This is a genomic window from Pseudomonas sp. MWU13-2100 (assembly GCF_023242365.1).
Classification (GTDB): Bacteria; Pseudomonadota; Gammaproteobacteria; order Pseudomonadales; family Pseudomonadaceae; genus Aquipseudomonas.
On record NZ_JALLIX010000016.1, the window covers coordinates 1 to 113,160 of the forward strand.

102 protein-coding genes and 3 pseudogenes (1 of these 105 only partly in view) are annotated in these 113,160 nt (G+C 63.1%); 39 read left to right on the forward strand and 66 right to left on the reverse strand.

The annotated features are described in order from the left end of the window. Positions 1–118 precede the first annotated feature (118 nt). Positions 119–1,039, reverse strand: a complete 921-nt coding sequence (locus tag M5B99_RS13310) for a LysR family transcriptional regulator (RefSeq protein WP_191485889.1) — start codon at positions 1,037–1,039, stop codon at positions 119–121. A 160-nt stretch (positions 1,040–1,199) separates the two neighbouring features. Here M5B99_RS13310 and M5B99_RS13315 point away from each other — a divergent pair, with 160 nt between their 5' ends. Then, on the forward strand, positions 1,200–2,510 hold the full coding sequence (locus M5B99_RS13315; protein ID WP_248804455.1) for an MFS transporter: 1,311 nt from the start codon (positions 1,200–1,202) through the stop codon (positions 2,508–2,510). A 68-nt stretch (positions 2,511–2,578) separates the two neighbouring features. Beyond that, on the forward strand, positions 2,579–3,763 hold the full coding sequence (locus M5B99_RS13320; protein ID WP_248804456.1) for a M20 aminoacylase family protein: 1,185 nt from the start codon (positions 2,579–2,581) through the stop codon (positions 3,761–3,763). Between the two features lies 1 nt (position 3,764). Here the strand turns inward: M5B99_RS13320 and tnpA are convergent, their stop codons facing one another. After that, a complete protein-coding gene (gene tnpA, locus M5B99_RS13325) occupies positions 3,765–4,154 on the reverse strand; it encodes an IS66-like element accessory protein TnpA (protein ID WP_248804457.1) in 390 nt (129 codons plus the stop codon). On the opposite strand from tnpA, the gene recC reads away from it, so the two are divergent. From recC to recD, 3 genes are read left to right on the forward strand one after another with little or no spacing between them, the layout of a single operon-like run. After that, a complete protein-coding gene (gene recC / locus M5B99_RS13330) occupies positions 4,153–7,611 on the forward strand; it encodes an exodeoxyribonuclease V subunit gamma (RefSeq protein WP_248804458.1) in 3,459 nt (1,152 codons plus the stop codon). The two genes, tnpA and recC, sit on opposite strands and share 2 nt — an antisense overlap. Further along, complete coding sequence (gene recB / locus M5B99_RS13335; protein ID WP_248804459.1) at positions 7,608–11,294, forward strand: exodeoxyribonuclease V subunit beta; 3,687 nt, start codon at positions 7,608–7,610, stop codon at positions 11,292–11,294. Before recC ends, recB begins: the two co-directional genes overlap by 4 nt. After that, the gene (recD, locus tag M5B99_RS13340; RefSeq protein WP_248804460.1) at positions 11,291–13,378 is read left to right on the forward strand and encodes an exodeoxyribonuclease V subunit alpha; all 2,088 of its coding nucleotides are present in this window, start codon (positions 11,291–11,293) and stop codon (positions 13,376–13,378) included. The genes recB and recD overlap by 4 nt, the downstream gene beginning before the upstream one ends. 173 nt (positions 13,379–13,551) lie before the next feature. Here recD and M5B99_RS13345 read toward each other — a convergent pair whose 3' ends face one another. From M5B99_RS13345 to M5B99_RS13360, 4 genes are all read right to left on the reverse strand, one after another. Then, complete coding sequence (locus M5B99_RS13345) at positions 13,552–15,093, reverse strand: amino acid ABC transporter permease/ATP-binding protein (protein ID WP_248804461.1); 1,542 nt, start codon at positions 15,091–15,093, stop codon at positions 13,552–13,554. A gap of 225 nt (positions 15,094–15,318) precedes the next feature. Further along, a complete protein-coding gene (locus M5B99_RS13350) occupies positions 15,319–16,107 on the reverse strand; it encodes an ABC transporter substrate-binding protein (RefSeq protein WP_248804462.1) in 789 nt (262 codons plus the stop codon). Between the two features lie 42 nt (positions 16,108–16,149). Beyond that, the gene (locus M5B99_RS13355) at positions 16,150–17,208 is read right to left on the reverse strand and encodes an isopenicillin N synthase family dioxygenase (RefSeq protein WP_248804463.1); all 1,059 of its coding nucleotides are present in this window, start codon (positions 17,206–17,208) and stop codon (positions 16,150–16,152) included. A 12-nt stretch (positions 17,209–17,220) separates the two neighbouring features. Next, complete coding sequence (locus M5B99_RS13360) at positions 17,221–18,072, reverse strand: sugar phosphate isomerase/epimerase family protein (protein ID WP_248804464.1); 852 nt, start codon at positions 18,070–18,072, stop codon at positions 17,221–17,223. Positions 18,073–18,405: 333 nt separating this feature from the next. Between M5B99_RS13360 and M5B99_RS13365 the strand changes: the two genes are divergently transcribed. The 4 genes from M5B99_RS13365 (at position 18,406) to M5B99_RS13380 (ending at position 22,041) form a co-directional block, all read left to right on the forward strand. Beyond that, positions 18,406–18,981: a YfiR family protein gene (locus M5B99_RS13365; protein ID WP_248804465.1), complete on the forward strand. Its 576-nt coding sequence runs from the start codon at positions 18,406–18,408 to the stop codon at positions 18,979–18,981. Beyond that, positions 18,981–20,249, forward strand: a complete 1,269-nt coding sequence (locus M5B99_RS13370) for a diguanylate cyclase domain-containing protein (RefSeq protein WP_248804553.1) — start codon at positions 18,981–18,983, stop codon at positions 20,247–20,249. Before M5B99_RS13365 ends, M5B99_RS13370 begins: the two co-directional genes overlap by 1 nt. A gap of 4 nt (positions 20,250–20,253) precedes the next feature. Then, a complete protein-coding gene (locus M5B99_RS13375) occupies positions 20,254–20,757 on the forward strand; it encodes an OmpA family protein (RefSeq protein ID WP_248804466.1) in 504 nt (167 codons plus the stop codon). Between the two features lie 162 nt (positions 20,758–20,919). Further along, the gene (locus M5B99_RS13380) at positions 20,920–22,041 is read left to right on the forward strand and encodes a GNAT family N-acetyltransferase (protein WP_248804467.1); all 1,122 of its coding nucleotides are present in this window, start codon (positions 20,920–20,922) and stop codon (positions 22,039–22,041) included. 23 nt (positions 22,042–22,064) lie between these two features. On the opposite strand, the gene M5B99_RS13385 is transcribed toward M5B99_RS13380, so the two are convergent. After that, a complete protein-coding gene (locus M5B99_RS13385; RefSeq protein WP_248804468.1) occupies positions 22,065–22,940 on the reverse strand; it encodes a DMT family transporter in 876 nt (291 codons plus the stop codon). 100 nt (positions 22,941–23,040) lie between these two features. On the opposite strand from M5B99_RS13385, the gene M5B99_RS13390 reads away from it, so the two are divergent. The 4 genes from M5B99_RS13390 to M5B99_RS13405 all read left to right on the forward strand — a co-directional run bounded on the left by M5B99_RS13390 (position 23,041) and on the right by M5B99_RS13405 (position 26,775). Beyond that, positions 23,041–23,826: an AraC family transcriptional regulator gene (locus M5B99_RS13390; protein WP_248804554.1), complete on the forward strand. Its 786-nt coding sequence runs from the start codon at positions 23,041–23,043 to the stop codon at positions 23,824–23,826. 84 nt (positions 23,827–23,910) lie between these two features. Beyond that, positions 23,911–24,276, forward strand: a complete 366-nt coding sequence (locus M5B99_RS13395) for a PsiF family protein (RefSeq protein WP_248804469.1) — start codon at positions 23,911–23,913, stop codon at positions 24,274–24,276. Between the two features lie 404 nt (positions 24,277–24,680). Further along, on the forward strand, positions 24,681–25,691 hold the full coding sequence (locus M5B99_RS13400; RefSeq protein WP_248804470.1) for an AI-2E family transporter: 1,011 nt from the start codon (positions 24,681–24,683) through the stop codon (positions 25,689–25,691). 340 nt (positions 25,692–26,031) lie between these two features. Continuing rightward, positions 26,032–26,775 carry an outer membrane beta-barrel protein gene (locus M5B99_RS13405; protein WP_248804471.1) on the forward strand — a complete coding sequence of 248 codons (744 nt, stop codon included), beginning with the start codon at positions 26,032–26,034 and terminating at the stop codon, positions 26,773–26,775. A gap of 131 nt (positions 26,776–26,906) precedes the next feature. On the opposite strand, the gene M5B99_RS13410 is transcribed toward M5B99_RS13405, so the two are convergent. Next, the gene (locus M5B99_RS13410; protein ID WP_248804472.1) at positions 26,907–28,172 is read right to left on the reverse strand and encodes an Hsp70 family protein; all 1,266 of its coding nucleotides are present in this window, start codon (positions 28,170–28,172) and stop codon (positions 26,907–26,909) included. A gap of 309 nt (positions 28,173–28,481) precedes the next feature. Here M5B99_RS13410 and M5B99_RS13415 point away from each other — a divergent pair, with 309 nt between their 5' ends. Beyond that, complete coding sequence (locus M5B99_RS13415; RefSeq protein ID WP_103495237.1) at positions 28,482–29,432, forward strand: DnaJ C-terminal domain-containing protein; 951 nt, start codon at positions 28,482–28,484, stop codon at positions 29,430–29,432. A gap of 2 nt (positions 29,433–29,434) precedes the next feature. After that, positions 29,435–29,740 carry a chaperone modulator CbpM gene (locus M5B99_RS13420; protein ID WP_248804473.1) on the forward strand — a complete coding sequence of 102 codons (306 nt, stop codon included), beginning with the start codon at positions 29,435–29,437 and terminating at the stop codon, positions 29,738–29,740. Between the two features lie 88 nt (positions 29,741–29,828). Here M5B99_RS13420 and M5B99_RS13425 read toward each other — a convergent pair whose 3' ends face one another. The 24 genes and pseudogenes from M5B99_RS13425 to cbiE all read right to left on the reverse strand — a co-directional run bounded on the left by M5B99_RS13425 (position 29,829) and on the right by cbiE (position 53,511). Next, positions 29,829–30,968 carry a sensor histidine kinase gene (locus M5B99_RS13425; protein WP_248804474.1) on the reverse strand — a complete coding sequence of 380 codons (1,140 nt, stop codon included), beginning with the start codon at positions 30,966–30,968 and terminating at the stop codon, positions 29,829–29,831. A 107-nt stretch (positions 30,969–31,075) separates the two neighbouring features. After that, positions 31,076–32,776, reverse strand: a complete 1,701-nt coding sequence (gene ureC / locus M5B99_RS13430; RefSeq protein ID WP_248804475.1) for an urease subunit alpha — start codon at positions 32,774–32,776, stop codon at positions 31,076–31,078. Positions 32,777–32,960: 184 nt separating this feature from the next. After that, a complete protein-coding gene (locus M5B99_RS13435) occupies positions 32,961–33,269 on the reverse strand; it encodes an urease subunit beta (RefSeq protein ID WP_100944249.1) in 309 nt (102 codons plus the stop codon). After that, positions 33,266–33,799: a GNAT family N-acetyltransferase gene (locus M5B99_RS13440; protein WP_248804476.1), complete on the reverse strand. Its 534-nt coding sequence runs from the start codon at positions 33,797–33,799 to the stop codon at positions 33,266–33,268. The genes M5B99_RS13435 and M5B99_RS13440 overlap by 4 nt, the downstream gene beginning before the upstream one ends. Before the next feature lie 6 nt (positions 33,800–33,805). Next, a complete protein-coding gene (locus tag M5B99_RS13445; protein WP_248804477.1) occupies positions 33,806–34,339 on the reverse strand; it encodes a GNAT family N-acetyltransferase in 534 nt (177 codons plus the stop codon). Between the two features lie 8 nt (positions 34,340–34,347). Continuing rightward, positions 34,348–34,650, reverse strand: coding sequence for an urease subunit gamma (gene ureA, locus M5B99_RS13450; protein ID WP_248804478.1), 303 nt, complete (start codon positions 34,648–34,650; stop codon positions 34,348–34,350). Positions 34,651–34,693: 43 nt separating this feature from the next. Next, the gene (locus M5B99_RS13455; protein ID WP_248804479.1) at positions 34,694–35,533 is read right to left on the reverse strand and encodes an urease accessory protein UreD; all 840 of its coding nucleotides are present in this window, start codon (positions 35,531–35,533) and stop codon (positions 34,694–34,696) included. A 30-nt stretch (positions 35,534–35,563) separates the two neighbouring features. After that, positions 35,564–36,262 carry an urea ABC transporter ATP-binding subunit UrtE gene (gene urtE, locus M5B99_RS13460; RefSeq protein WP_248804480.1) on the reverse strand — a complete coding sequence of 233 codons (699 nt, stop codon included), beginning with the start codon at positions 36,260–36,262 and terminating at the stop codon, positions 35,564–35,566. A 260-nt stretch (positions 36,263–36,522) separates the two neighbouring features. After that, complete coding sequence (urtD, locus tag M5B99_RS13465; protein WP_248804481.1) at positions 36,523–37,383, reverse strand: urea ABC transporter ATP-binding protein UrtD; 861 nt, start codon at positions 37,381–37,383, stop codon at positions 36,523–36,525. Then, positions 37,380–38,459 carry an urea ABC transporter permease subunit UrtC gene (gene urtC, locus M5B99_RS13470; RefSeq protein WP_248804482.1) on the reverse strand — a complete coding sequence of 360 codons (1,080 nt, stop codon included), beginning with the start codon at positions 38,457–38,459 and terminating at the stop codon, positions 37,380–37,382. The genes urtD and urtC overlap by 4 nt, the downstream gene beginning before the upstream one ends. Further along, entirely contained in the window at positions 38,459–39,961 is a 1,503-nt protein-coding gene (gene urtB / locus M5B99_RS13475) for an urea ABC transporter permease subunit UrtB (protein WP_248804483.1), read from the reverse strand. The genes urtC and urtB overlap by 1 nt, the downstream gene beginning before the upstream one ends. Before the next feature lie 240 nt (positions 39,962–40,201). Next, entirely contained in the window at positions 40,202–41,467 is a 1,266-nt protein-coding gene (gene urtA / locus M5B99_RS13480; protein ID WP_152741566.1) for an urea ABC transporter substrate-binding protein, read from the reverse strand. 406 nt (positions 41,468–41,873) lie between these two features. Continuing rightward, on the reverse strand, positions 41,874–42,884 hold the full coding sequence (locus tag M5B99_RS13485) for a FecCD family ABC transporter permease (RefSeq protein ID WP_248804484.1): 1,011 nt from the start codon (positions 42,882–42,884) through the stop codon (positions 41,874–41,876). Continuing rightward, positions 42,881–43,831, reverse strand: a complete 951-nt coding sequence (locus M5B99_RS13490) for an ABC transporter substrate-binding protein (protein ID WP_248804485.1) — start codon at positions 43,829–43,831, stop codon at positions 42,881–42,883. Before M5B99_RS13490 ends, M5B99_RS13485 begins: the two co-directional genes overlap by 4 nt. Then, complete coding sequence (locus M5B99_RS13495; RefSeq protein ID WP_248804486.1) at positions 43,828–44,616, reverse strand: ABC transporter ATP-binding protein; 789 nt, start codon at positions 44,614–44,616, stop codon at positions 43,828–43,830. The genes M5B99_RS13490 and M5B99_RS13495 overlap by 4 nt, the downstream gene beginning before the upstream one ends. Before the next feature lie 220 nt (positions 44,617–44,836). Continuing rightward, positions 44,837–46,219, reverse strand: coding sequence for a PepSY-associated TM helix domain-containing protein (locus M5B99_RS13500; RefSeq protein ID WP_248804487.1), 1,383 nt, complete (start codon positions 46,217–46,219; stop codon positions 44,837–44,839). A 207-nt stretch (positions 46,220–46,426) separates the two neighbouring features. Further along, on the reverse strand, positions 46,427–48,547 hold the full coding sequence (locus tag M5B99_RS13505) for a TonB-dependent copper receptor (RefSeq protein ID WP_248804488.1): 2,121 nt from the start codon (positions 48,545–48,547) through the stop codon (positions 46,427–46,429). 97 nt (positions 48,548–48,644) lie between these two features. Next, positions 48,645–49,070, reverse strand: a complete 426-nt coding sequence (locus M5B99_RS13510; RefSeq protein ID WP_248804489.1) for a DUF2946 domain-containing protein — start codon at positions 49,068–49,070, stop codon at positions 48,645–48,647. A gap of 21 nt (positions 49,071–49,091) precedes the next feature. Next, positions 49,092–49,586 carry a copper chaperone PCu(A)C gene (locus M5B99_RS13515; RefSeq protein ID WP_248804490.1) on the reverse strand — a complete coding sequence of 165 codons (495 nt, stop codon included), beginning with the start codon at positions 49,584–49,586 and terminating at the stop codon, positions 49,092–49,094. A gap of 48 nt (positions 49,587–49,634) precedes the next feature. Further along, positions 49,635–50,036, reverse strand: coding sequence for a DUF2946 domain-containing protein (locus M5B99_RS13520; RefSeq protein WP_248804491.1), 402 nt, complete (start codon positions 50,034–50,036; stop codon positions 49,635–49,637). Positions 50,037–50,220: 184 nt separating this feature from the next. Next, positions 50,221–50,316 (reverse strand): annotated as a pseudogene (locus M5B99_RS13525) (transcriptional regulator); the annotation flags it as partial. Positions 50,317–50,344: 28 nt separating this feature from the next. Beyond that, positions 50,345–51,094 (reverse strand): cobalt-precorrin-6A reductase, encoded by a 750-nt coding sequence (locus tag M5B99_RS13530; RefSeq protein WP_248804492.1) that lies wholly within the window; start codon positions 51,092–51,094, stop codon positions 50,345–50,347. Continuing rightward, positions 51,091–52,188 carry a cobalt-precorrin-5B (C(1))-methyltransferase gene (locus M5B99_RS13535; RefSeq protein ID WP_248804493.1) on the reverse strand — a complete coding sequence of 366 codons (1,098 nt, stop codon included), beginning with the start codon at positions 52,186–52,188 and terminating at the stop codon, positions 51,091–51,093. The genes M5B99_RS13530 and M5B99_RS13535 overlap by 4 nt, the downstream gene beginning before the upstream one ends. A 120-nt stretch (positions 52,189–52,308) precedes the next feature. Further along, a complete protein-coding gene (gene cbiE, locus M5B99_RS13540; RefSeq protein WP_248804494.1) occupies positions 52,309–53,511 on the reverse strand; it encodes a precorrin-6y C5,15-methyltransferase (decarboxylating) subunit CbiE in 1,203 nt (400 codons plus the stop codon). Between the two features lie 137 nt (positions 53,512–53,648). On the opposite strand from cbiE, the gene cobG reads away from it, so the two are divergent. The 5 genes from cobG to M5B99_RS13565 all read left to right on the forward strand — a co-directional run bounded on the left by cobG (position 53,649) and on the right by M5B99_RS13565 (position 59,330). After that, positions 53,649–54,974, forward strand: coding sequence for a precorrin-3B synthase (cobG, locus tag M5B99_RS13545; protein ID WP_248804495.1), 1,326 nt, complete (start codon positions 53,649–53,651; stop codon positions 54,972–54,974). After that, complete coding sequence (locus M5B99_RS13550) at positions 54,967–55,593, forward strand: precorrin-8X methylmutase (protein ID WP_248804496.1); 627 nt, start codon at positions 54,967–54,969, stop codon at positions 55,591–55,593. Before cobG ends, M5B99_RS13550 begins: the two co-directional genes overlap by 8 nt. Beyond that, positions 55,593–56,324 carry a precorrin-2 C(20)-methyltransferase gene (locus M5B99_RS13555; protein ID WP_248804555.1) on the forward strand — a complete coding sequence of 244 codons (732 nt, stop codon included), beginning with the start codon at positions 55,593–55,595 and terminating at the stop codon, positions 56,322–56,324. Before M5B99_RS13550 ends, M5B99_RS13555 begins: the two co-directional genes overlap by 1 nt. After that, on the forward strand, positions 56,321–58,027 hold the full coding sequence (gene cobJ, locus M5B99_RS13560; RefSeq protein WP_248804497.1) for a precorrin-3B C(17)-methyltransferase: 1,707 nt from the start codon (positions 56,321–56,323) through the stop codon (positions 58,025–58,027). The genes M5B99_RS13555 and cobJ overlap by 4 nt, the downstream gene beginning before the upstream one ends. 121 nt (positions 58,028–58,148) lie before the next feature. After that, on the forward strand, positions 58,149–59,330 hold the full coding sequence (locus M5B99_RS13565) for an ATP-binding protein (protein ID WP_248804498.1): 1,182 nt from the start codon (positions 58,149–58,151) through the stop codon (positions 59,328–59,330). 2 nt (positions 59,331–59,332) lie between these two features. Here M5B99_RS13565 and M5B99_RS13570 read toward each other — a convergent pair whose 3' ends face one another. The 12 genes from M5B99_RS13570 to M5B99_RS13625 form a co-directional block, all read right to left on the reverse strand. Further along, the gene (locus tag M5B99_RS13570) at positions 59,333–59,929 is read right to left on the reverse strand and encodes a MarC family protein (protein WP_248804499.1); all 597 of its coding nucleotides are present in this window, start codon (positions 59,927–59,929) and stop codon (positions 59,333–59,335) included. A gap of 116 nt (positions 59,930–60,045) precedes the next feature. After that, on the reverse strand, positions 60,046–62,832 hold the full coding sequence (locus tag M5B99_RS13575) for a hybrid sensor histidine kinase/response regulator (RefSeq protein ID WP_248804500.1): 2,787 nt from the start codon (positions 62,830–62,832) through the stop codon (positions 60,046–60,048). Between the two features lie 99 nt (positions 62,833–62,931). Then, entirely contained in the window at positions 62,932–64,227 is a 1,296-nt protein-coding gene (purD, locus tag M5B99_RS13580) for a phosphoribosylamine--glycine ligase (protein ID WP_248804501.1), read from the reverse strand. A gap of 134 nt (positions 64,228–64,361) precedes the next feature. After that, a complete protein-coding gene (purH, locus tag M5B99_RS13585; RefSeq protein WP_248804502.1) occupies positions 64,362–65,969 on the reverse strand; it encodes a bifunctional phosphoribosylaminoimidazolecarboxamide formyltransferase/IMP cyclohydrolase in 1,608 nt (535 codons plus the stop codon). Between the two features lie 81 nt (positions 65,970–66,050). After that, positions 66,051–66,371 carry a DNA-binding transcriptional regulator Fis gene (gene fis / locus M5B99_RS13590; RefSeq protein WP_003186237.1) on the reverse strand — a complete coding sequence of 107 codons (321 nt, stop codon included), beginning with the start codon at positions 66,369–66,371 and terminating at the stop codon, positions 66,051–66,053. Next, entirely contained in the window at positions 66,368–67,381 is a 1,014-nt protein-coding gene (gene dusB / locus M5B99_RS13595) for a tRNA dihydrouridine synthase DusB (RefSeq protein WP_248804503.1), read from the reverse strand. Before dusB ends, fis begins: the two co-directional genes overlap by 4 nt. Positions 67,382–67,544: 163 nt before the next feature. Continuing rightward, complete coding sequence (locus tag M5B99_RS13600; protein WP_248804504.1) at positions 67,545–68,852, reverse strand: DUF3426 domain-containing protein; 1,308 nt, start codon at positions 68,850–68,852, stop codon at positions 67,545–67,547. A 30-nt stretch (positions 68,853–68,882) separates the two neighbouring features. Then, positions 68,883–69,761: a 50S ribosomal protein L11 methyltransferase gene (gene prmA, locus M5B99_RS13605; RefSeq protein ID WP_248804505.1), complete on the reverse strand. Its 879-nt coding sequence runs from the start codon at positions 69,759–69,761 to the stop codon at positions 68,883–68,885. Between the two features lie 269 nt (positions 69,762–70,030). Further along, a complete protein-coding gene (gene accC, locus M5B99_RS13610) occupies positions 70,031–71,389 on the reverse strand; it encodes an acetyl-CoA carboxylase biotin carboxylase subunit (RefSeq protein WP_100944284.1) in 1,359 nt (452 codons plus the stop codon). 17 nt (positions 71,390–71,406) lie between these two features. After that, on the reverse strand, positions 71,407–71,865 hold the full coding sequence (gene accB, locus M5B99_RS13615; RefSeq protein ID WP_100944285.1) for an acetyl-CoA carboxylase biotin carboxyl carrier protein: 459 nt from the start codon (positions 71,863–71,865) through the stop codon (positions 71,407–71,409). A 24-nt stretch (positions 71,866–71,889) separates the two neighbouring features. Then, positions 71,890–72,345, reverse strand: coding sequence for a type II 3-dehydroquinate dehydratase (gene aroQ / locus M5B99_RS13620; protein WP_248804506.1), 456 nt, complete (start codon positions 72,343–72,345; stop codon positions 71,890–71,892). A gap of 625 nt (positions 72,346–72,970) precedes the next feature. Beyond that, a complete protein-coding gene (locus M5B99_RS13625) occupies positions 72,971–74,632 on the reverse strand; it encodes a response regulator (protein ID WP_248804507.1) in 1,662 nt (553 codons plus the stop codon). Positions 74,633–74,937: 305 nt separating this feature from the next. On the opposite strand from M5B99_RS13625, the gene M5B99_RS13630 reads away from it, so the two are divergent. The 6 genes from M5B99_RS13630 (at position 74,938) to M5B99_RS13655 (ending at position 81,639) form a co-directional block, all read left to right on the forward strand. Further along, complete coding sequence (locus tag M5B99_RS13630) at positions 74,938–76,005, forward strand: DUF2333 family protein (RefSeq protein WP_248804508.1); 1,068 nt, start codon at positions 74,938–74,940, stop codon at positions 76,003–76,005. A 3-nt stretch (positions 76,006–76,008) separates the two neighbouring features. After that, positions 76,009–76,536, forward strand: a complete 528-nt coding sequence (locus M5B99_RS13635; protein ID WP_248804509.1) for an NUDIX hydrolase — start codon at positions 76,009–76,011, stop codon at positions 76,534–76,536. A gap of 205 nt (positions 76,537–76,741) precedes the next feature. Beyond that, entirely contained in the window at positions 76,742–77,113 is a 372-nt protein-coding gene (locus tag M5B99_RS13640) for a translation initiation factor Sui1 (protein WP_248800307.1), read from the forward strand. A gap of 227 nt (positions 77,114–77,340) precedes the next feature. Then, positions 77,341–79,254 carry an arginine decarboxylase gene (speA, locus tag M5B99_RS13645; protein ID WP_248804510.1) on the forward strand — a complete coding sequence of 638 codons (1,914 nt, stop codon included), beginning with the start codon at positions 77,341–77,343 and terminating at the stop codon, positions 79,252–79,254. Positions 79,255–79,501: 247 nt separating this feature from the next. Further along, positions 79,502–80,854: a contractile injection system protein, VgrG/Pvc8 family gene (locus M5B99_RS13650; RefSeq protein ID WP_248804511.1), complete on the forward strand. Its 1,353-nt coding sequence runs from the start codon at positions 79,502–79,504 to the stop codon at positions 80,852–80,854. Further along, positions 80,851–81,639: a DUF4123 domain-containing protein gene (locus tag M5B99_RS13655; protein WP_248804512.1), complete on the forward strand. Its 789-nt coding sequence runs from the start codon at positions 80,851–80,853 to the stop codon at positions 81,637–81,639. The genes M5B99_RS13650 and M5B99_RS13655 overlap by 4 nt, the downstream gene beginning before the upstream one ends. A gap of 16 nt (positions 81,640–81,655) precedes the next feature. Here M5B99_RS13655 and M5B99_RS13660 read toward each other — a convergent pair whose 3' ends face one another. From M5B99_RS13660 to M5B99_RS13675, 4 genes are all read right to left on the reverse strand, one after another. Next, entirely contained in the window at positions 81,656–83,005 is a 1,350-nt protein-coding gene (locus M5B99_RS13660; RefSeq protein ID WP_248804513.1) for an MATE family efflux transporter, read from the reverse strand. A gap of 33 nt (positions 83,006–83,038) precedes the next feature. After that, positions 83,039–83,332 carry a hypothetical protein gene (locus tag M5B99_RS13665; protein ID WP_248804514.1) on the reverse strand — a complete coding sequence of 98 codons (294 nt, stop codon included), beginning with the start codon at positions 83,330–83,332 and terminating at the stop codon, positions 83,039–83,041. 89 nt (positions 83,333–83,421) lie between these two features. Further along, entirely contained in the window at positions 83,422–83,838 is a 417-nt protein-coding gene (locus M5B99_RS13670; protein ID WP_248804515.1) for a response regulator, read from the reverse strand. 71 nt (positions 83,839–83,909) lie between these two features. Next, entirely contained in the window at positions 83,910–84,101 is a 192-nt protein-coding gene (locus M5B99_RS13675) for a Flp family type IVb pilin (protein ID WP_248804516.1), read from the reverse strand. Positions 84,102–84,406: 305 nt separating this feature from the next. On the opposite strand from M5B99_RS13675, the gene cpaB reads away from it, so the two are divergent. The 6 genes and pseudogenes from cpaB (at position 84,407) to M5B99_RS13705 (ending at position 89,812) form a co-directional block, all read left to right on the forward strand. Then, the gene (cpaB, locus tag M5B99_RS13680) at positions 84,407–85,345 is read left to right on the forward strand and encodes a Flp pilus assembly protein CpaB (RefSeq protein ID WP_248804517.1); all 939 of its coding nucleotides are present in this window, start codon (positions 84,407–84,409) and stop codon (positions 85,343–85,345) included. Positions 85,346–85,442: 97 nt separating this feature from the next. After that, a pseudogene (locus M5B99_RS13685) lies at positions 85,443–85,568 on the forward strand (type II and III secretion system protein family protein); the annotation flags it as partial. Continuing rightward, positions 85,565–86,752, forward strand: a complete 1,188-nt coding sequence (locus tag M5B99_RS13690) for an AAA family ATPase (RefSeq protein ID WP_248804518.1) — start codon at positions 85,565–85,567, stop codon at positions 86,750–86,752. The pseudogene M5B99_RS13685 and the gene M5B99_RS13690, both read left to right, overlap by 4 nt. Next, entirely contained in the window at positions 86,752–88,023 is a 1,272-nt protein-coding gene (locus M5B99_RS13695; protein ID WP_263860508.1) for a CpaF family protein, read from the forward strand. Before M5B99_RS13690 ends, M5B99_RS13695 begins: the two co-directional genes overlap by 1 nt. A gap of 12 nt (positions 88,024–88,035) precedes the next feature. After that, complete coding sequence (locus M5B99_RS13700) at positions 88,036–88,923, forward strand: type II secretion system F family protein (RefSeq protein ID WP_248804519.1); 888 nt, start codon at positions 88,036–88,038, stop codon at positions 88,921–88,923. A 1-nt stretch (position 88,924) separates the two neighbouring features. Further along, complete coding sequence (locus tag M5B99_RS13705) at positions 88,925–89,812, forward strand: type II secretion system F family protein (protein WP_248804520.1); 888 nt, start codon at positions 88,925–88,927, stop codon at positions 89,810–89,812. A gap of 30 nt (positions 89,813–89,842) precedes the next feature. On the opposite strand, the gene M5B99_RS13710 is transcribed toward M5B99_RS13705, so the two are convergent. Together M5B99_RS13710 and M5B99_RS13715 are read right to left on the reverse strand one after the other, a co-directional pair. Then, entirely contained in the window at positions 89,843–90,616 is a 774-nt protein-coding gene (locus M5B99_RS13710) for a response regulator transcription factor (RefSeq protein ID WP_248804521.1), read from the reverse strand. A gap of 119 nt (positions 90,617–90,735) precedes the next feature. Continuing rightward, complete coding sequence (locus M5B99_RS13715; RefSeq protein ID WP_248804522.1) at positions 90,736–91,206, reverse strand: prepilin peptidase; 471 nt, start codon at positions 91,204–91,206, stop codon at positions 90,736–90,738. Positions 91,207–91,281: 75 nt separating this feature from the next. Here M5B99_RS13715 and M5B99_RS13720 point away from each other — a divergent pair, with 75 nt between their 5' ends. Both M5B99_RS13720 and M5B99_RS13725 read left to right on the forward strand, forming a co-directional pair. Then, complete coding sequence (locus tag M5B99_RS13720; RefSeq protein WP_248804523.1) at positions 91,282–91,728, forward strand: TadE/TadG family type IV pilus assembly protein; 447 nt, start codon at positions 91,282–91,284, stop codon at positions 91,726–91,728. Further along, positions 91,725–94,553, forward strand: coding sequence for an ATP-binding protein (locus tag M5B99_RS13725; RefSeq protein ID WP_248804524.1), 2,829 nt, complete (start codon positions 91,725–91,727; stop codon positions 94,551–94,553). The genes M5B99_RS13720 and M5B99_RS13725 overlap by 4 nt, the downstream gene beginning before the upstream one ends. Here M5B99_RS13725 and M5B99_RS13730 read toward each other — a convergent pair. The 7 genes from M5B99_RS13730 to M5B99_RS13760 form a co-directional block, all read right to left on the reverse strand. Further along, positions 94,461–96,317, reverse strand: a complete 1,857-nt coding sequence (locus tag M5B99_RS13730) for a pilus assembly protein TadG-related protein (RefSeq protein WP_248804525.1) — start codon at positions 96,315–96,317, stop codon at positions 94,461–94,463. The genes M5B99_RS13725 and M5B99_RS13730 overlap by 93 nt on opposite strands. 112 nt (positions 96,318–96,429) lie before the next feature. Further along, on the reverse strand, positions 96,430–96,990 hold the full coding sequence (locus tag M5B99_RS13735; RefSeq protein ID WP_248804526.1) for a DUF4136 domain-containing protein: 561 nt from the start codon (positions 96,988–96,990) through the stop codon (positions 96,430–96,432). 20 nt (positions 96,991–97,010) lie between these two features. Further along, a complete protein-coding gene (locus M5B99_RS13740) occupies positions 97,011–97,607 on the reverse strand; it encodes a DUF4136 domain-containing protein (RefSeq protein ID WP_248804527.1) in 597 nt (198 codons plus the stop codon). A 14-nt stretch (positions 97,608–97,621) separates the two neighbouring features. Next, positions 97,622–98,371: a methyltransferase gene (locus M5B99_RS13745; RefSeq protein ID WP_248804528.1), complete on the reverse strand. Its 750-nt coding sequence runs from the start codon at positions 98,369–98,371 to the stop codon at positions 97,622–97,624. Then, positions 98,368–98,673 (reverse strand): MazG-like family protein, encoded by a 306-nt coding sequence (locus tag M5B99_RS13750; RefSeq protein ID WP_100944316.1) that lies wholly within the window; start codon positions 98,671–98,673, stop codon positions 98,368–98,370. Before M5B99_RS13750 ends, M5B99_RS13745 begins: the two co-directional genes overlap by 4 nt. Positions 98,674–98,805: 132 nt before the next feature. Further along, positions 98,806–99,264, reverse strand: coding sequence for a hypothetical protein (locus tag M5B99_RS13755; RefSeq protein ID WP_248804529.1), 459 nt, complete (start codon positions 99,262–99,264; stop codon positions 98,806–98,808). After that, on the reverse strand, positions 99,261–100,172 hold the full coding sequence (locus M5B99_RS13760) for an NAD synthetase (RefSeq protein ID WP_248804530.1): 912 nt from the start codon (positions 100,170–100,172) through the stop codon (positions 99,261–99,263). Before M5B99_RS13760 ends, M5B99_RS13755 begins: the two co-directional genes overlap by 4 nt. 191 nt (positions 100,173–100,363) lie before the next feature. Here M5B99_RS13760 and M5B99_RS13765 point away from each other — a divergent pair, with 191 nt between their 5' ends. Beyond that, complete coding sequence (locus tag M5B99_RS13765) at positions 100,364–100,852, forward strand: Hcp family type VI secretion system effector (RefSeq protein WP_248804531.1); 489 nt, start codon at positions 100,364–100,366, stop codon at positions 100,850–100,852. Positions 100,853–101,121: 269 nt separating this feature from the next. On the opposite strand, the gene M5B99_RS13770 is transcribed toward M5B99_RS13765, so the two are convergent. Together M5B99_RS13770 and M5B99_RS13775 are read right to left on the reverse strand one after the other, a co-directional pair. Continuing rightward, complete coding sequence (locus M5B99_RS13770; protein WP_248804532.1) at positions 101,122–101,307, reverse strand: hypothetical protein; 186 nt, start codon at positions 101,305–101,307, stop codon at positions 101,122–101,124. A 399-nt stretch (positions 101,308–101,706) separates the two neighbouring features. After that, positions 101,707–102,561: a MaoC family dehydratase gene (locus tag M5B99_RS13775; protein ID WP_248804533.1), complete on the reverse strand. Its 855-nt coding sequence runs from the start codon at positions 102,559–102,561 to the stop codon at positions 101,707–101,709. 273 nt (positions 102,562–102,834) lie between these two features. Here M5B99_RS13775 and M5B99_RS13780 point away from each other — a divergent pair, with 273 nt between their 5' ends. Continuing rightward, positions 102,835–103,626: an AraC family transcriptional regulator gene (locus M5B99_RS13780; RefSeq protein WP_248804534.1), complete on the forward strand. Its 792-nt coding sequence runs from the start codon at positions 102,835–102,837 to the stop codon at positions 103,624–103,626. A 192-nt stretch (positions 103,627–103,818) separates the two neighbouring features. On the opposite strand, the gene M5B99_RS30240 is transcribed toward M5B99_RS13780, so the two are convergent. Further along, positions 103,819–104,586: a methyl-accepting chemotaxis protein gene (locus tag M5B99_RS30240; RefSeq protein WP_412548730.1), complete on the reverse strand. Its 768-nt coding sequence runs from the start codon at positions 104,584–104,586 to the stop codon at positions 103,819–103,821. 90 nt (positions 104,587–104,676) lie between these two features. Beyond that, positions 104,677–105,765, reverse strand: a pseudogene (locus tag M5B99_RS30245) (cache domain-containing protein); the annotation flags it as partial. Between the two features lie 442 nt (positions 105,766–106,207). On the opposite strand from M5B99_RS30245, the gene M5B99_RS13790 reads away from it, so the two are divergent. After that, a complete protein-coding gene (locus tag M5B99_RS13790; protein WP_248804536.1) occupies positions 106,208–107,104 on the forward strand; it encodes a PA4780 family RIO1-like protein kinase in 897 nt (298 codons plus the stop codon). Between the two features lie 128 nt (positions 107,105–107,232). Here the strand turns inward: M5B99_RS13790 and cueR are convergent, their stop codons facing one another. The 3 genes from cueR to M5B99_RS13805 form a co-directional block, all read right to left on the reverse strand. Then, a complete protein-coding gene (gene cueR, locus M5B99_RS13795; RefSeq protein WP_248804537.1) occupies positions 107,233–107,634 on the reverse strand; it encodes a Cu(I)-responsive transcriptional regulator in 402 nt (133 codons plus the stop codon). A gap of 10 nt (positions 107,635–107,644) precedes the next feature. Next, complete coding sequence (locus tag M5B99_RS13800) at positions 107,645–110,032, reverse strand: heavy metal translocating P-type ATPase (protein ID WP_248804538.1); 2,388 nt, start codon at positions 110,030–110,032, stop codon at positions 107,645–107,647. Between the two features lie 63 nt (positions 110,033–110,095). Next, the gene (locus tag M5B99_RS13805) at positions 110,096–110,482 is read right to left on the reverse strand and encodes a hypothetical protein (protein WP_248804539.1); all 387 of its coding nucleotides are present in this window, start codon (positions 110,480–110,482) and stop codon (positions 110,096–110,098) included. Between the two features lie 148 nt (positions 110,483–110,630). Here M5B99_RS13805 and M5B99_RS13810 point away from each other — a divergent pair, with 148 nt between their 5' ends. Both M5B99_RS13810 and M5B99_RS13815 read left to right on the forward strand, forming a co-directional pair. Continuing rightward, positions 110,631–110,831 carry a heavy-metal-associated domain-containing protein gene (locus M5B99_RS13810; protein ID WP_248804540.1) on the forward strand — a complete coding sequence of 67 codons (201 nt, stop codon included), beginning with the start codon at positions 110,631–110,633 and terminating at the stop codon, positions 110,829–110,831. A gap of 238 nt (positions 110,832–111,069) precedes the next feature. Beyond that, positions 111,070–112,257 carry a multidrug effflux MFS transporter gene (locus M5B99_RS13815; protein WP_248804541.1) on the forward strand — a complete coding sequence of 396 codons (1,188 nt, stop codon included), beginning with the start codon at positions 111,070–111,072 and terminating at the stop codon, positions 112,255–112,257. A 14-nt stretch (positions 112,258–112,271) separates the two neighbouring features. Here M5B99_RS13815 and M5B99_RS13820 read toward each other — a convergent pair whose 3' ends face one another. Next, positions 112,272–112,451: a hypothetical protein gene (locus M5B99_RS13820; RefSeq protein ID WP_248804542.1), complete on the reverse strand. Its 180-nt coding sequence runs from the start codon at positions 112,449–112,451 to the stop codon at positions 112,272–112,274. A gap of 329 nt (positions 112,452–112,780) precedes the next feature. Beyond that, positions 112,781–113,160, reverse strand: the 3' portion of a protein-coding gene (locus M5B99_RS13825; protein ID WP_248804543.1) for a zinc-binding alcohol dehydrogenase family protein. It continues 634 nt past the right edge of the window; only the last 380 of its 1,014 coding nucleotides appear in the window; its start codon lies beyond the right edge, outside the window; its stop codon occupies positions 112,781–112,783.

Here is a 113,160-nt window from a genome sequence, read left to right on the forward strand (position 1 = left end):
CGATCCAGGATCTAGAGTGACTGTTCGATTGCCAGCGATGGCGTCGGTTCAAGCGCTGCGGGGCTCAAGGATTATATTTAAACGCATGCACCTATTTTTCGGGAGCGCTGGATCAAGATTATTCAGGGCCATCAAAAACGGCCTTCTGTTTCAACATGGCCAACAACCTTTCAGCCGCGACTGACAGTTGCCGACCCGCGCGGACCATCAGGTGGGCCTCAGCACTTTCGAATACTTCGCTGCGGGTCCTAAGCGCTACAAGCGTTCCTTCCGCGATCTCATTGGCTACCGCGTGCGAGGACAGGAAGGTCACCCCGAGGTGGGCTTTTACATAGCTCTTCAGAGTGGCGATTGAGTTGGTGACCAGATTGGATTCGAATTGAATGCGGTCGTGGTATTGCGCCAGCTTAACCAGATTGCTCAAGCCAAAGCCGTTGGACATCAATCCCACCGGGTAGGGGCAAACATCACCCAATGCCAGCGGCTGCTTCTTCTCGGTAAGGGGATGGCCGGGCCAGGTGATGACGCACATCGGCTGTTTGCGCAACATGACCGTACGCACGGCGGGATCGATAGGCGGACGGTATGCCAAGCCGATGTGAGCCTGATCACTTGCCAGCATCCGCACTGTGTCGACGGCGTTGGCGAACTCCAGAGTAACGACCAGCTTGGGGTGCTGCTGGCTGAAGTCCTGGAGCACCCAGCGGACTAATTCCTCGCGGAAGCCTTCGCCCGCAACAATGTGAATCTCACCTCTCTCCAGACCCTTGAGTTCAGAAATCTGAGTCAGCAGCAAGGCTTCGCTTGATCGCCGCTCACGACAATGGTTGATCACCAGCTTGGCAGCCTCTGTCGGGACGATCCCCCTACCATGGCGCTGTAGGAGTTGCACCCCCAACTCGCTTTCCAATTGATGGATTTGCCGGCTGACAACCGAGGGCTCGATATTCAGACGGTCCGCTGCGCCTCGGATCGAGCCGGTTTCTGCAACCGCTGAAAAATAGTGAAGCCGACGTTCATTAAGGCCAATTTTCTGCAATTTAGGCTCTCCTGTCTGTTGCTTTCAAAGCAACACTTGTCAGCGAATATAGCTATTGTTTGAAGTTTCTACCCTCCCCATAATCCCTGTCAATTGGGCGATGCCAAGCTCATTCAATCGACACAATAAAAACAAATGCGGAATTTGCGAGGACTTCAATATGGCTCAAGCAGCAATACGGATCACATCGATCCCCCTCGATGACCTCGCCCTGCGCAAGATGTATCGCAAAATCAGTTGGCGCCTATTACCCTTCCTGTTGTTGTGCTATGTCCTCGCCTATTTAGATCGGGTCAATATCAGTTACGCCAAGATTGCGATGCAGCAGGAGTTCGGTCTGACCGATGCCGCTTATGGATTGGCGGCAGGGATTTTCTTTATCGGTTATGTAATGTTCGAAGTGCCGAGCAATCTCTGGCTGGCACGAATAGGAATACGTAAGACGCTCAGTCGCATCATGTTGTTGTGGGGAGCGGCTTCAACCTCGATGCTGTTTGTCCATGACAGCTCTACCTTTTATGTCCTGAGGTTTTTTCTAGGGGTGTTTGAAGCTGGATTTGCTCCGGGCATGATCCTCTATCTAACCTTCTGGTTTTCAGGCAAGCGTCGCGCTCAAGTAATGGCGTGCGTCCTGTTGGCAGGCCCCGTCTCGAACGTCATCGGTGGACCATTGTCGACCTGGATCATGGGGGCTTTCGCCGACATTCATGGCTTGGCGGGATGGCAGTGGATGTTCATCCTCGAAGGGGCGCCTTGCATTCTTTTGGGTATAGCTGCGTTCTTCTTTTTGAGTGACTCGCCGGAACAGGCCAAATGGCTGAGCAAAGAAGAAAAACGTTTGCTGGCGAATGATCTGGAACAGGTGCAGGCGTCAAAACAACACACGTTCGCTGCCGCCTTGAAGGATTGGCGAATTTACTTGATGGCCCTCATTTACTTCTGTCTGATCTGCGGTCTGTATACCGTCAGTTTCTGGTTGCCGAGCATACTGCGAGACGCTGGCGTAACGAATATTTTCGAGATCGGCCTCTATTCAATGATCCCTTACAGCGCCGCCATTGTCGCGATGCTGATCAATGCCCGGAGTTCCGATCGCCTGGGCGAGCGCCGCTGGCATGGCGCAGTGCCCGCCTTTCTGGGCGCAGTAGGCTTGGTGCTGACCGGTTTCAGTTCCGGCAACCTCACGTTGGCGCTGTGCAGTATCACCCTCGCAACGCTATCCACATACGCGGCCTATGCCGTGTTCTGGGCTGGACCCTCTAGCTACCTCAAAGATACTGCCGCCGCTGGCGGCATAGCCCTGATCAACAGCATCGGTGCCTTTGGTGGGTTTGTTAGTCCATCTATCATCGGCGCCTTGAAGAACTTCACCGGCTCGTTCGCTGCGGGGATGGCCGTAATGGCCGTCCTTTTAGTGATCGGCGGTCTTTGCACGTTGACGTTGCGTTTACCGGCCCAGGCTCAACCGTAGGCGCTGGGGATGCGTCCCAATTGGCAGCACTCCTGCACTCCATTATTCACCGCTAGGAACTCACAGTGATGAAGACTGAACCTCACTACTGCAGCGTCGATGATTTACGCCCTCAAGTTGAGGAGCTGACACGTATTCGCCGCCATATTCACCAGCATCCGGAAATGGCCTACGAGGAGTTTCAAACCGCTAAACTCGTTGCAGAGCGCTTACGGGCCTGGGGGTTTAGCGTAACCGAAGGCGTTGGTGAGACCGGTGTGGTAGGCAGCCTGACGGTAGGCACCGGCAAGAGCATTGGCATAAGAGCGGACATGGATGCTCTGCCGTTGACCGAGCAGACCGGCTTGCCTTACGCCAGTGTCCATCAGGGAAAAATGCACGCCTGCGGCCACGACGGCCATACCGCGATGCTGCTTGGGGCGGCTGAATATCTGGCGCGCACACGAAACTTCCGCGGAACGGTGCACCTCTATTTTCAACCTGCAGAGGAGAAGGGTTTCGATAGCGGTGCGCAACGCATGGTAAATGATGGTTTGTTCGAACGCTTTCCCTGTGATGCCGTGTTCGGAATGCACAATCACCCCGGCGAGGCCCCGGGTACCTTCCTATTTAGAAGCGGACCGTTCATGTCGGCCAGCGACAAGGTCGCGATTACCATTCATGGTCTCGGAGGCCATGCGGCTCGCCCGCACCTTACGGTGGACCCGGTGGTGGTGGCTTCCGGCATTGTCATGTCGCTGCAGACCATTGTCGCGCGCAATATCAACCCTGTTGAACCTGCTGTGGTAACGGTCGGCTTGCTTCAGGCGGGGGTTGCTAACAATGTGATTTCCAGCAGTGCCTACCTTGAGCTGAGCGTCCGCTCGTTCAGCAAGCTGGTACGTAGCCAGTTGAAAGAGCGCATCGAAGCACTGGTCCATGCCCAGGCAAACAGCTATGGAGCAACGGCCACAATCGACTATATGGCGGGTTACCCGGTGATCGACAACAACCGAGCGCAAACCGAATTTGCTCTGCAAGTAGCACGGGAACTGGTGGGTGATGACCATGTGATTGCCCATGCCGATCAGCTCATGTCCAGCGAGGACTTCGCTTACATGCTTGAGCAGCGGCCAGGTTGTTTTTTACGCTTGGGCAATGGCGTTGGAGAAGATGGTTGTATGGTTCATAATCCGGCCTACGACTTCAATGACAAAAACTTGCCTATCGGCGCTGCCTACTGGGCGCGTCTGGTGGAACGGTATCTAAACTAACTCAAACAACCAGGCCTGCCGTAACGCCGGACTGGCTTTTTTTGGGCCGAATACCGCGATCACTCTGGCTGGGTTTTTGCTGCCCGAAAGGGATCTCGATACTGATAGGCATTGGTTGATCGGCCTGAGTTCGGGGCTCCTGTGTCATCGGAACGAAAGCCGGCAACACTGGCGCCTGACGATCACGGTAAGCGGGTATCCACTTTCTAACCAGGTTAGCGTTGATGCCGTGGCGTAGCGCTACGCTGGCCATCGACACGCCAGGTTGCAAGCATTCCTGGACGACTTGAGCTTTAAAAGGGTTTGGGATAGGTGTTCCGGCAGGGGGATTGGCCGCGCCGGAGGTGTTAAAGTCCGGCCTTCGTTTTGAATTCTCCAAGGAAGTCGGCATGCCGGACTCGACCTCACTCAACCCCGCCTTCATGGTGGTGCAGAGCAACAGCCCCGAGGAACTGCGCAGCCTGGTGATCAACGTGATGCGGCGTTATCCCCTGGCGCCCCTGGAGAACGAAATCGCCCTGGTGCAGAGCAACGGTATCGCCCAGTGGCTGAAACTCGCCCTGGCCGAAGACCCGGAAGACGACGACCAGGGTGGCTGCGGCATTGCCGCCGCCATCGATGTGCAACTGCCCGGCAGCTTTATGTGGCAGCTTTATCGAATGGTCCTGGGCCGCGACGAAATCCCGGCCAAATCCCTGCTCGATAAAGGCCCGCTGACCTGGCGCCTGATGCGTCTGCTGCCGGAACTGATCGACCAAGCGCACTTCGAGCCGCTGCAGCGCTTCCTCACCCACGACACCGATCTGCGCAAGCGCTACCAATTGGCCGAGCGTCTCGCCGACCTGTTCGACCAATACCAGGTCTATCGCGCCGACTGGCTGGAAGACTGGGCTGCCGGCCGCCACCAACTGCGCAGCGGCCGCGGCGAGATCAAACCACTGCCGCCAGCCAATTGCTGGCAGGCCGAGTTATGGCGTGCGCTGCTGTTGGATGTCGGCGCCTGCGGCATGGCCCAAAGCCGCGCCGGCGTGCACCAGCGTTTTATCGAACGAATCAACCAGCTTGAAAGCGCACCGCCAGGCTTGCCCCCACGGGTCATCGTCTTCGGCATCTCCTCGCTCCCGGCCCAGGCCCTCGAAGCCCTCGCCGGACTGGCCCGTTTCAGCCAGGTGCTGCTCTGCGTACATAACCCTTGTCGTCATCACTGGGCCGATATCGTCGCCGACAAGGACTTGCTGCGTAACCAATACAAACGCCAGGCCCGCAAGGCCGGGATGCCGCTGGCCCTCGACCCGCAAACCCTGCACCAGCACGCGCATCCGCTGCTGGCCGCCTGGGGCAAGCAGGGCCGCGATTACATCAACCTGCTGGACAGTTACGACGATCCGACCAGCTATCGCGCGGCTTTCCGCGACGGCCGTATCGACCTGTTCAGTGACAGCGTGCCGCTGACCCTGCTCAATCAATTGCAGGACGATATCCTCGAACTGCGTCCGCTCAACGAAACCCGCGAACACTGGCCGGCCATCGACCTGGCGCGGGACCCGTCGATTCGCTTCCATGTCGCCCACAGCGCTCAGCGTGAAGTGGAGATCCTTCACGACCAGTTGCTCGAACGCTTCAGCGCCGAGCCGGACCTGCGGCCGCGCGACATCATCGTCATGGTCCCGGACATCGACAGTTACGCCCCGCACATCCGCGCGGTCTTCGGCCAGCTTGAGCGCGGCGACCCGCGCTTCATCCCCTTCACCCTGGCCGACCAGGGCCAGCGCGGCCGCGACCCCCTGCTGATTGCCGTCGAACACCTGCTCAAGTTGCCCGACAGCCGCTTCCCGGTCAGCGAGATCCTCGATCTGCTGGACGTCCCGGCCTTGCGCGCGCGCTTCAATGTGCAAGAACGCGACCTGCCCACCCTGCATCGCTGGATCGAGGGTGCCGGCGTGCGCTGGGGCATGAATGCCGAGCAACGCGCCGGCCTCGGCCTGCCCGATGCGCTGGAGCAGAACAGCTGGCAGTTCGGCTTACGGCGCATGCTGTTGGGCTACGCGGTCGGCAGTGGCGAGGCTTGCGAAGGCATCGAGCCCTACGACGAGATCGGCGGCCTCGACGCCGCCTTGATCGGCCCGCTGGTGGCGCTGCTCGACGCCCTGGAAATCGCCCACCAGGAGCTTTCCGAGCCGGCCTTGCCGCAACAATGGGGTGAGCGCCTGCATGCGTTGATCCAGCTGTTTTTCCTCGCCAGTACCGAACACGACGACTACCTGCTGATCCAGCTCGAGCAACTGCGTGCCGACTGGCTGGAAACCTGCGAAGCGGTGAACCTGCAGGAAATCCTGCCACTGACCGTGGTGCGCGAAGCCTGGCTGGCCGGTCTCGACCAGGGCCGCCTGTCCCAACGCTTCCTGGCTGGCGCGGTGAACTTCTGCACCCTGATGCCGATGCGGGCGATCCCGTTCAAGCTGGTCTGCCTGTTGGGCATGAACGACGGTGACTACCCTCGGGCGCAACCGCCACTGGACTTCGACCTGATGAGCAGCGACTACCGTCCCGGCGACCGCTCACGGCGTGAAGACGACCGCTACCTGCTGCTCGAAGCCCTGCTCTCGGCCAGGCACCAGCTCTATATCAGCTGGGTCGGTCACAGCATCCGCGACAACAGCGAGCGTCCGGCTTCGGTCCTGATCGGCCAGTTGCGCGACCACCTCGCCGCGGGCTGGCGGTTGCCGGACGCCGACGGTGAGCATCTGCTGCGGGCCCTGACCCAGGAGCATCCGCTGCAACCCTTCAGCGCCCGCTACTTCCATGACAGTCATGCCGAGTTGTTCAGCTATGCCCGCGAGTGGCAGCAACTGCACGAGAGCCAAAGTCCGCATGAAACGATTGCGCCGCTCGACCCCTACCGGCAAGAGGAGCCATTGACCCTGGCTCAGCTCCAGGACTTTCTGCGCAACCCGGTTCGGCACTTTTTCAGCCAGCGCTTGAAAGTCTTCTTCGAAGCCACACAGGCACCGCTGGCCGATGAAGAACCGTTCGTGCTCGACGCTCTGCAACGCTACAGCCTCAGCGACAGCCTGCTGCAAGCGGCGCTGCTCCAGCCGGACCACCCCGACGAAGCCCTGCAGCACCAAGCTCGGCGCTTGCAAGCCAGCGGCCTGCTGCCCATGGCCGGGTTCGGTGAATTGCTGCAACACGAACTGATCGAACCGCTGCCGGACCTGTTGCAACGTTACCGGCAACTGCTCAGCCTCTGGCCAACCGCGCTGACCAGTGCCGTGCCCGTCGCCTTCGACGCCGACGGTATCCGGGTGGAGGGCTGGCTGAGCGGCCTGCATCAGCGCAGTGATGGCGGCCTGCTCGCGGTGATGACCATCCCCAACAGTATCGGCTCGCTCAAGACGCGCAAATGGCACCGCCTCACGCGGCCCTGGGTCGAGCACCTGGTGGCTTGTGCCGGCGAACTGTCGATGACCACCGCCCTGGTGGCCAGCGACGACACGTTGCTGCTGCCGCCGTTCGAACCGCGGCGAGCGGCCGAGATTCTCGGCAACCTGCTGCGGGCCTGGCAGTCCGGCATGTGTCGGCCGCTGCCGGTCGCGGTAAAGACCGCCTTTGCCTGGCTCTCCCAATCGGACCCGCTCAAGGCGCAGGACGCCGCGCGCAAGGCCTATGACGGCGACGGTGTGAACAACGAAGGCGAGCGCCGGGAAAGCGCGGCTCTGGCCCGCCAGTTCGCCGATTACAACGCGCTGATCGCCAGCGAGGAATTCGAAGGCTGGTGCGATACGCTCTATCGTCCGTTGCTCGAAGCCCCCTGGCGTTCGCTCGCCGCCGAGGAGGCGCGCTCATGACCGAGAGCAAGACACCCCTGGCGCTGGCGTTCCCGCTACGCGGCAGCCAGCTGATCGAAGCCAGTGCCGGCACCGGCAAGACCTTCACCATCTCCGCGCTCTACCTGCGCCTGGTCCTTGGCCATGGTGGCGAGGTCGCGGGGTTCGACCGCGAATTACTGCCACCACAAATCCTCGTGGTGACCTTCACCGATGCCGCCACCCAGGAACTGCGTGACCGTATCCGCACCCGCCTGGCAGAGGCCGCGCGGTTCTTCCGCGACGAGATAGCGGCCACCGATGGGTTGATCGCCCAACTGCGCGACGAATACCCGGCCGAACACTGGCCGGCGTGTGCCAACCGCCTGGACATTGCCGCCCAATGGATGGACGAAGCGGCGGTATCGACGATCCATGGCTGGTGCCAGCGCATGCTGCGTGAACATGCCTTCGACAGCGGCAGCCTGTTTACCCAGACCCTGGAAACCGACCACAGCGAACTGCTGGGTGAAGTGCTGCGCGATTACTGGCGACTGTTCTGCTACAAGATGCACGGCGATGCGCTGAACTGGGTCCGGGCCAACTGGGGCGGGCCGGCGACACTGCTGCCGCGGGTGCGCGCCCTGTTCGGCAGCGAACGCCGCAACGACAACCCGCAAGAGCCGGCCGAGTTGATCGAGGCCTGCATTCAGGAACGTCGCCAGGCCCTGGTACAGCTCAAGGCGCCGTGGCGGCAATGGGCCGCCGAACTGCGGGATATCTGCCTGCAAGGCGTGGCGAACAAGACCGTCGACGGCCGCAAGATGCAGGCGCGTTACTTCGAGCCCTGGTTCGAGAAACTCAGTGCCTGGGCCGAGGACGAGACTCAGGAACAACTGGATATCGGCACCGGCTTCAGCCGGCTGACCGCCGCGGGCCTGGCCGAAGCCTGGAAGGGCGAGCCGCCGAGCCATCCGGCCCTCGACGCCATGGGCGGCTTGAAAACCAGCCTCGATGCCTTGCCCACGCCGGACGCCGCCGTGCTCGAGCACGCGGCCCGCTGGGTCGGCGCGCGCTTCGAGGAAGAGAAGCGCCGGCGCGCCGAGATGGGCTTCGACGACATGCTCCTGCGCCTTGACGCGGCGCTCCAGGCCGACGGCGGCGAGCGCCTGGCGAGCCTGATCCGCGAGCAATTCCCGGTGGCGCTGATCGACGAATTCCAGGACACCGATCCGGTGCAGTACCGGATTTTCGAAAGTATCTACCGTATCGAGGACAACAACCCCGAGTGCGGCCTGTTTCTGATCGGCGACCCGAAGCAGGCGATCTACGCCTTCCGAGGCGCCGATATCTATACCTACCTGCGGGCGCGCCAGGCTACCCATGGTCGCCTGCATACACTGGGCACCAACTTCCGCTCCAGCCAGGCGATGGTCACCGCGGTCAACCATGTCTTCGAACGCGCCGAGCAGCGCGAGCAAGGGCGCGGTGCGTTCCTGTTTCGCGAGGGCGATGAGAACCCGGTGCCATTTCTGCCGGTGGCGGCCCAGGGGCGCAAGGAGGTCTTGCAGATCGACGGCCAGCCGGTGGCGGCGCTCAACCTCTGGCAATTGGCAAGCGAGCAGCCGGTGTCCGGCGCGCTGTATCGCCAGCAGTTGGCCGCGGCCTGCGCCACTCGTATTGTCGAGTTGCTCAATGGCGGCCAACAGCAGCGTATCGGTTTCGTCCGCGACGGCGCGCTCAACGGCGTGCTGCCTTCCGATATCGCAATCCTGGTGCGTGACGGCAAGGAGGCCCAGGCGGTCCGTGGCGAGCTGGCGAGTCGCGGCGTGCGCAGCGTTTATCTCTCGGACAAGGATTCGGTGTTCGCCGCCCAGGAGGCCCATGACCTGCTGGCCTGGCTCAAGGCCTGCGCCGAGCCGGATGTCGAGCGTCCTCTACGGGCGGCCCTGGCCTGCATCACCCTGAACCTGTCGCTGGCTGAACTGGAGCGCCTGAACCAGGACGAGCTGGCCTGGGAGCAGCGGGTCATGCAGTTCCGCCGCTATCGCGAGATCTGGCGCAAACAAGGCGTACTGCCGATGCTGCGGCGGCTGATCCATGACTTCCAGCTGCCCCGGGCGCTGATGACCCGCAGCGACGGCGAGCGGGTGCTGACCAACTTGCTGCACCTGTCCGAACTGCTGCAACAGGCGGCCGCCGAACTCGACGGCGAACAGGCGTTGATCCGCCATCTCGGCGAGCACCTGGCGTCCTCCGGCCAGGCGGGTGAAGAACAGATCCTGCGCCTGGAAAGCGACGAGCAACTGGTCAAGGTGGTGACCATCCACAAATCCAAGGGGCTGGAATACCCCCTGGTGTTCCTGCCTTTCATCTGCTCGGTCAAGCCGGTGGACGGCAGTCGCCTGCCGCTGCATTACCACGATGCCGAGCGTAAGGCCCAGGTCAGCCTGAAACCCACCGCCGAACTGATCGTCCAGGCCGACGCCGAGCGCCTGGCCGAAGACCTGCGCCTGCTCTACGTCGCCCTGACCCGGGCCCGACATGCCTGCTGGCTGGGGGTGGCCGACCTCAAGCGGGGCAACCATAACGCTTCGGTGCTGCACCTGTCCGCGCTCGGTTATCTGCTCGGTGGTGGTGCTGTATTGGGCGAGTCCCCGGGCCTTGAACGCTGGTTGTCGGACCTGCGGGAAGGTTGCCCGGCACTGGCCTGCGAAGTGCTGCCAGCGGCCACCGCCGAAGCTTTCCAAGCGCCCCGCAACGAAGCTGTCCTGCTCGCCCCGCGCCTGCCCAAGCGCAGTGCCTCCGAGTATTGGTGGATCGCCTCCTACAGTGCCTTGCGCATTGGTGAGGTACAGAGCGCTGACACTGACGAGGCGCCGGAAAGCCCTCAGGCGCAAAAACTCTTTGACGACGAACGCCTCGATCCGTCCGCGCCTCGTGATCCGGTGCCGAGCGGCACTGACATTCACCGCTTCCCCCGTGGTCCGAACCCCGGCACCTTTCTCCACGGTCTGCTCGAATGGGCCGGTGACGAAGGCTTCAATGCCGACCGCACACTGATCGAAAAGGCCGTCGCGCCACGCTGCAACCTGCGGGGCTGGAAAGGCTGGATTGCGGCCCTGAGCGACTGGCTTGCCGATCTGCTGCAAAGCCCTTTGCGCCTGGGCAACGATCAGCCACCGGTGGTCTTCAAGGATCTCAAGGCCTACCGGGTGGAAATGGAGTTCTGGTTCGCCAGCCACACGGTGGATGTGCTCAAGGTTGACGAACTGGTGCGCCGCCATACCCACGCTGGTGTCGCCCGGGCCAAGGCCGAGCCGGTCTCGCTCAATGGCATGTTCAAGGGTTTTATCGACCTGACGTTCGAACACCAGGGTCGCTACTACGTGGCGGACTACAAATCCAACTGGCTGGGCGCCGATGACGCGGCCTACACCGAGCAGGCCATGAGCCTGTCGATCCTCGACAACCGCTATGACCTGCAATACGTACTCTACCTGCTGGCCCTGCATCGCCAGCTCAAGGTGCGGCTGCCGGACTACGACTACGAGCGGCATATGGGCGGGGCCTTGTATCTGTTCCTGCGCGGCACTCGAGCGCCGAGTCAGGGTGTGTTTTTCACCCGGCCACCGCGTGAGCTGATCGAGCACCTGGACCTGCTGTTCCAGGGTAAACCGGTGCCCCGCAGTGAGCCCGCCTGGGAACAGGGGAGTCTGTTATGAAACGTTCTTTTTCACACATCCTGCCGACGGCGCTGAGCGACGACAGCCTGGCCGGACTGACGCCCCTGAGCCGCGCGGCGGACTTGTTGTTGCTGTTGGAGCGCTGGGTCGCACGGGGTTGGTTGCGGGCGCTGGACAAGGCCTTCGTGGCCTTTCTCCACGAGCTCGATCCCGAGGCCGATCCGCTGGTGCTGCTGGCGGCGGCGCTGACCAGCCATCAGCTGGGGCACGGGCATGTCTGTCTCGATCTGTTCGCCACCTTGCAGGAGCCGGACTTCGCCCTGTCCCTGCCGCCGGAAGGCGATGTTCAGGGCGGGGCGTTGCTGCTGCCGTCGCAGTTGCTGGTGGCCCTGGACGGCGAGCACTGGTGTCGATCCTTGCAGGCAAGTTCACTGGTGGCGCTGGCGGACGATGCGGGCATCGAGGCGGCACAGCGTCCGCTGGTGCTCAGCGGGCGACGTCTGTACCTGCGCCGTTATTGGGCTTACGAGCGGCGTATCGACGAGGCCTTGCGCCGGCGTCTGGCCGAACAGGAAGAGACCCCGGACGACCTGGCGCAACGTCTGACCGCGTTGTTCGGCGCGGCGCAGCCCGGTGCGCGTATCGATTGGCAGAAACTCGCCTGTGCCCTGGCCACGCGCGGGGCGTTCAGTATCGTTACCGGTGGCCCCGGTACCGGCAAGACCACCACCGTGGTGCGGCTGTTGGCCTTGCTCCAGGCCCCGGCGGTGGCGGCGGGAAAACCCTTGCGTATTCGCCTGGCGGCACCCACCGGCAAGGCCGCCGCGCGCCTGACTGAGTCCATCAGTGCGCAGGTGCGCTCGCTGGATATCGATGAGGGCGTGCGCGGCAAGATCCCCAGCGACGTCACCACCGTGCACAGGTTATTGGGTAGCCGGCCGGGTACCCGGCACTTCCGCCATCACGCGGGCAACCGCCTGCCACTGGATGTCTTGGTGGTGGATGAAGCGTCGATGATCGACCTGGAAATGATGGCCAATCTGCTGGATGCCTTGCCGGATCATGCACGGTTGGTGCTGCTGGGTGACAAGGACCAACTGGCGTCGGTGGAAGCCGGCGCGGTATTGGGTGACCTGTGCCGGGATGCCGAGGAAGGCTGGTATAGCGCGCGGACCCGTGGCTGGCTGCAAGCGGTCAGCGGCGAGGACTTGAGCGGCAGCGGTTTGCAGGAAGACCTGGACGACAGCCATCCGTTGGCCCAGCAGGTGGTGATGTTGCGCCACTCCCGGCGCTTCGGCGAAGGCAGCGGCATCGGCCAGTTGGCCCGGCTGGTCAATCGCCAGTCGGCGGACGAGGCGCGGGCGTTGCTGGCGGCCGGCAGTCATGCGGACCTGTTCGCGCTGTCGCTCAAGGGCGAGCAGGACAAGCGGTTCGAGCGCCTGGTGCTGGACGGTCAGGGCAGTGGCCCGAAAGGTTACCGACATTACCTGGGGGTGCTGCGTGGCCAGCGTCCGGCCACCGGCACTGATCTGGCGGATGCACGCTGGACCGATTGGGCGCGCACGGTGCTCCAGGCCTTCGACGAATTCCAGTTGCTCTGCGCCGTGCGCAAGGGGCCTTGGGGCGTCGAGGGTTTGAACCAGCGGATTAGCGCGGCGTTGTTCGCCCATCGGCTGATCGACAGCGACCAGCATTGGTACGAAGGGCGGCCGGTGCTGATGACGCGTAACGACTACGGCCTGGGTTTGATGAATGGCGATATCGGCATTGCCTTGAGACTGCCGGAGCGCGATGGGCCCGAGGCCGGCGAGGCGGTATTGCGGGTGGCGTTCCCGCGCAATGACGGGCAGGGCGGGGTGCGCTTTGTCCTGCCCAGTCGGTTGAACGATGTGGAGACGGTGTACGCGATGACGGTGCACAAGTCCCAGGGCTCGGAGTTTGCCCATACCGCCTTGATCCTGCCGCAGGCGTTGAATCCGGTGTTGACCAAGGAACTGATCTACACCGGCATCACCCGGGCCAAGGATTGGTTCAGTTTGATCGAGCCCCGTGCGGGGGTGTTCGAGGAGGCGGTGGGGCGCAAGGTCAAGCGGCTCAGCGGATTGATGCTGGAGCTGGGTTAGCGGTGTCAGTGCCGGCCCCTTCGCGGGCAAGCTCCGCTCCCACAGGTGCTGTGTCGTACACGAATCTGGAGTTCGACACGGACACACTGTGGGAGCGGAGCTTGTCGGATCGCCGCAGCGCCGCGAAGAGGCCCGTGAGGTCGCTCGATATCTATCAGACAGCCCCCGCGCTTCTAACCCACCATGCCCACCTCGGTTTGCGCAGGCCCCTCAATCCCCATGAATCGCCGCACCCGCTCGCCTCGCTGCTCCTCGCGGATCGCCCGCGGGCTGGCGTCCAACTGCACCACCCCGTTCTCCATGAACACCACCCGATCGGAAATCGACATGGCGAAATCCATCTCATGGGTGACGATCAGCATGGTCATCCCTTCATCCGCCAACTCGCGAATCACCTTCAGCACTTCCCCGACCAGCTCCGGGTCGAGTGCCGAAGTCGGCTCGTCGAACAGCATGATCTGCGGTTCCATCGCCAGCGCCCGGGCAATCGCCACCCGCTGCTGCTGACCGCCGGACAACTGGTGCGGGTACTTGCGGGCATGGGCCAGCAGGCCGACCTTGTCGAGCAAGGCGAGTGCCCGCTGTTCGCTCAGTTCGCGGGCCACACCGTGGTAGCGCGACGCCAGGGTGATGTTGTCGAGGATGCAGCAATGGGGGAACAGGTTGAAGTTCTGGAACACCATGCCGATGCGCCGCACGCCCTGGCGAATCTGCGGGCTATTGGGGTGATTGGCAGCGCTGATAAAGCCCTCGCCGAAGAGCACGATCTTGCCCTGGTCGATGCTTTCCAGGCCGTTTATGGTACGGATCAGCGAGGTCTTGCCCGAGCCGGACGGGCCGATGATAGAGATCACCTGGCCACTGCCGACCGCCAGATCGATGCCCTTGAGCACTGCGTGGTTGCCATAGCACTTGTGGATATTGCGCAGGTCCAGCGCCAGCGGCGTGCCGCTGACCGATTGCGCGCGCGGCGACGGGGCCAGCGCCGGCTGCGCGGCCCTGAGTCCGGCGATGGCACGCTCATCGAGGGTTTGCGGCTTGCGCTGGCTGAGGTCGAGATGCCGCTCCAGGCGTTGCAGGAGCCAACCGAACAGGCTCACGATCAGCACGTAGTACACCGCCACCGCGCCAAGGGTTTCCATCACCAGGAAATTCTGCGCGTAGAGGCGCTGGCCGACGGTGAGCAGCTCGGTGAGGGAAATCACCGAGACCAGCGAGGTCAGTTTCACCACCGTGATGTATTCGTTGATCAGGGTCGGCAACGAGATACGAAAGGCCTGGGGAATCACGATCAAGCGTTGCAGCCCGAGCACGCCGATACCCAGGGCGCGGCCGGCTTCCTTCTGGCCCCTGGCGACCGAGATCAACCCGCCGCGATGGATCTCGGCCATGTACGCGGCCTCCGTGACCACCAGCGCGAGCAACCCGGAATAGAACGGGTCGGAAAGTACGCCACCGGTGCTCGGGAACAGCTGCGGCAGGTTGTAGACGAACACCACCAGCACCAGCAGCGGGATGCTGCGAAAGAACCAGATATAGGCCGCCGCCGGGAGGCGTAGCCAGGCCGAGGCGGAGAGTTTGGCCGAGGCCAGGAAGAAGCCCAGCAGCATGCCGATAAACCAGGCCAGGGCGCTGAGTTCGACCACCGTGACGCAGGCCTGCCAGAAGGCCGGCATCGAGAACAGCGAAAAGAAATAGGGCCAATCGAATTGCATAGATACCTCGGTGTCGCGATGGAGCGATTACTGAGCGATGACATCCTTGTGGGCGCGGTGCTTGGTCCGGGCGGTGTTCCGACAACGAACGAGGCCCCTGTGGGAGCGGAGCTTGCCCGCGAAGAAGTCGCTGCGGTCGTCCAGGCATACCGCGTTATCGTTCTTCGCGGGCAAGCTCCGCTCCCACATCAACAACCCCACAGGACTCAAGCCCTGTGGGGGACCTTACTCCGCCGCTTCCAGGCTGTACTTGCTCAGTATGGCCGCGTACTCGCCGCTCTTCTTGGTTTCCTCGAAGGCCTTGAGCAACGCCTGGTACGTCGCGTCATTGCCCTTCTTCACAAAAATCCCGAGGGTCTGCGCATAGATCAGGTGCTCGCTGGTCACCACCACCCGGCCCTTGGTCTTCTCGGCGATCAGCTTCGCCGCACCGGCAATTTCCACCTGCGCCTGGACGTTGTTGGACAGCAGCGCCTGGGTCACTTCCGGTGCCGAGGGATATTCATTCACGGTGATCGCGCCCTTGCCCTTGGGCACACAGTAATCGGTCGACAGCTTCTGGAACTGCGCGACCCAGGTGGTGCCCTGTTCAAGGCCGATCTTCAACCCGCAGAGGTCCTCCGGCGTGCCCGGTTTCAGCGTGCTGCCGCTGGGCACCATGATCGCTGCGCCGGTCTTGGCGTAGGGAATGGTCATGGCCTGGGTCTGGCGCTCGGGGGTGATGTACATGCCGGAAATGATCGCGTCGTAGTGCCCGGCATTGAGACCGAGGATCAGGCTCGGGAACTTGGTGTCGACGAACTGTGCCTTGGCCTCCAGGTGCTTGGCCAGGGCCCGGGACAACTCCGGATCGGAGCCGACCACGTTCTTGTCGGCGTCATAGGATTCGAATGGCGGGTAGGTGATTTCCATCCCGACCTTCAGTTGGCCGGGGGTGGCCGTCGAGGCGAAGGCCGCGCTGGTGCAGAGCAGGCTGGTAGCGATCAGGGTCAGGCAGGTTGTTTTCTTATACATGTTCGGTGGCTCCGATGTGAAGGCTGGGGTGTGAGGGCTGGGTCAGGATGGCTGCGACTGGTTTTTCAAATGGCCGAAACTCGACGGCTTGCGGGCTTTCTCCGGCAGGGCGATCTCGCCGTCCGCCACGCGCTTGCGCAGGTATTGGTAGGTCTGCAAGGCCTGGCCGTACATGTGCTCGCCAATGGCGATCTGTTCATAGTCCTGGCCGGCCTTGGCGAAGCCCGGCAGCGGCTGGATCAACGTGTGGAAGTCGCAGGCATAGAACAGCGGGAAGGAATACCGCTCTTCGCTCACCGTGCGCACCCGGTGGGCGGTGGCGACAAAGGCACCGGCGCTCATCACTTCGAGCATGTCGCCGATGTTCACCACGAAGGCCCCGGGCAGGGGGGGCGCATCGATCCACTGGCCCTGGTCGTTCATCACTTCCAGGCCGGGCTTGTCCGCCAGCAGGATGGTGAAGCACTCATAGTCGGTGTGGGCGCCGATGCCGGGAGCGTCCTGGGCGGCACCGTCGAAGGGGTAATGGATCAACCGCAGCTTCGACGGCGGCCGGGTGACCAGGGCGTCGAAGGTGTTCTCCGCCAGGCCCAGGGCCAGGGCGAAACCGCCGAACAGCTTGCGACCGAGGGCGAAGACCGCCGCGTAATAGGCTTGCACCGCCTCCTTGAAGCCCGGCAGCGTCGGCCAGTCATTCGGTCCCAGCAGCGGCGTGCCGGCCAGCACCAGCGGATCGTCCGCCGGTACTTCGAAGCCGATATCGAAGGCTTCCTTGTGGTCCGGTTTGCCCTTGGCGTACACCTCTTCACCTTCCGGGACAAAGCCCTTGTGGGTGGCCGAAGTGCCGATGTAGTGCCGCATCTTGGTTTCGAACGGCTGGGCGAAATAGTCCTTGGCCGCCTGGCGCAGATTATCGATCAACTGCGGATCGATGCCGTGCCCGGTGATGTAGAGGAAGCCCACTTCGCTGGCGGCGGCCCCCAGTTGTTCGGCGACCGTCAGGCGGTGTTCGAGCTCGACGCTGAACAGCCCGGCGATGTTCACTTGCGGAATGCTCTTGAAGTTGGCTTGGACCGGGCTGTTGGCGGTGTTCTCAGACATGACGCAAGCACCTCACGGGTGGGTTGATTGGCTGAAACGCTGGAAATGTTCGCGCTCGGTCCGGGCCATCCAGACATTCAGCGCCCACAGGTCGGCGACCGGCACATTGGTGAAGGGCAGGTGATGCAGGTAGCCGTCGGCGCCGAACTCCGGGGTCAGCGTGGTGACCGTGAAGCCTCGCGCCTGCTGGGCGCGCCAGATACTTTCCCAGTGGGCCTGGTGGAAGGCCAGCTCGCGGGCGTATTCCGGCGCGCCGGGGTGCGGCACCTGCGGGCCCTGGTCGTAGCCGACTCGCGCCTGGATATGGTGGACGCGCTCGATAAAGGCGCTGAGGTCATCGGCGGGATCATCCAGCAGGCGTTCGCAGGTGACGATCCAGTGGCTGATATCGCTGGTGAAGCGCAGGTCGGGCAGTTGCCGGATCAGTTCCAGGGTCAGCCAGGGATTGAACAGCGAGCGCGAGCGGTGGGTTTCGAAGACGCAGACCTGACCGTGGCGTTGCGCCAGGGCCATGGCCTGACCGAAGAATTCCACCTGCTGCGCCAGGGGCCAGCGGTCGTTGCCGGCCAGCACATTGACGAAGCGCGGTTGCAGCTCGGCGGCCCAGGCCAGTTTGCGGTCCAGGTCCAGCAGGTGTTCGGCGGGGGCGGCAGCCTGGGCGGGGAGCACGTCGTAGGCGGTGAAAACGGTGCTGATATAACCCAGCTGGTTGGCCCGCAGAAAGGCGGCGAACTCGCTGCGTTCAGTGGCGTCCAGCGGCAGGCGCGCCTCGAGGCCGTCGAAGCCGGCGGCCAGCAGCTCTTCAAGGGCCTGGGCCTTGCTCGCGGTATAGCCCCAAAGGGTACGGAAAATCTCCAGTTTCATCGGTGCGCCTCAACGAAGCCTTGAACGGTTCGATGCGCGTCACGGCGTGGGCCCGGGACGAGCGGTTACGGCAGTAACAGAGGGCGTTCGTCTAGCCAGTTCTCTGCGGAGCCGGTCTGACATCAGATCAGGGGAGGGCCTTCTCCCCTGCAGGAGCGTGGTGTCGATCTTAGGCAGCCCAGTGCGCGCAGAAGAATAGGAAAGCTCAAATCCATACTTCAGAGATTTATAAACCAATAGTTGGCTATCTAGTGCTGGAGATCCATCCTGGCAATCCAAGGGGTATGCTATTGTTTCGGCATTATTCCTACGTAGTTTTAAGAGAATTCCTGCATGAACGTGGCTGTCTCGACGACAGGGCGATTTTGGGGGTGGAAGCCGTTCTGCCTGTCCGCTCTTCTCTGTTTGTCGACGCACATCAGCTTTGCCCAGGACTCCGTGCCCAGCGGCGCTGCCGACCAGCGCGCCCAGGCGGTCACCCAGGTGGTGCTGGGGATTCTCAGCTATGCGCGCTGGCCGGTGGAGCCCACGCAACTGCGCCTGTGTATCGTCGGCCCCACCGAGTACACCGACGATCTGGTCAAGGGCACCACCCAGGCCTCCGGGCGACCGGTGCTGGTCCAGCGCCTGCTGGCCAGCAGTCCGACCCTCGGCAGCGCCTGCGATGCCGTGTATATCGGCAAGCTGAGCAGTGACGAACGCAGCCAGCTCTTCAGTGCCCTGAACGGCCACGCGGTGCTGAGCATCAGCGAAGGTGGCGATCAGTGCACGGTCGGCAGCCTGTTCTGCCTGCGGGTCGCCGATAGCCAGGTGTCGTTCGAGGTCAACCTCGACTCGGTCGCCCGCAGCGGTGTGCGCATTCACCCCAGCGTGTTGCAGCTCTCGCGGCGCCGGAGCGCCCAGCCTTGATCGGCTGGATCAGGTCCGGCACGCGCCCCAGCCTGCGCTCGGTGCTGGGCCGTGGGCACCTGCTGGCGGCCATGGCCGCGGTGGGCCTGGTGAGTGTCTCGCTGACCTTTCTCGGCGTGCTGGCCCTGCGGGTCTACGCCGACCACAACCTGCACCTGATCGCCCGCTCCATCAGCTACACCGTGGAAGCCGCGGTGGTGTTCAACGACAGCAGCGCGGCCACCGAGGCCCTGGCCCTGATTGCCGAGACCGAGGAAGTGGCCGATGCCGAAGTCTTCGATGCCCACGGTCAATTGCTGGCGCGCTGGCAGCGGCCGGAAACCGGCCTGCTCTCCGAAGTGGAGATGCAACTGGCGCGCGGCCTGCTCGAACAGCCGATCCGCCTGCCGATTATCCATCAGGATCGCGAGGTCGGTAGCGTTCGCCTGACCGGGCATGGCGGCAGCCTGTTGCGTTTCCTGATCAGCGGTCTGCTTGGTATCGTGGTCTGCAGTGCCCTGGCGGCCTGGCTTGGGTTGTACCTGGCCCGGCGTCTGCTGCGCGGCATTACCGGCCCGTTGCGCAGCCTCGCCGACGTGGCCCACGCCGCGCGCGTCGAACGGGCCTTCGACCGACGTGTGCCGCCCGCGCAAATTGCCGAGCTGGACAACCTGGGCACCGACTTCAACGCCCTGCTCGACGAGTTGGAGTCCTGGCAGACCCACCTGCGCAGCGAAAACGAATCCCTGGCCCACCAGGCCAGCCACGACAGCCTGACCGGCCTGCCGAACCGGGCCTTCTTCGAAGGCCGGTTGATGCGCGCGCTGCGCAATGCCGCCAAGCAGGGCGAGCGGGTCGGCGTGCTGTTTCTCGACAGCGATCGCTTCAAGCAGATCAACGACAACTTCGGCCATGCGGCGGGCGATGCGGTGCTGGTTGCCGTGGCCACGCGGGTGCGCGCGCAATTGCGTGAAGAGGACCTGGTGGCGCGCCTGGGCGGTGACGAATTCGCCGTCCTGCTCACGCCGTTGCACAAGATCGAAGACGCCCAGCGCATTGCCGACAAGATCATTGCCAGCATGGACGCCCCCATTGCGGTGCCCGGTGCAGCCCAGGTGCTGACCTCACTGAGCATCGGTATCGCGGTCTACCCCGACCATGGCGCCACCCCGGGCACCTTGCTCAACGCCGCCGATGCGGCGATGTACCATGCCAAGCGCCTCGCCCGAGGCGGGCAACACACGGCGGAGTCGGAGCACCTCGCCGCCACTGTTCAAACCAGGAGTTGAACCCTTGTACACACTGACTCGCCGGACCCTGCGTTTTTTCACCCTGGCCCTGTTCAGCGCGCTGCTGGCGCTGGCCGGCTGCCAGACCGCGCCCCCCAAAGGCCTGAGCCCGGCGCAGATTGCCGTGCTCAAGCAACAGGGCTTCGAGCTGACGGACGAGGGCTGGGCTTTCGGCCTGTCGGGCAAGGTGCTGTTCGGCAGTGACCTGGAAGTGTTGAACAAGGAGAGCCACGACATCGTCGAGCGGATTGCCAAGGCGCTGTTGGGCGTGGGTATCCAGCGGGTGCGGGTGGACGGACATACCGATGCGTCGGGCAAGGAACCCTACAATGAACAGCTGTCCATGCGCCGGGCCAACAGCGTGGCGACGGTGCTCGAACAGTCCGGTATGAAACACGGGAATATCCAGTTGCGCGGCCTGGGCAGCCGCGAACCGGTGGCGAGCAACGACACAGTGGCCGGGCGCACCGAGAACCGCCGGGTGGCGATTGTGGTGATTGCCGACTGAGTGGCGCAGGTCCCGTGAGCGCCGCCCGGACGCGGCCTTTGGCGGCGTGGCGAAGCGCGTGCTGGCGGTTGAAATAATTGGCTTCCATCCTTTCTCCATGCACCTGCATGCGGGTATAAGGATGGGCCCTCTCAGGAGGGAGTCGACTGAGAGGATGTTTCAATGCTTCAAGTTCAATGGGCCAGTCACGCTGCGTCTGTTCCCGCGACCCTGTGGGAAAGCTGTTTCAGCGGCGTCGAAGGTCGTTGGTGGTATGAAGCCCTGGAAGACGGCGGGCTCGAAGATCAGTTCGAATTTGCCTACGCGATCCTGGAGAAAGATGGGCTGCCAATCGGCTTGGCGCCCACGTTCATCATGAACGTGCCCATGGAATTGGTCGTCCCGCCCGTGATTGCCAAGATGCTCCGGGTGATCCCCGCGCTGCGTTACCAGCGCACCCTGTTTGTCGGCTCACCTTGCTCCGACGAGGGCACCATCGGCTTGCTGCCGGGGCATTCGCTGGCGGATATCGTCGGGCCGCTGCAAGACGCGCTGAGCCTGCGGGCAAAAGCCAAGAACGCGGCAATGACCGTCTGGAAGGACTTTGGCGAGGCGCAGAAAGCGGCGTTTGAAGGGTTGTGCGAAAGCCACGGGCTGTTTCCCATGGTGAGTTTTCCGGGCACGGCGGTCGAACTGGCACCGGGTGGTTTCGAGGGCTATCTCAAGACCCTCAAGAGCCGTCACCGTTATCTGCTGAAAAAGAAACTCAAGCATGGTCTGGTGCCAGGGGCCCTGGCGGTCGAGGTCGTGCAGCAACCGGATGAAGCAACACTGCGAGAGTTGTACAGCCTCTTCCTGCAAACCTACGAGAAGGGCAAGACCAAATTCGAAAAGCTCACCTTCGAGTTCTTTCGACAGATTGCCCTCAAACCCGAGTCGCATTTCATCCTGCTGAGCGATGAAAAGACCGGCAAGATGGTGGCATTCATGCTCTGCTTCCTGCTCGGTGACAAGGCGATCAACAAGTTCATCGGCATCGATTACCAGGCGGGCAAGCAACTGCACCTGTATTTCCAACTATGGGAGCAGGCGGTGAAGTGGTCCTACAGTGTCGGGGCCACCCGCCTGGACAGCGGCCAGACCGGCTACCGGGTCAAGCGCGAACTCGGCCATCAGCTGGTCGCGCTGGATTGTTATTGCCGCCACCGCAACCCGTTGCTGCATCGGGTCTTCGGTGCGGTGGCCAAGAGGATTACCTGGCAAAGCCTGGACCCGGATCTGCAGACGATGGCCGAGGAACAGTAGGAGCGGTTATTGCCGTATCCCGTTCAGGCGCGGCGCAACGGTGTGGTCCAGCGTTCCGAAAGGATTACCCCGCCGAGGGTCAGCGCTCCGCCCAGCAGGTGATACAGCGCCAACTCTTCGTGCAGTACCGCGGCGGCGATCAGTGCGGTGAGCAGTGGCAGCAGGTTGAAGAACAGCGTGGTCCGGCTCGGTCCAAGGGTGGCCACCGATCGCATCCACGCCAGCGGCGCCAGCATCGAGGCAAGCAGGCAGGCATACAGCACCAGCCCGGCGTTGTGCAGGTTTGGCCCGACCTTCGGGGAAAACCAGAACAGCGGAAACAGCACCACCACCGCCACCAACACCTGCAGGTACAGCAACACCAGTGGTGGCAGGCGCAGTTGCCATTTTTTCAGCAGGGTGCTGTAGATCGCATAGGCCAGGGTGGCGATCAGCATCATCGCGTCGCCCAGGTTCACGCCATGGCTGAGCAGCGCCGTCAGGCTGCCGCTCGACACCACCACCAGCACCCCGGCAAACGACAGCAGCGCTCCGGCCAATGCGCCGGCGGTCAGGCGCTGGCCGAGGCTGAGGATCGCCAGGGTCAAGGACATCAACGGCATCAAGGACAGGATGATGCCCATGTTGGTGGCCGAGGTCAGGGTCGCGGCAAAGTACGCCAGGCTCTGGTAGACCGCCATGCCGAGCACCCCGAGCACGAAGATCCGGCCCAGGTTCGGGCGGATCCGGCTCCAGTGGGCGAGCACCTGGCGGAACATGAACGGGGTGAACAACAAGCCGGCCAGCAACCAGCGGTAGAAGCCGATCTCCGCCGGGAAGATCGCGCCGACCGCCATCTTGTTGACCACGGTATTGCCGGCCCAGATAAAAATTGCCAGCAGGGGAAACGCGTATTGCATGAGGGTTACAACCAGAATCGTCAATGAAGAGGGATTATCCTTGTGTCTGGATGAAAGCCTATACTTCGATCCGGTCAATCTGCGTTGGAATCCGGACAGCATGGGCAAGCGCTACATCGATATCCCCGATTTTCCCTCTTTGCCGGCCTCGGTGTACTTCCGTTATGCCGAGTTCGGCCCGGATCGCCATGCGGCGGCCCATTGTCATCCCTGGGGCTCGCTCGATTACGTGTCCCACGGCGTCATCCACTACGAAGTGGCCGGCCGGCGCTTCATGTCGCCGTCGCGCTACGCGCTGTGGATACCGCCGAACACCGTGCACAGCTCCCATAACGCCCAGGCGATTGTCTACCGCTTGGTGTACCTGGCCGAGGAGCATTGCCGCGATTTGCCCGCTGAGGCGAGCACCCTGGCCATCAGCGATATTCTCAAGTCGATCCTCAATGACTTCGCCCAGCGCGATGTGAAAATCCCTACTACCCCTGCGGACGTGCGTCTGGCACAAGTGTTGGTGGACCAATTGCACCAGGCCAAGGTGCACCACTGTTACCTGCCGTATTCCGACGCCCCGGCCTTGCTCAGGGTGCTGGAGGGATTGCAGCAGGACCCGGCGGACAATCGCCCGCTGGCACAGTGGGCCGCGCAGTTGCACGTCAGTGAGCGAACCCTGGCCCGACTGTTCGTCCGCGAGTTGGGGATCAGCTTCGGTGAATGGCGTCAGCGTCTGCGCTTTATCGGCGCACTGCAGGCGTTGGAAACCGGTCGTAGCGTGCAGGAGATGGCCTTCGACCTGGGCTACAGCACCGCTTCGGCGTTTATTGCGATGTTCCAGCGCCAGGCCGGTTGTTCACCGGAGCAGTACCGACGCCAGGCGCGTCTGGCCTAGCCTGATCTCGCTGGATGTGTAACAGCATTTGTCTACACTGAAGGCATGCCGTGCCCTTCGGTACGGTAACAAGGAGAAAACTCCATGAAGATGCTCCGTATCCCATTGTTGTTGATCGGCTTGTTACTTTGCTCGCAGGGTTTTGCGGCGACGGCTCAGCAAAGCAAGATGAGCACTTGCAACGCGGACGCCAAGACCCAGAACCTTGCGGGTGATGCACGCAAGGCCTTTATGAGCAATTGCCTGAAGGCCGCGCCTGCGGCCGCCGCGACGGCGCCTGCCGCCACCCCTGCGGTGACGCCGGCGACCAAACCGGCGACCACGGCCGCGCCGGCCAAGGCGTTGACCCCGCAGCAGCAGAAGATGAAGGACTGCAATGCCAACCGGCCCCAGGGGCTCAAGGGCGATGCGTACAAGACCTACATCAGCAATTGCCTGAAGAAAAAGTAGTTTCGGCATAGTCTGGATGTGATCAGCAATCTCAAGCCTGGCCTCGATTTGTGGTGAGCGGGCTTGTCGGAACGCCGCACCGCCGCGTTGGGGCGCGAAGCGGCCCCAAACCCGGCTGATGCGGTTTTTCAGGCAGATCGAGGTGACTGGTTTTACGACTGCTTCGCAGCCGAGCGCGGGCAAGCCCGCTCGCCACAAATCGGCGCCAGGCTTGAGACTTGCTTTTTACTGACGGGCTTTGCGGCAAGTCCCGCCGCCGCGAAATTTCATGAGGCTGCGTCGTCTGTCTGTTACAACCGCCCATTAAGATGCCAGGCCTCCGTCCTTCTGGCGCCTGCCGCTGGTCCTCCCAGGAGAAGGCTGGCAGACTGCCTGTCTTTTAACGCCGTTCCTTTTGAGGCTGTATGTCAGCGTTTTCCCAGCGTTACGTAGTCCTGGCCAGTTTGATCCTTGTTTTCGGTGGGTTGTTGCTGGCATTGCCGTTGCGGTTGCTGCCCAGCCTGTTGGCCGGTTTGTTGGTCTTCGAGCTGGTCAATATGCTCACGCCCAAGCTTGAACACCTGATTGCCGGGCGGCGTGCGCGTTGGCTGGCAGTGGCGCTGCTGGGCACCTTGATCGTCAGTGTGCTGAGCCTGATCTTTGCCGGGGCCATCAGTTTCCTGCTGCACGAAGCGGAAAACCCCGGTGCGTCCCTCGGCAAATTCATGGTAGTGGTGGACAAGGCGCGTGGACAGTTGCCGCCGTTTATCGACGCCTATCTGCCGGCCAGTGCGGCGGAGTTCCAGGTCGCTATCGGCGAGTGGCTGACCAAGCACCTGAGCGAATTGCAACTGGTAGGCAAGGACGCGGCGCATATGTTCGTGACCCTGCTGATCGGCATGGTGCTGGGGGCGATCGTGGCCTTGCAGCATGCTTCTGATGCCACCCTGCGCAAACCCCTGGCGGCGGCGATGTTCGACCGCCTGCGGCTGCTGGTGCAAGCGTTCCGTAATATCGTCTTCGCGCAGATCAAGATCTCGGCGCTGAACACCGCGTTCACCGCGATCTTCCTGGCGGTGATCCTGCCGCTGTTCGGGATCAAGCTACCGCTGACCAAGACCCTGATCGTGCTGACCTTCCTGCTCGGGCTGTTGCCGGTGATCGGCAACCTGATGTCCAACACCCTGATCACCATCGTCGGCCTGTCGCTGTCGATCTGGGTCGCGGCGGCGGCGTTGGGTTACCTGATGTTTATCCACAAACTGGAATACTTCCTCAACGCACGGATCGTTGGCGGGCAGATCAGTGCCAAGTCCTGGGAACTGCTGATGGCCATGCTGGTGTTCGAGGCCGCATTCGGCTTGCCGGGCGTGGTGGCGGGGCCGATCTATTATGCGTATATCAAAAGCGAGCTGAAGCTGGCTGAGCTGGTCTGAGCGACCGGCGTCACGCTATCCGGACCGGCTGCCGGCGATGCGGTCGAGCGGGCCGGCATGGCCTTTCCCCCCAGCACAGCGAGCTGTGCTGTTCAGAAAATTCTGAGACGAAATATGTCCTACCGCGACCCGAGCAATAGGGTGTGCAAATCAGGGGTGTGTCCGACGGCACCTGTTTAATGGGGCCTAATTCGTCCAGCACTCCTTTTACGTAACCTTCCATTCTGAATTGAGCTATTCGCCCCGCATTCCTTATTCATGCAAGTGCAGAAGTGTGCGTGTCGAAAAAGTCTCCTTTGACTTTCGCTCAGTCTCTATTTCTCAGATGGAGTCGTTTCCCATGTTCACTCAATTGATCATCACCTCTGCTGCCGTTGCCTTGATGACAACGCCCCTGTTGGCAATGGCTGCCACCTCCACCGACCCGGTTTCCCAATTCGGTATCCTGGGCACCTATAACAATTTCACACTCAAGGGCGCCGGCCCGTCCGAGAAAGACTCGCTGCCCGAGGCCGGCCTGTTCTATAACTTCGGCAACAAGATGACCGCCGAGGCCGGCTTTATCTACCAGGCGGGGGTTGATCTGAAGTCCGGCAAGGACAGCGGCGACAAACTCAGGGATTTGCAGGGCGATCTGGATCTGGGCTGGCGCATGGCCCTGGGCGAGCGTGACTCCCTCGATCTGATCGGTGGTGGTGGCTACGCGCGCAGTCGCTATACCACCAGCATCGGCCGCTACGAGATGGGTTTGCTTGGCCGCTCGCCCTTCTTCAAGGCGGCAATGGGGTATACCCACCGCTTTGATTCCGCCACCCTGCACCTGGAGGCGGGGGTTCGACGCACGACCGAAAGTGATTTGAAGCTCAAGGTCAACGGCGTGGATGTGGCGACCGCCGATTTGAAAGATCGGACCAATCCTTATGCGCAGGCGAACTTTCTATTCAATCAGCGCGGCTCGTTGCCGGTGATCACCGGGGTCTACTACAGCCAGACCGGGTATCAGTTGAATATCAACGACAACCTGGCCAGGCAGGTCAAACTCCAGCGTGATGAGTTTGGGGCCAAGGTGGGTATTGTGTTCTAACGAACTATTGAAGCCACGATCAAACCTTGCAGGCGCCGGCCGGCCGATCAGGCGATGCAAGGCTCTCTGGCCTCATCGCCGGCAAGCCGGCCCCTACAAGGGACCGCGTTTCAATTGAGGTGCCTGGGGTTTCAGCCGTAGCGCTTCTTCGCTTCGATCGCCAGGCCGCTGCCGATGCTGCCGAAGATATTGCCTTCCACATGCCGGGCATTGGGCAGCATCGCCGAGACGCTCTGGCGCAGCGCCGGAATGGCACTGGAACCACCGGTGAAGAACACCGTGTCGACCTGCGCGACCCCCACCCCGGCATCGCCGAGCAACTGGCTGACGCTGTTGCGGATCCGCGCCAGCAGGTTATCGATGGCCGACTCGAACAAGGCCCGGCTCAACTCCACGCTCAAGCCTGGCTCGATGCGATCCAGCGGCACATGGCGCTGTGCGGCATGGGTCAGCTCGATCTTGGTTTCCTCGATTTCCATCGCCAGCCAGTGGCCGGCACGCTGTTCGATCAGCTTGAACAGGCGATCGATGCCGCCGGTGTCCTCAATGTCGTAGCGCATGCTGCCCAGGGCCAGGTGGGTTTTCTGCGAGTACACCGAGTTGATGGTGTGCCAGGTCGCCAGGTTCATGTGATGGCTGGTGGGCATGTAGGCGCCGCTCTTCATCCGGCTGCCATAGCCGAACAGCGGCATCACGCCGGCCAGCGAAAGTTGCTTGTCGAAGTCGGTCCCGCCGATGTGCACGCCGCCGGTGGCGAGGATATCGTCGTGACGGTTGTCCAGGCCCCGGCGCTCCGGCGACAGGCGCACCAGGGAGAAGTCCGAGGTACCGCCGCCGATGTCGACGATCAGCACCAGTTCTTCACGGTCCAGGGTCGACTCGTAGTCAAAGGCCGCGGCGATCGGCTCGTACTGGAAGGACACTTCCTTGAAACCGAGCTTCTTCGCCACTTCGGCCAGGGTGTCTTCGGCTTCCTGGTCGGCGGCCGGGTCTTCGTCGACGAAGAACACCGGGCGACCCAGCACCACCTGCTCGAACTCGCGTCCGGCGGTGGTTTCAGCGCGCTGTTTCAATTGGCCGATAAACAGTCCCAGCAGGTCCTTGAAGGGCATCGCCGTGCCAAGCACGCTGGTGTCGTGCTTGATCAGCTTGGAGCCCAGCAGGCTCTTGAGCGAGCGCATCAGCCGGCCTTCATAACCTTCCAGGTACTCATGCAGGGCCAGCCGGCCATAGACCGGACGACGCTCCTCGAAATTGAAGAAGACCACCGATGGCAGGGTGATCTTGTCGTCTTCCAGCGCGATCAGCGTTTCCATGCCGGGGCGTATCCAGCCGACGGTGGAGTTGGAGGTGCCGAAGTCGATACCGCAGGCACGGGCCCCAGAGGCGTTGTTCATGGTGTTCGGGTTCCGGTTGCAAAACGGCCGCGCAGTGTATGCCAGTCGCGCACGGATTCGAAGGCCGGTGATCCGTTAAATAGCGGTTCTTGTAACGGATTGGACTTGAAAGACGGGCAATCGTCCCCAAACTTGCACACATTGGTTCGGCTTGTGTCTGTCGATGACAAGAAATTGCAGTGACGGCCGATAAACTTCTGCAGCGCCCCTGAGTCACAGCCTTGAGATCGGTCAATCTTTGTCGCGCCGATGCGCGCATGCTGTGTCTTGCCGAGCGGCTCGATATCGATAACGGATGGTGATCCTTAGATGGACTTCAAAGACTATTACAAGATCCTGGGTGTGGAGCCGACGGCGGACGACAAGACCATCAAGGCCGCGTACCGCAAGCTGGCGCGCAAGTACCACCCGGATGTCAGCAAGGAAAAGGACGCCGAGGCGAAATTCAAGGATGCGTCGGAGGCCTATGAAGCGCTGAAAAGCGCCGACAAGCGCGCCGAATACGACGATCTGCGCAAATACGGCCAGCACGGCCAGCCATTCCAGGGCCCGCCGGGTTGGCAGGGACGTGGCGGCTTTGGTGGCGGCGGCGCGGATACCGGCGATTTTTCGGACTTCTTCAGTTCGATCTTCGGCTCGCGCGGCAACGGATTTGGCGGTGGACAACCGGGCCGCAGCGCCGGCCGGCGGGGGCAGGACGTGGAACTGGAACTACCGATCTTCCTGGAAGAAAGCCTCTCCAACGAGTCGAAGAAGGTCAGTTTCCAGATCCCGCAGCACAATGCCGCCGGGCAGCATGTCAGCAACACCAGCAAGAGCCTGAACGTGAAGATTCCGGCCGGTGTCACCGACGGTGAGCGTATCCGCCTCAAGGGCCAGGGCGCGCCGGGTGTCGGCGGAGGGGCGAATGGCGACCTGTATCTGACGATTCGTTTCGCACCTCACCCCAAATTCGATGTCGAAGGAGAGAACCTGATCATCACGCTGCCGCTGGCGCCCTGGGAATTGGCGCTGGGCGCCGAGATCGCGGTGCCGACCCTGACCGGCAAGATCAACCTCAAGGTCCCGGCGGGCAGCCAGAACGGCCAGCGCATGCGGGCCAAGGGCCACGGTCTGCTGAACAAGGCCGGGCAGCGCGGTTATCTGTTCGTGCAACTCAAGGCGGTGATGCCGCGGCAGAACGACGATGCCGTCAAGGCGTTGTGGCAGGAACTGGCGAAAAAGGCCGCCTTCGACCCGAGAGAGCAATGGAGTAGCTAATCATGAGCAACCCCTTGAACGTTCAACTGGACATGCAGGCTTTTTGTGAGGTGACCCAATTGCCGGTTGCCTACGTGATCGAAATCGTCGAACACGGCATTCTTGAACCTCAGGGGCGCTCGCCCGAGGCTTGGCGTTTTGGCGATGAGGCGCCGGGTATTGCCCGCCGGGCGGTGAAGCTGCATCGGGATCTGGAGCTGGAGTGGGAAGGCGTCGCCCTGGCGCTGGACCTGCTGGCGGAAGTGCAGTTGCTGCGGGCGGAGAATCAGATGCTGCGCCAGCGCCTGGGGCGTTTTGTGCACGATTGAATCCGCTGTATCCAGTCGGTGCGAGTCGCTCGGTGAATGGCCGCCGGCGGCGGATCGCCGGCAAGCCGGCTCCCGCGCTCGACTGCGGTCAGGCCCGCGAAACCCTGGGCAGGACCACGGTAAAGCGTGTCCCGTCCTCGGCGCTGGAACTGACCTCGATCGTGCCCTGATGGGCCGCCACCACTTCCTTGGCAATATAGAGCCCCAACCCCAGGCTGGTGGCGGTACCCGGCTGGCCGATCTCTTCGCTGGCGCTGCGCACCAGCGGGTCGAAGATTGTCGGCAGGGCATCTGGCGGGATCGGCGTGCCGAAGTTGTGCATGGTCAGGCGGACGCTGTCGACGCCACCGTCCAGGCTCAAGGTCAGCGGCCGATGGTTGGCACCATGTTGCAAGGCATTGCCGATCAGGTTTTGCAGTAACTGCTCGATGCGCCCGCGATCCCACACCCCGTGGACATCACCCTCCACCTTCAGCAGTGGCAGGCAATCCGGCTGTCCGGCCCAGGCTTCGTTGATCACGGCTTTCGCCGCGCTGCTCAGGTCCATCGGCGCCGGGTCGATGGGCAGGCTACTGCCCAGGCGGCTGCGGACAAACTCCAGCAAGTCGCTGATCATGCTGCCCATATGCCGGGTGCCGCGCTTGATGCTGGCGATATACACCAGGCCGTCGGCATCCAGGCGATTCTTGCGCACCAGCATTTCGGTGGACATGCTCACGGCCTGCAAGGGCGCCCGCAGATCATGGCCGAGAATGGCGAGGAAAATATCCCGTGAACGATTCACCTGTTCGGCGTAGGCAGCGGTGGACTCGGTCAGGGCTTCGTCGATGGCTTCGTTGAAGCGAATCATGTCCTGAAAATGCGCCAGCTCCGGCGAGGCGAGGCTATCCACCCAGCGACGAATCACGCAGGCGCGCAGGTGCCGGAACTCCGAAGTCATCTGCATCAGGTCGAAACCGGCGGTATGGCGCAGTTCGCCATGGCTGGCGGCGGCGATATCCAGGCTCGGGCTGCTGTCCGGGTTGTCGCCCTTGGATTTGGCGGTCTGTTCGCTGGCGCTCTGCTGGGTTTCCATGTCCCGGGCGGCGGCCAGCAGGATCGATCTGGCATGGTCGCGCAAGGCGACCCGGCCCATGGAGTTCGCCGCCGGAGTCAGGGTTTTCGCGAACTGCTCCCACTCATCGACGATGCTGTCGACCTGCTGCACGATAAAGGTGGATAGGTGCATGCTCGTTATCTCGAAGGGATAGGCGCCAGTCTAACGGCTAGCTTAGCGCCTTTGCGTCCCTTTGGCGGGGACGAAAGGCGTTGCGGCCGTGCCGAGCTCATCGAGGCTCAGAACAGGAAATAGCGCTGTGCCATCGGCAGCACGTCCGCCGGCTCGCACCACAGCAGCACACCATCGGCCTTGACCTGGTAGGTCTGCGGGTCGACGTCGATGTTCGGCAGGTAGTCATTGTGGATCAGGTCGGTTTTCTGCACGTCACGGCAGCCTTTGACCACGGCGATTTTTTTCTTCAAGCCCAGGCTCTGGGGAATACCCGCGGCCTGCGCCGCCTGGCTGATAAAGGTCAGGCTGGTGGCGTGCAATGAACCGCCGTAGCTGGCGAACATCGGCCGATAATGCACGGGCTGCGGTGTCGGGATCGAGGCATTGGCATCGCCCATGAGGCTGGCGGCGATTGCCCCGCCCTTGAGGATCAACGTCGGTTTCACACCGAAGAACGCCGGGCGCCAGAGCACCAGGTCGGCCCATTTTCCCACTTCGATCGAACCCACTTCATGGCTGATGCCATGGGTGATCGCCGGGTTGATGGTGTATTTGGCAATGTAGCGCTTGACCCGGAAGTTGCTGTTGCCTTCACCGTCCCCCGGCAGCGGGCCGCGTTGTTTCTTCATTTTATCGGCGGTCTGCCAGGTCCGCGTGATGACTTCCCCGACCCGGCCCATGGCCTGGCTGTCGGAGCTGATCATCGAGAACGCGCCGAGGTCGTGGAGGATGTCTTCGGCGGCGATGGTTTCCCGGCGGATACGACTCTCGGCGAAGGCCACGTCCTCGGCGATGCTCGGGTCGAGGTGATGGCAGACCATCAGCATGTCCAGGTGTTCGTCGATGGTGTTGCGGGTGAACGGCCGGGTCGGGTTGGTCGAGCTGGGCAGCACGTTGGGAAAACCGCAGGCCTTGATGATGTCCGGCGCATGGCCGCCGCCCGCGCCTTCGGTGTGGTAGGTGTGGATGGTGCGGCCCTTGAACGCGCCGAGGGTGGTTTCGACAAAGCCGGATTCGTTGAGGGTGTCGGTGTGGATCGCCACCTGTACGTCGTATTGGTCGGCCACGCTCAGGCAGTTGTCGATGGCGGCCGGCGTGGTGCCCCAGTCTTCGTGGAGCTTGAGGCCGATGGCGCCGGCCTCGACCTGTTCGATCAGCGGCTGCGGCAGGCTGGCGTTGCCCTTGCCGGTGAAGCCGATGTTCATCGGGAAGGCATCGGCGGCCTGGAGCATGCGGGCCAGGTGCCAGGGCCCGGAGGTGCAGGTGGTGGCGTTGGTGCCGGTGGCCGGGCCGGTGCCGCCGCCGATCATGGTGGTGACGCCGCTCATCAGCGCTTCTTCGATCTGCTGCGGGCAGATGAAGTGGATATGGGTGTCGATACCGCCGGCGGTGAGGATCATGCCTTCACCGGCGATGACTTCGGTGCTGGCACCGACGGCGATGGTCACGTCGGGTTGGATGTCCGGGTTGCCGGCCTTGCCGATGGCGGCGATGCGACCGTCCTTGAGGCCGACGTCGGCCTTGACGATGCCCCAGTGGTCGATGATCAGGGCGTTGGTGATCAGGGTGTCGACGACCTCGGCGGCCAGCAGCTGGCCCTGGCCCATGCCGTCGCGGATCACCTTGCCGCCGCCGAATTTCACTTCTTCACCGTAGGTGGTGAAGTCCTTTTCCACTTCGATCCACAGTTCGGTGTCGGCCAGGCGCACCTTGTCGCCGACGGTGGGGCCGAACATGTCGGCGTAGGCTTGTCTGGAAATCTTCATTGGGTTTCCCTGAACACAAAATGGAGGCATGTGCGATTTTTTGTGGCGAGGGGGCTTGCCCCCGTTGGGGCGCGCAGCGCCCCTAAAAGCCGACACTTCGGTCTATCAGATAGAGCGCGTTCTATGATTCGACGACTGCTGCGCAGCCGAACGGGGGCAAGCCCCCTCGCCACTATCAGCAGCGTCAATCCAGGTCGCCCATCACTCGTCCGGCAAAGCCGAACACCCGCCGCAACCCGGCCAGCTCCACCAATTCAACGTCGCGGCTCTGCCCCGGTTCGAAACGCACGGCGGTACCGGCCGGGATATTCAGGCGCATGCCGCGGCTGGCGGCGCGATCGAAGCTCAAGGCGTCGTTGGTCTCGAAAAAGTGATAGTGCGAGCCGACCTGGATCGGTCGGTCGCCGCTGTTCGCCACATTCAGGCTGAGGGTGCGGCGACCGACATTGAGTTCGATGTCGCCGGGCTGGATCTGATATTCACCAGGAATCATTCGGGTTGTCCCAGGGTCTTGAAGTAAATGGCGGTGGCTTTGTAGCGACCATCCGGTGTGGCGCAGTAGTTCGGCAGTTCGCCGACCCGGGTGTAGCCCAGGGCGCTGTAGAAGGCTTCGGCTTCGGAACCGGCTTCGGTGTCGAGATAGAGCAGGCCGCGCTTGTGCTGTTTCGCCGCCAGTTCCAGGGCCTGGATCAGTTGCTGGCCTAGACCGCGATGGCGGGCCTCGCTGTACACCAGCAGTTTCTGGATCTCGGCGCGGTTCAGGCCGTTGGCCTTCCGGCACAGGCTCAGTTGCACGCTGGCCAGCACCTGTTCGTCACGCACCACCACCCAGAGCAGCAGGCTGCCGTCCTGCAGCGCGGCTTGCACCGTGTCGAAGTAGTCGCGGGCCTGGCCGGCGTCGAGGTCGGCCATGAAACCCACGCTGGCGCCGTGGCGAACGGCGTCCAGCAGCAAATCGATCAAACCCTGGCGGTAGTGCGCAAAGCTTTCGTTATTCACACGACGCAGTTGGGCGGCGTTCATGACGGGTTACTCCTGGTTGACGGCAGGCGGCTGGGCGCCCGGATTCAGAGTCAGTTGCATAAAGGTCAGGTCCAACCAACGACCGAATTTCACCCCGACCTGGGGCATCTGTCCGGTGCTGGTGAAGCCCTGGCGTTCATGCAGGCGAATGGAGGCGCTGTTGCCACTTTCGATGGCGGCGACCATCACATGTTTGCCGCAGCCACGGGCGCGCTCGATCAGCACCGCCATCAGCTGCGGGCCGAGGCCATTGCCACGTTGGTCGCTGCGCACGTACACCGAGTGCTCGACGGTGTGGCGGAAGCCCTCGAAGGGCCGCCAGTCGCCGAAGGAGGCATAGCCGAGGACGCTGTTACGGCTATCGACGATCACCAGGATCGGATAACCCTGGCCCTGGCGGGCGCTGAACCAGGCTTGGCGATTGCCCAGGTCCACCGGCTGTTCGTTCCAGATCGCCGTGGTGTTGAGCACCGCGTCGTTGTAGATGTCGCGGATCGCCGGCAGGTCGGCGTGGACGGCATCGCGGATCAAGTAGGGCATGACCGACCTCAGGCGATGGGTTGGTGGACGGTGACCAGCTTGGTGCCATCGGGGAAGGTGGCTTCGACCTGGATCTCCGGGATCATTTCCGCAATACCTTCCATCACTTGTTCGCGGCTGAGCAGCGTGGTGCCGAAGTGCATCAGCTCGGCCACGCTCTGGCCGTCGCGGGCGCCTTCCAGCAGGGCCGCCGAGATATAGGCCATGGCTTCCGGATAGTTCAGTTTCACCCCACGGGCCAGGCGCCGTTCGGCCACCAGACCAGCGGTAAAAATCAGCAGTTTGTCTTTTTCGCGGGGAGTCAGGTCCATGGTTTGGAGTCCGTTGGCAGGCAATAAAAAAAGGTCGGCATATTCATGTGTTCCAGATCCTCGGCGGCACGGCCGCGCGCCCCAGCAGGGCCGGGCGTAACAGCCGCCACAGCTCGATCAGCCAGGCACGGGCATGCAGGGCCTCGCCGGCCAGGCAGCGTGCCATCAGCAGGCCAGGCAACTGGGTCAGGTCACCGCGTACTCGCGAGGGGACTGAACGGCAGCGTTCGAGCAATTCGCTGTCGATCTCGCCGGTCACCAACAAGGTGGCGAAGACCGGCTGGCCGTCGAGGCCGATGGGGGAATCGAGCAGGCTATCACCGCCCTGGATGCGTTGGCGTTCGTGCCAGAGCAAGCGGCCGTCGCGGCGGATGTCCAGCTGCGACTGGAAATGCCCGAGGTCGAAACGCTCGCCACTGGCGGGGCGCCCGAGGGCGACCATGTCCCAGTAAAACAGCCGGGCATCGCCTTCAAGGTCGATGCCGGTGCGCAGTTCGGCCTGGGCGGCGCTGAACACGATGGTTTCCTGGGGCAGCCATTCCAGGGTCGCCCCGGCGGCGACCTGCAGGTCCAGGGTCTGGTAGGCCGGCCCGGCGGCGCGATACCACTTGGCGGCGCCGGGGCTGGTCAGCTGCGCCCAGGCATCGGTTTCGACGCGGGCGCTGATGGTCAGGCGGTCGCCGCCGGCAATCCCGCCCGGCGGGTGGACGATAATGTGCTGGCAGACGTTCGGGCCTTCGGCGTACAGGTGCTTCTGCACCCGCAACGGGCCCAGGTGGCGCCGGGTGACCGGGCGCGTGCAATCGCCGAAGCGGGCGTAGCCGAGTTCCAGCTCGGCGTGCCAGCTGGGGGTGAACAGGGCGTGAGTAGCAGGTGAATTCATGGTTTCTAATTATCGTCAGGACGTTACAGGTTAGATCGTAACCAGTCCGCGCACACCTTCGGCTTCCATATTTTCTCCGCGGCCTTGCTGGACAATCTCGCCCCGGGACATCACCAGGTACTGATCGGCCAGCTCGGCGGCGAAATCGTAGAACTGCTCCACCAGCAGGATCGCCATGTCGCCGCGGGCGGCGAGTTTCTTGATCACCGCGCCGATCTCCTTGATCACCGAGGGTTGGATGCCTTCGGTGGGTTCGTCGAGGATCAGCAATCGCGGACGGCTGGCCAGGGCCCTTCCGATAGCAAGCTGCTGCTGCTGGCCGCCGGAAAGGTCACCACCGCGGCGTTGCTTCATTTGCAGCAGGACCGGGAACAATTCGTAGATAAACGCGGGGACTTCCTTGGCTTCTGAGCCTGGAAACCGCGACAGGCCCATCAGCAGGTTTTCTTCCACGCTCAGGCGGCCGAAGATTTCCCGGCCCTGGGGCACGTAGGCGATGCCGGCGTGGACCCGCTGGTGCGGCTTGAGGTTCGTGATGGCCTTGCCCTCCCATTGCACGGCGCCGTCCTTGGCTGGCAGCAGGCCCATCAGGCACTTGAGCAGGGTGGTCTTGCCCACCCCGTTGCGGCCCAGCAGGCAGGTGACTTCGCCGACTTTCACGTCAAAGGACAGGCCCCGCAGGATGTGGCTGCCGCCGTAGTATTGGTGCAGTTTGTCGACTTGCAGCATGGTCAGGCTCTCATCAACTGTCGCAAATTCTGATTGGGGTGGATGCATGGGCTGTCTCACCTATTAACCTGTGGGAGCCGTGCTTGTGTGGGCGCGGAGCTTGTCGGATCGCCGCACCGCCGCGAAGGGGCCCTTGAGGCCGCTAAAAGCTTCGCGGGCAAGCACCGCTCCCACACAAGCACCGCTCCCACACAAGCAGCGCTCCCACACAAGCACCATTCCCCACGCAAGCACCGTTCCTACAGGGGGAATCGGTACAGCTATCGCCCCAGGTAGACCTCGATCACCCGCTCGTTTTCCTGCACCTGCTCCAGCGACCCCTCGGCCAGTACGCTGCCCTGGTGCAGCACGGTGACATGGTCGGCAATCGCCCCGACAAAGCCCATGTCGTGCTCCACCACCATCAGCGAATGCTTGCCGGCCAGGCTCTTGAACAGCTCGGCGGTGAACTCGGTCTCGGCATCGGTCATGCCCGCCACCGGTTCGTCGAGCAGCAACAGTTGCGGGTCCTGCACCAGCAGCATGCCGATCTCCAGGAACTGCTTCTGGCCGTGGGACAGCAAGCCGGCCGGGCGATTGACCGAGCCGCTCAAGCGGATGGTTTCCAGGACCCGGGCAATCCCGTCCTTCTGCTCGCCGCTCAAGCGCGCCCGCAGGCTGGCCCATACCGACTTGTCGGTCTTCTGTGCCAGCTCCAGATTCTCGAACACCGTCAGCGCCTCGAACACCGTCGGCTTCTGGAACTTGCGGCCGATCCCGGCCTGGGCGATCTGCACTTCGCTCATCGCTGACAGGTCCAGGGTTTCGCCGAACCAGGCCTGGCCGTGGCTGGGGCGGGTCTTGCCGGTGATGACGTCCATCAGGGTGGTCTTGCCCGCGCCATTGGGGCCGATGATGCAGCGCAGTTCGCCGACGCCGATGTACAGGTTCAGGTTGTTCAGGGCCTTGAAACCGTCGAAGCTGACGCTGATGTCTTCCAGGGTCAGGAGGGTGCCGTGGCGGGTGTCGAGTCCGTCGCTCCTGGCCTGGCCGAGACCGATGGCGTCGCGGCTGCTGCCAGCGTCTTTGTTTGGTTCAAGGATCGGTTCGAGCATGAACTCGGCGGTCGCAGTGACTCTCATTGTTCGCCCCTTTTCTTCAGCAACCCGATAACGCCCTTGGGCAGGTACAGGGTCACGCCGATAAACAGCGCGCCGAGGAAGAACAGCCAGTATTCGGGAAAAGCCACGGTGAACCAGCTCTTCATGCCGTTGACCATGCCCGCGCCGAGCAACGGGCCGATCAGGCTGCCGCGCCCGCCCAGGGCCACCCAGACGGCGGCCTCGATGGAGTTGGTCGGCGACATTTCGCTGGGGTTGATGATCCCCACCTGCGGCACATACAACGCCCCGGCGAGGCCGCACAACACCGCGCTCAAGACCCAGACGAAGAGCTTGAAGCCACGGGGGTCGTAGCCGCAGAACATCAGCCGGTTTTCCGCGTCGCGCAGCGCTGTCAGTACCCGGCCGAACTTGCTCCGGGCCAGGCGCCAGGCGCTGTAGAGGCTGGCGACCAGCAAGACCACAGTGGCGAAGAACAGCACCGCGCGGGTGCCCGGTTCGGTGATGCCGAAACCGAGGATGCTGCGGAAGTTGGTGAAGCCGTTATTGCCGCCGAAGCCGGTCTCGTTGCGGAAGAACAGCAGCATCCCGGCGAAAGTCAGGGCCTGGGTCATGATCGAGAAGTACACGCCCTTGATCCGCGAGCGGAAGGCGAAGAAACCGAACACCAGCGCCAGCAGGCCCGGCGCCAGGACCACCAGGCACAGGGCCCAGAGGAAGTGGCTGGTGCCGGTCCAGTACCAGGGCAGTTCGGTCCAGGACAGGAAGGTCATGAACGCCGGCAGTTCGTCGCCGGAGGCCTGGCGCATCAGGTACATGCCCATGGCATAGCCGCCGAGGGCGAAGAACAGGCCGTGGCCGAGGGACAGCAGGCCGGCGTAGCCCCAGACCAGGTCCAGGGCCAGGGCGACGATGGCGTAGCAGAGTATCTTGCCCACCAGGGTCAGGCTGTAGGCCGAGACGTGGAACAGGTTCTCCGGCGGCAGCAGCGACAGCAGCGGCAAGGCCAGCAGCAGCGCCAGCACGATCGCGCCGACGGCTATCGTCAGGCCGGGCCCGGCTTTTTGGGTCGCAGTGAGCATCAGCGGCTGGTTCATCAGTCGATCACCCGTCCTTTCAGTGCGAAGAGTCCTTGCGGGCGTTTCTGGATAAACAGAATGATCAGCGCGAGGATCAGGATCTTGCCCAGTACCGCGCCGATCTGCGGTTCGAGAATCTTGTTGGCGATACCCAGGCCGAAGGCGGCCATGACGCTGCCGGCCAACTGGCCGACCCCGCCGAGCACCACCACCAGGAAGGAGTCGATGATGTAGCTCTGGCCCAGGTCCGGACCGACATTGCCGATCTGGCTCAGGGCGACCCCGCCCAGACCGGCGATGCCCGAGCCGAGGCCGAAGGCGAGCATGTCCACCCGTCCGGTGGGCACGCCGCAGCAGGCGGCCATGTTGCGGTTCTGGGTGACGGCCCGCACGTTCAGGCCCAGGCGGGTCTTGTTCAGCAGCAGCCAGGTGAGGACCACGACGAACAGCGCGAAGGCGATGATCACCAGGCGGTTGTAGGGCAGGACCAGGTTGGGCAGCACCTGGATGCCGCCGGAGAGCCAGGCCGGGTTGGCCACCTCGACGTTCTGCGCGCCGAACAGTAAACGGACCAGTTGGATCAGCATCAGGCTGATGCCCCAGGTGGCGAGCAGGGTTTCCAGTGGGCGCCCGTAGAGGTGGCGGATGATCGTGCGTTCCAGGGCCATGCCGATCCCGGCGGTGACGAAGAACGCCACCGGCAGGGCCACCAACGGATAGAACTCGATGGCCTGGGGCAGGAAGCGCTGGAACAGCAACTGCACGACATAGGTGGCGTAGGCGCCGAGCATGAGCATTTCGCCGTGGGCCATGTTGATCACCCCGAGCAGGCCGAAGGTGATCGCCAGGCCCAGGGCCGCCAGCAACAGGATCGAACCCAGGGACAGGCCGCTGAAGGCCTGGCCAAGCCATTCGCCGATCATCAGCTTGCGGTTGACCTGCGCCAGGCTGGTTTCGGCGGCGGTATGCACTGCGGCGTCAGCTTCGACCCCGGGCTGCAGCAGGCCTTCGAGGCGGGTGCGGGCCAGCGGGTCGCCGCTGTCACCGAGCAGGCGCACGGCGGCCAGGCGCACGGCCGGGTCGCTGTCGACCAACTGCAGATTGGCCAGGGCCAGGCTCAGGGCCGCGTGGACTTCGGTGTTGGTTTCGCCGGCCAGTTGCCGGTCGAGGAATTTCAGTTGCGCCGGCTTGGCGCTTTTTTGCAGTTGCCGGGCGGCGGCCAGGCGGACCCTGGCATCGGCGGCGAGCAGTTGCTGGGCGGCGACGGCGGTGTCGATCAGGCCGCGCAGACGGTTGTTCAGGCGCAAGGTCTTGGTTTCGCCGTTGAGCGTCAATTGGCCGCTTTGCAGGGCGTTGATCAGCTCGATGCGTGCCGGCTCCGGGTGCGCGGCCCAGGTTTCCAGCAGGGCGGCCTGTTGGTTGGAGTCGGCGGCGACGAAGTCTGCGGCGTCGCCGGCATGGGCGGCCATCGGCAGCAGCAGTGCCAGGGCGAGGAGAAAACGGTATAGGGCAGTGGGCATATCAATGGCCTGGCACATGGAAAAAACGAACTTCAAGCGATCGTGCTTGTGTGGGGGCAGAGGTTATGTGGGAGCGGAGCTTGTCGGATCGCCGCACCGCCGCGAGGGGGGCCTTGAGGCCGCTAAAAGCTTCGCGGGCAAGCTCCGCTCCCACACAAGCACCACCCCCACATAACCTCTGCGCCCACACAAGCACCGCTGTTTCCCTATCGGGCTTCAGGCTTGGGGTCAGCCCCTCACTCAGTTGCTCTTCACCGCATAATCCGGCTTCTTGTCGTTACCCGGGATAAACGGGCTCCACGGCTGGGCACGGATCGGCCCCTTGGTCTGCCAGACCACGTTGAACTGACCGTCGGCCTGGATCTCGCCGATCATCACCGGTTTGTGCAGGTGATGGTTGGTCGGGTCCATGGTCAGGGTGTAGCCCGATGGCGCGGCGAAGGTCTGGCCGGCCAGGGCTGCACGGACCTTGTCGACGTCGGTGGACTTGGCTTTCTCCGCCGCCTGGGCCCACATGTGGATGCCGACATAGGTGGCTTCCATCGGGTCGTTGGTCACGGCCTTGTCGGCACCCGGGAGGTTTTTCTTCTTGGCGTAGGCTTTCCAGTCGGCGACGAATTTCTTGTTCACCGGGTTATCCACCGACTCGAAGTAGTTCCACGCCGCCAGGTTGCCCACCAGCGGCTTGGTGTCGATGCCGCGCAGTTCTTCTTCGCCCACGGAGAAGGCCACCACCGGTACGTCGGTGGCTTTCAGGCCCTGGTTGGCCAGCTCCTTGTAGAACGGCACATTGGAGTCGCCGTTGACGGTGGAGATCACCGCGGTCTTGCCGCCGGCGGAGAATTTCTTGATGTTGGCGACGATGGTCTGGTAATCGGCATGGCCGAACGGGGTGTAGACCTCTTCGATATCCTTGTCCGCGACCCCCTTGGAGTGCAGGAACGAGCGCAGGATCTTGTTGGTGGTGCGTGGGTAGACGTAGTCGGTGCCGAGCAGGAAGAAGCGCTTGGCCGCGCCGCCGTCTTCGCTCATCAGGTATTCCACCGCCGGGATCGCCTGCTGGTTCGGCGCGGCACCGGTGTAGAACACGTTCGGCGACATTTCTTCGCCTTCATACTGCACCGGGTAGAACAGCAGACCGTTGAGTTCCTCGAACACCGGCAGCACCGATTTGCGCGACACCGAAGTCCAGCAACCGAACACCACGGCGACCTTGTCCTGGGTCAGCAGTTGACGGCTTTTCTCGGCGAACAACGGCCAGTTGGAAGCCGGGTCGACCACCACCGGTTCGAGCATCTTGCCGTTGACCCCGCCCTTGGCGTTGATCTCATCGATGGTCATCAGCGCCATGTCTTTGAGCGAGGTCTCGGAGATTGCCATGGTGCCGGACAGCGAGTGCAGGATGCCGACCTTGATGGTCTCGGCAGCCTGGACGGTCCAGGTCATGCCCATGGCGGCAATGGATGCCGTCAATGTGAAAGCCTTGATCAGACTACGACGCTTCATTGGTGCGATCTCCAGATGTTCAAAGTTTTTTTGGTTGGCAGATGCAGACACTGAAGGGGCTTTTGCAAAGGGTGTGCCTAGTCGGGGAAAGGCAAGAAACAGTCGTGTTTGAAAGGCGCTGGTCTGAACAGTCGCACCAAGCGGGGGCGACATGGGCGTTGCGGTGCGCGGGGAGTGCCAGATTGGTGCTGTACCGTCTTCGCGAGCGGCTCTGCTCCCACGGATTCCGAGTCGTTCACAAAACAATGGATCGACACTAAACACTGTGGGAGCGGAGCTTGCCCGCGAAGAGGGGCGTGAGAACGCTAGAAGCTTCGCGGGCAAGCACCGCACCCACACAAGCCCGCACCCACACAAGCACTGCTCCCACACAAGCCCGCACCCATACAAGCACCGCTCCCATACTTCAGCGGCGGCGCATCAGTCCGATAAAAAACAACCCGCCGATGGCTGCCGTAGCCACGCCGATGGGCAGGTCTTCCGGGGCGATCAAGGTGCGCGCGGCGACATCGACCCAGACCAGGAACAGGCTTCCCAACAGCGCCGACACCGGCAGCAGGCGCCGATGTTCCGCGCCCACCAGGTAGCGGGCGATATGCGGCACCATCAGGCCGACGAAGCCGATGGAGCCGCTGATGGAGACCAGTACGCCGGTCATCAGCGAGGCGATCAGGAACACCTTCAGGCGCACATTGCGCGCATTCAGGCCGAGGGTCACGGCGGTCTGTTCGCCGGCCATCAGGGCGTTCAACGGCCGGGCCATGCTCACCAGCAACACCAGCCCCAGCAGCACGCTCGCCGCCGGTATCGGCAGCAGTTCCCAACGCGCCAGGCCGAGGCCGCCGAGCATCCAGAACAGCACTGCGGAGCTGGCCCGGTGGTCGCCGAGAAACAGCAGCAGGTTGGCCAGCGCCATCATCACGAAGGACACCGCGACCCCGCACAGCAGTAGCCGGTCACTGTCCAGCCGACCGTTGCGACTGGCGATGGCCAGCACCGCCAGCATGCTGCCCAGGGCGCCGATAAACGCGGCGATGGGCAAGGTCAGCAGGCCGGCGATTTCGCCCACATGCAGGACCACGATCACCGCGCCCAGGGTCGCCCCGGAGGTCACGCCGAGCAGGTGCGGGTCGGCCAGGGGATTGCGTGTGACCGCCTGCAGGACCGCGCCGATCAATGCCAGTCCGGCGCCCACCAGCGCGCCGAGGAGCATGCGTGGCACCCGGATCAGCCAGACGATATGCTCCTGTCCGGCGCTCCAGTTCACCTCGCCCAGGCCCAGGGCCTTGTAGCAGAGAATCCGCCAGACCACTTCCACCGGCACCCGGGCCGGACCGAAGCCCAGGGAGAGGACGCAGGACAGCAGCAACAGGGTGCCGAGGGCGGCCAGCAATGAGCCATAGCGGCGGTTCATCATTGTGGGTGGAAGGCCTTGGCGAGGGTTTCGATGGCCTTGACGTTATCGATGCCTGGCGTCGCCTCGACATACGGAATCACCACGAAGCGCTTGTTGCGGATAGCGTCCACCGACTGCAATGCCGGGTTGCTTTCGAGGAAGCGCTGTTTCTGTTCGGCGGTGACTTCGCTGTAGTCGACGATGACGATCACCTGGGGATTGTTCTCCACCACGCTTTCCCAGTTGACCCGCGTCCAGCTGGCATCGACGTCGTCCAGGATGTTGCGCCCGCCCGCGGCCTCGATCAGCGCCTGGGGCATGGCCAGGCGTCCGGCGGTCATGGCGCGGTCTTCGCCGCTGTCATAGAGGAACACCCGTGGACGTTCGGCCGGCAGGGTTTTGCGCACGGCGGCCAGCCGTGCCTGCATCTCGCCGATCAGGCTATTGGCGCGGTCCTGCACATCGAAGATCCGGCCCAGGTTGCGCAGGTCGTTGTAGGTGTCGTCGAGGCTGGCGCCCGGGCGTTTCATCACGAAGGCGCAGGACTCGGTCAACTCGTAGACGTTGATGCCCAGGGGCTTCAGCGTCGCCGGGGTGAGGGCTCCGCCGACCGTCATGCCGTAGTCCCAGCCGGCGAAGAAGAAGTCGACGTTGGCATTGAGCAGGGTTTCCACCGACGGGTACTTGGTCGCGAGCTCCGGCAGGCCGTCGAGGATCTTCGCCATGTCCGGGGTGACCGCTTTCCAGCCGCTGATCCCGCTGTAGCCGGCCATGCGTGGCTTGAGGCCGAGGGCGAGCATCATCTGGGTCATATTGATGTCATGGCTGACGGCGTGCCTGGGCGCCTCCTTGAAGGTCACCTCGCGGTTGCAACTGCGGACCGTCAACGGGTAGTGCGTCGACTCGGCCAGGGCGGCCATGGAGGTGAACAGTGAACCGAGGCAAAGCGCCAGGTGCGGTAGCTTCATGGTTGGGTAATCCAGGTGATTCGCGGGTAGCCGGAGAGTGGGTGGGTATCGATCAGCGCCTCGACGCCGAAGACTTCGCGCAGCAGTTCGGCGGTCAGGACTTCGGCGGGTGTGCCGTTGGCGACGATGCGCCCGTGCTGGAGCACATACAGCCGGTCGCAGAACGCCGCAGCCAGGTTGAGGTCGTGGATACTGGCCAGGGTGCCGATCTTCAATTGCCTGAGCAGGCGCAACAGCTCCAGCTGGAAGCGCGGGTCGAGGTGGTTGGTCGGTTCGTCGAGGATCAGCAGTTGCGGTTGCTGGGCCAGGGCGCGGGCGAGGATCACGCGTTGCTTTTCGCCGCCGGAAAGGGTGGCGAAGGCGTGGTCCTCGAAGCCCTGCATGCCCACCGATTCGAGGGACTGGCGGACCAGTTGGCGGTCGGACCCGGTGTCGCCGTCGAAGAGTTTCTTGTGCGGGGTGCGACCCATGGCGACCACTTCGTCAACGGTCAGGCCAAAGGCATCGGGGAATTCCTGAAGCACCACGGCGATGCGCTGGGCGCACCAGCGGGGCGATTGTTTCCAGACGTTCTGCTGTTCGAGCAGGGCCTCGCCGTGTTCCGGCCGGCTGAAGCGATAGGCGCAACGCAGCAGGCTGGTCTTGCCGCTGCCATTGGGGCCGATCAGGCCGACGAACTCTCCGGCGGCCACCCGCAGATTGGCATCGCGCAGCTGGAACTGGTGTTGGCTGCGGTCATGGCCGGGAGGCGTCCAGGCGAGATCGGTTAGGGTCAGCGAGGTCATTCGTTACTCATGGTCGGGGAATGTACGCGGAGCTTTTTGCAGGTGCTGGCTTGTCGGCGATGGCGGCAGGAAGACCGATGCAAGGCTCAAGGGCCTCATCGCCGGCAAGCCGGCTCCTGCAGGTTTCGCGGTGCACATTGTTATACTGTAACAATGTGCGTTTGCAATAGTTTCGCATTAAAAGTCTACAGATTCCCCGGTGTCGTGCCTCTCAACCTTTTCAGGTTGAAGATGAAGCGGACTCGGGTTGGCCCTTGAGGCGTGACAGCAGCGCCCAATCCAGCAGCCAGACGACGATCAGCGAGACCCCGACCAGGGGGAACAGGATCGCCAGGGCGAACATGATCACCAGGGCGGTTTTCCAGCGGGGCAGGTCGTGGCGCAGCGGTGGTGCGCCGAGACCGCCTTGCGGGCGGCGTTTCCACCACATGACCACGCCGCTGACGGCACTGAGCAGGATCATCAGGCACACCAGCAGCATGACCAACTGGTTGGGCATCCCGAACAGCTTGCCTTCATGGAGCATCACGCCCATCTCCGTGGCCCGGGCGACATTGCCATAATGCTGCCAGCGCACATCGGCCAGGACCGTGCCGCTGTACTGGTCGACATGCAGGGTGGCGTCGTTGCGCGGGTCGTCGGCGAACACGGCAATGGTGAACACGCCTTCGGCGGTGGTCGGCAGGGTGATGCTGTAGCCGGGTTCGACCTGGCGCGCGCTGGCGATGTCCACCAACTGTTGCAGGCTGATGCCCGGTGCCGCCGGGTCGCTTGAGGGGGTGCTGTGATTCATGTGTTCGGCATGGTCACCGGACATCGGCAGCGGCGTGTTTTCCAGGGCCCAGGGCACGGTCTGGCGAGTCACCTCGTTGAGGCTGCGGGCCTTGAGGTCGGACTTGGGCATGTTGTTCCACATGGCATCGGGAAACTGGTTCCAGACCTCGGCGTACTGCTTGCCCCAGACCCCGGTCCAGGTCATGCCGCTGAGCAGCATGAACAGCAGCAACCCGGCGCCCCAGAAACCGCTGACGGCATGCAGGTCGCGCCAGACGATGCGTCCGCGCTGGTTCAGGCGCGGCCAGAACACGCCGGCGCTGGAACGGCCCCGCGGCCACCAGAGATAGAGGCCGGAGACCACCAGCATCACGCCCCAGCCGGCGGCCAGTTCCACCAGGCGGTCGCCGAGCGTGCCGATCATCAGTTCGCCGTGCAGGGCCCGGGCGACGGCTTGCAGGTTGAGCTTGGCATCCTGCTCGCCGAGGACGTTGCCGCGATAGGGGTCGACGAACACGTTGAGCTCGCGACCGTCGCGCACCAGCACGAACTGTGCACTGCGTTCGGCGTTGATCGGTGGCAGGTACTGCTTGATCCGCGCTTGTGGATAGGCCATCTCGATGCGGCGCATTTGCTCGTCGGCATTGAGGCGGTGATGACCGGCCTGGACCGTCATCAGGTCGCGGTACAGCAGCGGGTCGAGTTGCGGCTTGAACAGGTAGATGATCCCGGTCAGGGCCAGCAGGACCATGAACGGCGCGACAAACAGACCGGCATAGAAATGCCAGCGCCAGGCCAGGTTGTAAAAGGAGATTTTAGGTTGGCTCATCAGGAGCGCTCCGCAAAGTATTGGTCATTGGATATACGGTGACAGTGCGGCGAGCGGGCTTGTCGTAATGTTGTCCAGTTAAAAACGATCTTAAGTCTGGCCGAGATTTGTGGTGAGCGGGCTTGCCCGCTCGCCACAAGTCCGCGTTCGACTTCAAATTGCCTTAACTGAATGGCGTCCCGACAAGCCCGTTCGCCACCATTGCGCTTAGAAACTCATGTCCACCTTGGTCCAGAACGTGCGCCCCGGTTCGTTGATGGCCCGCGGGTCATTGGCCGGGTAGCCGAAGCCGGCGTTGCCCGCCAGGTTCAGGTGTTCGGCGTAGGCCTTGTCGAACAGGTTGTCGACGCCGCTGCTGAGCTTCACGTGGCTGTTGACCCGATAGGCCGCGTTGAGGGAGAACACGCCGAAGCCGGCACTTCTGGAAAAGTCCCTGCCGACCACATTGCCTTCGTTCCGGTCGATGCGGTTCTGTCGCGCGACCACCCGCCAGAGGCCCCCGGCACTCCAGTTGTCCTGGCTGTAGGTCAGGCCCAGGCGGCTGTCCAGCGGCGGCATCTGCGGCAGTGCCTTGCCATCGCTGGTGTTCTTGCCCCAGGCGTAGGCCAGGCTGGCATCGGCTTTCCAGTTGGAGGTCAAGCGGTAGGCCGCGCCGAGTTCGCCACCCATGATCCGCGCGTCGACATTGCGCGCCTGAGAGGTCGTGCCCATCATTCCCGGCTGGTAGTTGAACAGGATGAAGTCGCGCACCTGGCCGACATAACCCGAGGCCCAGGCTTCCAGGTCTTCGGTCTTGTACTGCAGGCCGATATCCAGCTGGGTGGTCTTTTCCGGCTTGATGGCATCGAAGGCATTGAGCGAGCCGCTCGGGCCCAGGTCGGGGGAGAACAGTTCCCAGTAGTCGGGGAAACGTTCGGCGTGACCCAGGCCGGCGTACAGCGTGGTTGGGGTTTCGGCCAGGTCATGTTCGTAGCGCATGAAACCGCTGGGCAGGCTCTCGGCGCGGGTCTGGCCGGCGGTCGGGTTGGGCTGGGCGCTCATCCCGGAACCGATGCGCTGGCGAAAGTCCTTGGCCGAGGCCCGGTCCAGCCGGGCGCCGCTGATCAGGCGGTCGCGCTCGGCGGCGTACCAGGTCAGCTCGCCGAAGAGGCCGTAGTTGTGAAACTCGGCATCCCGGTTGCGCGGCAGGCTCTCGTAGGTGTCGATGCCCATGCTGCTGCGCTGGCGGTGTTCGTCGGTCTGCCCGTCGAGGCCGCCGATCAGTTGCCAGTCGGCCCAGCGCCAGGTGGCCTTGAGCCGCGCGCCGAGGCTGCGGCGGTCGACATTGGAGGCCATGGGCCCGGCCATCATCCCGGTGCCGGAGGGCTGGCGCAGGCTGTAGTTGTCCATCACGTGGTCGGCGTAGTTGTAGTAGACCTGGGCCTCGAGCTTGTCGAGCACTTCGCCAAGGTTCGACCTTTCAAAACGCAGGCCGAGGCTTTCGCGCTTGAACTGCGAACCGTCCATGCTGCGCCCGGCGTAACGGGCTTCGCCGTCGCCCTTGCCGGCAGTCAGTTCCAACAGGGTGTCGGGATCCGGCGTCCAACCCAGGGCGACGTCGCCATTCCACTTGTCGTAGCGCGAGGGCACGCTGTCACCGTTGCCATCCTTGTAGTCGCCGGCGCGGGCCTGGTTGCCGATCACCCGGGCATAGCCCCGCGGGCCGCCGGCGGCGGCATCGACCACCTTGTCGAAACGCCCGTTGGAGCCGGCCAGCACACTGGCATTGACCCGCGTGCCGAGTTCGCCGAAGTGTTCCGGCTCACGGTCGAAGAGAATCGTGCCGGCGGAGGCGCCCGGCCCCCAGAGCACGGTTTGCGGCCCCTTGATCACCGTCAACTTGTCGTAGGTTTCCGGGGCGATGTAGGAGGTCGGTGCGTCCATCCGGCCGGGGCAGGCGCCGAGCATCTGGCCGCCATTGGTGAGGATATTCAGCCGCGAGCCGAACATGCCACGCAGCACCGGGTCGCCATTGGTACCGCCGTTGCGTACCAGGGCAAAGCCGGGGATGGTCTTGAGGTAGTCGCCGCCGTCACTGGCGGGGACCGGCTGGCGCGGATCCTTGGGGTCGGTGATCACCGTCAGCGGCGAGCTCGGGGCGATGGCGGTAATGACTGTCGGGGCGATTTCCCGAGCGGTATCGTCCGGCGAGTCGGCGGCGAAGACGGCAGGGGCGAGCAAGGCGCCGCACATCAGCGCGGTGCCCTGGCGCAGACGAGCACGGGCCTCGTTCAGGGCGAACAGGGAAGACGCCCGGGCAGCGCGCGGGCGAGTGTTTGCAGTGGACATAAGCGTTCCATCATTCAAGCGAATACAACACGGCCGCCGCCCCGGAACTGTGGGTTACAGTCCAGGCGGGCCGGGTGAGAAGGTGGTGTGTCGTGGCTTAATGGAACGCGGGCGGGGCGCGGGTGCGGGCACCGGGGAAGGTGGTTTGCCGGGCGTGGCCCAGGCAGGTCTGGGGGGCGCCCGTGATTGTCGGCCTGGGGCCGTCAAGGGCGGCGAAGCCCGGGGTCTGCGGCAGGGCCGGGCAACTGAACAGCAGGGTGCAATAGCCGCATTTTTCCCATAGCGCGTGGTGCTCGGCGCTGGGGGCGTGATGCTCGTCGGCACCTGGTGCCATGACGATGCCTGCCTGCCCAGGCATCTCCATCGACATGTCCATGCTCATCGACATGGGCATGCGGTGATCCATCGGCATCGCCTGGGAAATCAGCGGTCCGATAAAGATCATCAGCATGGCGAACAGGCTCAGCCAGCTGCCGCGTATTTGCGCGCGGGAGCGGGGTGACCTGAAGCGTGCGGTGCGCATGGCGCTCAAGGGCGTTGTCGGTTATTGAGCGTGCGCGTGGTCCATATGGCTCATCTCATCCGTCCCGGCCGGCGGCTGTTTCTGCACCGACACCTCGACGGTCACCGCGCCGGCCTTTGCAAAGTGCAGGGTCAGCGGGAAGTGCTTGCCATCCTGCAACAGGCTGCGGTCCTTGAGGTCCAGCAACATCACATGATAGGCCATGGGCGCGAATCTCACTTCGCCGCCGGCGGGCACGTCGACGCTGGCGACCTGCTGCATTTTCATCAGGTCGAGCTGCATCACATGTTCATGCAGTTCGGCCTTGCCGGCGATGGGACTGTCGACGCCGGTCAGGCGGTCGGCCGTGGTGCCCGGGTTGTGAATCACGAAATAGGCCGCCACCGTCGGCGCGTTGGATGGCAGTTCCTGGGACCAGGGATGGCTGATTTTCAGCTCGCCGACCTTGAATTCATCAGCATTGGCAAAGCAGGCGGGCAGCAGCAGGGCGGCCAGCAACAGGGCATTCTTGAACATGGTGGTTCTCCATAACGATTCATGACGCACACGGACTGCGGGTGTGAGTCAGGCTAGCGGAGAAGCCCTGGGGTTGAGCGAGGGCCATTGCTGGCGCGGGGTGGGTGGGGCGATATCGGTGGCGTGCCGTGCCCGAAGGGTTTCGCTCTGCACCAGCGGCAGTTGGGCAATATGGCCGGGCAACGCCAGCAGTGACGCGTGGCCGGCGCAGCACCAGCAGTGCTGCATGTTGGAATGGTCGTCGTTCTGCGGAGCTTGCTGTTCCAGCTTGCCGAGGTCGATGGCCACCAGCCGGGTGCCACTGGCCGAGCAGAAACTGCCCCACAGCAGTTGCTCCGGGATCGAGTTTTCCGAGGCCTGCGCCATGGCTCCGGACATCGGCATGGCGAGCAGATTGAACAGCACTGCGAAGCAGGCGATCCAGGCAATTGCTAGCCGTTGTCGGGACATGGAAGGATTTCCGTGAGGGTTTTCAAACAGATGGGTTATTTAGCCTGAACGTCCTTCATAAGTAAAAGCGCGAGCTGCGGTGAAAGGTCGCAAGCTTGTGTAGGGCTTGTCGGTGATTCTTGTGCACAAGCGTAGCAGGATGCCGTCACTGCGCCGGAACGGCATGGACCTCGATCTTCACGCCCAGGGTGGCGGCTTCATCCAGCAATGCCTGGGCGAACGCCGGGTCGCGCTGCGCCCGCTCGGCGATGGTCTGTTTGACACTGCGAGTAAGGGCCATGAGGTTTGTCGACATTGATCATTGTGTTTTAAAGGTAACGTTTAGGTTGCTGTTGTGGCAGGTACTTTGCCAACGCCGCGAGTGTTTCACCTAGCGTCTGGAACTCCCGCTCCACCGCTGGCAATGCCGGTCGCTGGAGAATCAGCACCGGTATTCCGAGTTCCCGAGCCACCTGTAGCTTGGGTTCGGTTGCGCTGCTGCCGCTGTTCTTGCTGATCAGCACGTCGATGGCACGGCGCTCGAACAGGGCGCGCTCGTCTTCCAGCAGGAAGGGCCCGCGTGCACCGATGACTTCGCAGCGGGCATTGCCCGGATAAGTATCCAGGGCGCGCAGGGTCCAGAATTGCCCGGCGGGAATTTCTTCCAGATGTTGCAGGGGCTCGCGGCCGAGGGTGAACAGCGGGCGCTGGAAGGGTTTGAGGGCTTCGACCAGGTCGGCCCAGTCGGCAATTTCGCGCCAGTCGTCGCCAGGTTCCGCAACCCAGGCCGGGCGTCGTAGCGCCCAGCAGGGGATACCGCTCAGGCGGGCGGCCGTGGCGGCGTTGCCGCTGATTTGCGCGGCATAGGGGTGGGTGGCGTCCAGCAGCAGGTTGATGCCCTGATCCTTGATGAATTGCGCCAGACCCTCGGCGCCACCGTAACCGCCGACCCGGACCTGGCACTGCAAGTCCGTGGGGACCCGGCCGACACCCGCCAGGCTGTAGATATGCTTGGGGCCCAAGGTCCGGGCAATCGCCAGTGCTTCGGTGACGCCACCGAGCAGCAACAGGCGTTTCATGACAGCCCTCCGGCATGACCGACGACACCGCCCTGGCGGTCGATGGCGAAGACTTCCACCTGGACCTGTCTGGGGACCACGCCGCGGGCGAAGTCGCGGGCTCGCCGACAGACCGCGTCACCCAGGGCGATGCCCGCCGCGCTGGCCATGGCCAGCGCCTGCTGGCTGGTATTGGCCTGGATAATCGCGTCCTGCAAGGCCTGGTCGGCGCCAACCTCGGCGGCCCATTCGGCCAGTTGCGCCAGGTCGATGCTCGAATGCCGGCTGTGCAGGTCCATGTGCCCGGCCGCCAACTTGCTGATCTTGCCGAAGCCGCCGCACAGGCTCAGTTTGTCCACCGGAACCTTGCGCAGGTGCTTGAGCACCGCGCCGACGAAGTCGCCCATTTCGATCAGGGCGATTTCCGGCAGGTCGTAGACGCGGCGCATGGTGTCCTCGCTGGCGTTGCCGGTGCAGGCGGCGATATGCAGGTAGCCGTTGCTCTTGGCGACGTCGATGCCCTGCTGGATCGAGGCGATATAGGCCGCGCAGGAAAACGGCCGGACGATGCCGCTGGTGCCAAGGATCGACAGCCCGCCGAGAATGCCCAGGCGTGGGTTCATGGTTTTCAGCGCCAGGGCTTCGCCGTCGCGGACATTGACGGTGACCGCGAAGCCGCCGGTGTGGTCCAGTTCGGCGGCCAGTTGCAGCAGATGGTCAGTGATCATCCGGCGTGGCACCGGGTTGATCGCCGGCTCGCCGACGGCCAGGACCAGGCCGGGGCGGGTGACGGTGCCGACGCCTTTCCCCGCATGAAAGCTTACGCCGGGTTTGGCGGTCAACCGCACTTGCGTGTAGAGCAGGGCGCCGTGGGTGACATCCGGATCGTCGCCGGCATCCTTGATAGTGCCGGCCTCGGCGCCGTCGTCATGACGGCGACAGAATTCCAGGCGCATGTCCACGCGCTTGCCCTTGGGCAGGGTGATCTGCACCGCATCGCAGCTGATGCCGCTGAGCAGCAGGCGCGCCGCCGCCAGGGCGGTGGCGGTGGCGCAACTGCCGGTGGTCAGGCCACTGCGCAGGGGCGCGGGTTGTTCGGCGGTTTCATCACGCATGACCTATCACCTGCGGGGCCGGGCTGCCCGGTGTCGAGGGCCTTGGGGCTTGTGGCGAGAGTGGCGACGCCATCGCCAGCAAGCCGGCTCTTACAGAGGTGTGGTGTGTGTTCGGGCTGTTCACGGTTTGACCACGTCGAGCAGGGTGATCGGCAAGGCCTGGCGCCAGGTGTCGAAATCCCCCAGCGGTTGGGCCTGGGCGATATGGATGCGCGTCAGTTCGCCGCCATGGGCCTGGCGCCAGTTCATCAACAGCATTTCGCTTTGCAGGGTCACGGCATTCGCCACCAGCCGGCCTCCCGGCTTGAGTCGGGCCCAGCAACTGTCCAGCACCCCGGGACGGGTGACGCCGCCGCCGATAAAAATCGCGTCCGCTGGCTCCAGCCCTTGCAGAGCTTCAGGCGCACTGCCGCGGATCAATTGCAGGCCCGGCACGCCGAGGCTGTCGCGGTTGCGTTCGATCAACTGTTGGCGCCCGGCATCGGCCTCGATGGCAATAGCCCGGCAACTGGGGTGCGCACGCATCCATTCGATGCCAATCGAACCGCTGCCCGCGCCGACATCCCACAACAGTTCGCCCGGCACCGGGGCGAGGCGGGCGAGGGTGATGGCACGGACATCGCGTTTGGTCAGCTGTCCATCATGCTCGAAGGCACTGTCCGGCAGCCCGCCGATGCGCGACAGGCGCGGCGTGCCTGGCGCGGCCAGGCATTCGATGGCGACCAGGTTCAGGTCGGCGATCGGCGGGTCGCTCCAGTCGTCGGCCAACCCGTCGATCCGCCGTTCCGCCGGGCCGCCGAGGTGTTCCAGCACGCTGATCCGACTCGGACCGAAACCCCGTTCACGCAGCAGCGCGGCAATCGCAGCGGGACTCAGGCCGTCATTGCTCAGCAGCAGCAGGCGCATGCCGCTGTGCAGGTGCGCATTGACGGCGGCCAGCGGACGGGCGACCACCGAGAGCGTCACCACATCCTGCAAGGCCCAACCCATGCGGGCGGCGGCCAGCGAGCAGGAGGAGGGCGCGGGCAAGACCTGTATTTCCTCGGCGGCGACCCGGCGCGCCAGGCTGGCGCCGACACCGAACAACATCGGGTCGCCGCTGGCCAGCACACAAGTCGGCTGACCCTGCAGCGCCAGCACCGATTCCAGGGAGAACGGGCTCGGCCAGTTCAGGCGCTCGGCACGGATCCCGGCCGGCAGCAGGTCAAGCTGACGCTGGCCGCCGAATATCCGCGAAGCCGTCGACAGGGCCGCTCGGGCCTGCTCGCCGAGGCCACTGAAGCCGTCTTCACCGATCCCCACGATTGTCAGCCAAGGCACCATCTGAAATCCTCAAAACACAGCGGTTCCGACAGGCAGGCTTTTCATGCCATCGGACAAAGCAGGCATAATACCGCGCCTGCGAGGGCGAAATGCTCTTCAATAGCAGCCTATACCTTTCCTTTACTGCCGGTCGCCCCTTGAACCAACGTCCGCCCGTCACCGCTATTCGTCCCTCGGCCTGCCCGGGATTGCTGCGTATCGTCCCGGCGCTGGACGGCGGTATCTGCCGGATCAAGCTGGCCGGCGGGGTGATCGGCAGCGCCCAGGCCCAGGCCGTGGCCCGGGCGGCTGAACGCTATGCCGGTGGGGTGATCGAGGCGACCAACCGGGCCAACCTGCAGATTCGCGGTATCGGTGATCAACAGGCCGCGCTGATCGACGAATTGCTGGACGCAGGCCTCGGGCCGACCACGCCGGCGGGCGACGACGTGCGCAACCTGATGCTCAGCCCGAGCGCGGGTATCGACCGTCAGTTGTTGATCGACACGCGGCCTCTGGCTGAACAGATCCTGGCGACCTTGCAGACTCATCCGCGTTTTCATGAACTGTCGGCCAAGTTCGCGCTGCAACTGGACGGCGGCGAAGCCCTGGCGATGCTGGAGCATCCCCACGACCTGTGGCTGTCGGCGTTGCTGCTGGACGATCAGCCGTACCTGGCGTTCGGCCTGGCCGGCTGTCCGGCCAACGACCTGGCGCTGGCCGCCGTGCCCCTGGCCGAAGGGCATGGGCTGGTGCTGGCGGTGCTGGAGCTGTTCCTTGATCTGGCTCGTCCCGAGCAGACGCGCATGCGTCATCTGCTGGCTGAAATCACACCCGCCGAGTTTCTCGCGCAGTTGACCCCGCGCCTCGGTTTTGAGCCTGTGACGGTGCCGTCCTGGCATCGAGCCGCGGCCCCCGGCCTGCTGCATATCGGCACTTATCCACAGCGCCAGCCAGGACGTGTTTGCATTGGCGCGGTGGCGCCCCTGGGCCGGCTCGACACGGCGATGCTCGACGGCGTGGCCCGGCTGGCCAGTGAATATGGCGATGCCAGCCTGCGTCTGACGCCCTGGCAGAGCCTGTTGCTGCCCAATATCCGGGCCGAAGACGCGGCCGCCGTGACCACGCGGCTGCAAGACCTCGGGTTGTTATGCGACGCGGCTGACGCCCTGGCGCAACTGATCGCCTGCACCGGCTCGGCAGGTTGCGGCAAAGGCCTGGCCGAGACCAAGGCCGACGCCCGCACGCTGGCGCTACACCTGCAAGATCAGCCCCGGGGCGTGCACCTGTCCGGTTGCGCACGTTCCTGCGCGGCGGCCCATGTCGCGCCGGTTACCTTGCTGGCAGTTGCGCCCGGCCATTACGACCTCTATTTCCGCGATGCCGCGCACCCGGGCTTCGGCCGGTTGCACGCCCGCCACCTTACTATTGATGCGGCGGGCGCCCTGCTGGCAGCCCGCTCACGGAGCAACACCGATGATTGATTACATCCGCGACGGTCAGGAGATCTATCGCAACTCCTTCGCGATCATTCGCGCGGAAGCCAACCTGGCACGGATTCCCGAGGATCTGGAGAAGCTCGCCGTACGGGTGATCCACGCCTGCGGCATGGTCGACGCCATTGACGGCCTGCAATTCTCCCCGGGCGCCGGCAAGGCCGGGCGCGAGGCCCTGGCGGCCGGCGCGGCGATTCTCTGCGATGCGCGGATGGTCAGCGAAGGCGTGACCCGTGCGCGCCTGCCGGCCGACAACCCGGTAATCTGCACCCTGCGCGACGAGCGCGTGCCCGAGTTGGCCCAAGCGCTGGGCAATACCCGCTCGGCGGCGGCGCTGGAACTGTGGCGGCCATATCTGGAAGGCAGCGTGGTGGTGATCGGCAACGCGCCGACGGCGCTGTTCTACTTGCTGGAAATGCTCGATGCCGGCGCGCCGAAGCCAGCGTTGATCCTCGGTTTCCCAGTGGGCTTTGTCGGCGCCGCCGAATCCAAGGCGATGCTCGCGGCCGACAGCCGGGGCGTGCCGTTCGTGATCATGCAGGGCCGGCTCGGTGGCAGCGCCATGGCTGCCGCGGCGGTGAATGCCCTCGCTACGGAGATTGAATGATGCAGCAGCCTGGACGTCTGATCGGCCTCGGCGTGGGCCCCGGTGACCCGGAACTGATTACGCTCAAGGCCTTGCGCCTGCTGCGTGAGTCGCCGGTGGTGGCGTACTTCGTCGCCAAGGGCAAGAAAGGCAACGCGTTCGGCATTATCGAGGCGCATTTGCAGGAGGCCCAGGGCCTGTTGCCGCTGGTCTATCCGGTGACCACCGAGGCGTTGCCGGCGCCCTTGTCCTATGAACAGGTGATCAGCGATTTCTACGACGCCGCCAGCCTGGAGGTGGCCGCGCACCTCGATGCCGGCCGCGATGTGGCAGTGATCTGCGAAGGTGACCCGTTCTTTTACGGCTCCTACATGTACCTGCACGACCGCCTGGCCGAGCGTTATGAGACCGAAGTAATTCCTGGCGTGTGCTCGATGCTCGGTGGTGCCTCGGTGCTCGGAGTGCCGTTGGTGTACCGCAACCAGAGCCTGTCGGTATTGTCCGGCGTGCTGCCCCATGACGAACTCAAACGCCGCCTGGCCGATGCCGATGCGGCGGTGATCATGAAACTGGGGCGCAACTTTCCCAAGGTTCGTCAGGTGCTGGAAGAGTTGGGCCTGGCCGACCGCGCCCTGTATGTGGAGCGGGCGACCATGGTCAACCAGAAGATCGTCCCGCTCTATGAGGTCGAGCCGATGTCTTCGCCGTACTTCTCGCTGATCATCGTGCCCGGCGAACGGTGGCAGGGATGAGTCGCACACAACCGGCCATTGTCATTCTCGGCAATGGCAGTCTGGCGACGGCCCGGCGGCTGCAACGGATTTATCCGGATGCGCTGGTCTACGGCCTGGCGGAGCGGGTCGACGGTGCGGATCGGCTGTATCACGAGTTTGGCGCGACCCTGCGCCAGCTCTATCAGCAGGACACGCCGATCATTGCCCTGTGCGCCGCCGGTATCGTGATCCGCACGCTGGCCTCGGTGCTGCTGGAGAAAGGTGCCGAGCCGCCGGTGCTGGCCGTGGCCGAAGACGGCAGCACCGTGGTGCCGCTGTTGGGCGGGCTGGGCGGGGTGAATGTCATGGCCCGGGAAATGGCCGCCGGCCTCGGTGTCGCGGCCGCCATCACCACCAGCGGCGAGCTGCGTTTCGGTACCTGCCTGCTGAACCCGCCGAGCGGTTACGCCCTCGGTGACCTGGAACTGGGCAAGCGCTTTGTCTCGGACCTGCTGGCCGGCGAAAGCGTGCGTATCGAAGGCGCGGCGCCCTGGTTAACGCAGGCGCATTTACCGGAGGATCGCCAGGCGCGCCTGTCGATTCATATCGGCAGTGCCGAGCGTGCGCCGGCGGCCAATGAATTGCTGATTTATCCGCGCAGCGTGCTGGTGGCGGTCACGGCTCGTGTGCCGGAACTGGTCAACGCGGTTCGCGACGCTCTGCACGGTGCGGGCATCGCCCGGCAGTCGCTGGCCTGCCTATTGGCCGCGGACAGTGAGATGGCCAGTCCCGTGCTGCGTGAAGCGGCTGTCGAGTTGGGCGTGCCGTTGCGTTTTGTTGCCTCGTCCGGCTCTGTCGTTGATATGGCGCAACAGGCGATATTGCAGCTGCTGCCGCCGATCTCTGTCGGCGAGGGCCTGGCGATCGCGGTCGCCAGCCAGCCGTTGGAGCCGGAGCGTATCGGTCGTCCTCGCGGTCGCCTGGCGGTGATCGGCCTCGGCCCCGGTGCCGCCGAACTGATGGTGCCGGCGGTGAAGGCCGAGTTGGCGCAAGCCAACGACGTGCTGGGCTATGAAACCTACGTGCGCATGGCGGGGCCGTTCCGCGCCGATCAGGTGCTGCATTGCACCGACAACCGTGAAGAGATGCAGCGCGCCCGACACGCCTTTGAACTGGCGGCCGTGGGGCGTTCGGTGGTGGTCGTGTCGTCCGGCGATCCGGGGGTATTCGCCATGGCGGCGGCGGTGCTCGAAGCCCTGCACGAGTCGACTGACCCGAGCTGGCACAGCGTCGACCTGGAAATCCTGCCGGGAGTGTCCGCCTCGCTGGCGACGGCGGCCCAGGCCGGTGCGCCGTTGGGGCATGATTTTTGTGTGATGTCGCTCTCGGACAACCTCAAGCCCTGGAGCATCATCGAGAAGCGCCTCGACCTGGCGGCCCAGGCCGACCTGGCCCTGGCTTTCTACAACCCGATCTCGCGTTCCCGTCCCTGGCAGTTGGGCCGGGCCCTGGAGATTGTCGCCGAGCATCGCACGGCACAGACGCCGGTGGTACTGGGGCGGGATATCGGCCGGCCGGGACAGACCTTGCGGGTGACCAGCCTGGGTGAACTGACGCCGGACCAGGTGGACATGCGCACGATGGTTATCATCGGCTCGTCCACCACCTGTACTTTCCCCCGTGCCGAGGGCGGCGAGTGGGTCTACACCCCGCGCTGGTACGGTGAAAAGCCCTGTTCTTGAGAGGCTGCGGCCTCATGAGGAGCGGCCTCTATAATTCTCTATAATCGTCTGTAATTGGCTACGAAACGGCTTCTCTATAATCATCTATAATTGACTATAATTGACTATAAAGGAGCCTGCCATGCCCTCCCATCAACCGTTTTTCCATCGTGCAAGCCAGGCCCAGGCGTACACCAAAAACATCCTGAGCACGGCTATCGGCAGTGCTGCCAGCTCCGGTCTGTTTTTCGCGGCACCGCGTCGAACCGGCAAGTCCACCTTCATGCGTGAAGACTTGCGCCCGGCGCTTGAGGCGGCTGGGACCCTGGTGGTGTACGCCGACCTCTGGGAAAACATGTCGGCCGATCCGGGGACCGTCATCCTGAGTGCCATTCGTAGCGAACTGGCAAAAAACGAAGGGGTTATCCAGCGCTTGGCCAAGGGCGCCGGAATGGACAAGCTCAAGGTTGGCGGGCTGTCGTTCGATCTTGATCGTATCGGCCTGGGCAAGGATATTTCCTTGAGCGCCGCATTGGCGGCACTCTCGGATGAGACGCGCAAGATGATTGTGCTGATCATCGATGAAGCTCAGCACGCGATCACCACCGAGGCGGGAGTGGCGACGATGTTTGCCCTCAAGGCCGCCCGCGACGAGCTCAACAGCAGCCGGCACTTTGGTTTGCGCGTGGTCTGTACCGGGTCCAACAGTGACAAGTTGGCGATGCTGCGCAACAGCAAGGACCAGGCATTCTTCGGCGCGCCGCTGATCAAGTTCCCGCCATTGGGCGCCGATTACATTGAGTGGTTCTGTGCCAATGTGGCTTTGCCCTTCTCTCTGGAGCCCAGGTCGGTTCTCGAATTGTTCCGGCAGGCCTCAAGCCGTCCCGAGGTGCTCGCGGCGGCGGCGGGAGTTTTACAGTACGAGTTCGACCTGACCGATGAGAATGGTCCTGCGCGCTTTGCCGAGGAAGTGCTCATTCAAGCGCGGGGCATGAACCAGGAGTTGATGCGTGTGGTGCACAGCCTCACCCCTATTCAATCCGCGGTGCTGCGGGTGATGGCCGCTGCGGGAGCGGCCTACGCCCCTTTCGAGAGCCAGACCATGGTGCTTTACGGTATTGCACTGCGGGCTGCCGGCATTGCTGCCGATGTGGCGAAAGCCGATATCCCGGGGGTGCAACAGGCGCTCGTGGCATTGCAGGATAAGAAGCTGGTATGGCGGGCGGCACGGGGGGTCTACGCCGTCGAGGAGCAAAGCGTCGTCGCCGCGCTGGAGGAGGAGGGGTTGCTCCAGGGACTCAAGAGCGACCGCACTGAGTCCTGATTTCAAGGCAGCAGATACCCACGCACCCCGGTAAAGATGATCTGCGCCGCCAGGGCACAGACGAACAGTCCCATCAGGCGGCTGACGATCTGCAAACCCTGGTCGCCGAGGATGCGTTCGATCCGGTTGGACAGGTACAGCACCACGCCGACGGTCAGGCTCGCCAGGGCGATACTGATAATGGCAAAGAGCTTGTCGTCCCAGTGCGGCTGGCTGACCCCCATGACCAGCAGGGCACCGATGGTGCCGGGGCCGACGGTCAGGGGGATGGTCAGCGGGACGATGGTCACGTCCTGCTGCACGTTGTCGGTCTGCACCGCCGATTTACCCTGGGCCATGCCCAGCGCCGAAATGAACAGCACGCTGCCCGCACCGATGCGGAAGGCATCCACGGTGATGCCGAACACGCTGAAAATCACCCGCCCGAACAGATACAGCAGCACGCTGGACACCAGCGTCGCCAACGCGACCTTCCAGGCCAGGCGCCGCCGCTCCCTGCTGGAATAACCGCGGGTCAGGCTGATAAAGCAGGACAGGACGAAGAATGGGCTGTAGAGCACCAGCATCTTCAGGTAAACGCTGAATAACACGTGGAGCATGGCGTGGGCTCGTAACGGAGGAGGGCGACGGCAGTCTATCAGGGGTTGCGCATGCTGTCGGCTCTGTCCGGGCACGAGCCGGGAGGATTCTCACGGGGCGGTTTTGTGTCCCGCCGTCAGGGCGTCGGAACCTGGGCCTGCTGCTGCGCGCGCTCGGCCACCCAGTGCTCCACCAGCTCGCGCAATTGTGACAGTTCCACTGGCTTGGCCATGTGCCCGTCCATCCCGGCCTGGCGCGCGCGTTCCTTGTGCTCGGTGAGAATGTGTGCGGTCAGGGCCACCACCGGGGTGCGCACCCGCTGGTTGCCGACTTCCCAGGCGCGTAGCTGCTGGGTGGCGGAAAAACCGTCGAGGATCGGCATTTCGCAGTCCATCAGCACCAGGTCGTAGCGCTGGGCTTTCATCGCCCGCAGGGCCTCTTCGCCGTTGCTGGCGGTGTCGGGCTTGAGGTTGAGCTTGCCGAGCATGCCCCGAATCACTTTGGTGGAAATGCTGTTGTCTTCGGCCACCAGGATGCGGAAGTCGCTCGGTACGGTGATCGGCTCCACCAACTCGGGACTCGCCGCGGGCGTCGGCGTCGGTCCCTGGCCCGGTCCCTTGTCGCGCTGGGCCAGTTCGTCGGCCAGGGTGGTCTTGAGGGTATAGCCGGCCACCGGCTTGGCGAGGATGCGCTTGACCCCGGCATTGCGCGCGATGATCTTGCTCGGCGCGTTGCTGATCCCGGTGAGCATGATCAGCAGGATGTCGTGGTTCAGGCTCGGGTCTTCCTTGATTTTCGCCGCCAGCTGCATGCCGGTCATGCCGGGCATGTTCTGGTCCAGCAGCACCGCGTCGAAGTAGTCGCGCAGGTGGGCCTTGGTCCGCAGCAGTGCCAGGGCTTCCTTGCCCGACGGCACGGCACTGACGTTCAGGCCCCAGGCGCTGCATTGCTGCACCAGCACCTTGCGGCAGGTGTCGTTGTCGTCGACCACCAGCACCCGCGCGCCGCGCAGCGGGCCGTCGAGATCGGAGGTCGGGTTCTCCAGGTGCAGCGGGTCCAGCGGCAAGGTCAGCCACAGGGTGCTGCCCTGGTGGGCGCCGCTCTTGATGCCGAACTCGCCCTGCATCAGTTGCACCAGTTGGCGGGCGATCACCAGCCCGAGGTTGCCGCCCAGACGGGTCGCGGCGAGGAAGTTCTTGCTCTGCAGTTCGGCGTGGAGCAGGGCGTCGCGTTCTTCGTCGCCCATCGGCACGCCGCTGTCCTGGACCGCGATGCGCAGGCGCGGCTGGCCGCTGCGTTCGTCGAGGGCGACGACAATCAGGATCTCGCCCTCGTCGGTTTTCTTCAGTGCGTGTTCCAGCAGGCTGAGCAGGGTCTGGCGCAAGCGCGTCGGGTCACCGCTGATCACCCGCGGCACCTGAGGCTGGATAAAGCTGATCAGCTCGACATTCTGCTGTTCGGCCCGGGCGCGGAAAATACTCAGGCAGTCATCGATCAGGGCATTGAGGTCGAACTGCACGTCATCCAGTTCGATCTGCCCGGACTCCAGCTTGGAGATGTCGAGGATCTCGTTGATCAGGGTCAGCAGCTCGTTGCCGGCGCTGTGGATGGTTTGCACGTAGTCGCGCTGCTTGACCGACAACGGCGTGCCCAGGAGCAGTTCGGTCATGCCCAGCACGCCGTTCATCGGCGTTCGGATCTCGTGGCTGATCTTCGCCAGGAACTCGGCCTTGGCGGCGATTTCCGCGTTGCTCGCGGCCAGGTCGCGGCTGAGGCTGAACTGGTCTTCGGTGATACTGCGGCGGCGCTCGCCCAGGGCCACGCTCATCAACAGGCCGCTGATGCAGATAAACACCAGCAGCGCGACGATCAGGCCTTGCGGTGCTACCAGGGTCAGTCCCAGCAGCGCGGGGAGGATCACCAGCGTGCCGATGTTGAAGACCACCATGGCCACCACGAACAGGCGCGCCGGGCGATAGCCCTTCTGCCAGTGATAGGCGGAGACCAGCAGGATGCTCAGGCTGGCCAGGCCCACCAGGCCGTAGGTCATGATGTTCAGCGGCAGGGTATCGATGAACAGCAGCAGCAGGCCGCCAAGGCAGATGACCAGGATGTCGCCCAGCAGCAGCTTGTTCAGGGGATGCGGGCCCAGCTGCGAAAAGAACGAGTAGGTGAACATCAGTCCGCAGGGGGCGGTCAGCAGCAGCGCCACATAGGAGGCCGGAGTCTGCGCGCCGTGCCAGTCGGGCAGCCAGGGGCCGATCAGGTTCAGCAGGAACAGCGCGCTGAGCAGCAGGAAGCCTTCGCAGGCGGCCAGCCACAGGCTACTGCGCGAGCGGGTGTAGGCGAAGCGGATCAGGTTGTGCAGGATCAGCATCGTCAGGCAGCCGAACAGCAGCCCGTAAAGCAGTGTCTGGCTCTGGTCGGCGGCGACCGCGATAGCCGGCTCGAGGGTAATGTGCGGGCGCAGCTCGTGCTTGGACACCAGCCGCAGGTAGATATCCAGTGGTCGGCTGCTTTGCACCAGCGGCAGCATGAAGTCGCTGCTGGGCAGTGGACGTTCGGCCTGGGGCAGGTCGTTGCCGGTGCGCACCTGGGCGATCAGGTTGTCGCCGTCGAGGGTGTAGAGGTCTAGACGCGCGAGGTCAGGAGCGAAGACCCGCAGAACTTGTTCATGGCTGCCCGGTTGCAGGCGAAAGCGCAGCCACAAGGCGCCCTCGGGCTGGGCGGCGGTCAAGCGTTCGAGCTCGACCGGACTGAATTGGTTGGTGTAGCGCGAAGAGCGGATATCGCTCAATTGCAGGTCGGCCTGGTCGTCAAACAATGACGCCCAGCCAATGCCTTGCGAGGCCTGGGCCGGAGCAAGGCAGAGCAGGGTCAGCAAGCTGACGGTGAAACCTATGGCGATCCTGAGCCAGCGCACGGCGAAATCCCTTCGTAGGTTGATGCCCGGTGATAACTATGCGCAGGGCCGGAATAGTTCGGCAAGGGCTGAAGGCCCTTGCCTATCCCTTCGGATAGCTTATTCCTTTGACTCTGCGCGTTCGCGTGCAATTGCACGATAGCCGATGTCGCTACGGTAGAAGCAGCCGTCCCAATCAATCTTAGCTGCGAGCTTGTAAGCTTGCTGCTGCGCGGCGCCAACACTGTTGCCCAGGGCGGTGGCGCAGAGTACGCGACCGCCGGAGGTTACTACCTGGCCGTCCTTCAGTGCGGTACCGGCGTGAAAGACTTTGCCTTCCAGGCCCGCGGCCGCATCCAGGCCGTTGATCACCGCGCCCTTGGCGTAGTCACCCGGATAACCGCCGGCAGCGAGGACGATGCCCAGGCTCGGACGCGGGTCCCATTGGGCTTCGATCTTGTCCAGGGCCTGGGCCAGCGCGGCCTCGATCAGCAGGATCAGGCTCGATTGCAGGCGCAGCATCACCGGTTGGGTTTCCGGATCGCCGAAGCGGCAGTTGAACTCGATGACTTTCGGGTTGCCGGCCTGGTCGATCATCAGTCCCGCATAGAGGAAACCGGTGTAGACGTTGCCTTCGGCGGCCATGCCGCGCACGGTGGGCCAGATCACCTGGTCCATGACCCGCTGGTGCACCTCGTCGGTGACCACTGGCGCCGGCGAGTAGGCGCCCATGCCGCCGGTGTTCGGGCCGCTGTCGCCGTCGCCGACGCGCTTGTGGTCCTGGCTGGTGGCCATGGGCAGGACGTTCTTGCCGTCGACCATGACGATGAAGCTGGCTTCTTCGCCGTCGAGGAATTCCTCGATGACCACCCGCGAACCGGCTTCACCGAAGGCATTACCGGCGAGCATGTCGCGGACGGCGTCTTCGGCTTCGCCCAGGGTCATGGCGACGATCACGCCTTTACCGGCGGCCAGGCCGTCGGCCTTGATCACGATCGGTGCGCCTTTTTCACGCAGATAGGCCAGGGCCGGCTCGATCTCGGTGAAGTTCTGGTAGTCGGCGGTAGGGATCTTGTGACGCGCCAGGAAGTCTTTGGTGAAGGCTTTGGAGCCTTCGAGCTGGGCGGCGCCAGCGGTCGGACCGAAGCAGTCGAGGCCACGGGCGCGGAACAGGTCGACCACGCCGGCCACCAGCGGTACTTCCGGACCGACGATGGTCAGGGAAACGTTTTTCTCGGCAAAGTCCGCCAGCTGCTCGAGGGCCAGGACGTCGATGGCGACGTTTTCGCACTTGGCCTCGATGGCGGTACCGGCGTTGCCCGGCGCCACGAAGACTTTCTCGACACGCGGGTCCTGCGCCACTTTCCAGGCCAGGGCGTGTTCACGGCCACCGCTGCCGATGATCAAAACATTCATTTCAAAACCTCGATGACGCTGAATTCTAAGAGAGCATTGTGGGAGCCGGCTTGCTGGCGATAACGGCCGCAAGATCAATGCAAGGCTCGCTGGCCTCATCGCCAGCAAGCCGGCTCCTACAGGGGGCGGTGTTATCAGTGGCGGAAGTGGCGCATTCCTGTGAACACCATCGCTATGCCGGCCTCATCAGCCGCCGCAATCACTTCATTGTCACGCATCGAGCCGCCCGGCTGGATCACCGCGGTGATTCCGACCTTGGCCGCATTGTCGATGCCGTCGCGGAACGGGAAGAACGCATCCGAGGCCATGACCGCCCCTTGTACCTGCAGGCCAGCATGCTCGGCTTTGATTGCAGCAATGCGAGCGGAGTTGACGCGGCTCATCTGGCCGGCGCCGACACCGATGGTCTGACGGTTCTTGGCGTAGACGATGGCGTTGGACTTGACGTACTTGGCGACTTTCCAGGCGAAGATCAGGTCGTGGATCTCTTGCTCGGTCGGTGCGCGCTGGGTCACGACTTTCAGGTCGTCGCTGCCGATCATGCCGATATCGCGGCTCTGCACCAGCAGGCCCCCGTTGACGCGTTTGTAGTCCCAGGCCGGGGCGCGGTTGGCGTCCCACTGACCGCAGACCAGCAGGCGCACGTTGGCTTTGGCGGCGACAACGGCACGAGCCTCTTCACTCACGGATGGGGCGATGATCACTTCGACGAACTGACGCTCGACGATGGCCTTGGCGGTTTCGGCATCCAGTTCGCGGTTGAAGGCGATGATGCCGCCGAAGGCCGATTCACTGTCGGTGGCGTAGGCCAGTTCGTAGGCCTGGCGGATGCCACCTTCGGCGTCCGGGCTGACCGCCACGCCACACGGGTTGGCGTGCTTGACGATCACGCAGGCCGGCTTGACGAAGCTCTTCACGCATTCCAGCGCGGCGTCGGTATCGGCCACGTTGTTATAGGAGAGTTCCTTGCCTTGCAACTGGGTGGCGGTGGCGATGCCGACTTCGGCGGGCTTGGCTTCCACGTAGAACGCCGCGCTCTGGTGCGGGTTCTCGCCGTAGCGCATTTCCTGGGCCTTGATGAACTGGCTGTTGAAGGTGCGCGGGAATTCGCTGCGACCTTCCGTGCTCAGGGTCTCTGCGGCCTGGTTCACGGTGCCCATGTAGTTGGCGATCATGCCGTCGTAGGCGGCGGTGTGTTCGAAAGCCTTGAGCATCAGGTCGAAGCGCTGGGCGTAGGTCAGGCCACCGGCCTTGAGGTTTTCCAGGACCTGGCCGTAATCGCTGGCATTGACCACGATGGCCACGTCCTTGTGGTTCTTGGCCGCCGAGCGGACCATGGTCGGGCCGCCGATATCGATGTTCTCGATGGCGGTCGGCAGGTCACAGCCGGGTTTGTTGATGGTGGCTTCGAACGGGTAGAGGTTGACCGCCACCAGGTCGATCGGCTTGATGCCGTGCTCGTTCATGATGGCGTCGTCGATGCCACGACGACCGAGGATGCCGCCGTGGATTTTCGGGTGCAGGGTCTTCACCCGGCCGTCCATCATCTCCGCGAAGCCGGTGTAGTCCGCAACTTCCACCGCGGCCACGGCGTTGTCTCGCAGTAGCTTGAAGGTCCCGCCGGTGGAAAGGATTTCCACACCCAGGGCTTCCAGCTCTCGGGCGAATTCGAGGATCCCGGTCTTGTCGGACACACTGATCAAGGCACGGCGGATCGGCAGGCGGGTAGTCTGGTCGGTCATCTCAATTTCCATCAAAAGCAAAGGAGTCAGCAAAAAAGGCGACCGGTTCTAAGCGGGCGCCTTTCTGGTTTGATTGAATGCTTACAGCAAATCGTACTGTTTGAGTTTCTTGCGCAGGGTGCCGCGGTTCAGCCCGAGCAGCTCGCTGGCTTTGGTCTGGTTGCCCTTGACGTAGTTCATCACGCTTTCGAGCAAAGGCGCCTCGACTTCCGAGAGCACCAGGTTGTACACGTCCGTGACGGCCGCGCCCTCAAGGTGGGCGAAATAATTGTGCAGCGCCTTCTCGACACTCCCGCGAAGGGTCTGGCCTTCTTCGCTCGGCGTGTTGAGGTGCTGTTTCAAATTGACGTTGTCGCTCACGGGCGTTGTTCCACTCACTAAAGTCTCGGTCATCATCGTCATGCGGCCACCCCTCTTCCTTCCCCTGTCACCAGGCTCTTGTAACGTTCGGCGAAGAACTCACGAACGTTGGCGCATTGTGCTTCCGTATCTTCCACACGATTGAAGTGGGCGCGAAACTCCTTGGCGCCCGGCAAGGTTGCGAGATACCAGCCAACGTGCTTGCGGGCGATACGCACACCCATCACCTCCCCATAGAAGGCATGCAACGCGGCCAGATGCTCTAGCAGAATGCGTTCCACTTCGAACAGCTCCGGTGCCGGAAGGGTTTCGCCGGTACGCAGAAAATGCTCGATCTCACGAAAAATCCATGGCCGCCCCTGGGCGGCCCGGCCGATCAACAGGCCGTCGGCACCGGTCGCGTGCAGTACGTGCCGGGCTTTCTCGGCCGAATCGATGTCGCCGTTGGCGAAGACCGGGATCGACACCGCCTGCTTGATAGCGGCAATGGTGTCGTACTCGGCTTCACCGGTATACAGGTCGGCGCGGGTTCGCCCGTGCACCGCCAACGCCGTGATTCCCGCCTGTTCGGCAATTTTCGCCACCGTCAGGCCGTTCTTGTTCGCCCGGTCCCAGCCGGTGCGGATCTTCAGGGTGACCGGTACGTCCACCGCCGCGACCACGGCGTGGAGGATCTCGCTCACCAATGCTTCGTCTTTCAGTAAAGCGGAGCCGGCGGCCTTGTTGCAGACCTTCTTGGCCGGGCAGCCCATGTTGATATCGATAATCTGTGCACCCAGCTCGACATTGGCCCGGGCCGCATCCGCCAGCATCTGTGCGTCGCCACCGGCGATCTGCACCGAGCGGGGCTCGGGATCGCCTTCGTGGATCATGCGCAGACGCGATTTGCGGCTGTTCCACAAGCCCATGTCGCTGGTGACCATTTCCGAGACTACAAGACCCGCGCCCAGGCGTCGGCACAACTGACGAAAGGGCTGGTCGGTGACACCCGCCATGGGGGCGAGAATCAAGCCGTTCTGCAATGTATATGGGCCGATGCGTACCGCCGACATAGGACTTCCCTGTTGTGGGGACGGATCATTAGAGTTCGAAAAAAGGGTTGGCATGATACCCGCTCTCGATGACCGGATAAAGGCAAAATTGGATAAAATCTGAACAGTTATTCGCTTATCGCTGGCGGTTTGGTTGCCGCCAGAAAACCGCCGTGCCACCGGGTTACTCGGGCGAGTGGAAGCTCAGGCTGTAGTTCACGGCTTTGGCGCCCGGGTCGAGGATATCCAGGGCGATATGGATCGGTGTCTGTGGCGGCATTTCACCCTGTCCGGCAAGGTCGCCGCTCAGGTACTCGGCGGGTTTGAAGCGGCGGCTGGCGATCAGATGGCCGTTGAGGTCGGCGAAGCGCAACTCCAGCAGCGGGAAGGGCTGGGAGAACGGCGCGCGGTTGTAGATGATCGCATCCACCACCAGGGCGCCGGCGAAGTCCGGGTGGCTGCGCACGATCAGGTTGCTGCTCTTGATCCTGGCGATATCGACTTTTGAGGGCACCTTGCAGCCGATTTCCGGGCACAGTTGCTGGAACCAGGGGCGGTACTGGTCCTGGCGCGCCAGTTCGTCAAAGTGGTAGCCGACGTATTGGCCGACCAGCGCGCCGGCGGCCAGCAGTACCAGCAGCAGCCAGAGCAGGCGTCGGCCCCAGGGCGAGCGACGGCGCTGCCAGTCGAGTTGAATCGGGTCGTCGACCAGGTCCAGCAGCACGTCGTCGTGCAGGCCGGGCTCGTTGCGTTCGCGCTTGGGCTTGGATTTTCTGCGCTCGTCTTCGACAGGCGCATCGTCGGCCTGCTCGGTGGCCGGTGGGGCATGGAAGGTGTCGTCTTCCAGCTCGTTGTGTTCAAGCTGCAGGCGCGGGACCGGCGGTTCGTCGTCGAGGTTGGCGAGGTCGAAGGACAGCGAAGGCTCGGTGCGCGCCGACTTGGCTTGTTCGACCTTCTTTTCCGGTGCCTTGGCCGGGGCCGTTTCGCCATCGTCGGCCGGGGCGGCGTCGAGGTGCTTGCCCGGCGGTTCGCTGAACAGGCTGTCGGGCCATTGCTCTTCTTCCGTGTCCGGGCCGTCGCGGCGGGCACTGAGGGACTCGCCCTTGCCGCCGCGGTCCTGGCCGAACGCCTTGGTCGGCTGGATTTCCCTTTGTTCCAGGCGCGCCAGTTCTTCGTCCAGGTCGAGGCTGTCCAGGTCCAGCTCTTCGGCCGACCACTGCCGCTGGCTGATGGCCCGTGGCGGTTCTGGCGGCTCTGGAGGAGGGGGCGGCGGCGCGGGAGGTCCCGGCTTTGGTGTCGGTGCCGGCATGGCAGCCGCGGCAGCGCTCGCCGCTTCCCTGGCGGCGCGTTGTTCGAGCAGTTGTCGCGCAGCGTTGAACACCTGCAGGCAGGAGCCGCAACGAACCACTCCACGGGCCACGCTCAATTGAGCGTGACTGACGCGGAAACTGGTCTGGCAATGCGGGCACTGGGTGACGAAGCTGTCGGTCATGCGGCGATCCGGTTCATGCAGGCGCCCATTCTAGCGCCGACGACCACTGATGCGCACCCAGCCATCGCGATCGGCAATCGGGTCGAGGTCGAAATCCTGGGCATAAGCGGCAGCCACTTGCGCGCCCTGTTCGGCGAGGATCCCCGAGAGTGCCAGGCGACCGCCGGGCTTGACCAGCGTGGACAACTGCGGCGCCAGGGACACCAGCGGGCCGGCGAGGATATTGGCCACCAGCACGTCGGCCTGGACCTGCGGCAGGTCTTGCGGCAGGTACAGCGGGAACAGCGCCTCGGCGATGTGGTTGCGCCCGGCGTTATCGCGGGAGGCTTCCAGGGCCTGGACGTCGATATCGGTGCCGACCGCTTCCCTGGCGCCCAGCAGCAGGGCGGCAATCGCCAGGATCCCCGAGCCGCAGCCGAAGTCCAGGACGCTGCAGTCCTTGAGGTCCTGGCCGTCGAGCCATTCCAGGCACAGGGCGGTGGTCGGGTGGGTGCCCGTGCCGAAGGCCAGGCCCGGGTCGAGCAGCAGGTTGACCGCTTCCGGTTCCGGCGCGGCGTGCCAGCTCGGGACGATCCACAGGCGGCGGCCGAAGCGCATCGGCTCGAAGTTGTCCATCCAGCTGCGTTCCCAGTCCTGGTCCTCGATCACTTCGCTGTGGTGCTCGGGCAGTGGTGCGCCGGTCAGCAGTTCCAGGTGCGCGAGCACGCTGGCCGCCTCGGTACCGCCTTCGAACAGGGCCAGCAGGTGGGTGTGGGACCACAGCGGGGTGGTGTTGAGTTCCGGTTCGAAGATCGGCTGGTCCTCGGCATCCATGAAGGTGACCGAAACGGCGCCGACTTCGAGGAAGGCGTCTTCGTAGGTTTCGGCTTGTTCCGGGCTGATGGCCAGGCGTACTTGCAGCCAAGGCATGGCGGGGCACCTTTGCAAAAATGGAGTGCGCAACCGCAAGGGCTGCGAGAAACGCGCAAGTCTACTTGAGCAGCGCCTTGGACGGTATTCAAAAAAGCGAACCCGAGCCTGGCGCAATCCCCTGTAGGCGCGTGGCTTGGTGGGAGCAGAGCTTGCCCGCGAAGCTTTTGGCGATCTTGAGAGCGCCTTCGCGAGCAAGCTCTGCTCCCACAAAGGCAGCAAAAACAACAAGGCCGCAATTAAGCGGCCTTGTCGATGGGATCACGCGCTCACTGGTTGGCGAGCTTGTGTTCCAGGTAGTGGATGTTCACACCACCCTTGCAGAAGCCTTCGTCGCGAACCAGGTCGCGGTGCAGCGGGATATTGGTCTTGATCCCGTCCACCACGATTTCGTCCAGGGCGTTGCGCATGCGCGCCAGGGCTTCATCACGGTCCTTGCCGTAGGTGATCAGCTTGCCGATCAACGAGTCATAGTTCGGCGGTACCGCATAACCACTGTACAGGTGCGAATCGACGCGAACGCCATTGCCGCCCGGTGCGTGGAAGTGCTTGACGGTGCCCGGGCTCGGAATGAACTTCTTCGGGTCCTCGGCGTTGATCCGGCACTCCAGGGCGTGACCGCGGATCACCACGTCGTCCTGGGTGTAGGACAGCGGGTTGCCGGCGGCGATGCTGAGCATCTCCTTGACGATGTCGATGCCGGTGACCATTTCCGATACCGGGTGTTCCACCTGCACGCGAGTGTTCATCTCGATGAAGTAGAAGTTGCCGTTCTCGTAGAGGAACTCGAAGGTGCCTGCGCCACGGTAGTTGATGTCGATGCACGCCTTGACGCAGCGGGCGAAGACTTCCTGGCGGGACTTTTCATCGATACCCGGGGCCGGTGCCTCTTCCAGTACCTTCTGGTGGCGACGCTGCAGCGAGCAGTCGCGGTCACCCAGGTGAATGGCGTGGCCCTGGCCGTCGGACAGCACCTGGACTTCCACGTGACGCGGGTTGGTGAGGAATTTTTCCAGGTATACCATCGGGTTGCCGAACGCCGCGCCAGCTTCGGTGCGGGTCAGTTTGGCCGAGGAGATCAGGTCTTCTTCCTTGTGCACCACGCGCATGCCGCGACCACCACCGCCACCGGCGGCCTTGATGATCACCGGGTAGCCGACTTCACGGCCGATGCGCAGGGCTTCTTCCTCGTCTTCCGGCAGCGGGCCGTCGGAACCGGGAACGGTCGGTACGCCGGCCTTGATCATGGCGTGCTTGGCCGAAACCTTGTCGCCCATCAGGCGAATGGTGTCGGCTTGCGGGCCAATGAAGGCGAAACCGGATTTCTCGACCTGTTCGGCGAAGTCGGCGTTTTCCGCGAGGAAGCCGTAGCCCGGGTGGATCGCCGTGGCGCCGGTCACTTCCGCGGCCGCGATGATGGCCGGGATGTGCAGGTAGGACTGGGCGGCAGGCGCCGGGCCGATGCACACGGACTCGTCCGCCAGGCCCAGGTGCATCAGCTCCTTGTCGGCCTTGGAGTAGACGGCGACGGTCTTGATCCCCAGTTCCTTGCACGCGCGCAGGATCCGCAGTGCAATTTCACCGCGGTTGGCGATCAGGACTTTTTCCAACTTCGCAGGATTCGACATCGTTGGCTCTCCGCGCTTCAAACGATGGTGAACAGCGGTTGGTCGTACTCAACCGGCTGGCCGTCTTCGACGAGGATGGATTCGATCACACCGCTGGTTTCAGCTTCGATGTGGTTCATCATCTTCATGGCTTCGACGATGCACAGGGTGTCGCCTTTCTTCACGCTCTGGCCGACTTCGACAAACGACGGGGCGGCAGGCGAGGATTTGCGATAGAAGGTGCCGACCATCGGCGAACGGGCTACGGTGCCGTTCAGCGCCGGGGCGGCAGCGGCGACCGGAGCGGCGGCCACTGGGGCTGCGGCCGGAGCGGCGGCGACCGGGGCGGGCATCGGTGCCGGCGCGTAGTACTGCTGCGCCGGGGTCTTGCTGTGGCGGCTGATGCGTACGGACTCTTCGCCTTCTTTGATCTCGAGCTCGTCGATACCGGATTCTTCCAGCAATTCGATCAGTTTCTTAACTTTACGGATATCCATTAATCGTCAACTCCCAAGGGTCGGTCAGGGGTGTTTAGCCTGTGATTCAAGCTGTTCCAGGGCGGCCTCCAGGGCCAGTCGGTAACCGCTGGCGCCAAGGCCGCAGATCACTCCCACAGCGACATCTGAGAAGTAGGAGTGATGGCGGAAAGGTTCGCGTTTGTGCACGTTCGACAAATGCACTTCGATGAATGGGATGCTCACCGCCAGCAGCGCGTCACGTAATGCGACACTTGTATGCGTAAAAGCCGCCGGATTGATCAGTATGAAGTCCACGCCTTCGCCACGGGCTGCGTGGATCCGGTCGATCAGTTCGTACTCGGCGTTGCTTTGCAGGTACAGCAGATGGTGCCCGGCCTCGCGGGCCCGACGCTCGAGGTCCTGGTTGATCTCGGTCAGCGTTACCGCGCCGTAGACGCCCGGCTCGCGGGTGCCGAGCAGGTTCAGGTTGGGTCCGTGCAGAACCAGTAGGGTCGCCATCGGTTGTTCCTTGTTATTCATGTGCAGTTGTCGGTGCGGGCCGACTATGCCGGAAAGCTTTCATGACTGTCCAGTTCTCTGCAATAGCCAGCACGATAACCGATGTTGACGCAAAATTTGTGACCATGGCCTTGGATCCGGTCACCTGGTACCTCCTGGAAACCAGAGCCTGCGCCGTCATCCACAAAAGCGCGGGGGCGCCCTGACCGCCACTCGCTCAATCACCGCCGAGGAGTTGCGCGCAAATAGATATTCACGGGTGTGTAGTCGATACCATTGGCATGTCGATAGAGTGTATGGCTGTGATAGTCGTAGACTTCTTTATCAACCAATACGGTAATCGTCGAGTCTTGGATGTCGACGGTTATTGAGTCATCCCGTGTGACGAGGAATGCGGTCGCGGCTTTCAGCTCGGACAGGATATTGCTACCGGCTGCTAGTGTCCGATACACGTAATACCGATAGCTGAAAGGAGCCGTCGCTCCGCCACGTTCATCCTTTACTCCGTAAATAGGGCCTTGCCCCCACCCAGTGCCAAATTCTTCGCTGGTTGTTCCTGCCCGGCTCTGGGCAAAACCTGCTGCTCGTAAAAGAACGCCTTCGCTGATGAGTTATTTCTGTTTTGTTACAGGGTCATGACTGAGTCGGTGGAATCCGATGAAAAGCCGGCACTTTGCCTTGCCGCTTGCACGCGGTTGCGTCCGGCATGTTTGGCGCGATAGAGGGCTTCGTCGGCCTGGCTGGCCATCATCAGGCTGTCGGAATCGGCCTGCAGTTCCACCACCCCGGCGCTGAAGGTGCACCACAGATCCTGGGGTTGCGCCGGGTAGTGGATTTCGGCAAAGCGCTGGCGAATTTCATCCAGCACGTTATAGGCCGACTCGATATCGGTGTCGGGCATGACGATGGCGAACTCTTCGCCGCCATAACGCCCGATAAAGTCGGTCTTGCGCAGGCGTTGTTTGAGAAACAGCGCCAGACTCTTGATCACCCGGTCGCCCATGGGGTGGCCGTGGCTGTCGTTGACCCGCTTGAAGTGATCGATATCGAGCATCGCGAAGCTCAGCGACTTGCATTCGCGACGGGCGCGGAAGCTGCAGTCTTCGAGCAGTTGCAGGATATGGGTGTGGTTGTACAGGCCGGTGAGGCTGTCGCGGACCATCCGCGCCTTGAGGTGGCGGGCGCGGGAGGCGCGGTTGCGCACGGTGGTGATCAGGTGGCGAGGCTTGATCGGCTTGGTCAGGAAGTCGTCGCCGCCCTCGCTCATGGCGTCGAGCTGCTTGTCCAGGTCGTCTTCGGCCGACAGGTAGATGATCGGCACGCTGACATAACGGTCGTTGTGGCGGATCACCTTGGCCAGTTCCGTGCCGGTGCAGGCCGGCATGTACATGTCGAGGATGATCAGATCGGGCTGGAAATCCGCCAGTTCGGCCATGGCCTGGATCGGGTCGATCAAGGTCCGGGTGACGATCCCGGCGCTGTTGAGCAGGCGTTCGGTGTGCAGCGCCTGGGCCCGCGAGTCGTCGATGATCAGCACCTTGTACGGATCGTATTGGGCGACGCAGGTGAGGATTTCGATCTTCTCCAGCAGGCTGGAGGCTTCCAGGGTCCCGGTGAGGAACTCCTGGCCGCCCGCGCGCACGGCGGCCAGGCGGGTCGGGGTGTCGGTTTCGTGGAGGCTGAAGAACAGCAGCGGCAGTTTGTGTTCCAGGCCCAACTGCGCTTCGGCGGCCAGGTGCAGGCCCATGCCGGCGCCACTGAAGTCGACGTCCATGATAATCGCCGAAGGCAGGCGCTCGGCCATTGACGAGCGGAACGCCGCGACACTGTCCAGCGACTGGGCGCTGAGGCCGAAGAATTCCAGCTGCTTGGCCAGGCGCTCGGCGCGATCGTGGTCTTGCAGCATCACGTAGACCGGCTTGCGCAGCGGCGGCAGCAAGGTGTGTTCGAGCTGGTCGCCGTGGCGCAGGCCGGTGCGCGACAGGCGCTGCATGAGGCGATTGAGTTCGGTGATCAGGCCGCTGCTCAGGCGCCCGCGGTTGGCCTCGACCTGTTCCAGGGAGTGGCTGATGTGGCGGGCCAGCAGGCTGTGTTCGGGTTGTTCGAAACGTTCGGCGAAGCGCAGCAGGCGCAGGTTGGCTTCGCTCAGTTCGGACATGTCGGCGATCGACCATTCGCTGCGTTGCAGGCGTTGCCAGATCTCGAGGATTTGCCGGGCCTGATGAATGACCCGCTGGGCAAAGTGCTGCTTGAGGCGCTCGCGGCTGGGGTCTTCTGGCTCGGTCATGTCCTGACTACTAGTTAGGGGAACGGCTGGGATCGACTGGTGGCTCTATGCTAGCAGCTCTTTTCGTCAATAGCGGTGTCATCCGTCAATTAACCTGATTCATTTGATGACCCATGGGTTTCGCTGTATTGGATCTCACAACAAGACCGCAGAGGTCGTATCGAGGAGGCGTCCTGCCGGGGCTTGATTTATAGTGCTCGCACGGATGGCAACGCTGCCGTGCCCTTGACCTTGCGCAATGACAGGAAAGGCACGATGGAGCAGGGTTGTGGTCGAACCGATGAATTCAGGAAAAGGATAGAGCCATGCTGGACTGGAAAAAACGCCAAGACAGCGCGCCGGAGCGCGCCGCCGAACCCAAGTCGGCGACCCGCGGTTATTTTCGCGGGATGCTGTTCAGTCGTGCACTGGCGACCCTGGTGGGCTTGTACCTGCTGACCACGATTCTCATCGGTTGGTACTGGAGCCAGGAGCCGGCGCTGTTTCCGGTGCAGCAGAATGCACAGCTGGCCGCCGAGAAAGAAGGTCGCAAGATGGTGGTGGGCTACACCACGGTGGAAACCCTCAAGAGCGTGGCCGGTACCTTGCTCAACAAGCCGGGCGGCTACCTGTCCAATGATCGCTTTCCGCCAGGTGTCTGGCTGGACAATATTCCCAGCTGGGAATATGGCGTGCTGGTCCAGGTCCGCGACCTGACCCGCGCCTTGCGCAAGGACTTCGCTCGTTCCCAGTCGCAATCGGCTGAAGATGCCGACCTGGCCAAGGCCGAGCCGCGCTTCAACTTCGACAACAAGAGCTGGATGCTGCCGTCCAGCGAATCGGAGTACCAGGAGGGGATCAACTCCCTGAGCCGTTATCAGGCCCGGTTGTCCGACCCGAACCAGAACAACGCGCTGTTCTATGCCCGCGCCGACAACCTGAACAACTGGCTCGGCGATGTCGCGACCCGTCTCGGCTCGCTGTCCCAGCGCCTGTCGGCCAGTGTCGGGCGGGTCAAGCTCAACACCGCACTGAAAACCGAAAGCGTGATCCCGGGACAGGTGCCCCAGGTTGACGAGGAAATCGTCGAAACCCCATGGTTGCAGATCGACAACGTGTTCTATGAGGCGCGTGGCCAGGCTTGGGCGCTGTCGCACCTGCTGCGGGCCGTCGAGGTTGACTTCGCCGACGTCCTGGCGAAGAAGAACGCCACGGTCAGCGTGCGTCAGATCATTCGTGAACTGGAGGCCTCCCAGCAGCCGGTCTGGAGTCCGATGATCCTCAATGGCAGCGGCTTCGGCATTTTGGCGAACCACTCGCTGGTGATGGCCAACTATATTTCCCGGGCCAACGCGGCGGTGATCGATTTGCGCCAACTGCTGAACCAGGGTTGAACCATGGACAATGCTTCGAAGGAGGCCCGGCACCGCGCTGCTTCCGATGCCGAACAGATCGCCTGGGTCGACGCCGATGACCAACTGCTTGGTGCCCTGGCCCGAATCGAGTTGCGCGAGCGCGGCCTGATCGGGCGCGGCACCTATATCCTGCTGTTCAACTCCGCCGGTGAGCTGTGCGTGCACCGGCGGACCTTGAGCAAGGCCATCTACCCGGGTTACTGGGATGTGGCCGCCGGCGGCATGGTCCAGGCTGACGAAAGTTATGCCGAGTCCGCCGCCCGCGAGCTGGAAGAGGAGTTGGGGGTCAGTGGCGTGCCGCTGACCGAACACGAGCATTTTTTCTTCGATCAGCCGGGCAACCGGCTCTGGTGCGCGGTGTTCAGCGCGGTCTGGGACGGGCCGCTGCGGCTGCAGCCGGAAGAGGTCCTCGAGGCGCATTTTGTCGCGGTTGACCAGGCGCTTCGCGAAACCCTTGAAAAGCCCTATTGCCCGGACTCCCTGGCAGCCTTGAAACGTTATCTGCAATAAGACCGCGGCGACGTCGCAAAAGCTTCATCAATTGGCGCTGTTTGGCTATTGGGCCGGGGGCTTTTTGCCGTTACACTGCGCGACTTTCAAAGCTGCGGCGGCGTTGCCCGCCGCAGTTGCGCTGCCCCTGCCTGAGTGGGGCTTCGCGGTCGCAGGCCCCTCCCGGGGGTGTGACCAGTCTTTAGTCCTCCCAAGAGGATTGCCGGTGGCCAAAAAAGCCGCATCCTTCGCCGCCCTCGGTGGCCTGGTGTTTTCCACCGACGCAGGTCGACATTGTCCGGACTGTAGCCAGCCGGTGGCTGCCTGTATCTGCAAACAAAGTGTGCTCCCGGCCGGTGACGGCATTGCCCGCGTGCGTCGCGAAAGCAAGGGCCGTGGCGGCAAGACGGTGACCACCATCACTGGCGTGCCCTTGGCCGAAGACGCCCTCAAGGACCTGGCGACCGCGTTGAAGAAACGCTGTGGGACCGGTGGTGCCTTGAAGGACGGCGTGATCGAGATCCAGGGCGATCACGTCGAGTTGCTGCTGGCCGAGCTGGAAAAACACGGTTTCAAGGCGAAGAAGTCCGGCGGCTAGCAGCCTCTGTGAAAACCACCGTGAAGTTGACCCGCCGGCCCGGCTGAACGAGGCCGGGCTGTCGTCCCCATGGTTTTCACAGAGCCTGTTCCCGAACAGTTTCTAAACTCGGTGCTGGATCCAGGGTCTGAAGGCTCTGTATGCAGGCGAATCGTCATTTTCATTCTTTAGACTGCGCGCAGCCTGGACCCAGGCGGCGCTATTTGACTTCTTTATAGGGGACTTCGATGTCCGTACGACGCACACGCAAAGACGATGGCAGCCAATGGACAGTTGCGGACAGCCGCAGTGTTTATGGGATTCGCCATTGGGGGGCCGGGTATTTCGCGATCAATGACGCCGGTCGCGTCGAGGTTCGTCCGAACGGTCCGAGCAGTTCGCCCATCGATCTCTTCGAGCAGGTCGACGAACTGCGCAAGAGCGGTTTGTCCTTGCCGTTGCTGGTGCGCTTCCCGGATATCCTGCAGGACCGTGTCCGCCAGTTGACCGGGGCCTTTGACGCCAACATCGAACGCCTGGAATACCAGAGCAAGTACACCGCGCTGTACCCGATCAAGGTCAACCAGCAGGAAGCGGTGATCGAGAACATCATCGCCACCCAGAACGTCTCCATCGGCCTGGAAGCCGGTTCCAAGCCGGAGCTGCTGGCGGTGCTGGCGCTGGCGCCGAAGGGCGGCACCATCGTCTGCAACGGCTACAAGGACCGCGAGTTCATTCGCCTGGCGCTGATGGGCCAGAAGCTTGGTCACACGGTCTTTATCGTGATCGAGAAGGAATCCGAGGTTGAACTGGTGATCGAAGAGGCGGCGGCCCTCAAGGTCAAGCCACGGATCGGCCTGCGGGTGCGCCTGTCGTCCCTGGCCTCGAGCAAGTGGGCAGACACCGGCGGCGAGAAGTCCAAGTTCGGTCTCTCGGCGGCGCAGTTGCTGTCGGTGGTCGAGCGTTTCCGCGACGCCGGCCTGGACCAGGGCATTCGCCTGCTGCACTTCCACATGGGTTCGCAGATCGCCAACCTGGCGGACTACCAGTACGGTTTCAAGGAAGCGATCCGCTATTACGGCGAACTGCGCAACCTCGGCCTGCCGGTGGACCACATCGACGTCGGCGGCGGCCTGGGCGTGGACTACGACGGTACCCATTCGCGCAACGCCAGCTCGATCAACTACGACATGGACGACTACGCCGGTGTCGTGGTCGGCATGCTCAAGGAGTTCTGCGATGCGCAGAACCTGCCGCACCCGAACATCTTCTCCGAGAGTGGCCGCTCGCTGACCGCCCACCACGCCATGCTGGTGGTGCAGGTGACCGACGTCGAGAAACACAACGACGACGTGCCGCAGATCGGCAACCCCGAGAACCTGCCGGAAACCGTGCAGTGGCTGGTAGAGCTGCTGGGGCCGACCGATATCGAGATGGTCACCGAAACCTACTGGCGCGCCACGCACTACATGAGCGATATCGCCACCCAGTACGCCGACGGCAAGCTGACCCTGGCCGAGAAAGCCCTGGCCGAGCAGTGCTATTTCGCCGTCTGCCGGCGCCTGCACAACTCGTTGAAGGCGCGTCAGCGTTCGCACCGCCAGGTGCTCGACGAACTCAATGACAAGCTGGCCGACAAGTACATCTGCAACTTCTCGGTATTCCAGAGCCTGCCGGACACCTGGGCCATCGGCCAGGTCCTGCCGATACTGCCGCTGCACCGCCTCGACGAAGAGCCGCTGCGCCGTGCCGTGCTGCAAGACCTGACCTGCGACTCCGACGGCAAGATCAAGCAGTACGTCGACGAGCAGAGCATCGAAACCAGCCTGCCGGTGCACGCCCTGAACGACGGCGAGGACTACCTGCTGGGGATCTTCCTGGTCGGGGCCTATCAGGAAATTCTCGGTGACATGCACAACCTGTTCGGTGACACCGACTCGGTGAACATCTACCAGAACCCGGATGGCAGCGTGTACCACGCCGGTATCGAAACCCATGACACCATCGAGGACATGCTGCGTTATGTGCACTTGTCGCCGGAGGAGCTGATGACCCACTACCGCGATAAGGTCGCCAGTGCGAACATCAGTGTCAAGGAGCGTACCCAGTACCTGGATGCCCTGCGCCTGGGGTTGACCCGCTCTTCGTACCTCTCCTCATAAGGCGGCGCCAATAGTTCCTAGGAAATGGCCTTGTTTTGATTTGGTCTTTTCCTGGGAGCTTGTAGGCAATATCTGTTTGTGAGAAATCCCACCCTCTGCGGTGGGTTTTTTATGCCCTGAAGTCAAGATGATGGCTTCCCTTGTTCCGTGTTTTGCGTAGGTCTTTTCTCTAACACTGCTTCAGCCCTCTACTCGACCTTGTCTCTCGGCGAGAATCCCTGGTCGGTGCCATGAATGAGGAAAGCCAATGTTCGATCCAGTCAACGAGCCGTTTTTTCGGCTGGATGTAGCGGGCTTGTCCCATCCGCTGATTGTCACCGCCTTTAGTGGCACGGAGGCGGTCGATGAACTGTTTGCCTTTGAGCTGGATGTTCTCGACGAGGAAGGCGAGTTGGACCCGGGCGGGTTGATGTACCGCAGTTGCTACCTGGCGCTGGGGACTGAGAATGCTGGATTTCACGCGCAGATCCAGGGCGTCAACCTGACGCTCCAGGGGCTGGCGCGGGGCCATTGCCGCCTGTCCCTGGGGCCGCGCCTGGGTTGCCTGGCGCAGCGCGTTGGCCGGCGTCTGTTTCAGCACTGCTCGGTCCCGGTAATCATTGCCCGGGTCCTCGAGGAACATGGCCTGGGCGACGATGCCGTGCGCTTCTCGCTCAAGGGCCACTATGCCCGACGCGCCTATTGCGTGCAGTACGAGGAGTCGAGCCTGGCGTTTGTGCAGCGGCTCTGCGCGGAGGAGGGCATCCACTATCATTTCCAGCACAGCCGGGACATGCACCTGCTGGTCTTTGCCGATCACCAGGGAGCATTTCGGCGGGTTCATCGAGCGCGCTTCGCCGATGAGACTGGCCCGGGCGTGCTTGATCTTTGCGTCACGCTGGCCGATAGCCGCCGACGAGGCGGTCGTGGAACTCAGGTAGCGGAGGGGGAAAGCGATCTGGCCGGTCTGGCCAGCGGTACGTATCTGCCCGTTTCCGGTCACCCTTGCGCGGCCTGGAACCGTTTGTGGCTGGTCACTCGGCTTCACCACCGTGGCGGCAGCCTGCCCGGTGAGTCCGCGGATTGCGGGCCACAGGTGCGCTATGGCAATGCCTTCGCGGCGACTTCCTGGGAGGTGGCTTTTCGTTCCCGCAGGCGCGGGCCTTGCCCGGTGTTATCGGGTTTGTTCCGGGCGCAGGTAGTCGACGCCGACGAGCAGGGGAGCTTTCGTGATGGAGAAGGGCGGGTGGCGGTGCGTATTGACGCCTTTACCCACGGCAGCGCTTCGCCACGGGTGACTTGCTGGCTGCCGTTGGCCGGCTCGCTGCAACGTGAGTGCGAGGAAATTGGTTCGGCACTGACGGTGGGCATGGCGGTGTGGGTGCGCTTTCAGGACGGCGATCCGCTGGCACCGCGAATTGTCATGCGTGGCGATGGCCGTTTGCCGAGGCCGCTGCCCAGTGGCGCGCAACCTCCGCGTCGGGAGCCGATTCTCGCGTCACTGCATGCCGGTTACCCGCTGGTGCTGCTGTGTGGGCTCCCCATGGACGGCAGCGAGCGTCACGGTGTGGCGCAGGATTGCGCTTGCCACGGCGCATTCGCGCGAAGGGGCCTGTCATGAAGACGACGGACGATTGTCGCCAGTGGTTGTTGTTGGATGTGCCCGCTGCGCCGGGAGCGGTCGAGGCGCTGAAGGAGCGTTACGCACGCTATCTGGCCTATAACCTGTTCGAAGGTACGGCGTTTCAGGGCCTGGGCGAAGTCGCTCCACGGCTGTTGCAACTGGCCGGGGATTGTCCGTTGAGCCGCCTCAGCCAGGCCAACCCGAGTCTATGGCCCGGATTGTTCCTGCACAGCCGGGCGCCGGTGCGGGCATTGCTGGCCCATCTGCGGCAGATATTGGTAGTGGGTTTCGACGACCAGCATCGCGGCTTGCTCAGTTACTACAACCCGCAGACCGCCAGCTATTTCTTCGACTCGTCGGATCCCCACGAACTGAGTGGCTGGCTCGGCCCCATCCACTGCCTGTACTGGCATGGCGGGACCTGGGCGGACAAGGCCATTGGCAGTATCGGTTGGCAGCAGTTGTTCAACCCCGGGCTCGAGGTTCCCGCCCTCGCCACGCCGCCGGTCCTGAGCAGCCGCCAGCAGCGCCGGTTGCAAACCTGCCTGCTGGAGCGCCACGCCTACCAGTGGAGCCGCTGCAGCGGGCATGAATACGACCGGACCTGGTGCCATGTGCAGGAGGGTATCGCCCAGGGCTTTCGCGAGTACGGCCTGCTCGATGGCTGGCTGCATCTGCGCGCGGAGTATCCGGCTGCGGCCATTCCCGCAGGCCTGCGGGGAGACTCCCCGGTCGAGCGTCTGGAAAACCTGCGCCGCGTCTGGAGCGGCAGCTCAGATTGAGCCCGCCGATAGCCGCCTAGTGCGCGGCCTGGCTGAACCAACCGTCGTTGCGCCGCAGTTTCAGGGCGTAGAGGCCCAGGATCAGGCTACGCAGGGTCATGAACAGCAGGAAACTTATCCACAGGCCGTGATTGCCAAAACCGCTCAGCCACCAGGCGCAAGGCAGGCTGAGGAGCACGCTGAGCAGCATGCTGTCGCGCATTTCCCGGGCGCGGGTGGCGCCAATGAACAAGCCGTCGAGCAGGTAGCTCCAGACCGCGATCAGCGGCAACAGCGCCAGGTAAGGCAGGTAGCCGAAGGCGGTGTCGCGCACGCTGGGGATGTCGGTTTGCAGGCTGACGAACAGGTGGCCGCCGAGCAGGAACAACAACCCGAAGCCCAGGCTCGCCAGCAGTGACCAACCGGCCGCCACTACCAGGGAACGGCGCAGGGTGTCGCGATCGCGGGCGCCGATGGCGTGGCCACAGAGCGCCTCCACGGCATGGGCCAGCCCGTCCAGGGCGTGGGCGGTGAGCAACAGGCCATTGAGCAGCAGGGCGTTGGCCGCGACAGTGGCGTCGCCCAGGCGCGCGCCCTGGACGGTGATCAGGAAAAACACCGATTGCAGCGCCATGCTGCGAATGAAGATATCGCGATTGACCGTCAGCAGCGGGCGCCAGTTGCGCCAATGTCGGAGTGCCGCCCAGGCGATGTGCCTGGGGTAGGCGCGCAGGGCCTTGCCGGTCAGGCTCAGGCCGAGCAGGGCGCCGGTCCACTCGGCGATCACCGAGGCGCGGGCCGAACCGACCACACCCCAGTCCAGGCCGAGGACGAACCACAGGTTCAGGGCAATATTCACCAGGTTGGTGGTCAGCAGGATGGCCAGCGGCGCGCGGGCGTTCTGGGTCCCGAGGAACCAGCCGACCAGGGCATAGCTGGCCAGTGCTGCCGGCAGCCCGAACAGCCGGGTATGGAAGAAGTCCAGGGTCAATTCGTGCAACTCGGGCGAGGGTTGCATAAAGGTCAGCGCCAGCTCGCTAAATGGCACGGCGATGGTCCCGAGCAACAGCGCCAGCACCAGGCTCAGCAGCAGTCCCTGGGCAAGCACCTGGCGCAACGCCGCGCCGTCTGCGCGTCCAGCGGCCTGGGCGGCGAAACCGGTGGAGCCCATGCGCAGGAAACCCATGGCCCAGGCGAGAAAGATATACAGGCTGGCGCCGACCGCTACGGCGCCGAGTTGCTGGGCGTGGGGCAGGTGGCCGATCACGCTGCTGTCGACCAGGGCTACCAGGGGCACGGAAATATTCGACAGAATCATGGGCGCGGCGAGCGCCCAGACCCGGCGGTGAGTCGGGCGGTCTCGCCAGTCAGCGATCAGGGGGGACATGCGGGCTCCTTGAAAGAGCGGGCATTGTAGCGACTAGTGAACGACCCAGCTCAACAGCCAGAGCCCGAGCACCAGCCAGATGATGCCGAGGATGATGGAGGCGCGCATGAAGGCGCGGACCGCCGAGTAGAGCAGCATCAGGCCGGCGATCAGGATCAGGATGCTGAAGAACGAGGGGCTCATGCCCAGGGAACGGGCGAAGCCGTCGATAAAGTTGCCGCCGGCATGAGTCAGCGCGTGGAAAAAGCCGCTGAGGCCATCGATGATAAAGCGGATCACCGAGCCTAGCGCCTGGCCCAGCCATTCGAAGAAACTTTCTACCTGCATAGATACCCCTGATGAATAAGCCGACTGATGCGCCGCCCTAGCAGGGAGCAGGTTTTACAGGCGCACTCGAAGGTTGTCCAGGCGGTCTATCAAGAAGGATTGACCAGATGCATCCTGGGTTGTGGAAACAGGTTGTTGAGGGTTTCCAGCAGGCGCACGTGGTAGATGGGTTTACGGAACAGGTCGAGGACCTGGAGCCGGAGCATATCGCTGACATCGTCCATGTCGGCATGGCCGGACGTGACGATCACCGGCAGGTGCTGGCGCGAGGTGTGTTCACGCAGGCGCTTGATCAGCGACATGCCGCTTTCTTCCGGCATGCGCAGGTCGGTGATCACCAGGGCGATATCCGGGTGATGGGTCAGGTGCGAGAGCGCGAGCTTGACGGAGGTGGCGGTGAAGCAGCAGAAGCCTTCGCCCTCCAGCAATTCGGCCAGTTCCAGCAAGGCGTCCTCTTCGTCGTCCACGAGGAGGAGCTGTTGGCGTGGGGGGGAAGAGACGTTCATGGGACCATACCTGTCGTTGAGTCGTCTTGAAACTCTAGCTCCTTATTAAAGACTCTGGTGGGGGAAGCTCGTCAAGTCCCTATACCGGTTTGTACCGATGTGAAGATCGACTTCACCTTGCTACTGATAGGGTCCATGAAGACCCCTATGACCGCCGCCACCATGGCTGCGACAATCGCGTATTCGATGCCCGAGGCCGCTTCTTTGTCTTCGACGAACAGCTGGGCTTTGATGAACAGCCTGAGGACGATATTCAGCAACATCTGGCTTCTCCTTGCGCCTGAAAGGCGCCGTGCAGCGGTCGTGCGGCGTAATTTGCCTACCGTCAGAGCATTGTCAACAAAGCTGCCCTCTACAACTGTAAGAACGGATTAATCACAAAGGATTAGTCCGCGGGTTGGCGCCAGAAACTGAGGATTTTTCCATTTGAACGAGGGGATATTTGGCGTTGGGTAATGGCGTTTTGGTTTAGCTGCGCTACCGTCCAATAGCGAAATAGTTGATATGCATAGCTGCCTGATTGCGAAGGTTTCATGGCCTTGGGCGTAGCAGGATAGGGAGAGCCGTCGTGAACAGTCGCGTTACCATGGGGCTGGCCGCCCTGTTTCTGATCGCGGCCATTGTCGTCGGTTATTGGGGCTTGAGGCTGAGCCGTCAGCCGGTCCCCGCGGCACCTGTCAATGTGCCGGTGGCCACCTCCGTGGATAAAACCGTGGGCGGCGCAGAGGATGCGATCCGCCAGCCGGTGGTGGTTCTGGCCCGCGATGTTCCCCCTTTTGCTCCCCTGACGGCGGCCGACCTGACTGTTGAATGGCTGCGTACCGCGCCGGTCGGCAGCCTGAGTTCCCCGCAACAGGCGGTGGACCGCGTCCCCTGGCGCGCCTTGAAGGCGGGCACCTGGCTCGGCAATGAGAGTTTCGAGGCCGGCGGTCCCCTGGCACGGATGATTCGTCCCGATGAGCGGGCCCTGGCGGTGGCGGTGGATGAGGTCAGCGGTGCCGGTGGCCTGTTGACGCCAGGGGACTACGTCGATGTCCTGCTGTTCCTGCACCAGGATGCCGGCAACCCGCAGCAGTCGGCCCAGGTGGTGGTGCCGGCGATGCGCTTGCTCAGCGTCGGTGATCAACTCGGGCTGACCAACGATGGCTTGCCGGCCACGCCGTCGTCCACGGCCGACGAGCGCTTGCGCCAGGACTCTCGCCACGCTAACGCCCGCACGGTGGTGCTGGCCGTTCCGGAACCGTTGCTCAGCCGCCTGATGCTTGCCACTCAGGTCGGTACGTTGCGCCTGGCGGTTCGCAGTGTCGACGAGCATCTGTTGCCGCGTTACTGGGCCGGGGAGCGCGCGGCCGCCAGCGTCGAAAGCACCAATCACAGTCTGTTCCAGTTCAACCAGTTGGCCTTGGCCGGTGCGCCCAGGGGCCAGGCAAGCGCGGTTCCCGGCGCGACGAAAAGCCGGGGAATCGAGGTGATCCGCGGCAATCAAGTCAGTCAACAAACACCCTGATCGGTCAGCAAGGAGGTCGCGGATGAGTCGATGTGTGTCGAGATTCAAACCCATGATCGGTTCCCTGGGACTGGGGGGGCTGGGCTGGGATGTCGCCCTGGCAGCCGATGCCCGGCTACCCGGCCTGCCGAGGGAGAAATGGCGCGAATACGATCCGAACGGATTCCATCTGTTTTTCCCGGATCACGGCAACTACGATCGCCGCAGCGGATTATCGAAATGAGCCAGAACCTGAGCCAGACCTTTCTGGCAATCACCCGCAACAACATTGACCTGGAATGGCTGCAGGGCGCGCTGGTGCCCCTGGGGCAGGTGGTCAGCGCCGGTGGCAGCCTCGACGAGTTGCTCTCGCTGGTGGATGTCACCTTTGCCAACCTGATCTTTGTCGGTCTGGACCGGGAAAACCTGGTGGCCCAGAGCGCCCTGATCGAAGGAGCTCTGGAGGCCAAGCCGATGCTGGCGATTGTCGCCCTCGGCGATGGCATGGATAACCAGTTGGTACTCAATGCGATGCGCGCCGGTGCTCGGGATTTCGTCGCCTATGGCTCGCGCTCCAGTGAGGTGGCCGGTTTGGTGCGGCGCCTGAGCAAGCGCCTGCCGGCGGTGACCCCCAGTACCCAACTGGGTGGTTTCACCGTGCTCTATGGTGCCCAGGGTAATGCCGATGGCGCCTTGCTCGCCAGCCACCTGGCGCTGATGGTACAGAAAAGCGACCAGCAAACCCTGCTACTGGACCTGGGCCTGCCCCGGGGCGACAGCCTGGCGCTGCTGGGGCTGGAAAGCTCGTTCCACTTCGGCGATGCCCTGCGCCATCTGCGCCGCCTGGACGCGACTCTGATAGACAGCGCTTTCACCAGCGCCGAAGCAGGTCTGCGCATCCTCGCCCATGCCATTGCCGACGAACCCCTCAAACGCACCAGCGCGGCGGAGTTGTACATGCTGCTCAGTGCCCTGCGCCAACATTTCCAGCATATCGTCGTCAACCTCGTTGGACAGCCCGACAGTGAGGCCTTGCGGACCTTTGTCAGCCATTGCGACAAGCTGCTCTGGTATACCGACCAGAATGTGCTCGATTGCCGGCGCGGCCTGGCGGTGCTCAATCTCTGGAGGGAAAAAGGCATGAAGCTCGATCATGCCCGTCTGCTGGTCGACCGCTACCTGCGTGGCGTGTCGCCCGACTCGGAAACCCTGGGCAAGACCTTCGGCCTGGAGCTGATTGCCGTGCTGTCGTACAACCCTGATGTTCGCCTGAATGCGAAGAACCAGGGCCAGACGCTGTTCGACCTGTCGCCCCGGGAACCCCTGACCCAAGGCCTGAAAAACCTCGGCGAGCTCCTGGCAAAGCGCTCCCAGGGCCTGACCAAGTCCTCCGAAGGCTGGTTCAATCGCCTCTGGGGGCATAAATAATGGTGGAGAAACTGTTCGGCGGTCAGTCCCGCGGCGGGACCGGCAATAGCGACCATGACGGTCTGAAACTGGTGCTGCATCGCTACATCATCGACGCCATCGAGGAGTCGGGAAAAAACCTGCTGGAAGGCTCGCGACCGGCCCTGGCGCAGTTTGTCATCGACAAGGTCGGCGAATATGTCTCGCGGTTGCACCTGGCGGTGTCGCGGTATGAGATGGAGCGGCTGGCGGAGGAGATCGTCGATGAACTCACCGGTTTCGGGCCGCTGGAGGTCCTGTTGCGCGACAGCACGGTGACCGAGATCCTGGTCAACGGTCCGCATCGGGTATTTATCGAGCGTGATGGTGTCCTGTACCAGAGCGACCTGCGGTTTATCGACGACCAGCATGTGGAGCGGGTTATCCAACGGATTCTCGCGCCCCTGGGGCGGCGCCTGGATGAGTCCTCGCCGATGGTCGATGCGCGGATGCCCGATGGCAGCCGGGTCAACGCCATTATTCCGCCGATCGCTCTCGACGGTCCGTGCCTGTCGGTGCGCAAGTTTCGCAAGGACATGCTCAAGAGCAGCGACCTGATGGCGATGCAGACCATCGACCTGGCGATCTTCGAGTTTCTCCAGCTGGCCGTGGGCAAGCGCTGCAATATCCTGATCAGCGGTGGTACTGGCACCGGCAAGACCACCCTGTTGAATATCCTCAGCCAGTTGATCAACCCCCATGAACGACTGGTTACCATCGAGGACGTGGCCGAACTGCAACTCAACCACCCTCATGTGGTGCGCCTGGAAACCCGCCCGCCGAATGCCGAGGGCCACGGTGAAGTGAAGTCCAGCGACCTGATCCGCAACGCCCTGCGGATGCGTCCCGACCGGATCATCCTCGGCGAGATTCGCGGTGTGGAAGTGCTCGACGTGTTGACGGCAATGAACACCGGCCACGACGGCTCGATGAGTACGGTGCACGCGAACAACGCCCAGGATGCCCTGTTGCGCCTGGAAACCCTGGTGGGGCTGACAGGGCGGCAGATCGGCGAAAAGACCCTGCGGCAGATGGTCTGTGCGGCACTCGATGTGGTGATCCAGCTGACCCGCCTGCCCGATGGCCGTCGTTGTGTCAGCGAAGTGGTGGAGGTGCTCGATGTGCGCGAGGACATCTATGTCACCAACACCCTGTTCCGCCTGGACCGGCGCAGTGGCTTCGGTTTCCAGCGCGATGCGCTGAACCCTGGCGGCGAGAAGTTGCGCCGCGACTCGTCCTTGTCCTTCGGTTGAGGAGGGGCGCCGATGTTGGTTCCCCTGCTGTTCGGCTTGATCAGCCTGCTGCTGCTGGGCTTGTCGATACACTTGTTCTACACCAGTCTGCGCAAGACCGGCCGTGAGCGGGTGCTGAGCCGCCTGGGCCAGGGCCGGCCGGTCCTGGCGCCGGTGACCAAAACCACGAAAAGCCGCCTGGATCGCCTGTTCGTGCGGGCCGGTCTGAATCGCCCCGGCGAGCGGCAGGGCCTGTGGCTGGGCGTTTGGGCGGTTCTGCTGCTGATTGGTGCTGTGCAGGTTGGTGTCGCCGGACTGTTGCTGATGCTGGTGCTGCCACCCTTGGCCTTGCGCCTGTATCTGACTTGGCGCTACCGGCGGCGGGTTCGGCGGATGGTCGAGCAACTGCCGTCCCTGCTTGATCACGCCGTGCGCAGTCTCAAGTCGGGACGAACCTTGGCCGATGCGCTTCTGGGCGGTATCGAGGCGTCCACCGATCCCCTGCGCGAAGCCATGGGCCGGATACGACGCAATGTCGAGTTGGGGGTCGGCCTGGCGGAGGCGGTGAAGGACTTCGCCGAATTCTACGAGCGCGACGAGTTCCGTTTCCTGGCCCTGGGATTGAAGGTCAACCATCGCTACGGTGGCAACGCCAGCGAGTTGCTGGAAAACCTGATCAAGCTGATTCGCGAGCGCGAGCAAGGGAATCGGCAACTGCGAGCCATGACTGGGGAAACCCGGATGACCGCCGTGGTGCTGGCGTTGCTGCCGGTGGGCATGGCGGGTTTCTTCCTGGTCTCCAACCCGGGTTACCTGATGCACATGTGGGATGACGGCAGCGGCCGACGCATGTTGCTGATGGCGTTCGGGTTACAGGTGTTCGGTTGCCTGGCGCTTTGGCGCATGTTGCGGAGCGTGTGAGATGGTGATCCTGGCCAGTGTCCTGCTGTTCCTCGGCGCCTTGACCCTGGTGCTCGGCCCATGGTTGCAGCGGCGCCGGCGCGCGCGCGCGGTGAATCAGCGTCTGCTCGGCCATATGAGCCGCGACAACTGTTTCGGCAGCCTGCTGCGCAGGCTGGGCGAGTCGCGTTTCGGCCAGCGTTCGATCAGCCTGGATAACGAAACCCAGGCGCTGCTCAATCGTGTCGGTTGGCGTAAGGTCAGCCAGCGCTCGCTGTTTGCCGCCAGCCAGATCGCTACGCCGCTGCTGGCGCTGGGGATCGTGTCGCTGGTGGAAGGGCTGGTCTTCCCCGCTACCACCTCACCCTGGATCGCGCCTTTCCTGGCCCTGGCCGGCGGCTATCTGTTCCCCAAGCGACTGTTGGTGTTGCTGGCTCGGCGTCGGCAGAAACAGATTGTCCAGGAGGTCTCGACCTTTATCCCGCTGCTGCGCGTTCTGTTCGAGTCGGGCATGGCGGTGGAGCAGGCCTTGCGGGTGCTCTCCCAGGAGGGCCGGGAGCTGCTGCCCGTGGTGACCGGGGAGTTGCGTCTGGTATTGGCACGGGTCGATTCGGGCCTGGAGCTGGGAGAGGAGTTGAACAAGGTGGCCGGTCTGCTGGCGGTGGACGAATTCGATGATATCTGCGTGATTCTCCATCAGTTGATCCATCAGGGCGGCGGCGCGATGAAGTCGTTGCTGGCCCTCAAGCAGTTGCTCGATGATCGGCGTTTGACCCGTCAGCAGGAATACATCTCCAAGCTATCGGCAAAGATGTCCGTGGTGATGATGGTATTTCTGTTCCCGGCATTGTTGATTGTCCTGGCCGGGCCGGGCTTTACCGCCCTGGCCAAGGCCTTTGGTGCGTCCTAGGGAGGGGCTGCGATGGCGCTCGCGGTGGGATCAGTGCTCGGTGATCCCCCTGTGGCGGGCGCTGGCGGGTGACAAGGCCAGTGCCAGTTGGGTGCGGTTGTGCATATGGGTCAGGCGCAGCACCTGCGACACATAAAGCTTCACCGTATTTTCGGTGATGCCCAGTTCACAGGCGATCTGGTAGTTGGTCTGGCCCTTGCCCACCAGCCGCGCGACGTCCAGTTGCCGCGGCGACAGCTGGCTGACGATTTCAGGCAGGATCTGTGCCGAGTCGGGATCGGCCTCCTCGCTGCTGTCGGCGGGCGAGCGGCCCCGGATCCTGTTCAGGTCCTGGTACAGGTCGTCGATGGATTCGGCGAGGAACTGCAGCTTCTGGTTCAGATGCCCCAGGCTGTCGGAGCGGCTGCGCTCGGCCAGTGCCTTGTCCTGGCGATGGATGCCATCGAGCAGTTCGTGCAGGTCAACCGGCTTCTGGTAGTAGTCGGCGATGCCGGCGCGCAATGCCTTGATCACGTCCTGCTTGTCGGCGCGCCCGGTGAGCATGATGGCTTCGAAGGCCCGGTGTTTACCGGCAATCCGTTGCAGTTGGCGCACCAGCTCGATACCGTCCAGCTCCGGCATCTGCAGGTCGCAGAGCACCAGGCCGATCGCGCTGTCTTCGCGGAAGCGCTCGATGGCCTGTCGACTGGACAGGCAAGGGACGCATCGATAGCCGTTGCTTTCGAGAAATTCGCAGATTTCTTCGACGATCAGCGACTGGTCATCCACCACCAGCACTTTTACTTGAGAGACAGGTATGTTCACGCGCTACTCCATGCTCTACCAGCCAATGACCACGGGCTCCTGGCCCACGCGCGCAGTTTCGCAGGGCTTGTTTTTCAAAAGTAGACGCACTTCGCCACTCTGTACATTTAGAGTCATGACTAATAGAAATTGATTGACATGCCAAGCAGGCCGATCAGCAGAAAGGGCGCGAAGGGGTATTTCCCCACGGTTTCCGGGGCCAGGTGGTGAAGGCTTGCCTGCGGCCCCCGTCCGAGTAACGGCCACAGTCGTGGCGCCAGCCAGAGCCAGAACAGCGTTGCGGCGCCGGCGCCGATAAAGGTGCCGAGCAGTGTAGACGGCTCGCTGGCCAACGCCAGCGCCGCCAACAGCTTGACGTCCGCAGCGCCCAGGCGTGCGGCGACATAGCCGGGCAACGTCAGCAGCAAGGCCAGGAGCAAGGCCGTACCGCCCTGGGCGGCCGGCGCGCCCAGCCAGGTGCTGCCGCTCCAGAGCAGATAGGCCAGGGCCAGTGCACCGCCACCAAGGGTCAGGCTATTGGCGATTTGCCGGTGGCGCAGGTCCTGGGTTGCACAAAGTGCGAACCAGGCCAGTAGGACAAGGCTGTGCATTGGCTAAAAAACGTCTCTTCCCGGCGAATGATTCTATGCTGATAACAACATGCAGTTGTCAGGGTAGACCTTGCCATGAACCCCAGCCTCCCTCGAAAGCAAAAAGGCGCCGCGGCCATCGAGTTCGCGCTCGTGTTCCTGGTTTTTTTCGCGGTGTTCTATGGCATGGTCAGCTACTGCTTGCCACTGCTGATGGTGCAATCGTTCCATGAGGCGACGGCCGAGGCGTTGCGCAGTAGCGTGGCGGTCGACCCGGTGGCGGCTGGCAGCGGCTATACGAGCCTGGTCCAGAGCACCGCCGTCCAGGCCGCCGCCACCCGGCTGGTCTGGATTCCCAGCAGCTTCAACTTCAATGCCGCCAACAATATTACGGCGGTCTATACGGGCGGCATCCTGACGGTCACCATCACTTACCCTACGGCCCAACTGCGCAATGTTCTGCCGTTTCTGGTGTTGCCTGGAATCGGTACGGTGCCCAGCCTGCCCACGAATCTGACTGTCATGTCGAGTCTGCAGTTTTGAGCGCAGGGGACAAGCTGTTCGGGCGCTTGCTGGGACGCGCTAGCGAGTCGCCGCCCGAGCCCATGGGCAAACGGTCCGCTCCGACATTCGGCTTGCTGCTGCTGTTGGATGACGACGGTCGGGTATTGAGTGTCGACGGTCCCTTGCGCCATGACCTGGCACTGCAGGAAGCCGGTTGTGAATTGCGCAACTTGTTGCTGCTCTCCAGTCGCCTGTGTGTTGAAGGCGTGCCGGCGGATTGGCTCGGGCAGAGCCTCGACCTGGACTTCAGCGGGCCGGCCGGGCAAGTCCTGCATACCCGCGCCTGGGTCCAACCCGCCAATCCGGGTTGGTGGCTGCAGGCCCTGGATATCGGTGACCTGCTAGAGCACAACCTGCGTTCATCGTTGCGTGAGCAGTTGCAGCAGGTCGCCGGGCAAATGAGCGAACAATTGCGCCTGTGCAGCCTGGCGCGCCTGCCTCAAGTGCTGAACGAGCAGTTGCAGGGCTTGTCCCAGCGCTGGCGGATTCCCTGTGTCGCCCTGGCACTGCTCGACGAACATCAACAGCAGTGGATGGTGCACAGCCAGTATCGGGCTCATGACGCCCCGGTCCTGTGGCAGACCGGCCAGGCCCTGGGCAGTGGCCTGGACAGTCTCAACGGCATGGTGCCGCTGTACTTCAGCGCGCAACAGGGTCTGAGCGAGCACCTGCGCCTGCAAGGGGTGATGGGTAATGCCGATGGCTTGCTCATTCCTTTCTGTGATGACCATGGGGTGGCGGCGTGGTTGCTCGCCGGTTTTTACCCGGCGCATCTGCGGCCGGCGCAGTTGGACGACCGTGACTGGCTGCAACTGGCCGCGGCCCTGGCGGCGCCGTTGCTGGCGCGCCTGCGCCAGCAAGTACATCATCATCAACTGGAGCGCCTGGAGGTGCTGCAAGGTTTGTTGGGCACCGGCTGGTGGGAGTGGACGCCAGCCCTCGACGAACTGCAACTGGCTCCGCAACTGTTGCTGGGGTTGGGGCTTGAGGGTTCGCACGGGGTGGTGTCGCTGGAAGGCTGGCTGGAACTGTTCCATGCCGCCGATCGCCAGGAGCTTTCCAGCCGCATGTACGACCTGCAACAGGGCAATCCGCTGCTGCTCTGTGTCCGGCGGAATGCCGATGACCCGTTGCGGGCCCCGCAGTGGTATCGCCTGCAGGGGCAGGTGATGGGTATCGGCGACAGCCTGCGGATCATTGGCTTCATGCTCGACATCAGTGACGTCAAGAACCAGGAACAGGCCGCCGCCGCCGCCCATGCCCGGCTGGACAACCTGATCGCCAGCTCGCCGGCGGTGATTTATGTGCAGCGCTATGTCGAGGGCGCGTTGCAGCCGGTGTTCTTCAGCGACAGCCTGTTGCCACTGCTGGGCTGGACCCTGGGCGACTGTGCCGACGGCAGCCTGGCCCAGTGGATTCACCCCGAGGATCGCGACGGTTATTTCGAACGCACCCGCCAGTTGTTGCGCGAAGGTAACGTCAGTTGTCGTTATAGGCTCCGGGACAAGGGCGGTGCCTACCACTGGCTGCTGGATGAAGCCCGCCTGTTGCGTGATGACCTCGGTTTGCCGGTGGAAGCGGTGGGCTTGTGGCTGGATGTCACTGAAGCGACCCTGGCCGCCGAGCAGATCGAGCAGAGCGAGGAGCGCTATCGCATCCTGGTGGAGGATTCGCCGGCGATGATCTGTCGTTACCGCCCGGACCTGACCCTGACCTTCGGCAACAAGCCGCTTGCGGCCTACCTGGAGTGCTCGCCCGAGCAATTGCCGGGGCTTGACCTGGGTAATTGGCTGTCGCCCGAGCAGCGCGCGGCGTTTGTCCGGCGCTTGGCGCAGTTGACCCCTGAACTGCCGGTGAGCACTGCGGAAATCAGCCTGCAATTGCCCGGCCGCGAGCATGCCTGGTGGGTCTGGTCGGATCGTGGGGTGTTCGATGAACAAGGCCGACTGCTCGAGGTGCAGGCGGTGGGGCGTGACAACACCGAGGTGCGGCGCTCCCAGCAGCAACTGACCCAGAGCGCGAAAATGGCCACCCTGGGTGAAATGGCCACCGGCCTGGCCCATGAGATCAACCAGCCGCTGAACGTCATGCGCATGGCCATCGTCAATGTGCTCAAGCGCCTGGGCAATGGCGATGTGCAGATCGATTACTTGCAGGACAAGCTCAATCGCATCGACGCTCAGGTCCAGCGAGCGGCGCGGGTGGTCGATCATATGCGGGTGTTCGGCCGCCGTTCGGAAGTCGAGCAGGCACCGTTCAACCCGATGCAGGCGGTGGAAGGCACGCTGTCGTTGCTCAGCGAAGGGATGAAAGGCAAGGGCGTGGAGCTGCGAGTGGCACCTATCGGGTTCGAGGTGCGGGTGCGGGGCTTCGTCGACCAGTTGGAGCAGGTGCTGATCAACCTGATGGTCAACGCCCGGGATGCGCTGCTGAGCAAGCGTGAGAAGCGCCGCGATTTCGAGCCCTGGATCGCCCTGACCGCCGAACGTGACGAGCGGGCGGTGCGTCTGTTCGTCGAGGATAACGGCGGTGGTATCGACCCGCGGTTGCTGGAGCGGATCTTTGAACCCTTCTTCACCACCAAGCCGATAGGCATCGGCACCGGGCTGGGGTTGTCGGTGAGCTACGGGATTGTCGAGAACATGGGCGGGCGCCTCAGCGTACGCAATGGCGACGCCGGAGCGCGGTTCTGTGTGGAGCTGCCGATCGCTTCAGATCACCAGGTAGGCCTTGCCGGGCTGGCCGCAGGTGAGGTGGCCGTCGACGGAGATCTGCCCGACAGTGATACCCAGCCCCGCCAATAACGTGTTGATCAGGTTGTCCAGCAGGGGGCTGAGCAGGCCGCTCAGGGTCGAGGTCAGCAGGCTGAACACGCTGTTGAGGGTGGCCGTGAGGGTTGCGAAGACGACGCTCAGGAGCGTCGGGGCGGTATAGGTCGGAGTATAAGTTGTCAGTTGTATGCCGTTGACGGATTGGGTCAGGCTGGCAATCGGATCGGACATCGACAGTGTGTAGGGCGGATAGGCGGGGGTCGGCGTCACGTTGACATCGGGTGGGTTGATAAAGGTATAAGTGCCGGTTGTTTGCAGCGCCGGGCTGCTGATCATCAGGGATGCGCCTCCGGCGGCAAAAGGCGCCGTCGCCGTGCCGATAGAAACCAAAGTGAAAGGCGTGACGGTCAGCGGTCCCGTGTTGCTCGCCCAGTCCGAATTGACATTGCCCACCCGCAGGTAGGCCGTATCGGTGGTGGCGCTGATCGACAGGCTTTTATTGGTCTCGCTGACGCAGGTGTAACCCGTGACATAACTGCTGCCGCCACCGGCTTCCAGGCTGATGTCCAGGGTCGGATCGGGCAGTACATGCAGGGTCAGTCCCAGCAAATTGGTACCGGCCGAAAGCAGCCCTGAGACTACGCTCAGTAAATTGCTCACCAGTGACAGGTCCAGGCTCACCAGTGTGCGGATCTGTGCCGTGCGCACATAGATGCCACTGGGGCCTTGCGGGTTGAGCGCGGCGAGGGCCGGGTTGCCGATCGCCGAGAACTGCGGCCCTTCGATGACCTTGGTCTGTACCGTCGCCCCGACTCCCAATCCCAACAGGCTGGCCGGCAGATTCACCGCCAGGCCGTTCTGGTTATTGGCCACTTCGACAATCGCCTGGACCAGTTGGAACAGTTGCAGATTGGCATTGAGCTGCGAGGTCGGCGTGATCGTCGACAGGTTGAGAAAACTGCCCAGTTGGATGCTCCCGGCCGTTTGTGCGGCGACTTTCAGGCCGCCCAGCGCGGTCAGGACATCGGCGCTCGCGCCATTGGCTTGGGAGACCGTGATGGCAGTGCTGATCAACTGCGTGACGCTGGTGTTGGTGGACAGCAGTTGGGTGTAGTTGCCGGCCGTCACGTTCAGATCGATGGCCAGTTGGTTCAGGTAGCTGAGCAGGTTGATATCGGTGTTGAGCAGGCCGTTCCAGCCGGCTGCGGTGAGATTGATTGAGCCGCCGAGCAAGGGACCCATGACCGAGTTGAGCAGATTCACATTGGCGATGGTGCTGCGGATGCTCAACTGCGCGACGGGCGGCAGGGGCGCCGCGGCTACCGCCGTTGCGGTCAGTTGGGTATTCGGACTGAAGGTCCCGGGCGACACCAGGGCGTAGATCCCGGCGGCCACGCTGGTTTGCACGGAATGGCTGGCGACCACGCGAATGGCCGAGGATTGCGTGGCATCCACGGCAAAGGTGCGCAGGTTATTGGCCCCGGTCACCAGGGTGCCGCAGGTGGTGGTCAAGGTGTTGCCGTTACCGACGGAGAAGGCGTTGCGGCTGGCACTTTGAGTCGCGTAGCTGGCGGCGCTCAGGCCGGCCAGGCAGTTCCCCGCGCGACTCACCGCTTCCAGCGCCGAACCATCCGCTATCCGTTGCAACTTGCGCTGTTCGAGATAGAGCCGGCCGGTATCGACCACCACCACCATCAAGAGCAGGGCCAGACCAAGGGTGATGGCCGCCATCAGGCTGATTGCCCCGCGCTGCCCGGACGGCCCCTGAAAACCGATGACACGACTGGGGAAAGGCATCGAGCACTCCCTTGCCGGCCGCTGGCCGAGCGCTTACTTTCCAGTGTTGTCTGCCAGTGTAGCCAAGGTTGGGCTATTCGAGACGCCCCCTGCTGGGCAGGGAGTGTTGCAACTATTTGGGCGGATACGCCGTCATCAACTTGGCCACCGCCTGGTTGATCGCCGCGCTACGCTCGGCCGGTGTCGAACGGTCGTTGACCGTCTGCTCGGCACTGCCACGCCAGACCAGCTTGCCGTCCTTGCCATCGAGCAGGTCGACCTGGATCGTCGCGACCTGATAGTCGACACTGCGGGTTTCGGTGTACCCCGGGCCGCCCCAGAAACCGCCTTGCCAAGGACCGCCCCAGCCACCGCCGTAGCTGGTGCTGACCTGCTGCTGGCGGTTGTCGACGATCAGGTACGCCTGGACCGTCACATCGGCCTTGCCGCCGGCCACGGCAGGGCGCAGTCCGCGTTGGTCCAGCTGCTCGCCGACCGCCTGGCGAATCCGCTGTTCGGTGAGGTCGCTCCTGATCCGTGGATCGTCCGGTCGGTACTGCAATGCGGGTTCTTTCCAGCTCCAACTGCGGTAGCCGGCGAAATCGCGGCTGGCGTCGAAGTCGTGGTTGACCTGGGTGGTTTCGCAGGCGCTGAGCAGCACGGCAAAAGCCACTAAAGCGAGACGGCGGAACATGATTTTTCTCCGGGTGTGGTCTAGCTGGGTGGATAACTGGCCAGGGCCTTGTTCACGGCATCGCGCAAGGCATCCGCGCGTTCGAGTTGATTGCCCTGGGTGCCGGTCTCGGCGCTGGCGCTCCAGACCGGTTGGCCGGTGCCGGCGTCGAACAGGCTGATCCGCACCACGAGTACTTGCACCTCGTAGGTGCGCACGATCGGGGCGCTGGGGTACATGCCATAGCGGTAGCCGTAGGGACCGCCGGCGTAACCGTAGTCTTCCTGGACCTGGCGCAGGCGTTTCTCCACATGCAGGTCGGCGCTGACCCGCAGGTCCGGCGGCGTGGTATCGCGGCGTGGACGCAGGCCCTGCTGTTCGAGGGCATTGCCCACCACTTCAGCCAACTGCGCCGGATCGGCCCAGGTGGTGCCGGCGGGCAGCCGGTCATTGCTCCAGGCCCAGGTGCGGTAGCGAGCGTAGTCCCGTGGCGGTGCCGGGTAGGCGCTCAGATCCGGGGTCTGGGCGACCTGCGCCGGGGCGGGCGGCAGGGGCATGGAACTGGCGGTGTAGGGGTTGTTGCTTTGGCAGGCAGTTACTCCCAGGCACAGCGCGAGCAGACAAAAGCGGCGACTCATTGCATCCTCCGTATTCAGACCGGACGGCAGATCCAGTGCAGGTAACGTCCCAGCCCGGCAAAGCCGGGGTGGCGACGGTGGGCCAGTTCCATTTCCAGCAGGTCCGCCAGGGCGGCGCGGGCCTGGAATTCAACCGGCATGTAGTCGTGGAATACCCGTACGCCACTCCGGGTCTCGACCCGCCACAGACCTTCAAGTTGCGCCGCCAGTTCCCGTGGATCAAGGGGTTGTTGCGGGGTCAGGCTGTGCTTTTCACCGGCCATGTCATTCTTGCGCATCTTGCGGAAATGGCCCTTGAGCAAGTTGCGATAGATCAACGCATCGCGATTGTAGAAGGCCAGGGACAGCCAGCCATCCGGCGTGCACAGCTGGTGCAGCACCGGCAGGATCGCATGGGGTTCGGCCAGCCATTCGAGCACGGCGTGGCAGAGCACCAGGTCATAGGGTTCGGTGAGCTGGCCGAGCAGTTCCTGCCACGGTGCCTGGATAAAGGTCGCGGTTTGTCCGGCGTCGGCAAAGCGCTGGCGTGCGCCTTCGAGCATCGGTTCTGCGGGCTCGGCGAGGGTTACCTGGTGACCGCGCTCGGCCAGCCACAATGACATATGGCCCAGGCCCGCGCCGATATCCAGCACCCGCAACGGGCGCTGCGGCAGGCTCTCGATCAGGTCGGCCTGGAGCACGGCGAGACGGATCGCACCCTTGGCCCCACCGTAGATTTTCTCGGCGAAGCGGGTGGCCAGTTGGTCGAAATGACGGTCGCTCATTGGGCAAAACGCCGTTCGCTGTCGGCCAGTTTGGCGCGAACCACCTCATTCATGTCCAGCCCCAGTTCGCTGCACAGCAGCAGCAGGTAAAGAACGATATCGCCGACTTCCTGTCCGGCATGGGCGAGCTTTTCCGGTGGCAACTGGCGCGATTGATCCTCGCTGAGCCACTGGAAAATCTCCACCAGTTCGGCCATCTCCACACTGGCGGCCATGGCCAGGTTTTTCGGGCTGTGGAAGGTTTTCCAGTCGTTGCGATCGCGGATGCCGTGCAGGCGTTGGGTCAGTTCGTCGAGGTTCATGCGGGTGTTCTCCTTCAAGGCGTCTAGCTTCCGGTGGATGAGAACGGGAAGCAAGGGCCTTGCTGTAGGGATAACACCTGGAGCCGATGAAATATTCGTCAGGGCGGCTAGGCGAGCGCTGCTTAGCCGCGATCAGCGGCGCTTTCCACGACGTTTGTGGAGCCGATGAAGCTCTTCTCGTTGCTGACGGATCGTTACGAGCACACCGCGCATTTCGCGGTGGCGCTTGCTGTTGACTAGCAAAAGTCCCAGTAACGGAAACAGCAAAGCGCTCACATAGGCGCCCAAATGCGGCCTGTAGCCGAAGGTGGAAAGGACTGCAAGAAAGCCAAGCAGATAGAACCCCACGATGATAGAAATGCCCCACTTGCGCCCTCTGATCATGGCAAAGTGGCTAAACGCCAAAAACAATCCCAGAACCAGTGCCGCCAGAAAAGCATAGCGAGCCCGCTCGGGGTCACCGCGAAAGTAACTACTGGACACCAATGAAATGGCGCCGCCAAGCGAAAAGCAAGCGAGAAAAAAAGCACAGATAAACGTCGGAAAATAACGAGCCAAAAACGCACTCAATGAGTCTTGGTGGTCCATCATTCAAGGCCCTCATACAAGCCAAGCGCGAGCGTTCGTATATTTCCGGACAAGGCACTGCTTGTAAAACCCATGGTTGCGCCCAAGGCGTCACGAATTTGAGTCACTGTGGCGTGATTGATCTCGGTCGCTGTATAGCGTTTGACCAACGCCCCTGAACGCTGGCGAAGCTTCAACAGCTTATTACTCAAACGAGGGTCTTTCAGACTGAGCAGTTCTTTAGTCAGTGCGCTTCTCTGTTGGCGAGTCAGACCTTTTGACAACTCGTACCAACTTCTGCCGGTCGACGCCTTTCTGGCCTGCAACAACCTCAGTGTTGTCAGGGTAGAAGCACCTGCTCCCAGCAAGGAGGCGGCATCCAATACTGGCATTGCGTAGCGATACCATTCCTCATTATCCATGGCATCGTTAGCAGCAGGGTCGTTGAGTTCGTAATAGGTCCTCGCAACACCCACCACGCATTGCACAGTACTGGCAGTGGCGACTGTCGCACCAATACCGGCAACTGCCAGACTCGCGCCCGCGGTAAACGGAACTGCGACGGTCCCACTAAAAGCCGCAGTCCATCCAAGAATGGCGCCGGCACACGACAAAGAGGTATTAATCACCTCCATCACCAGTCGCGACTCCCGTGGCTGCGTCTCCAGCGACCGGACAAACTCCAACGGTGCTATATGCCTGGGCGCCTCACGCAATACGACCTTCTTCGGCACGATGCTGCAAATCACCCGGAACTCCCGCAGCGTCACCACCGTGAAGTCACTTTCGATGTACACCACGCCAGCACCGGCAATCGTCGGATCCGTATCAATGGCTCGGAACAGTCGTGGCAAATCGACTTTGCTCTCCACACGTTGACGAGCATTGTTGTGCGCGTTGGGCACACCGCTTTTTAAAAAATCGGAAATCATCCCGGCCCCTCCCTGACCTGTTATCACGATCAGGGAGCATAAGCAGCTCAATCATCCGAAAATGTAGGACTTGCGAGTTAATAAAGCAGGTCATTTCCCTTTCACTACTCAACACCTTGCTCAAGGCACGCGCTTACGAAGAAAGTGCCTTCCGGCGCCAATCCGGCGTGAATCAACGACAGGGAGTGGGTATGGCAACCGATATGTTTTTAAAGCTGGGTGATATCAAAGGTGAATCCAAAGACCAGCAACATCGGGACGAGATCGAAATAAAATCGATTCAATGGGGTATGAACCAGTCTGGCTCCATGCACACTGGTAGCGGCGGGGGCTCGGGTAAGGTCAGTATCAACAATCTGTCTTTCGGCAAGTCCATGGATAAATCGTCGCCCAACCTGATGGCGGCCTGCTCCAGCGGAAAGCACTATCCCGAGGCGACGCTCACCGTACGCAAGGCCGGTGGCACCAACCCGGTTGAATATCTGGTGATCACACTGAAGGAAGTCATGGTGGCTTCCTACTCTACCGGCGGCGACCAGGGCGCAGACACCTTGCATGAGGATGTATCGCTGAATTTCGCCAAGGTCGAGGTCAGCTACCAGCCGCAAAAATCCGATGGCGGCAAGGACGGCGGCGCCATCAAGTACGGCTGGAATATTCGTGAGAACGTGAAAATCTGAGTCGTTGGCCACGTTGTAGCAACTTCAGTGCACGCAGCTTTCTCTCTATAGCTCGGCAGCTTCAGCACGGCAACCTGACTCAGGTTACCGTGCTGAATTGACGGTTACGGCAATTTAGACAACGGTCTCTACTCCGGTACAGGCGTCACCACCCGCAACAGTAGAGGTCAATCTACCACTGCGCACAGCCTCCAGTGTCCTCGTCTCGACCACCTTCCAAATGTCATATCCATCACGCAGCAGCAAGGCAGCGCCCTGAATGAAATGGGTCAAGAATGGGTCAAGTCTTCGTCGTCGATTTTTCTGAGGGACATGCAGGACAGACTATCGATCATGTCCTTTCCAGCTCGCATGCGCTCGCTGCCATAGGCATGCAAATCCACGATCGAAGCGTGGGTGTTGATGAAGAGAATATGACGGTTAGTGCAGGTCGGAGTTAGCGGTATGTAGCCCATCTGAAATTCCTTCTCGGTGGAGCTGACACCTTTCGCGGCCAAGCGAAGACGGGTGGCAGCTGTACGCGGGTTGGCCGACCGGGGAAAAGGACCCGGCACACCCGAAGGTGTCCCACGCACAGCCGCCATAACACGAATGTGCGGGCACAAAAAAAGCGCCTGCAATTCGGATGGTGGGCGCCTGTGCGCCTTTTCTCATCGACCGGCCAAGGTCTAGTCGTTGAATTGGCAACGACAACCTGATCATAGACGCCAGGTCGGGCGAAGCGCAACCGTCCCCCAAGCAGGAAGTTGCATCTTCAGGTGTACGTCGGTCAGTAAGGGTCTAGATCAGGAAGCATGGAGATACGAAGAAAAAATCGAGGGTAGGGGATGCGACGTTCCGATGAGAGAGGTCTGTCAGGCGATAGGTCGCCAACGCCCGCTCAGGTGTTCCAGTCCCTTGGCACCGGACAATTTGAACGCGCCGTTCGAGCCCGGTGCACTGACCCACAGGCCGACCTCGCCGGGCAGGCGCACCGGTCTTCTGAACGCCACCTCGATCTCGATATTGGCGCTCGGCAGGTGCTCGTGCAGGGCCGCGAGGATCCGGGCCTTGTTCCACAGGCCATGGGCGATGGGCCGGGGGAAACCGAACAGGCGGGCACTCAGGGCTGTGAGGTGGATCGGGTTGTAGTCACCGGAAACCCTGGCGTAGCGCCGACCGATATCGACCGGCACCTGCCAGCGCGACAGCTCGGTCAGGGGCGGGGCCGAGGCCTTGTTTTTCCGCGCCGGCCTGGCGTCCAGGGTGACGCCGCGGCAGAGTAGCCGGCTTTCGGCTTCCCAGAGCGGTCCGAGGGCATCGTCGATCTCGGTGAGCAGATCGAAGGTCGCGCCCTGGACATGAGGCTGCAGGTTGCGCACCTGCACGCCGATCCGCAGATTGCTCATGCCGCCCAAGGGCCGCAGCAGGCGGATACGATTGTTCAGGTGAACCAGGCCCGGCAGCGGAAAGGGAAACTCCTTGGCCGTCAGCAGCTGCAGTTGCAGCGGCAACGCCAGCACATGGGGATAGGTCGCCGGCATCGGGCTGCCCTCGGCAAAGCCGCAGACCCGGCGATAGGCGGCCAGGCGCCGCTCATCGACGGTCACCCAACTGCGCAGCCCCTGCTCAGGCAAGTGTTGGCCACTGATGATGCGGCGTGTCGCGGCGCGCAGGTAAAGCGCCGGCAGGCTGGGGGCGGCGGTCAGGTATTGCCAGTTTACGGGCATGCACGGGCTCTCCATGAGCGGTCGCTATAATTTGTGGGAAATGTCTTTATTTTTTGTGGGCAATATCCTCGGCATCATAGGACGGATTCGTTGCCGTGTATTGCTCTGATCCCAGACGTGAATCACTGTCGGGTGCGCGGGGCCTGCTATTGCCGTGTTGCGCCTCAACGATTTGCCGGCAGCCGGCCGTGCGGCTCCTGTCGGCATTGTCAGAAGTGCCTGCTTGGCCTAAGGTCGCAGCTTGCAAGCCATCTTGCGACATAAGGTCTATCTATGCCGACTAACGGACAACGTGGCCCCCAACGCCAGATTCCGACGCTGGCGTCCCTGCCGCGCCCGCTGTACGCCCGTGCCGAGAGCCTGAGCGCCGGCTCGTGGACGCCACGTCATCGCCATGACTGGGTGCAGTTTTCCTACGCCATCAGTGGGGTGCTGGGGGTGCATACCGCTGAGGGCAGCTTTTTCGCGCCGCCGCAATGGGGGGTCTGGATCCCGGCGGGTCTGGAGCATGAGGTGGTGACTTCGATGCGCGCGGAAATGCGCAGCCTTTATGTACGCCGCGAGGACTGCCAGTGGGCGCCGTCGCGTTGCCGGGTGCTGGAGGTGACGCCGCTGGCCCGGGAATTGATCAAGAGTTTCTGCCTGTTGCCGGCCGATTATCCCGAGGAAGGAGGGAGCGAAGGACGCCTGGTGCAGGTGTTGCTGGATCAGTTGGCGGGGCTGCCGGAGGTGGGATTCTCGCTACCGCTGCCGCGCCATTCGCGTTTGCTCGACTTGTGCAATGAGTTGATTGAGAACCCGGAGTTGGGGGTGACCCTGGGGCAGTGGGCCGGGCGCCTGGGCATGTCGGAAAAAACCTTGATGCGGCTGTTTCAGCGGGAGACCGGATTGAGTTTTCGGGGCTGGCGCCAGCGTGCGCGATTGCTCTCGTCGCTGGGGACCTTGGAGGCGGGTGACAGCGTGACTCGGGCCGCGCTGTCCTGTGGTTATGACTCGACGTCAGCGTTTATCGCCGCGTTCAAGGGCTTGTTCGGCTATACGCCAGGAGAGCTGTTCCGCCACTGAATACCGCGAAAGGCCCAATTGTGGGAGCGGAGCTTGCCCGCGAAGCTTTTGGCGGCCTGGAGGGCCCCTTCGCGGGCAAGCTCCGCTCCCACACAAGCTCCGCTCCCACACAAGCTCCGCTCCCACACAAGCTCCGCTCCCACACAAGCTCCGCTCTGACATTGGGTTTTGCGGCGGTCTAAAGATCGGCGATCAGGTGCGGAACCGTTTGACCAACGCGTCCAGCTCGCTGGACAGCCCCGCCAAACCCTGGGAGTCGAGTCGCGCCGAGTTCGCCAGTTCCGCCACCAACTGCGCATCACCATGGATCTGGCTGATATGCCGGTTGATGTCTTCGGCCACATGGTGCTGCTCTTCCGCCGCAGTGGCGATCTGGGTGTTCATGTCGCGGATCACGTCCACCGACTCGCGGATCTGCCCGAAACTGGTGCGCGCCAGGCCGATGCGGTTCACCGATTCCTGTGACACCTCAAGGCTGGCATGCATCTGCTGGGCGACCTGGCTGGTGCGCTTGGCCAGATTGCCGAGCAGACCGTCGATCTCCGCCGTGGAGTCGGCGGTGCGCTTGGCCAGGGCCCGCACCTCGTCGGCGACCACCGCGAAACCACGGCCTTGTTCACCGGCCCGGGCCGCTTCGATGGCGGCGTTGAGCGCCAGCAGGTTGGTCTGTTCGGCGATCGAGCGAATGGTGCCGAGAATCGACTGGATATTGTTGCTGTCGCTTTCCAGTTGCTGCATCGACTGGGCCGACTGGGAAATTTCATGGCTCAACTGGTCGACGCTGCTCACCGCCGCATCGATCTGTTGCTGGCCCTCGCGAGCCTGGCGCTGGCCGCTGTCGGCCGATTCGGCGGCCTGGCTGCAGGAGCGGGCGACTTCGTTGGCGGTGGCGACCATCTCGTGGAAGGCCGTCGACACCATGTCCACCGCTTCGCGCTGGCGCCCGGCGGCGTCGGCCATATCTTCGGACACCCGGGTGGAGTTATGCGACGAATCGAGAATCTTGTTGGCCGACTGGCCGATGTGCTGGATCAGGCTGCGGATCGCGCCGAGGAACTGGTTGAACCAGTTCGCCAGTTGCGCGGTTTCGTCGCTGCCACGGATCTGCAGGTTCTGGGTCAGGTCGCCTTCGCCCTGGGCGATGCCTTCCAGGCCACTGGCCACGCTGCGGATCGGCCGCACGATCAGGCTGGCGAAGCTGGCGCCGACGATGGCGAAGATCACCGCGAGCACGGCGGCGATGATTGCCACCAGCCAAGTCAGTTGGTTGGCCGAGGCCATCACTTCGCTCTGCTTGATCAGGCCGATAAAGGTCCAGCCCAACTGCTCGGATGGCCAGACATTGGCCATGTAGTGCTCGCCGTTGATATCGACTTCCACCAGGCCCTTGCCGGCCTTGGCCAGGTCGGCGTAACCGCCGCCGAGACTGCCCAGGGCCTTGAAGTTGTGTTCCGGCTGCTTAGGGTCCACCAGCAGGTTGCCGCTGCTCTCCATCAACATCAGATAGCCGCTTTCACCGAGCTTGATCTGCTTGACGATCTCGGTCAGTTGCTTGAGGGTCACGTCGACACCGATCACACCGCCCTGGGAGCCCAGCTTGTTGTCCACGGTACGCACGGTACCGATCATGACGGCGTCGTCGGCCGCCCAGTAATAGGCGGAGGTGCGCAGGGTCTTGCCGGGATTGGCTATCGCGGTCTTGTACCAGGGACGGACACGTGGGTCGTAGCTGGCCAGTTTCGGGTCGGCTGGGGTCGAGACGTAGCCACCGTTGCCAACGCCGTAGGACACGTAGGAATAAGCCGGATGGGCCAGTCGCATGCCCTCAAGCAGGTCGTAGATCTGTTTGTCCTGCTCGTTAAGGGGCGTTTGCGCGGCATCGGCGCTCACGTAGCTCTTGAGTACGCCATCGGAATTTTTTATCAGCGGCTGGTTCGTCAGGTATTCGACGTTCTGGCTGACGCCGTCGAAGAACAACTGCATGGCGTTGCTGACCTGGCGGATCTCCCGGCCGCTACCATCGACAAAATTGCTGCGTGCTTCGCTGCGCAGGTTCAGCACCACCAGTGTGGCAACCAGCACCACCGGCAAACAGGCGACGATTGCAAACGCCCAGGTCAGTTTCTGCTTGATGTTCATCCGCGCTCCAGATTTTTCTTGTAGACCCCAGACGTGCTGATCACGTGTGGTCGGTATAGGGCAGCTGTGAAAGTGATGGGGGTGCTGAAAATCCGTTTCGCTGGTGGCGTAGCTGATTGTCCGACAAAAACGCCATTGTCCTAGAGCGCTTCGGCTGGCGCGGAAAAAAGTTGAGGCGCAAGGCGAATATTCTGATTTTTTCTTAGCATCAGGCTGTCGGCCGTGGTCGGAAATAACAAGGTGCTGCCTGAACAATAGCTTGATAATCGTCGGCTATTCTTTGGAGTCGCGGCTTTCACCTGGCCGATTCGTCGGAATAATCTGGCACATTGAGTGCATTGGAGAGTATTCGAGGTCGGCATCCTCTCCCCGCTGTGAGAGGATTGCCGTATAACGAGTGACATTCGCGTGTTTGGCAATAAAGGACCCACAATAAAAGCTGATGAAGACTCCAAAACGCATTGAACCCCTGATCGAGGACGGTCTGGTCGACGAGGTGCTGCGCCCACTCATGAGTGGCAAAGAGGCAGCGGTTTATGTGGTGCGCTGTGGCAACGAGCTGCGTTGCGCCAAGGTCTACAAGGAGGCGAATAAACGAAGTTTTCGTCAGGCGGCCGAGTATCAGGAAGGCCGCAAGGTGCGTAACAGCCGGCAGGCCCGCGCCATGGCCAAGGGGTCCAAGTTCGGTCGCAAGGAGACCGAGGATGCCTGGCAGAACGCGGAAGTGGCGGCGTTGTTCCGTCTGGCCAGTGCCGGCGTACGGGTGCCCAAGCCGTTCGACTTCCTGGAAGGCGTACTGTTGATGGAATTGGTGGCGGACGAGTACGGCGATGCCGCGCCACGCCTCAACGATGTGGTGCTGGAGCCGGATCAGGCGCGCGAGTATCACGCGTTCCTGATTTCCCAGATCGTGCTGATGTTGTGTACCGGCCTGGTGCACGGCGACCTGTCGGAGTTCAACGTGCTGTTGACGCCTCAGGGGCCGGTGATCATTGACTTGCCCCAGGCGGTGGATGCGGCGGGCAACAACCATGCCTTCAGCATGCTGGAGCGGGACGTCGGCAACATGGCGTCGTACTTCGGGCGTTTTGCCCCGGAGCTGCGTGGCACCCGCTATGCCAAGGAAATGTGGGCGTTGTTCGAAGCCGGCACCTTGCATCCGGGCAGCATTCTGACGGGTGAGTTCGACGATCCGGAAGAGCTGGCGGATGTCGGCAGTGTAATGCGCGAGATCGAAGCGGCACGGTTCGAGGAGGAGCGCCGGCAGGCGATCCGCGCGGCGGATGACAAGCCGCCGAGCAAGGCTGAAGAACCGCCTCCGCCGTGGATGCAGCAATGACGTGGGAGTGCAGCTTGCCCGCGAAGAGGCCCTTGAGGGCGCTAAAAGCTTCGCGGGCAAGCTCCGCTCCCACATTAGGCGATGTGTTCGGCTTTAAGTGGATAGCATCCTGACTGACGGCGGATTTTTCAATTGCAGCAGCCTCCCGATTCCAGGTCCTTGAGGATCGGGCAGTCGGGACGATGATCGCCGTGGCAGTGCTCCACCAGGTCCTGCAAGGTGTCGCGCAGGCCGGCCAGTTCCTCGATCTTGCGGCTCAATGCCTCGATATGTTCACGGGCCAGGGCTTTGACGTCGGCGCTGGCGCGTTGGCGGTCCTGCCAGAGGGCCAGTAGCTTGCCGACCTCCTCCAGGGAGAAGCCCAGGTCCCGGGAGCGTTTGATAAAGGCCAGGGTGTGCAAGTCCTGTGCACTGTACAAACGGTAGCCGCTGTCCGTACGGTTGGCGGCCCTGAGCAGGCCGATGGACTCGTAGTAACGAATCATCTTTGCGCTCAGGCCGCTCTGGCGGGCTGCTTGGCCGATATTCATGGCAACTCCTTCAGTCGAGGTCTTTGGGTTTCCAGGTCTTGAGCAGCAACGCGTTGCTCACCACGCTGACACTGGACAAGGCCATGGCCGCACCCGCGAGTACCGGGTTGAGCAGGCCGAAGGCGGCCAGGGGAATGCCGATCAGGTTATAGACGAACGCCCAGAACAGATTCTGGCGGATCTTCCCATAGGTCTTGCGGCTGATCTCCAGGGCTGCCGGTACCAGTCGCGGATCGCCGCGCATCAGGGTGATGCCCGCCGCGTGCATGGCGACATCGGTGCCGCCGCCCATGGCAATGCCGATATCAGCGGCGGCCAGCGCCGGGGCGTCGTTGATACCGTCGCCGACCATTGCCACCACCCCATGTCGCTTCAACTCGGCGACGATGGCGGCCTTGTCCGCCGGCAGCACTTGTGCGTGGACATCATCGATACCCAGGGCTTCTGCGACCGCCCTGGCGCTGCCGCGGTTGTCGCCGGTCAACAGGTGGCTGCTGATCTGCCGGGCCTTGAGCTGTTGGATGGCTTGCAGGGCGCCGTGCTTGAGGGTGTCACCGAAGGCGAACAGGCCGAGCACCCGTGGTTGCGGGCTTTGCTCGATCAGCCAGGACAAGGTCCGGCCTTCGGCTTCCCAGGCGCTCGCCGACTCGGCCAATGCGCCCGCGCTCAGGCCGCTTTCATCGAGCAGGCGCTGATTGCCCAGGGCCAGGGCGCGCTCGCCGAGGCAACCGGCAATGCCGCGTCCGCTCAGCGCGCGGCTGTCACTGACATCCGCCAGGGCCAGGCCGCGCTCCGCGCAGGCGTCCAGCACGGCCTTGGCCAGCGGATGTTCGCTGCCGCGCTGGAGGGCTCCAGCCAGTTGCAGCACGTTGTCGTCGTCATCTGCCGTGGTGATCAGGTGGGCGATGCGCGGCGCGCCGGACGTGAGGGTGCCGGTCTTGTCGAAGACGACAGCGCTGACTTCATGGGCGCGTTCCAGGGCATCGGCGTCCTTGATCAGGATGCCGTGGCGCGCGGCCACGCCGGTGCCGGCCATGATCGCCGTCGGCGTGGCCAGGCCCAGGGCGCACGGGCAGGCAATCACCAGCACCGCCACCGCATTGATCAGCGCGGTTTCCAGCGGTGCGCCGTGCAGCCACCAGCCGATCAAGGTCGCCAGGGCCAGCAACAGAACGGTCGGGACAAATACCTGGCTGACCTTGTCCACCAGTTTCTGGATCGGTGCCTTGCCGGCCTGGGCGTCCTCCACCAGGCGGATAATCCGCGCCAGCACGGTTTCGGCGCCCAGCGCGCGGGTTTTCACCAGCAGCCGACCTTCGCCGTTGATGGCCCCGCCGGTAACCGCGTCGCCGGGCTGCTTGGGCACCGGCAGGCTTTCGCCGCTGATCAGGGCTTCATCGGCGTGGCTGCGGCCCTCGACCACCTCGCCGTCCACCGGGAAACGTTCACCGGGTTTGACCAACACCAGGTCATCAAGACGCAGGGCGCTGATGGCGACGTCCTGCTCGCGACCGTCGATCACCTGGATCGCCCGCTCCGGACGCAAAGCTTCCAGGGCGCGAATGGCGCTGGCGGTCTGGCGCTTGGCGCGGCTTTCCAGGTATTTGCCCAGCAGCACCAGGGCAATCACCACCGCCGAGGCTTCGAAGTACAGGTGGGGCATACTGCCGGGGGCGGTGTTGGCCCATTGATACAGGCTCAGGCCATAACCGGCGCTGGTGCCGAGGGCGACCAGCAGGTCCATATTGCCGGCCCCGGCCTTGACCGCTTTCCAGGCGGCGACATAGAAGCGCGCACCGAAGATGAATTGCACCGGAGTGGCCAGGGCCCATTGCAGCCAGGCCGGCAACATCCAGTGGTAGCCCAGCGGCTGGAGCAGCATCGGCACCACCAGCGGCAGGGCCAGGGCGATCGCCAGCATCAGGGACAGGCGTTCGCGGTGCAGGCGGCGTTGTTGCTCCTGGGCGCCAGCGGCTTCGCTTTGTCGCAGGCTGGCGCTGTAACCGGCACCCGTGACCGCGGCGATCAGCGCGGCGGGATCGACCTGACCGAGCAGATCCAGATGGGCCCGTTCACTGGCCAGGTTGACGCTGACCTGCTGCACGCCGGGCACCTTGGTCAAGGCCCGTTCGACCCGGCCGGCACAGGAGGCGCAGGTCATGCCGCCGATATCCAGCTCCAGAGTCTGCGTGGGCACACTGTAGCCGGCCTGCTCGACGGCGCGCAGCAGCGCCGGCAGGCTATCGGCCGGGGCTTGGACGTGGGCTTGTTCGGTGGCGAGGTTGACGCTGACGGCAGTGGCGCCGGCGACCTTGCTCAGGGCTCGCTCGACACGCCCGGCGCAACTGGCGCAGGTCATGCCGGCGATTGGCAGGTCGAAGCGGATGGAGGCGAGCATGGGCAATACTCCTGGAGAAGTTGCCCCAAGGATCAACCTTGTCCCCTTGGCAAGGTCAAGCCTTTATTGATAACCCAGCGATACTGGCTTCAGGCGCAGGCCTTCCGGGCCACCGACAATGGCAAACTTGCGCACATCGCCGCCGCTGAGCTTGATCACCTGTTCGGGGGTGGTCAGCATGCCGGCGGCACAGCCCGGGGTCTGTCCGGGTAAGTACTTCAAGCGGATGGAAACGTTGCCTGGCGGCAGGTTGAAGGAGCTGGACTGTTCCTGGAACAGCCGGCCGGACAGTTGATCCTGGAGATAGATGCCGATCTCGCAGGAAGTGGAGACTTCCAGGCGCTCGCGAGAAATGATCAGTACGGCGTAGTTCTCTCCGGCCGCACTGGCGAAAGGACTCGCACCGAAAATACTGAGAAGGCCGAACAGGCTGAATGCTGACCAGCGCATGGCTGAATCTCCTACGGTTTGATCGTCGATGCCGAAGCTTGGCGCAGGCTCGCGCTAAATGCCAGCCCGGCAATGTTGCCAGGAACTTGACCTTGCCACCGTGGCAAGCTTGAGACTGCAAGCATTCCCCCATGAAAGGAGCCGTGTCATGCAAGTTTTCAATGTCCAGGGTATGTCCTGTGGTCACTGTGTACGGGCCATTACCCAGGCGGTCCAGGCCCGCGATCCGGCGGCCGAGGTGCGGGTCGACCTGGCGGCGAAGGAAGTCAGCGTCAACAGCCGGCTGTCGGTGGAGGACGTGCTCAGCGCCATCAGCGAAGAGGGTTACCAGGCGAAGCTGGCCGGCTGACGCGGATCTGCTCGATAGCGCCGCAACCACGGCCAACATAGTCAACTGTAGGAGCCGGCTTGCTGGCGACGGCGGCCGGATAATCGATGCAGGACTTATTGACCTCATCGCCAGCGAGCCGGCTCCTACAGGTTGTGTTGTGTTCTGGTTTTTTTAATAGTTAGCGACCTATCAGATTGTTCAAGGCCTCCTCGCGCCGCTAGACTAGCGACCCGCGCCGATCTTCCCTGGACACCTGATGAACCTGCGAACCATCCTGATTCTTGGCGCCCTGAGCGCCTTCGCGCCCCTGGCCATCGACTTCTACCTGCCGGGCTTTCCGGCCATGGCCACGGCGTTCGGCACCGATGAAAAACATATCCAGCTGACCCTGGCGGTGTATTTCCTCGGTTTGTCCATCGGCCAGCTGGCCTATGGGCCGGTGGCTGATCGTTTCGGCCGGCGGCTGCCATTGCTGGTGGGGGTGGCGCTGTTCACCGTCGCGTCCCTGGCCTGTTCCTTCGCCCCGAGCCTGGACTGGCTGATTGCCGCGCGTTTTGTCCAGGCCCTGGGTGGCTGCGCCGGGATGGTGATTTCCCGCGCGGTGGTCAGCGACAAATGCGACGCGGTGGGTTCGGCCAAGGTCTTCTCACAGCTGATGCTGGTGGTGGGACTGGCGCCGATCCTGGCGCCGATGCTCGGTGGTGTACTGGTCAACCTCTATGGCTGGCACTCGATTTTTATCGCCCTGACGATCTTCAGTGCAATGGCGGCCATTGCCGTGATGCTTGGCCTGCCCGAGAGCCTGCCGGCCAAGCAACCACGTGCGCCGTTGTCGGGTGCGTTGCGCCAATACGCTCGCTTGCTGGGCGACCGTCTGTTCCTCGGCCACGCCCTGACTGGCGGCATTGCGATTGCCGGCATGTTTGCCTATATCGCCGGCTCGCCGTTCGTGTTCATCAAGCTGTATGGCGTACCGGCCGAGCACTACGGCTGGTTGTTCGGCACCAACGCCGCGGGTTTTATCCTGACCGCTCAGGTCAATGCGCGCCTGCTGGCCAAGCGCGGCCCGGCGTATCTGCTGGTACGTGCAGTGTGGGTCTACCTGGCAGCGGGTCTGACGCTGCTGGCGATCAGCAGCCTGCACCCGGAGCAACTGTGGCCATTGCTGGTGCCGTTGTTCATTTGTATTTCCAGCCTGGGCTGCATTCTGCCCAACGCCTCGGCCTGTGCCATGAGCGGCCAGGGCGCGCGCGCCGGCAGCGCATCGGCAACGCTGGGTTGCCTGCAGTTCGGCGTGGCGGCGGCAGCTGCCTCATTGGTCGGCGTGCTGCACGATGGCAGCGCCGTGCCGATGGCCCTGGTCATCAGCCTGTGCGGTGTGCTGGTGGTCACGCTGGCCATGTCGACTCGTCGCGTGTACAACGCGCGAGTCATCCAGGGCTAGGTTTGCGAATGGGATCAGCCGACGGCGAGTTGTTGGCGTTCGGGGAAAGGGTGGGGGGCCTGCAACCTGACTTGCAGGGTGCTGACAAAGGCGCGGGCTTCAGCCTCGCTGCGGAAGGTCACCACGTGCTGGTCCAGACGGACCTGCCATTGATTGCCGTGGGGCCGGGGCAGTTCTTTAACCAGTATCTTCATTGCCGACTTCCTCCTGTTGGTAACGACTCATTCTCTGTTGCTTGAAAATGACTGCATTAAAACCAAAACAGCAGTGAGGATTCGATTGTAGCGCTGATTTCCTACTGGTAGATGACCTGGCTCAATCATCTGACTGGTGGTCGCCCGGATTGTGTTGCAGGTGCAATCTTCCTCCCCAGGTCATTATTCTGAAGGTGCCACTAACCCTGTAGGAGCCGGCTTGCCGGCGATGAGGCCCTTGAGCCCTGCAGCGTCCTGGCGGACGCCATCGCCGGCAAGCCGGCTCCTGCAGGAGGGGCTGTCAGGTCGACAGGTGCACGGGATTCGACTCAGAACCCTTCCAGCACGATCTTGCCCTTGGCCTTGCCACTTTCCAGCAGCTCGTGGGCACGGCGCAGGTTGGCGGCGTTGATCCGGCCGAAATGCTCACCCAGCGTGGTTTTCAACACCCCGGCATCAATCAGTTCGGCGACGCGGTTGAGCAGGTTGTGCTGTTCGATCATGTCATCGGTCTCGAACATCGAGCGGGTGTACATGAACTCCCAGTGCAACGACAGGCTCTTGCGCTTGAGCTTGCTGATGTCGAGGCCTTTCGGGTCGTCGATCAGGGCCAGCTTGCCCTGGGGCTTGAGGGCGTCGACCAGTTGATCGAGGTGACTGTCGGTCTGGGTCAGGCTGGCGACATGGGTCACCTGCGCCTGGCCATGGG

What these genes read in the sequence shown, in the direction of transcription:
- M5B99_RS13720 (WP_248804523.1), top strand. Translation starts at nt 91,282, where the DNA reads ATGAACCCCAGCCTCCCTCGAAAGCAAAAAGGCGCCGCGGCCATCGAG.
- M5B99_RS13665 (WP_248804514.1), bottom strand. Translation starts at nt 83,332, where the DNA reads ATGCAGGTAGAAAGTTTCTTCGAATGGCTGGGCCAGGCGCTAGGCTCG.
- M5B99_RS13700 (WP_248804519.1), top strand. Translation starts at nt 88,036, where the DNA reads ATGTTGGTTCCCCTGCTGTTCGGCTTGATCAGCCTGCTGCTGCTGGGC.
- M5B99_RS13455 (WP_248804479.1), bottom strand. Translation starts at nt 35,533, where the DNA reads ATGAATTCACCTGCTACTCACGCCCTGTTCACCCCCAGCTGGCACGCC.
- M5B99_RS13695 (WP_263860508.1), top strand. Translation starts at nt 86,752, where the DNA reads ATGGTGGAGAAACTGTTCGGCGGTCAGTCCCGCGGCGGGACCGGCAAT.
- M5B99_RS13810 (WP_248804540.1), top strand. Translation starts at nt 110,631, where the DNA reads ATGCAAGTTTTCAATGTCCAGGGTATGTCCTGTGGTCACTGTGTACGG.
- M5B99_RS13820 (WP_248804542.1), bottom strand. Translation starts at nt 112,451, where the DNA reads ATGAAGATACTGGTTAAAGAACTGCCCCGGCCCCACGGCAATCAATGG.
- M5B99_RS13550 (WP_248804496.1), top strand. Translation starts at nt 54,967, where the DNA reads ATGATTGATTACATCCGCGACGGTCAGGAGATCTATCGCAACTCCTTC.
- M5B99_RS13380 (WP_248804467.1), top strand. Translation starts at nt 20,920, where the DNA reads ATGCTTCAAGTTCAATGGGCCAGTCACGCTGCGTCTGTTCCCGCGACC.
- urtD (WP_248804481.1), bottom strand. Translation starts at nt 37,383, where the DNA reads ATGAGAGTCACTGCGACCGCCGAGTTCATGCTCGAACCGATCCTTGAA.
- M5B99_RS13770 (WP_248804532.1), bottom strand. Translation starts at nt 101,307, where the DNA reads ATGGGCTACATACCGCTAACTCCGACCTGCACTAACCGTCATATTCTC.
- M5B99_RS13760 (WP_248804530.1), bottom strand. Translation starts at nt 100,172, where the DNA reads ATGATTTCCGATTTTTTAAAAAGCGGTGTGCCCAACGCGCACAACAAT.
- M5B99_RS13360 (WP_248804464.1), bottom strand. Translation starts at nt 18,072, where the DNA reads ATGAAACTGGAGATTTTCCGTACCCTTTGGGGCTATACCGCGAGCAAG.
- M5B99_RS13600 (WP_248804504.1), bottom strand. Translation starts at nt 68,852, where the DNA reads ATGACCGACAGCTTCGTCACCCAGTGCCCGCATTGCCAGACCAGTTTC.
- M5B99_RS13775 (WP_248804533.1), bottom strand. Translation starts at nt 102,561, where the DNA reads ATGCCCGTAAACTGGCAATACCTGACCGCCGCCCCCAGCCTGCCGGCG.
- M5B99_RS13535 (WP_248804493.1), bottom strand. Translation starts at nt 52,188, where the DNA reads ATGCGTGATGAAACCGCCGAACAACCCGCGCCCCTGCGCAGTGGCCTG.
- M5B99_RS13385 (WP_248804468.1), bottom strand. Translation starts at nt 22,940, where the DNA reads ATGCAATACGCGTTTCCCCTGCTGGCAATTTTTATCTGGGCCGGCAAT.
- M5B99_RS13805 (WP_248804539.1), bottom strand. Translation starts at nt 110,482, where the DNA reads ATGCGCTGGTCAGCATTCAGCCTGTTCGGCCTTCTCAGTATTTTCGGT.
- M5B99_RS13780 (WP_248804534.1), top strand. Translation starts at nt 102,835, where the DNA reads ATGCCGACTAACGGACAACGTGGCCCCCAACGCCAGATTCCGACGCTG.
- M5B99_RS13735 (WP_248804526.1), bottom strand. Translation starts at nt 96,990, where the DNA reads ATGTTCCGCCGTCTCGCTTTAGTGGCTTTTGCCGTGCTGCTCAGCGCC.
- ureC (WP_248804475.1), bottom strand. Translation starts at nt 32,776, where the DNA reads ATGAAGATTTCCAGACAAGCCTACGCCGACATGTTCGGCCCCACCGTC.
- M5B99_RS13745 (WP_248804528.1), bottom strand. Translation starts at nt 98,371, where the DNA reads ATGAGCGACCGTCATTTCGACCAACTGGCCACCCGCTTCGCCGAGAAA.
- M5B99_RS13395 (WP_248804469.1), top strand. Translation starts at nt 23,911, where the DNA reads ATGAAGATGCTCCGTATCCCATTGTTGTTGATCGGCTTGTTACTTTGC.
- M5B99_RS13755 (WP_248804529.1), bottom strand. Translation starts at nt 99,264, where the DNA reads ATGATGGACCACCAAGACTCATTGAGTGCGTTTTTGGCTCGTTATTTT.
- M5B99_RS13670 (WP_248804515.1), bottom strand. Translation starts at nt 83,838, where the DNA reads ATGAACGTCTCTTCCCCCCCACGCCAACAGCTCCTCCTCGTGGACGAC.
- M5B99_RS13485 (WP_248804484.1), bottom strand. Translation starts at nt 42,884, where the DNA reads ATGATGAACCGCCGCTATGGCTCATTGCTGGCCGCCCTCGGCACCCTG.
- M5B99_RS13800 (WP_248804538.1), bottom strand. Translation starts at nt 110,032, where the DNA reads ATGCTCGCCTCCATCCGCTTCGACCTGCCAATCGCCGGCATGACCTGC.
- M5B99_RS13815 (WP_248804541.1), top strand. Translation starts at nt 111,070, where the DNA reads ATGAACCTGCGAACCATCCTGATTCTTGGCGCCCTGAGCGCCTTCGCG.
- M5B99_RS13515 (WP_248804490.1), bottom strand. Translation starts at nt 49,586, where the DNA reads ATGTTCAAGAATGCCCTGTTGCTGGCCGCCCTGCTGCTGCCCGCCTGC.
- accC (WP_100944284.1), bottom strand. Translation starts at nt 71,389, where the DNA reads ATGTCGAATCCTGCGAAGTTGGAAAAAGTCCTGATCGCCAACCGCGGT.
- M5B99_RS13675 (WP_248804516.1), bottom strand. Translation starts at nt 84,101, where the DNA reads ATGTTGCTGAATATCGTCCTCAGGCTGTTCATCAAAGCCCAGCTGTTC.
- M5B99_RS13630 (WP_248804508.1), top strand. Translation starts at nt 74,938, where the DNA reads ATGCTGGACTGGAAAAAACGCCAAGACAGCGCGCCGGAGCGCGCCGCC.
- urtE (WP_248804480.1), bottom strand. Translation starts at nt 36,262, where the DNA reads ATGCTGCAAGTCGACAAACTGCACCAATACTACGGCGGCAGCCACATC.
- M5B99_RS13715 (WP_248804522.1), bottom strand. Translation starts at nt 91,206, where the DNA reads ATGCACAGCCTTGTCCTACTGGCCTGGTTCGCACTTTGTGCAACCCAG.
- accB (WP_100944285.1), bottom strand. Translation starts at nt 71,865, where the DNA reads ATGGATATCCGTAAAGTTAAGAAACTGATCGAATTGCTGGAAGAATCC.
- M5B99_RS13435 (WP_100944249.1), bottom strand. Translation starts at nt 33,269, where the DNA reads ATGATTCCTGGTGAATATCAGATCCAGCCCGGCGACATCGAACTCAAT.
- prmA (WP_248804505.1), bottom strand. Translation starts at nt 69,761, where the DNA reads ATGCCTTGGCTGCAAGTACGCCTGGCCATCAGCCCGGAACAAGCCGAA.
- M5B99_RS13650 (WP_248804511.1), top strand. Translation starts at nt 79,502, where the DNA reads ATGTTCGATCCAGTCAACGAGCCGTTTTTTCGGCTGGATGTAGCGGGC.
- M5B99_RS13445 (WP_248804477.1), bottom strand. Translation starts at nt 34,339, where the DNA reads ATGCCCTACTTGATCCGCGATGCCGTCCACGCCGACCTGCCGGCGATC.
- urtB (WP_248804483.1), bottom strand. Translation starts at nt 39,961, where the DNA reads ATGCCCACTGCCCTATACCGTTTTCTCCTCGCCCTGGCACTGCTGCTG.
- M5B99_RS13660 (WP_248804513.1), bottom strand. Translation starts at nt 83,005, where the DNA reads ATGTCCCCCCTGATCGCTGACTGGCGAGACCGCCCGACTCACCGCCGG.
- M5B99_RS13635 (WP_248804509.1), top strand. Translation starts at nt 76,009, where the DNA reads ATGGACAATGCTTCGAAGGAGGCCCGGCACCGCGCTGCTTCCGATGCC.
- dusB (WP_248804503.1), bottom strand. Translation starts at nt 67,381, where the DNA reads ATGTCGGCGGTACGCATCGGCCCATATACATTGCAGAACGGCTTGATT.
- M5B99_RS13730 (WP_248804525.1), bottom strand. Translation starts at nt 96,317, where the DNA reads ATGCCTTTCCCCAGTCGTGTCATCGGTTTTCAGGGGCCGTCCGGGCAG.
- cbiE (WP_248804494.1), bottom strand. Translation starts at nt 53,511, where the DNA reads ATGGTGCCTTGGCTGACAATCGTGGGGATCGGTGAAGACGGCTTCAGT.
- M5B99_RS13355 (WP_248804463.1), bottom strand. Translation starts at nt 17,208, where the DNA reads ATGTCTGAGAACACCGCCAACAGCCCGGTCCAAGCCAACTTCAAGAGC.
- recD (WP_248804460.1), top strand. Translation starts at nt 11,291, where the DNA reads ATGAAACGTTCTTTTTCACACATCCTGCCGACGGCGCTGAGCGACGAC.
- M5B99_RS13690 (WP_248804518.1), top strand. Translation starts at nt 85,565, where the DNA reads ATGAGCCAGAACCTGAGCCAGACCTTTCTGGCAATCACCCGCAACAAC.
- cueR (WP_248804537.1), bottom strand. Translation starts at nt 107,634, where the DNA reads ATGAATATCGGCCAAGCAGCCCGCCAGAGCGGCCTGAGCGCAAAGATG.
- urtC (WP_248804482.1), bottom strand. Translation starts at nt 38,459, where the DNA reads ATGAACCAGCCGCTGATGCTCACTGCGACCCAAAAAGCCGGGCCCGGC.
- purD (WP_248804501.1), bottom strand. Translation starts at nt 64,227, where the DNA reads ATGAATGTTTTGATCATCGGCAGCGGTGGCCGTGAACACGCCCTGGCC.
- M5B99_RS13510 (WP_248804489.1), bottom strand. Translation starts at nt 49,070, where the DNA reads ATGCGCACCGCACGCTTCAGGTCACCCCGCTCCCGCGCGCAAATACGC.
- M5B99_RS13505 (WP_248804488.1), bottom strand. Translation starts at nt 48,547, where the DNA reads ATGTCCACTGCAAACACTCGCCCGCGCGCTGCCCGGGCGTCTTCCCTG.
- M5B99_RS13705 (WP_248804520.1), top strand. Translation starts at nt 88,925, where the DNA reads ATGGTGATCCTGGCCAGTGTCCTGCTGTTCCTCGGCGCCTTGACCCTG.
- ureA (WP_248804478.1), bottom strand. Translation starts at nt 34,650, where the DNA reads ATGGACCTGACTCCCCGCGAAAAAGACAAACTGCTGATTTTTACCGCT.
- M5B99_RS13625 (WP_248804507.1), bottom strand. Translation starts at nt 74,632, where the DNA reads ATGACCGAGCCAGAAGACCCCAGCCGCGAGCGCCTCAAGCAGCACTTT.
- aroQ (WP_248804506.1), bottom strand. Translation starts at nt 72,345, where the DNA reads ATGGCGACCCTACTGGTTCTGCACGGACCCAACCTGAACCTGCTCGGC.
- M5B99_RS13655 (WP_248804512.1), top strand. Translation starts at nt 80,851, where the DNA reads ATGAAGACGACGGACGATTGTCGCCAGTGGTTGTTGTTGGATGTGCCC.
- M5B99_RS13420 (WP_248804473.1), top strand. Translation starts at nt 29,435, where the DNA reads ATGAGCAACCCCTTGAACGTTCAACTGGACATGCAGGCTTTTTGTGAG.
- M5B99_RS13400 (WP_248804470.1), top strand. Translation starts at nt 24,681, where the DNA reads ATGTCAGCGTTTTCCCAGCGTTACGTAGTCCTGGCCAGTTTGATCCTT.
- M5B99_RS13555 (WP_248804555.1), top strand. Translation starts at nt 55,593, where the DNA reads ATGCAGCAGCCTGGACGTCTGATCGGCCTCGGCGTGGGCCCCGGTGAC.
- M5B99_RS30240 (WP_412548730.1), bottom strand. Translation starts at nt 104,586, where the DNA reads ATGGCCGACGCCGCCGGGCGCCAGCGCGAAGCGGTGGACATGGTGTCG.
- M5B99_RS13740 (WP_248804527.1), bottom strand. Translation starts at nt 97,607, where the DNA reads ATGAGTCGCCGCTTTTGTCTGCTCGCGCTGTGCCTGGGAGTAACTGCC.
- urtA (WP_152741566.1), bottom strand. Translation starts at nt 41,467, where the DNA reads ATGAAGCGTCGTAGTCTGATCAAGGCTTTCACATTGACGGCATCCATT.
- M5B99_RS13365 (WP_248804465.1), top strand. Translation starts at nt 18,406, where the DNA reads ATGAACGTGGCTGTCTCGACGACAGGGCGATTTTGGGGGTGGAAGCCG.
- M5B99_RS13410 (WP_248804472.1), bottom strand. Translation starts at nt 28,172, where the DNA reads ATGAACAACGCCTCTGGGGCCCGTGCCTGCGGTATCGACTTCGGCACC.
- M5B99_RS13345 (WP_248804461.1), bottom strand. Translation starts at nt 15,093, where the DNA reads ATGCAATTCGATTGGCCCTATTTCTTTTCGCTGTTCTCGATGCCGGCC.
- M5B99_RS13495 (WP_248804486.1), bottom strand. Translation starts at nt 44,616, where the DNA reads ATGACCTCGCTGACCCTAACCGATCTCGCCTGGACGCCTCCCGGCCAT.
- M5B99_RS13750 (WP_100944316.1), bottom strand. Translation starts at nt 98,673, where the DNA reads ATGAACCTCGACGAACTGACCCAACGCCTGCACGGCATCCGCGATCGC.
- M5B99_RS13490 (WP_248804485.1), bottom strand. Translation starts at nt 43,831, where the DNA reads ATGAAGCTACCGCACCTGGCGCTTTGCCTCGGTTCACTGTTCACCTCC.
- M5B99_RS13765 (WP_248804531.1), top strand. Translation starts at nt 100,364, where the DNA reads ATGGCAACCGATATGTTTTTAAAGCTGGGTGATATCAAAGGTGAATCC.
- speA (WP_248804510.1), top strand. Translation starts at nt 77,341, where the DNA reads ATGTCCGTACGACGCACACGCAAAGACGATGGCAGCCAATGGACAGTT.
- M5B99_RS13425 (WP_248804474.1), bottom strand. Translation starts at nt 30,968, where the DNA reads ATGCACCTATCCACCTTTATCGTGCAGCAGGTCGACAGCATCGTCGAT.
- recB (WP_248804459.1), top strand. Translation starts at nt 7,608, where the DNA reads ATGACCGAGAGCAAGACACCCCTGGCGCTGGCGTTCCCGCTACGCGGC.
- recC (WP_248804458.1), top strand. Translation starts at nt 4,153, where the DNA reads ATGCCGGACTCGACCTCACTCAACCCCGCCTTCATGGTGGTGCAGAGC.
- M5B99_RS13790 (WP_248804536.1), top strand. Translation starts at nt 106,208, where the DNA reads ATGAAGACTCCAAAACGCATTGAACCCCTGATCGAGGACGGTCTGGTC.
- tnpA (WP_248804457.1), bottom strand. Translation starts at nt 4,154, where the DNA reads ATGCCGACTTCCTTGGAGAATTCAAAACGAAGGCCGGACTTTAACACC.
- M5B99_RS13440 (WP_248804476.1), bottom strand. Translation starts at nt 33,799, where the DNA reads ATGAACGCCGCCCAACTGCGTCGTGTGAATAACGAAAGCTTTGCGCAC.
- M5B99_RS13350 (WP_248804462.1), bottom strand. Translation starts at nt 16,107, where the DNA reads ATGTATAAGAAAACAACCTGCCTGACCCTGATCGCTACCAGCCTGCTC.
- purH (WP_248804502.1), bottom strand. Translation starts at nt 65,969, where the DNA reads ATGACCGACCAGACTACCCGCCTGCCGATCCGCCGTGCCTTGATCAGT.
- M5B99_RS13565 (WP_248804498.1), top strand. Translation starts at nt 58,149, where the DNA reads ATGCCCTCCCATCAACCGTTTTTCCATCGTGCAAGCCAGGCCCAGGCG.
- M5B99_RS13390 (WP_248804554.1), top strand. Translation starts at nt 23,041, where the DNA reads ATGGGCAAGCGCTACATCGATATCCCCGATTTTCCCTCTTTGCCGGCC.
- M5B99_RS13405 (WP_248804471.1), top strand. Translation starts at nt 26,032, where the DNA reads ATGTTCACTCAATTGATCATCACCTCTGCTGCCGTTGCCTTGATGACA.
- M5B99_RS13520 (WP_248804491.1), bottom strand. Translation starts at nt 50,036, where the DNA reads ATGTCCCGACAACGGCTAGCAATTGCCTGGATCGCCTGCTTCGCAGTG.
- M5B99_RS13415 (WP_103495237.1), top strand. Translation starts at nt 28,482, where the DNA reads ATGGACTTCAAAGACTATTACAAGATCCTGGGTGTGGAGCCGACGGCG.
- M5B99_RS13530 (WP_248804492.1), bottom strand. Translation starts at nt 51,094, where the DNA reads ATGAAACGCCTGTTGCTGCTCGGTGGCGTCACCGAAGCACTGGCGATT.
- M5B99_RS13570 (WP_248804499.1), bottom strand. Translation starts at nt 59,929, where the DNA reads ATGCTCCACGTGTTATTCAGCGTTTACCTGAAGATGCTGGTGCTCTAC.
- cobJ (WP_248804497.1), top strand. Translation starts at nt 56,321, where the DNA reads ATGAGTCGCACACAACCGGCCATTGTCATTCTCGGCAATGGCAGTCTG.
- fis (WP_003186237.1), bottom strand. Translation starts at nt 66,371, where the DNA reads ATGACGATGATGACCGAGACTTTAGTGAGTGGAACAACGCCCGTGAGC.
- M5B99_RS13500 (WP_248804487.1), bottom strand. Translation starts at nt 46,219, where the DNA reads ATGAGCCAACCTAAAATCTCCTTTTACAACCTGGCCTGGCGCTGGCAT.
- M5B99_RS13320 (WP_248804456.1), top strand. Translation starts at nt 2,579, where the DNA reads ATGAAGACTGAACCTCACTACTGCAGCGTCGATGATTTACGCCCTCAA.
- M5B99_RS13315 (WP_248804455.1), top strand. Translation starts at nt 1,200, where the DNA reads ATGGCTCAAGCAGCAATACGGATCACATCGATCCCCCTCGATGACCTC.